The 112921-nt window shown below is 70.5% G+C and carries 101 protein-coding genes, 1 tRNA gene and 3 pseudogenes (1 of these 105 cut by a window edge); 28 read left to right on the plus strand and 77 right to left on the minus strand.

What is annotated here, in order from left to right; genetic code table 11:
* The 5 genes and pseudogenes from ACFOM9_RS00005 to ACFOM9_RS00025 form a co-directional block, all read right to left on the minus strand.
* The coding region (locus ACFOM9_RS00005) for a cache domain-containing protein (protein WP_386705157.1) at positions 1 to 1608 on the minus strand (1608 nt) is incomplete at its 3' end.
* A 406-nt stretch (positions 1609 to 2014) separates the two neighbouring features.
* A pseudogene (locus ACFOM9_RS00010) lies at positions 2015 to 4075 on the minus strand (methyl-accepting chemotaxis protein); the annotation flags it as partial.
* Between the two features lie 96 nt (positions 4076 to 4171).
* Positions 4172 to 4594: a phosphate ABC transporter substrate-binding protein gene (locus ACFOM9_RS00015; RefSeq protein ID WP_386705159.1), complete on the minus strand. Its 423-nt coding sequence runs from the start codon at positions 4592 to 4594 to the stop codon at positions 4172 to 4174.
* A gap of 11 nt (positions 4595 to 4605) precedes the next feature.
* On the minus strand, positions 4606 to 5790 hold the full coding sequence (locus ACFOM9_RS00020; protein ID WP_386705161.1) for a hypothetical protein: 1185 nt from the start codon (positions 5788 to 5790) through the stop codon (positions 4606 to 4608).
* A 196-nt stretch (positions 5791 to 5986) separates the two neighbouring features.
* Complete coding sequence (locus tag ACFOM9_RS00025; RefSeq protein WP_386705162.1) at positions 5987 to 8707, minus strand: methyl-accepting chemotaxis protein; 2721 nt, start codon at positions 8705 to 8707, stop codon at positions 5987 to 5989.
* A gap of 162 nt (positions 8708 to 8869) precedes the next feature.
* Between ACFOM9_RS00025 and ACFOM9_RS00030 the strand changes: the two genes are divergently transcribed.
* The gene (locus ACFOM9_RS00030) at positions 8870 to 9178 is read left to right on the plus strand and encodes an energy transducer TonB (protein WP_386705163.1); all 309 of its coding nucleotides are present in this window, start codon (positions 8870 to 8872) and stop codon (positions 9176 to 9178) included.
* 255 nt (positions 9179 to 9433) lie between these two features.
* Here the strand turns inward: ACFOM9_RS00030 and ACFOM9_RS00035 are convergent, their stop codons facing one another.
* The 56 genes and pseudogenes from ACFOM9_RS00035 to ACFOM9_RS00310 form a co-directional block, all read right to left on the minus strand.
* Positions 9434 to 11680 carry a methyl-accepting chemotaxis protein gene (locus ACFOM9_RS00035; RefSeq protein ID WP_386705165.1) on the minus strand — a complete coding sequence of 749 codons (2247 nt, stop codon included), beginning with the start codon at positions 11678 to 11680 and terminating at the stop codon, positions 9434 to 9436.
* Between the two features lie 51 nt (positions 11681 to 11731).
* The gene (locus tag ACFOM9_RS00040; RefSeq protein WP_386705166.1) at positions 11732 to 12877 is read right to left on the minus strand and encodes an OprO/OprP family phosphate-selective porin; all 1146 of its coding nucleotides are present in this window, start codon (positions 12875 to 12877) and stop codon (positions 11732 to 11734) included.
* A gap of 163 nt (positions 12878 to 13040) precedes the next feature.
* Positions 13041 to 13451: a hemerythrin domain-containing protein gene (locus ACFOM9_RS00045; protein ID WP_386705167.1), complete on the minus strand. Its 411-nt coding sequence runs from the start codon at positions 13449 to 13451 to the stop codon at positions 13041 to 13043.
* Between the two features lie 14 nt (positions 13452 to 13465).
* Entirely contained in the window at positions 13466 to 13954 is a 489-nt protein-coding gene (locus ACFOM9_RS00050) for a chemotaxis protein CheW (protein ID WP_386705168.1), read from the minus strand.
* An 80-nt stretch (positions 13955 to 14034) separates the two neighbouring features.
* On the minus strand, positions 14035 to 16278 hold the full coding sequence (locus ACFOM9_RS00055) for a methyl-accepting chemotaxis protein (protein WP_386705169.1): 2244 nt from the start codon (positions 16276 to 16278) through the stop codon (positions 14035 to 14037).
* A 466-nt stretch (positions 16279 to 16744) separates the two neighbouring features.
* Positions 16745 to 18757: a chemotaxis protein CheW gene (locus ACFOM9_RS00060; RefSeq protein WP_386705171.1), complete on the minus strand. Its 2013-nt coding sequence runs from the start codon at positions 18755 to 18757 to the stop codon at positions 16745 to 16747.
* 15 nt (positions 18758 to 18772) lie between these two features.
* Positions 18773 to 19144: a response regulator gene (locus tag ACFOM9_RS00065; RefSeq protein ID WP_386705172.1), complete on the minus strand. Its 372-nt coding sequence runs from the start codon at positions 19142 to 19144 to the stop codon at positions 18773 to 18775.
* 82 nt (positions 19145 to 19226) lie between these two features.
* Positions 19227 to 19511, minus strand: coding sequence for an STAS domain-containing protein (locus ACFOM9_RS00070; protein WP_386705173.1), 285 nt, complete (start codon positions 19509 to 19511; stop codon positions 19227 to 19229).
* A gap of 177 nt (positions 19512 to 19688) precedes the next feature.
* Positions 19689 to 20525 (minus strand): chemotaxis protein CheW, encoded by an 837-nt coding sequence (locus ACFOM9_RS00075; RefSeq protein ID WP_386705174.1) that lies wholly within the window; start codon positions 20523 to 20525, stop codon positions 19689 to 19691.
* Complete coding sequence (locus ACFOM9_RS00080) at positions 20522 to 21295, minus strand: ParA family protein (protein WP_386705175.1); 774 nt, start codon at positions 21293 to 21295, stop codon at positions 20522 to 20524. The genes ACFOM9_RS00075 and ACFOM9_RS00080 overlap by 4 nt, the downstream gene beginning before the upstream one ends.
* A gap of 1 nt (position 21296) precedes the next feature.
* The gene (gene motD / locus ACFOM9_RS00085) at positions 21297 to 22373 is read right to left on the minus strand and encodes a flagellar motor protein MotD (RefSeq protein ID WP_386705176.1); all 1077 of its coding nucleotides are present in this window, start codon (positions 22371 to 22373) and stop codon (positions 21297 to 21299) included.
* Between the two features lie 10 nt (positions 22374 to 22383).
* Positions 22384 to 23124, minus strand: coding sequence for a flagellar motor protein (locus ACFOM9_RS00090; protein ID WP_386705177.1), 741 nt, complete (start codon positions 23122 to 23124; stop codon positions 22384 to 22386).
* A gap of 7 nt (positions 23125 to 23131) precedes the next feature.
* Positions 23132 to 24994, minus strand: a complete 1863-nt coding sequence (locus tag ACFOM9_RS00095) for a chemotaxis protein CheA (RefSeq protein ID WP_386705178.1) — start codon at positions 24992 to 24994, stop codon at positions 23132 to 23134.
* A gap of 9 nt (positions 24995 to 25003) precedes the next feature.
* Positions 25004 to 25639, minus strand: coding sequence for a protein phosphatase CheZ (locus ACFOM9_RS00100; protein WP_386705179.1), 636 nt, complete (start codon positions 25637 to 25639; stop codon positions 25004 to 25006).
* Positions 25636 to 26028, minus strand: coding sequence for a chemotaxis response regulator CheY (gene cheY / locus ACFOM9_RS00105; protein WP_386705180.1), 393 nt, complete (start codon positions 26026 to 26028; stop codon positions 25636 to 25638). Before cheY ends, ACFOM9_RS00100 begins: the two co-directional genes overlap by 4 nt.
* 350 nt (positions 26029 to 26378) lie before the next feature.
* The gene (locus tag ACFOM9_RS00110) at positions 26379 to 27125 is read right to left on the minus strand and encodes an RNA polymerase sigma factor FliA (protein ID WP_386705181.1); all 747 of its coding nucleotides are present in this window, start codon (positions 27123 to 27125) and stop codon (positions 26379 to 26381) included.
* Positions 27122 to 28039, minus strand: a complete 918-nt coding sequence (locus tag ACFOM9_RS00115; RefSeq protein WP_386705182.1) for a MinD/ParA family protein — start codon at positions 28037 to 28039, stop codon at positions 27122 to 27124. The genes ACFOM9_RS00110 and ACFOM9_RS00115 overlap by 4 nt, the downstream gene beginning before the upstream one ends.
* A complete protein-coding gene (locus tag ACFOM9_RS00120; RefSeq protein ID WP_386705183.1) occupies positions 28026 to 29822 on the minus strand; it encodes a flagellar biosynthesis protein FlhF in 1797 nt (598 codons plus the stop codon). The genes ACFOM9_RS00115 and ACFOM9_RS00120 overlap by 14 nt, the downstream gene beginning before the upstream one ends.
* A 181-nt stretch (positions 29823 to 30003) precedes the next feature.
* Positions 30004 to 32073, minus strand: a complete 2070-nt coding sequence (flhA, locus tag ACFOM9_RS00125; RefSeq protein WP_386705184.1) for a flagellar biosynthesis protein FlhA — start codon at positions 32071 to 32073, stop codon at positions 30004 to 30006.
* On the minus strand, positions 32070 to 33242 hold the full coding sequence (gene flhB, locus ACFOM9_RS00130) for a flagellar biosynthesis protein FlhB (RefSeq protein ID WP_386705186.1): 1173 nt from the start codon (positions 33240 to 33242) through the stop codon (positions 32070 to 32072). The genes flhA and flhB overlap by 4 nt, the downstream gene beginning before the upstream one ends.
* A gap of 118 nt (positions 33243 to 33360) precedes the next feature.
* Complete coding sequence (gene fliR, locus ACFOM9_RS00135) at positions 33361 to 34146, minus strand: flagellar biosynthetic protein FliR (RefSeq protein WP_386705187.1); 786 nt, start codon at positions 34144 to 34146, stop codon at positions 33361 to 33363.
* Positions 34147 to 34344: 198 nt separating this feature from the next.
* Positions 34345 to 34614, minus strand: coding sequence for a flagellar biosynthetic protein FliQ (locus tag ACFOM9_RS00140; RefSeq protein ID WP_386705188.1), 270 nt, complete (start codon positions 34612 to 34614; stop codon positions 34345 to 34347).
* A 13-nt stretch (positions 34615 to 34627) separates the two neighbouring features.
* Positions 34628 to 35479 (minus strand): flagellar type III secretion system pore protein FliP, encoded by an 852-nt coding sequence (gene fliP / locus ACFOM9_RS00145; protein WP_386705189.1) that lies wholly within the window; start codon positions 35477 to 35479, stop codon positions 34628 to 34630.
* Positions 35476 to 35868, minus strand: coding sequence for a flagellar biosynthetic protein FliO (gene fliO / locus ACFOM9_RS00150; protein WP_386707179.1), 393 nt, complete (start codon positions 35866 to 35868; stop codon positions 35476 to 35478). The genes fliP and fliO overlap by 4 nt, the downstream gene beginning before the upstream one ends.
* A 323-nt stretch (positions 35869 to 36191) precedes the next feature.
* Positions 36192 to 36530: a flagellar motor switch protein FliN gene (fliN, locus tag ACFOM9_RS00155; RefSeq protein WP_386705191.1), complete on the minus strand. Its 339-nt coding sequence runs from the start codon at positions 36528 to 36530 to the stop codon at positions 36192 to 36194.
* Positions 36527 to 37531, minus strand: coding sequence for a flagellar motor switch protein FliM (fliM, locus tag ACFOM9_RS00160; RefSeq protein WP_386705192.1), 1005 nt, complete (start codon positions 37529 to 37531; stop codon positions 36527 to 36529). The genes fliN and fliM overlap by 4 nt, the downstream gene beginning before the upstream one ends.
* Positions 37531 to 38034, minus strand: a complete 504-nt coding sequence (locus tag ACFOM9_RS00165; protein ID WP_386705193.1) for a flagellar basal body-associated FliL family protein — start codon at positions 38032 to 38034, stop codon at positions 37531 to 37533. The genes fliM and ACFOM9_RS00165 overlap by 1 nt, the downstream gene beginning before the upstream one ends.
* Positions 38035 to 38287: 253 nt before the next feature.
* Entirely contained in the window at positions 38288 to 40549 is a 2262-nt protein-coding gene (locus ACFOM9_RS00170; RefSeq protein WP_386705194.1) for a methyl-accepting chemotaxis protein, read from the minus strand.
* 495 nt (positions 40550 to 41044) lie between these two features.
* Positions 41045 to 42193 carry a flagellar hook-length control protein FliK gene (locus tag ACFOM9_RS00175; RefSeq protein ID WP_386705195.1) on the minus strand — a complete coding sequence of 383 codons (1149 nt, stop codon included), beginning with the start codon at positions 42191 to 42193 and terminating at the stop codon, positions 41045 to 41047.
* Positions 42190 to 42651 (minus strand): flagellar export protein FliJ, encoded by a 462-nt coding sequence (gene fliJ / locus ACFOM9_RS00180; protein WP_386705196.1) that lies wholly within the window; start codon positions 42649 to 42651, stop codon positions 42190 to 42192. The genes ACFOM9_RS00175 and fliJ overlap by 4 nt, the downstream gene beginning before the upstream one ends.
* A gap of 5 nt (positions 42652 to 42656) precedes the next feature.
* Positions 42657 to 44066 (minus strand): flagellar protein export ATPase FliI, encoded by a 1410-nt coding sequence (gene fliI, locus ACFOM9_RS00185; RefSeq protein ID WP_386705197.1) that lies wholly within the window; start codon positions 44064 to 44066, stop codon positions 42657 to 42659.
* On the minus strand, positions 44063 to 44698 hold the full coding sequence (locus ACFOM9_RS00190) for a FliH/SctL family protein (protein WP_386705198.1): 636 nt from the start codon (positions 44696 to 44698) through the stop codon (positions 44063 to 44065). Before ACFOM9_RS00190 ends, fliI begins: the two co-directional genes overlap by 4 nt.
* 16 nt (positions 44699 to 44714) lie before the next feature.
* Positions 44715 to 45701 carry a flagellar motor switch protein FliG gene (fliG, locus tag ACFOM9_RS00195; protein WP_386707182.1) on the minus strand — a complete coding sequence of 329 codons (987 nt, stop codon included), beginning with the start codon at positions 45699 to 45701 and terminating at the stop codon, positions 44715 to 44717.
* A 25-nt stretch (positions 45702 to 45726) separates the two neighbouring features.
* Positions 45727 to 47415 carry a flagellar basal-body MS-ring/collar protein FliF gene (gene fliF, locus ACFOM9_RS00200; RefSeq protein ID WP_386705199.1) on the minus strand — a complete coding sequence of 563 codons (1689 nt, stop codon included), beginning with the start codon at positions 47413 to 47415 and terminating at the stop codon, positions 45727 to 45729.
* Positions 47416 to 47583: 168 nt separating this feature from the next.
* On the minus strand, positions 47584 to 47940 hold the full coding sequence (gene fliE, locus ACFOM9_RS00205; protein WP_386705200.1) for a flagellar hook-basal body complex protein FliE: 357 nt from the start codon (positions 47938 to 47940) through the stop codon (positions 47584 to 47586).
* A gap of 57 nt (positions 47941 to 47997) precedes the next feature.
* The gene (locus ACFOM9_RS00210) at positions 47998 to 49485 is read right to left on the minus strand and encodes a sigma-54 dependent transcriptional regulator (protein ID WP_386705201.1); all 1488 of its coding nucleotides are present in this window, start codon (positions 49483 to 49485) and stop codon (positions 47998 to 48000) included.
* A gap of 134 nt (positions 49486 to 49619) precedes the next feature.
* A pseudogene (locus ACFOM9_RS00215) lies at positions 49620 to 49979 on the minus strand (response regulator); the annotation flags it as partial.
* A 14-nt stretch (positions 49980 to 49993) separates the two neighbouring features.
* On the minus strand, positions 49994 to 51379 hold the full coding sequence (rpoN, locus tag ACFOM9_RS00220) for an RNA polymerase factor sigma-54 (RefSeq protein WP_386705202.1): 1386 nt from the start codon (positions 51377 to 51379) through the stop codon (positions 49994 to 49996).
* 270 nt (positions 51380 to 51649) lie between these two features.
* Complete coding sequence (locus tag ACFOM9_RS00225) at positions 51650 to 52297, minus strand: response regulator transcription factor (RefSeq protein WP_386707185.1); 648 nt, start codon at positions 52295 to 52297, stop codon at positions 51650 to 51652.
* A 99-nt stretch (positions 52298 to 52396) separates the two neighbouring features.
* Positions 52397 to 52969: a PilZ domain-containing protein gene (locus ACFOM9_RS00230; protein ID WP_386705203.1), complete on the minus strand. Its 573-nt coding sequence runs from the start codon at positions 52967 to 52969 to the stop codon at positions 52397 to 52399.
* Positions 52966 to 53250 carry a hypothetical protein gene (locus tag ACFOM9_RS00235; protein ID WP_386705204.1) on the minus strand — a complete coding sequence of 95 codons (285 nt, stop codon included), beginning with the start codon at positions 53248 to 53250 and terminating at the stop codon, positions 52966 to 52968. Before ACFOM9_RS00235 ends, ACFOM9_RS00230 begins: the two co-directional genes overlap by 4 nt.
* Positions 53247 to 53636, minus strand: a complete 390-nt coding sequence (fliS, locus tag ACFOM9_RS00240) for a flagellar export chaperone FliS (protein ID WP_386705205.1) — start codon at positions 53634 to 53636, stop codon at positions 53247 to 53249. Before fliS ends, ACFOM9_RS00235 begins: the two co-directional genes overlap by 4 nt.
* 1 nt (position 53637) lies before the next feature.
* Complete coding sequence (fliD, locus tag ACFOM9_RS00245) at positions 53638 to 54984, minus strand: flagellar filament capping protein FliD (protein WP_386705206.1); 1347 nt, start codon at positions 54982 to 54984, stop codon at positions 53638 to 53640.
* A gap of 181 nt (positions 54985 to 55165) precedes the next feature.
* On the minus strand, positions 55166 to 56305 hold the full coding sequence (locus ACFOM9_RS00250; RefSeq protein WP_386705207.1) for a flagellin: 1140 nt from the start codon (positions 56303 to 56305) through the stop codon (positions 55166 to 55168).
* A gap of 297 nt (positions 56306 to 56602) precedes the next feature.
* Positions 56603 to 57802 (minus strand): flagellar hook-associated protein FlgL, encoded by a 1200-nt coding sequence (flgL, locus tag ACFOM9_RS00255; protein WP_386705208.1) that lies wholly within the window; start codon positions 57800 to 57802, stop codon positions 56603 to 56605.
* 25 nt (positions 57803 to 57827) lie between these two features.
* Positions 57828 to 59711, minus strand: coding sequence for a flagellar hook-associated protein FlgK (gene flgK / locus ACFOM9_RS00260; RefSeq protein WP_386705209.1), 1884 nt, complete (start codon positions 59709 to 59711; stop codon positions 57828 to 57830).
* Between the two features lie 3 nt (positions 59712 to 59714).
* Positions 59715 to 60746 (minus strand): flagellar assembly peptidoglycan hydrolase FlgJ, encoded by a 1032-nt coding sequence (gene flgJ / locus ACFOM9_RS00265; RefSeq protein WP_386705210.1) that lies wholly within the window; start codon positions 60744 to 60746, stop codon positions 59715 to 59717.
* A gap of 126 nt (positions 60747 to 60872) precedes the next feature.
* The gene (locus ACFOM9_RS00270; protein WP_386705211.1) at positions 60873 to 61982 is read right to left on the minus strand and encodes a flagellar basal body P-ring protein FlgI; all 1110 of its coding nucleotides are present in this window, start codon (positions 61980 to 61982) and stop codon (positions 60873 to 60875) included.
* A 10-nt stretch (positions 61983 to 61992) separates the two neighbouring features.
* A complete protein-coding gene (locus tag ACFOM9_RS00275) occupies positions 61993 to 62793 on the minus strand; it encodes a flagellar basal body L-ring protein FlgH (protein WP_386705212.1) in 801 nt (266 codons plus the stop codon).
* Between the two features lie 14 nt (positions 62794 to 62807).
* Positions 62808 to 63593 (minus strand): flagellar basal-body rod protein FlgG, encoded by a 786-nt coding sequence (flgG, locus tag ACFOM9_RS00280; RefSeq protein WP_386705213.1) that lies wholly within the window; start codon positions 63591 to 63593, stop codon positions 62808 to 62810.
* Positions 63594 to 63644: 51 nt separating this feature from the next.
* Positions 63645 to 64391, minus strand: a complete 747-nt coding sequence (locus tag ACFOM9_RS00285; RefSeq protein WP_386705214.1) for a flagellar basal body rod protein FlgF — start codon at positions 64389 to 64391, stop codon at positions 63645 to 63647.
* A 153-nt stretch (positions 64392 to 64544) separates the two neighbouring features.
* Complete coding sequence (gene flgE, locus ACFOM9_RS00290; RefSeq protein ID WP_386705215.1) at positions 64545 to 65765, minus strand: flagellar hook protein FlgE; 1221 nt, start codon at positions 65763 to 65765, stop codon at positions 64545 to 64547.
* A 52-nt stretch (positions 65766 to 65817) separates the two neighbouring features.
* On the minus strand, positions 65818 to 66504 hold the full coding sequence (locus ACFOM9_RS00295) for a flagellar hook capping FlgD N-terminal domain-containing protein (protein ID WP_386705216.1): 687 nt from the start codon (positions 66502 to 66504) through the stop codon (positions 65818 to 65820).
* A gap of 26 nt (positions 66505 to 66530) precedes the next feature.
* Entirely contained in the window at positions 66531 to 66938 is a 408-nt protein-coding gene (flgC, locus tag ACFOM9_RS00300) for a flagellar basal body rod protein FlgC (RefSeq protein WP_386705217.1), read from the minus strand.
* 37 nt (positions 66939 to 66975) lie between these two features.
* On the minus strand, positions 66976 to 67338 hold the full coding sequence (flgB, locus tag ACFOM9_RS00305; RefSeq protein WP_386705219.1) for a flagellar basal body rod protein FlgB: 363 nt from the start codon (positions 67336 to 67338) through the stop codon (positions 66976 to 66978).
* A 121-nt stretch (positions 67339 to 67459) separates the two neighbouring features.
* Complete coding sequence (locus ACFOM9_RS00310) at positions 67460 to 68383, minus strand: chemotaxis protein CheV (RefSeq protein ID WP_386705220.1); 924 nt, start codon at positions 68381 to 68383, stop codon at positions 67460 to 67462.
* A gap of 197 nt (positions 68384 to 68580) precedes the next feature.
* Between ACFOM9_RS00310 and flgA the strand changes: the two genes are divergently transcribed.
* The 4 genes from flgA to ACFOM9_RS00330 all read left to right on the plus strand — a co-directional run bounded on the left by flgA (position 68581) and on the right by ACFOM9_RS00330 (position 71320).
* On the plus strand, positions 68581 to 69303 hold the full coding sequence (gene flgA / locus ACFOM9_RS00315) for a flagellar basal body P-ring formation chaperone FlgA (protein WP_386705221.1): 723 nt from the start codon (positions 68581 to 68583) through the stop codon (positions 69301 to 69303).
* A gap of 126 nt (positions 69304 to 69429) precedes the next feature.
* The gene (flgM, locus tag ACFOM9_RS00320) at positions 69430 to 69741 is read left to right on the plus strand and encodes a flagellar biosynthesis anti-sigma factor FlgM (RefSeq protein ID WP_386705222.1); all 312 of its coding nucleotides are present in this window, start codon (positions 69430 to 69432) and stop codon (positions 69739 to 69741) included.
* A 5-nt stretch (positions 69742 to 69746) separates the two neighbouring features.
* Positions 69747 to 70088, plus strand: a complete 342-nt coding sequence (locus ACFOM9_RS00325; RefSeq protein ID WP_386705223.1) for a flagellar protein FlgN — start codon at positions 69747 to 69749, stop codon at positions 70086 to 70088.
* 20 nt (positions 70089 to 70108) lie between these two features.
* A complete protein-coding gene (locus tag ACFOM9_RS00330) occupies positions 70109 to 71320 on the plus strand; it encodes an ATP-binding protein (RefSeq protein WP_386705224.1) in 1212 nt (403 codons plus the stop codon).
* Positions 71321 to 71344: 24 nt separating this feature from the next.
* Here ACFOM9_RS00330 and ACFOM9_RS00335 read toward each other — a convergent pair whose 3' ends face one another.
* Complete coding sequence (locus tag ACFOM9_RS00335) at positions 71345 to 73081, minus strand: EAL domain-containing protein (RefSeq protein WP_386705225.1); 1737 nt, start codon at positions 73079 to 73081, stop codon at positions 71345 to 71347.
* Between the two features lie 222 nt (positions 73082 to 73303).
* Between ACFOM9_RS00335 and dusA the strand changes: the two genes are divergently transcribed.
* The 5 genes from dusA (at position 73304) to ACFOM9_RS00360 (ending at position 78095) form a co-directional block, all read left to right on the plus strand.
* A complete protein-coding gene (gene dusA / locus ACFOM9_RS00340) occupies positions 73304 to 74335 on the plus strand; it encodes a tRNA dihydrouridine(20/20a) synthase DusA (RefSeq protein ID WP_386705226.1) in 1032 nt (343 codons plus the stop codon).
* Positions 74332 to 75243, plus strand: a complete 912-nt coding sequence (locus ACFOM9_RS00345; protein WP_386705227.1) for an arginine deiminase-related protein — start codon at positions 74332 to 74334, stop codon at positions 75241 to 75243. Before dusA ends, ACFOM9_RS00345 begins: the two co-directional genes overlap by 4 nt.
* Before the next feature lie 130 nt (positions 75244 to 75373).
* A complete protein-coding gene (locus tag ACFOM9_RS00350; protein WP_386705228.1) occupies positions 75374 to 75775 on the plus strand; it encodes a hypothetical protein in 402 nt (133 codons plus the stop codon).
* A 70-nt stretch (positions 75776 to 75845) separates the two neighbouring features.
* Complete coding sequence (locus ACFOM9_RS00355) at positions 75846 to 76532, plus strand: response regulator transcription factor (RefSeq protein WP_386705229.1); 687 nt, start codon at positions 75846 to 75848, stop codon at positions 76530 to 76532.
* A gap of 177 nt (positions 76533 to 76709) precedes the next feature.
* The gene (locus ACFOM9_RS00360; protein ID WP_386707188.1) at positions 76710 to 78095 is read left to right on the plus strand and encodes an ATP-binding protein; all 1386 of its coding nucleotides are present in this window, start codon (positions 76710 to 76712) and stop codon (positions 78093 to 78095) included.
* Between the two features lie 114 nt (positions 78096 to 78209).
* Here ACFOM9_RS00360 and ACFOM9_RS00365 read toward each other — a convergent pair whose 3' ends face one another.
* Both ACFOM9_RS00365 and ACFOM9_RS00370 read right to left on the minus strand, forming a co-directional pair.
* Complete coding sequence (locus ACFOM9_RS00365; protein ID WP_386705230.1) at positions 78210 to 79022, minus strand: M90 family metallopeptidase; 813 nt, start codon at positions 79020 to 79022, stop codon at positions 78210 to 78212.
* A gap of 40 nt (positions 79023 to 79062) precedes the next feature.
* The gene (locus ACFOM9_RS00370) at positions 79063 to 79344 is read right to left on the minus strand and encodes a hypothetical protein (RefSeq protein WP_386705231.1); all 282 of its coding nucleotides are present in this window, start codon (positions 79342 to 79344) and stop codon (positions 79063 to 79065) included.
* A gap of 243 nt (positions 79345 to 79587) precedes the next feature.
* Between ACFOM9_RS00370 and birA the strand changes: the two genes are divergently transcribed.
* From birA to ACFOM9_RS00400, 6 genes are all read left to right on the plus strand, one after another.
* Positions 79588 to 80592: a bifunctional biotin--[acetyl-CoA-carboxylase] ligase/biotin operon repressor BirA gene (gene birA, locus ACFOM9_RS00375; protein ID WP_386705232.1), complete on the plus strand. Its 1005-nt coding sequence runs from the start codon at positions 79588 to 79590 to the stop codon at positions 80590 to 80592.
* Positions 80589 to 81320 (plus strand): type III pantothenate kinase, encoded by a 732-nt coding sequence (locus ACFOM9_RS00380; RefSeq protein ID WP_386705233.1) that lies wholly within the window; start codon positions 80589 to 80591, stop codon positions 81318 to 81320. The genes birA and ACFOM9_RS00380 overlap by 4 nt, the downstream gene beginning before the upstream one ends.
* Before the next feature lie 199 nt (positions 81321 to 81519).
* Positions 81520 to 82281 (plus strand): SPOR domain-containing protein, encoded by a 762-nt coding sequence (locus ACFOM9_RS00385; RefSeq protein WP_386705234.1) that lies wholly within the window; start codon positions 81520 to 81522, stop codon positions 82279 to 82281.
* Positions 82282 to 82338: 57 nt separating this feature from the next.
* Positions 82339 to 82414, plus strand: a tRNA-Thr gene (locus tag ACFOM9_RS00390).
* A gap of 206 nt (positions 82415 to 82620) precedes the next feature.
* Positions 82621 to 83544 (plus strand): arginase, encoded by a 924-nt coding sequence (rocF, locus tag ACFOM9_RS00395; RefSeq protein ID WP_386705235.1) that lies wholly within the window; start codon positions 82621 to 82623, stop codon positions 83542 to 83544.
* Between the two features lie 232 nt (positions 83545 to 83776).
* The gene (locus tag ACFOM9_RS00400; protein ID WP_051176351.1) at positions 83777 to 83932 is read left to right on the plus strand and encodes an entericidin A/B family lipoprotein; all 156 of its coding nucleotides are present in this window, start codon (positions 83777 to 83779) and stop codon (positions 83930 to 83932) included.
* Positions 83933 to 84257: 325 nt separating this feature from the next.
* Here ACFOM9_RS00400 and ACFOM9_RS00405 read toward each other — a convergent pair whose 3' ends face one another.
* Complete coding sequence (locus ACFOM9_RS00405; RefSeq protein WP_386705236.1) at positions 84258 to 85082, minus strand: hypothetical protein; 825 nt, start codon at positions 85080 to 85082, stop codon at positions 84258 to 84260.
* Positions 85083 to 85208: 126 nt separating this feature from the next.
* Here ACFOM9_RS00405 and ACFOM9_RS00410 point away from each other — a divergent pair.
* Together ACFOM9_RS00410 and ACFOM9_RS00415 are read left to right on the plus strand one after the other, a co-directional pair.
* Positions 85209 to 86432 (plus strand): annotated as a pseudogene (locus ACFOM9_RS00410) (tryptophan--tRNA ligase); the annotation flags it as partial.
* Between the two features lie 119 nt (positions 86433 to 86551).
* A complete protein-coding gene (locus tag ACFOM9_RS00415) occupies positions 86552 to 86869 on the plus strand; it encodes a hypothetical protein (protein ID WP_386705237.1) in 318 nt (105 codons plus the stop codon).
* A 31-nt stretch (positions 86870 to 86900) separates the two neighbouring features.
* Here the strand turns inward: ACFOM9_RS00415 and ACFOM9_RS00420 are convergent, their stop codons facing one another.
* Positions 86901 to 87875 (minus strand): HEAT repeat domain-containing protein, encoded by a 975-nt coding sequence (locus ACFOM9_RS00420; protein WP_386705238.1) that lies wholly within the window; start codon positions 87873 to 87875, stop codon positions 86901 to 86903.
* Between the two features lies 1 nt (position 87876).
* A complete protein-coding gene (locus ACFOM9_RS00425; RefSeq protein ID WP_386705239.1) occupies positions 87877 to 88662 on the minus strand; it encodes a peptidoglycan DD-metalloendopeptidase family protein in 786 nt (261 codons plus the stop codon).
* 232 nt (positions 88663 to 88894) lie between these two features.
* On the opposite strand from ACFOM9_RS00425, the gene ACFOM9_RS00430 reads away from it, so the two are divergent.
* On the plus strand, positions 88895 to 89839 hold the full coding sequence (locus ACFOM9_RS00430) for an MBL fold metallo-hydrolase (RefSeq protein WP_386705240.1): 945 nt from the start codon (positions 88895 to 88897) through the stop codon (positions 89837 to 89839).
* Positions 89840 to 89974: 135 nt separating this feature from the next.
* Here the strand turns inward: ACFOM9_RS00430 and ACFOM9_RS00435 are convergent, their stop codons facing one another.
* The 6 genes from ACFOM9_RS00435 to ACFOM9_RS00460 all read right to left on the minus strand — a co-directional run bounded on the left by ACFOM9_RS00435 (position 89975) and on the right by ACFOM9_RS00460 (position 98802).
* On the minus strand, positions 89975 to 90358 hold the full coding sequence (locus ACFOM9_RS00435) for a VOC family protein (RefSeq protein WP_386705241.1): 384 nt from the start codon (positions 90356 to 90358) through the stop codon (positions 89975 to 89977).
* Positions 90359 to 90423: 65 nt separating this feature from the next.
* Positions 90424 to 90807 (minus strand): VOC family protein, encoded by a 384-nt coding sequence (locus ACFOM9_RS00440; protein ID WP_386705242.1) that lies wholly within the window; start codon positions 90805 to 90807, stop codon positions 90424 to 90426.
* Between the two features lie 134 nt (positions 90808 to 90941).
* Positions 90942 to 92357, minus strand: coding sequence for a dihydrolipoamide acetyltransferase family protein (locus ACFOM9_RS00445; protein ID WP_386705243.1), 1416 nt, complete (start codon positions 92355 to 92357; stop codon positions 90942 to 90944).
* A gap of 113 nt (positions 92358 to 92470) precedes the next feature.
* On the minus strand, positions 92471 to 93487 hold the full coding sequence (locus ACFOM9_RS00450; protein WP_386705244.1) for an alpha-ketoacid dehydrogenase subunit beta: 1017 nt from the start codon (positions 93485 to 93487) through the stop codon (positions 92471 to 92473).
* Positions 93484 to 94557 (minus strand): pyruvate dehydrogenase (acetyl-transferring) E1 component subunit alpha, encoded by a 1074-nt coding sequence (gene pdhA, locus ACFOM9_RS00455; protein WP_386705245.1) that lies wholly within the window; start codon positions 94555 to 94557, stop codon positions 93484 to 93486. Before pdhA ends, ACFOM9_RS00450 begins: the two co-directional genes overlap by 4 nt.
* 684 nt (positions 94558 to 95241) lie before the next feature.
* Positions 95242 to 98802 (minus strand): lamin tail domain-containing protein, encoded by a 3561-nt coding sequence (locus tag ACFOM9_RS00460; RefSeq protein ID WP_386705246.1) that lies wholly within the window; start codon positions 98800 to 98802, stop codon positions 95242 to 95244.
* Positions 98803 to 98933: 131 nt separating this feature from the next.
* Between ACFOM9_RS00460 and ACFOM9_RS00465 the strand changes: the two genes are divergently transcribed.
* Both ACFOM9_RS00465 and ACFOM9_RS00470 read left to right on the plus strand, forming a co-directional pair.
* Positions 98934 to 99812: a tryptophan 2,3-dioxygenase gene (locus ACFOM9_RS00465; RefSeq protein ID WP_386705247.1), complete on the plus strand. Its 879-nt coding sequence runs from the start codon at positions 98934 to 98936 to the stop codon at positions 99810 to 99812.
* A 166-nt stretch (positions 99813 to 99978) separates the two neighbouring features.
* On the plus strand, positions 99979 to 101505 hold the full coding sequence (locus tag ACFOM9_RS00470; RefSeq protein ID WP_386707191.1) for a peptide MFS transporter: 1527 nt from the start codon (positions 99979 to 99981) through the stop codon (positions 101503 to 101505).
* A gap of 165 nt (positions 101506 to 101670) precedes the next feature.
* Here the strand turns inward: ACFOM9_RS00470 and ACFOM9_RS00475 are convergent, their stop codons facing one another.
* Positions 101671 to 102225 carry a MarR family winged helix-turn-helix transcriptional regulator gene (locus tag ACFOM9_RS00475; protein ID WP_386705248.1) on the minus strand — a complete coding sequence of 185 codons (555 nt, stop codon included), beginning with the start codon at positions 102223 to 102225 and terminating at the stop codon, positions 101671 to 101673.
* A 107-nt stretch (positions 102226 to 102332) separates the two neighbouring features.
* Between ACFOM9_RS00475 and hppD the strand changes: the two genes are divergently transcribed.
* The 7 genes from hppD (at position 102333) to ACFOM9_RS00510 (ending at position 109575) form a co-directional block, all read left to right on the plus strand.
* Positions 102333 to 103445: a 4-hydroxyphenylpyruvate dioxygenase gene (gene hppD / locus ACFOM9_RS00480; RefSeq protein ID WP_386705249.1), complete on the plus strand. Its 1113-nt coding sequence runs from the start codon at positions 102333 to 102335 to the stop codon at positions 103443 to 103445.
* 126 nt (positions 103446 to 103571) lie between these two features.
* Positions 103572 to 103967 (plus strand): endonuclease domain-containing protein, encoded by a 396-nt coding sequence (locus ACFOM9_RS00485; protein ID WP_386705250.1) that lies wholly within the window; start codon positions 103572 to 103574, stop codon positions 103965 to 103967.
* Between the two features lie 33 nt (positions 103968 to 104000).
* The gene (hmgA, locus tag ACFOM9_RS00490; protein ID WP_386705251.1) at positions 104001 to 105317 is read left to right on the plus strand and encodes a homogentisate 1,2-dioxygenase; all 1317 of its coding nucleotides are present in this window, start codon (positions 104001 to 104003) and stop codon (positions 105315 to 105317) included.
* 245 nt (positions 105318 to 105562) lie between these two features.
* On the plus strand, positions 105563 to 106114 hold the full coding sequence (locus ACFOM9_RS00495) for a lectin (protein ID WP_386707194.1): 552 nt from the start codon (positions 105563 to 105565) through the stop codon (positions 106112 to 106114).
* A gap of 414 nt (positions 106115 to 106528) precedes the next feature.
* Positions 106529 to 107485, plus strand: a complete 957-nt coding sequence (locus ACFOM9_RS00500; RefSeq protein ID WP_386705252.1) for a calcium/sodium antiporter — start codon at positions 106529 to 106531, stop codon at positions 107483 to 107485.
* 7 nt (positions 107486 to 107492) lie between these two features.
* Positions 107493 to 108713: a Na+/H+ antiporter NhaA gene (gene nhaA / locus ACFOM9_RS00505; RefSeq protein ID WP_386705253.1), complete on the plus strand. Its 1221-nt coding sequence runs from the start codon at positions 107493 to 107495 to the stop codon at positions 108711 to 108713.
* A 1-nt stretch (position 108714) separates the two neighbouring features.
* Complete coding sequence (locus tag ACFOM9_RS00510) at positions 108715 to 109575, plus strand: NAD-dependent epimerase/dehydratase family protein (RefSeq protein WP_386705254.1); 861 nt, start codon at positions 108715 to 108717, stop codon at positions 109573 to 109575.
* A 21-nt stretch (positions 109576 to 109596) separates the two neighbouring features.
* Here the strand turns inward: ACFOM9_RS00510 and ACFOM9_RS00515 are convergent, their stop codons facing one another.
* From ACFOM9_RS00515 to ACFOM9_RS00525, 3 genes are all read right to left on the minus strand, one after another.
* Positions 109597 to 110511 (minus strand): DMT family transporter, encoded by a 915-nt coding sequence (locus tag ACFOM9_RS00515; RefSeq protein WP_386705255.1) that lies wholly within the window; start codon positions 110509 to 110511, stop codon positions 109597 to 109599.
* Between the two features lie 12 nt (positions 110512 to 110523).
* Positions 110524 to 111054: an Mpo1 family 2-hydroxy fatty acid dioxygenase gene (locus tag ACFOM9_RS00520; RefSeq protein ID WP_386705256.1), complete on the minus strand. Its 531-nt coding sequence runs from the start codon at positions 111052 to 111054 to the stop codon at positions 110524 to 110526.
* A 99-nt stretch (positions 111055 to 111153) separates the two neighbouring features.
* A protein-coding gene (locus ACFOM9_RS00525) for a peptidoglycan-binding protein (RefSeq protein WP_386707197.1) crosses the window boundary here: on the minus strand, positions 111154 to 112921 show its 3' portion. The gene runs 14 nt beyond the window's last position; 1768 of the gene's 1782 nt are visible here — the last part of the coding sequence; its start codon lies off the right edge, out of view; it ends in the stop codon at positions 111154 to 111156.

Genomic DNA, 112921 nt, shown 5'->3' on the forward strand with positions numbered 1-112921 from the left:
GGACTCGTTGATCGCGCTCATGGTGTTGACGACCTGGCCGACCACGGCGCCGCCCTGCTCGGCGACCTGGGCCGCGCCGATGGCGAGCTGGTTGGCCTGGCGGGCGTTGTCGGCGGTCTGGCGCACGGTGGAGGTGAGTTCCTCCATCGACGAGGCGGTTTCCTCGAGCGAGGCCGCCTGCTGCTCGGTGCGCTGCGACAGGTCCTGGTTGCCGGCGGCGATTTCGCTGGCGGCGACGTTGATCGCGTCGCTGCCGCCGCGGATCTGGCCGACGATGTCGGTCAGGTGCTCGACGGTGCGGTTGCAGTCGGTAGCCAGCTGGCCGAAGCGGCCGGGCAGCTGGTCATCGGCGCGGCGGGTGAGGTCACCCTCGGCGACGGCAGTGAGCACTTCGCCCACGCCGCCGATGCCACGATCGGCGCTGGCCATCAGCGCGTTGAGCGATTCGATCATCTCGCGATACGCGAACTCGAAGCGCTGCGCGTCGCCGCGCTGGCTGAAGTCGCCGGCCACGGCGGCGTCGACCAGCGCCTTGAGCTCGCCGTTCACCGCCTGCACGCCGGCCTTGACCGCGTCCACGGCCGCGGTGACCTGACCTTTTTTGCCCGGATAGCGTTCGATGTCCTGGCGCAGGTCCCCGCGCGCGTACTCGCCGACGATCCCGATCGCGCGCATCTTGACCGCGATGTGCGAGGCGACCAGCGTGTTGATGCCCTCGGCCATTGCACTGTAGGCGCCGGGGAAGTCGTTCGCGGGGATGCGATAGTCGATCTCGCCCGCTTCGTGCTGGCGGCCCATTTCGCCCTGTGCATCGGCGATCCGGCGCAGTGCTTCGCGCATGCGCGCGAAGGCACGCAGCAGCTGCGCGGTCTCGTCGCTGCCCTCCACCTGCAGCTCCCCGTCCAGGCGGCCCTGCGCCATGTCCTCGGCAACGCCGAGGGCGCGCTGGATCGGCCGGGTGATCGAACGCGAGATCAGCCACGAGGCGCCCAGCAGCAGCGCCAGCACCACCAGCAGTTGGATGACGGAAGTGCGCAGCGAGGTGTAGAAAGCCGCGCGCACGTCGTCGACGTAGATGCCCGAGCCCACTACCCAGCCCCAGGGGGCGAAGCCCTCGACATACGACACCTTTTCGACCGGGGCCTCGGCGCCCGGCTTGGGCCAGGCGTAGTGGATGACGCCCGCGCCGCTGGCCTTCACCGTGCGCACCGCCTCGACGAACAGCTGCACGCCGTTGGGGTCGGTGAAGCCGCTGACGTCGGTGCCGTCCATTTCCGGCTTGAACGGATGCATCAGCATCCGCGGCTGCATGTCGTTGATCCAGAAATAGTCCTTGTTGCCGAAGCGCAGCGCGCGGATCTCGTCCATCGCGGTCTGCTTGGCCTGCTCCTGGGTGATCTCGCCGCGCTGCGCGCGGGCGTGATGGTGCGCCGCCAGGCTGACCGCGGTGTGCACGAGATTACGGGTGGCGGTTTCCTTTTCCGCCATCAGCTTGTGCTGCTCGGCGAAGAGGTTGAGGACGATCACGCAGATGACGGCCAGCACGCCCAGGGCGGTCAGCAGGCCGAGCTTGCGGGAGATGCGGATGCGGGACAGAAGTGCGTGCATGGGAAGGTGACCTGGGTGGGCTGGCGACGGTTTGGCGATGCGGGGCAATTGCCTTCGTCCCCGCTATCGGCCGGCGCGGCGGAAACTCCAGTGATTTCCGGGCTCCACGAAACAAAAAAGCGCGCCCTTCGGCGCGCTTGTTGCGACGCAGTTCCCAGGGAGGCGCACTGCAGGTCTGGCCTGAGTCCAAGCCGCCGCATTGCGGCTTCGACCCTCAGAACTCCTGCCAGTCCGCGTCCGCGTCGCTGGCGGTCGCCTGTGCCGCGCGCTGGCGCGACGGGCGAGGCGGCGACGGGCCGCGGGCCGGCATTGGCACCACGCTGGCGCGCGTGGGACGCGGCCTGGCCGCCGCGGGCACCGGGACCGGGCCTGCGTCCGATGCCGCCGGTGCGATACGGGCCTGCGCCTGCAGCCGGAACACCGCCACCGCCTGCGCCAGCTCGCGCGCCTGCTGTTCCATGCTGGTGGCCGCGGCCGTGGCTTCTTCCACCAGCGCCGCGTTCTGCTGCGTGCCCTCGTCCATCTGGGTGATGGCCTGGTTGACCTGCTCGATGCCGGTGCTCTGTTCCTGCGAGGCGGCCGAGATGTCGGCGATGATGTCGGTCACCCGCTTCACGCTCGACACGATCTCGCCCATGGTCTTGCCGGCGCGGTCGACCAGCACGTTGCCGTGCTCGACCTTGTCGACCGAGTCGGTGATCAGCTGCTTGATCTCCTTGGCCGCGTTGGCCGAACGCTGCGCGAGCGAACGCACTTCGGTTGCGACGACCGCGAAGCCGCGGCCCTGCTCGCCGGCGCGTGCGGCTTCCACCGCCGCATTCAAGGCCAGGATGTTGGTCTGGAAGGCGATGCCGTCGATCACGCCGATGATGTCGAAGATCCGGCGCGACGACGCGTGGATCGCGGACATCGTCTCCACCACGCTGCCGACCACCGCGCCGCCCTGTTCGGCGACTTCGACCGCGCCGGCCGCGAGCTGGTTGGCCTGGCGGGCGTTGTCGGCGGTCTGGCGCACGGTGGAGGTGAGCTCTTCCATTGAGGAGGCGGTTTCCTCGAGCGAGGCCGCCTGCTGCTCGGTGCGCTGCGACAAATCCTGGTTGCCGGTGGCGATTTCGCCGGCGGCGGTGCCGATCGCATCGCTGCCGCCGCGGATCTGGCCGACGATGTCGGTCAGGTGTTCGACGGTGCGGTTGCAGTCCACGGCCAGCTGGCCGAAGCGGCCGGGCAGCTGGTCATCGGCGCGACGGGTGAGGTCACCCTCGGCGACGGCGGTGAGCACCTCGCCCACGCCGCCGATGCCGCGATCGGCGCTGGCCATCAGCGCGTTGAGCGACTCGACCATCTCGCGGTAGACGAACTCGAAGCGCTGCGCATCGCCGCGCTGGGCGAAGTCGCCGGCCACCACCGCGTCGACCAGGCGCTTGATCTCGCTGGTGACCGAAGTCATGTTGGCCTTGACCGCGTCCATCGCCTCGGTGACGCGCGCCTGCTTGCCCGGCATGCGGGGGAAATCGCGCGACAGGTCGCCGCGCGCGTATTCGTCGATCAGCCCATTGACGTCGACGACCGTCTGCACGTGCGAATCCACCAGCGCATTGACGGCTCGGGCCATGTCGCCATAGGTGCCGGCGAATTCCTCCGGCATGCGGTGGTCGACTTCGCCTGCCTGGTGCTGCTCGGCCATCTGCGCCTGGGCCTGCACGAAGCGGCCCAGCTGTTCCTGCATGTGCTGCATCGATCGCAGCAGCTGGCCCGATTCGTCCTCGGCGCGCGTGTCGATGCGGTTGTCGAGCTTGCCCGCGGCGACGTTGTTGGCAACGCCCATGGCGTGGCGCAGCGAGCCGGAGATCATCCGCGCCAGCACGATGCCGAAGCCGAGGCTGACCAGCAGCCCGAACAGCGCGACCACCAGGCCGACCACGATGGCCCGGTTGGAGGACGCCACCGCGCCGTCGAGGGTGCCGGCGAAGCGGCGGTTGGCGGCCTCGCGCGAGGTTTTCAGGTCCTCGCGATAGGTATTGAGCTGGGCGGCCATGGCCTCCACCGCCGCCGGGTCGACCGCGTCGGCCTGCTCGATGAAGCCCTTGGCCACCGCGTGCGCGTTGCCGTAGTAGGCGTCGAACTCGCCGGCCAGGCGCTTGATGGTGGCGACGTTGTCGCCGCGCTTGAGCATGGCGGCGTAGCGGCCACGCACCTGCGTGGCGATGTCGTCCGCGGCGCCGAGCATGTCGGCATCGCCCGCGGCGGCGGCGCTGTTGAGCGCGCCTGTGATCTTGTCCAGGTCGGCGACGTTCTGGGTCATCGCGTCGAGCGCCGGATACTGCACGTCGCGGACGCTCTGTATGCCCTGGTTGTTGCTGCGGGTGACGACGGTGCTGTAGGCGAAGAACGCCAGCAGGCACAGCAGCGACACGGCCACCGGGGCCAGGACCTTCCAGAACAGCGGCAGACGGGAAAGATGTTTCATTGGGGCCTCGCAGGCTGTGCGTCCGCGGATGCGGTCGCAGGTGCCCGGCGGGATCGCCGCCGGGCGGGTTGCATCAGGATCAGTGGAGCGTGTCGATCAGGGCTTGAGCACGACGCGGACGCTGGCGTCCACGTCCGCCGGCGCCAGGTAGCCGATCGCGCCCGGCGATGCGGCCACCAGCGAGCGGACCTCGGCCGCGCTGGCGGCCTGCTTGGGCCGCTGCGCCTTGCCGGTGAAGGTCAGCTGCGCCCAGTAGGCCTTCAGCTGTGCTTCGTCCTTGCCGGTGACCTTGGTGTAGAACTCCCCGCGCGCCGGACCGCTGGCCTGGTCGATCGGCGTCGCGGCGCCGCCACCGGGTAGCTTTACCGACTTGTTGAGGAAGATCTGCGCGGCCTGGTCCTTGGTGACGGCGGTGACCGGGCTCTTGGCCGACACCACCACGACGACCTCGGCGTGGGCGGTGCCGAAGGCGAGCGGCAGGGCGAGCGCGAGCGCGAACAGCGGGTTGCGGATGTTCATGGGCGGCCTCCTCAGAACACGAAGTCGACGGACGCCGACACGAGGTTGTAGCTGCCGCCGGGGCGGAAGCCGGGCTGCAGGTTGGTCAGGCCGCCGTTGGAGCCGGCGTCGGAATCGACATGGCTGGCTTCGAGCTTCAGCGCCACGCTCTCGCGGACGTCCCAGCGGGCGCCGAGCGTCAGGCTCTGGCGCGCTTCGTTGCCGTTGGCGAGGATGCCGTTGATCACGCCGATCGGGTCGGCAGCGCCCACCGTGATCGGGCTGTCGACGTTGACCTTGCCGAAGGTGGCGTAGGGCGTGAACGCGCCCACGCGCATGCCGACGCTGGCGTACATGTTGGTCGTGTGGGCCAGCATGCCTTCCTCGCCGGCGAGGCGGGTGATCTCGCTGCGGAAGAACCACTTGCCCGGGTCGTAGGCGTAGCCGAGCGCCGCGAAGGTGACGTCGTTGTCCTTGAGGTGGTAGTTGCTGGCGAGTTCCGGCGCGATCGGGCCGTAGAGCGAGAGCAGGTACTCGAGTTGCGGATCGTCGGCCAGGCTCAGCTTGGTCTCGTTGTAGCCGGCGAACACGGTGGAACTGCCGAACTCGACGCGGCCCAGCAGGCCGATGGTGTCGTGCAGTTCGAACACCTTCTCGTCGGCCTCGCCGGCGACCAGCTGCAGGGTCACCGCGGTGCTTTCGCCCACGTTGAACTTGTAGCTCAGCTCGGCGCCGTCGAGGCTGATGGCGGTGTTGTAGACCTCGACCGGCGGGCGCACCCACGGCATCGCGTAGCCGACGCGGCGGTACTCGGACAGCATGAAGGTCGGGGCGACGATGCGGCCGGCGCGCACGGCCAGCGCCGGGGTGAAAGCGTAGCGGACGTGGGCCAGGGTGAGGTCGGGCGCGTAGGAACGCTCGGAATCGTATTCGCTGACTGCCTGGACGACGGCAGAGAAGTTCTCGGTGAAGTTGGCATTCACCTGCGCGGCCAGGCGGCTGTCCGGCGTGGTGGACCAGCGGTCGGTGTGGCCGGCGCCATCGGGCGCCATCGGCGCGCCGAAGTCGGCCTGGTGCTCGCTGCTGTGCACGACGCCCACGGTGCCGTAGCCGCTGAAGGAGAAGATGTCGTTGCCATCGGCGGCAAAGGCCGAAGGCGCGAGCACGGACAGGCCGGCGAGGATGGAGAGGGAAAGGCAACGCGGATGTAGGCGCATGGTGCGGGTGGTCCTGGGTGCATGGTGCGGAGTGGAACGCCGCTGCGGTTGGCGCAGCGACGGGGATTCGCGGGATGTAACGGCAGCCGCCGGGACAACTGAAGTGCGTTCGCGGCGAAGGAGCGCGCTGGCGCGGCCGTTTCATGAAAAACGCGCCTGAGCGGCGCGTTTTCCAGGGCCCGCGGGATGCGCGGCGTCAGAACTCCTGCCAGTCGCCGTCGTTGTCGCCCGGCGCCGCGGCATTGCCGACGCGCTGGCGCGCCGGTCGCGACGGTCTGGTGGGGGCGGGCCGGCGCACGTGGGACGGCATGGCCACCACGCGGGTGTCGGTCGGGCGCGGTTTGGCGGCGGCCCGGGCCGGCTCCGGGCTCCCGGGCGACGCGGCGGGAACGACGCGGGCCTCGGCCTGCGCCTGCAACTGGAACACCGCCACCGCCTGCGCCAGCTCGCGCGCCTGCTGTTCCATGCTGGTGGCCGCGGCCGTGGCTTCTTCCACCAGCGCCGCGTTCTGCTGCGTGCCCTCGTCCATCTGGGTGATGGCCTGGTTGACCTGCTCGATGCCGGTGCTCTGTTCCTGCGAGGCGGCCGAGATGTCGGCGATGATGTCGGTCACCCGCTTCACGCTCGACACGATCTCGCCCATGGTCTTGCCGGCGCGGTCGACCAGCACGTTGCCGTGCTCGACCTTGTCGACCGAGTCGGTGATCAGCTGCTTGATCTCCTTGGCCGCGTTGGCCGAACGCTGCGCGAGCGAACGCACTTCGGTTGCGACGACGGCGAAGCCGCGGCCCTGCTCACCGGCGCGCGCGGCTTCCACCGCGGCGTTGAGCGCCAGGATGTTGGTCTGGAAGGCGATGCCGTCGATCACGCCGATGATGTCGAAGATCCGGCGCGAGGACGCGTGAATCGCGGACATCGTCTCCACCACGCTGCCGACCACCGCGCCGCCCTGTTCGGCGACTTCGACCGCGCCGGCCGCGAGCTGGTTGGCCTGGCGGGCGTTGTCGGCGGTCTGGCGCACGGTGGAGGTGAGCTCTTCCATCGACGAGGCGGTTTCCTCGAGCGAGGCCGCCTGCTGCTCGGTGCGCTGCGACAAATCCTGGTTGCCGGTTGCGATTTCGCCGGCGGCGGTGCTGATCGCGTCGCTGCCCTTGCGGATCCCGCCGACGACCTGGGCCAGGCGCTGCACGGTGTCGTTCGCGCTGCTGGCCAGCAATCCGAACTGGCCCGGCAGGTCGGCATCGGCGCGACGGGTGAGGTTGCCCTCGGCCACTTCCGCCAGCAGCGCGCCGATGTCGGTCAAGCCGCGGTCGGCGCTGGCCATCAGCGCGTTGAGCGACTCGACCATCTCGCGGTAGACGAACTCGAAGCGCTGCGCGTCGCCGCGCTGCCTGAAGTCACCGGCCACGGCCGCGTCGACCAGCGCCTTGAGCTCGGCATTCACCGCCTGCATGCCGGCCTTGACCGCATCGACGGCCGCGGTGACCTGGGCCTTCTTGCCGGGATAGCGCTCGATGTCACGACGCAGGTCGCCGCGCGCGTATTCGCCGACGATCTCGATCACCCGCAGGTTGGCGTCGATGTGCGAGGCGACCAGGGTGTTGATCTCGTCGGCCATTTCGCCGAACGAACCCGGGAACGCCGAGGCGTCGAGGCGCTCGTCGGTTTCGCCGGACTGGTGCGCTTCGAACAGGGCGCGCTGCGCCCCGGCGAAGCCGCGCAGGGCATCGACCGCGCTCTGCAGGCTGCCGGCAATGTCGCGCAGCTCGTCGTGGCTGTGCACGCGCACGCTGTCGGGGAATTGCCCGGCGGCGAGCTGCTCTGCCGCCCCCTGGATGATGCGCAGCGAGGCGCGCGTGCTGCGGCTGAAGCCGAGGAAAAGGTACGCCGACAGCACCAGCACCAGCGCCACCACCAGCAGGGTGAGCCAGGCGCGCTGGCGCAGGCTGGCGATCTGCGCGCCGGCGGCGGCGTCGAGCGAGGAGGTCGCGCTGCGCAACAGCGCGGCCATCGCCAGTCGCGTGGTGTCGTCACGCGCGGCCATGGCACCGACCGGCAGCGACATCGTTTCGGCGTCCAGCACGCGTTCCTGGATCAGCTTGTTCTGCTTGTCGACCAGGGCCTGGGTCGCGCGCATGCGCGCGCCGATGCCGTTGGCCAGCGATGGCATGCGTTCCTGCGCGTTTTCCAGCTCCAGTTCGATGCGCCCGCGCAGGAAGTCCTGCATGTTGCGCGACACCGCCAGGCCGATGCGGTCGTCGACCCAGATCGCGCCTTCGCCCAGCACGCGTACGCCCACCGCGCCCTGCAGGGAGGTGGATTCGGACAGCGTGGGCAGCCATTCGCTTGCCGCGCGCGCCATGTACAGCACCGCCGGGTCAGGCGAGTGCGCGGCGCCGCTGACGTCCGATACCACGCCCATCTGCGCGCGTACCGCGTCGATCGCGGCGCCGTGCGCCGCTGCCGCCTCGGGACTTTCCGGCGACGCGGCTGCCGCCTTCGTCCAGGCCGCGCGCGTGGCGGCGAGCGCCTCGGTCAGCGCCTTGTCGTCGAACTGCGCCGACTGCCAGGTGGCGGTGGCGCCCAATGCTCCGTCCACGTCGCGCGCGGACTTCGCCAGCGCGTCGGCGGGCACCGCGTCCTTGGCCGCCACGCGCGCGGCAAGCTGACGGTGCGTCTGCATGGCCAGCATCGCGTCGTGCAGGTGCGCCAGGCCGGCGGTTGCGGCGCGGGTGGTCTTGGCGTCGTCGATCTCGTTCATCGATCGCACCAGCAGCACGCCCGCGAGCACGCCGCAGGTGACCATGAAGGCGGCGCCGATCACCAGCGCCTTGCGGCCGAAGCTCAGTCGCGACATCAGCCGCATGGCCGGCATCAGCAGCCGGTCGAGGAGGGAGGTGTCGGGACGGAGCGGCATGGCGGGACCTCGCGTGATGGACCCTGTCGGGTCGATACCACGCCATCGGCGTCGTTCAGGGAAACTTTAGGCACAGTTCAGGCCGGCGCACGCGTCCGGGACTCAAGATCGGCGTCGCGCGGCCGATGCCGGGGGAGTCCACTGTCCTCGGAGAGAACACCCATGCGTCACTTCCTGCTGTCCGTCGCCGCCGCCGCTGTTCTGGCGGGCGCGCTGCCTGCCCACGCCGAGCTCCAGCCCGTGAAGCGCGTCGAACCGGCCTATCCGCCGGAAGCGGCGCGCGCCGGCACCACCGGCTTCGTCGAAGTCGAGTTCACTGTCGACGCCGCCGGCAAGGTCGCCAGCGTTTCGGTGCTCAACGCCAAGCCGTCCCGCACTTTCGAAAGCGCGGCGGTCAAGGCGGTCAAGCAGTGGCAGTTCGCGCCCGGCGCCGACGGCCGCGGCAAGGTGCGGCTCGACTTCAACCTCTGAAGCAGGTTCTGTTGCAAAAAAAAGGCGCGCCCTGGTGGCGCGCTTTTTTTTGACCTTGCGTCCGGTGCCTGGGGCGCCTGGTCTGCCTTGGGGGCGGCGTTGGGGCTTGTCGGTGATCGGCAGCAAGGGCAGGGAAGCCTGGTTCTTCGGCAAGCCCTGGATGGCGGAGGTCCCGCCGGAATCGGGAAAGAAAAAAAGCGCGCCCGATGGCGCGCTTTCCTTGGTGCCGCGTGCCGGGCTCGCACCCGGTGGAGGTCAGAACTCGTGCCAGTTGTCGTCGCCGTTGGCGGCGACGCGCAAGGTGGCCGATTCGCGCACCAGCTGTGCGGCTGGCCTCGGCGTGGGCGCCCGGTCTGCCGGCCTGCCGGCTGCGGGCGCTGCGGGCTTGCGCGGAGCCGCGGCGACGGCTGCGGCCTGGGTGCGGTCCAGGCGGAAGGTGGCGACGGCCTGCACCAGCTGCCCGGCCTGTTCTTCCAGGCTGCGGGCGGCGGCGGTGGCTTCTTCCACCAAGGCCGCGTTCTGCTGCGTGCCTTCGTCCATCTGGGTGATGGCCTGGTTGACCTGCTCGATGCCGGTGCTCTGTTCCTGCGAGGCGGCCGAGATGTCGGCGATGATGTCGGTGACCCGCTTCACGCTGGTCACGATCTCGCCCATCGTCTTGCCCGCCTCTTCGACCAGCGCGTTGCCGTGCTCGACCTTGTCGACCGACTCGGTGATCAGCTGCTTGATTTCCTTGGCTGCGTTGGCCGAGCGCTGCGCGAGCGAACGCACTTCGGTGGCCACCACCGCGAAGCCGCGGCCCTGCTCGCCGGCGCGCGCGGCTTCCACCGCGGCGTTGAGCGCCAGGATGTTGGTCTGGAAGGCGATGCCATCGATCACGCCGATGATGTCGCTGATGCGGCGCGAGGACTCGTTGATCGCGCTCATGGTGTTGACGACCTGGCCCACCACGGCGCCGCCCTGCTCGGCGACCTGCGCCGCGCCGATGGCGAGCTGGTTGGCCTGGCGGGCGTTGTCGGCGGTCTGGCGGACGGTGGAGGTGAGTTCCTCCATCGACGAGGCGGTTTCCTCAAGCGAGGCCGCCTGCTGCTCGGTGCGCTGCGACAGGTCCTGGTTGCCGGCGGCGATCTCGCCCGAGGCGACGTTGATCGCGTCGCTGCCGCCGCGGATCTGGCCGACGATGTCGGTCAGGTGTTCCACGGTGCGGTTGGTGTCGGCCGCCAGCCTGCCGAACGCACCCTGGTACTGGCGTTCGACGCGCTGGCTGAGGTCGCCTTCGGCGATCGACGCCATGATCCGGCCGACGTCGGACAGGCCCGCGTCGGCTTCGGCCATCAGCCGGTTCAGCGCGGCCACCATCTCGCGGAACGCATGTTCGTAGCGCGCCTCGTCGCCGCGCGCCCTGAAGTCGCCGCGCGCCGCGGCCTCGGCCAGGCCACGGATGTCGCCGTTGACCGCGCCAAGGCTCGCCTTCACCGAGTCGAGCGCTTCGTGCAGCACCGCGCGCTGGCCGGGCAGGCGCGGCGCATCGCGGTGCAGGTCGCCGCGGCCATATTCGGACATGATCTCGATGGCGGCCACGATCGCGTCGAGGTGGCCGAAGATCGCGGCATTCACGCCCTTGGCCATGTTGCCGTAGTCGCCCGGGAAGTCCTCGGGCATGCGGTGCTGCAGGTTTTCGCCCGACTGCTGCAGTTCGATCAGCGACTTCATTTCCACGTGGAAGCGCTGCAGCTGCGCCTGGACCTGCTGCATGCTCGCCATCAGCTGGCCTGCCTCGTCCTTGGAGTCGACTTCGATCGCGTTGTCGAAGCGGCCATCGGCCAGCGCGGCCGAGATCGCGGTGGCGCGGCCCAGGGCGCGACCGACCGCGCGGGCGATGAAGAAGCCGCCCAGCAGCGACAGGATGATGGAGCCGATCGTCAGCACGATCATGATCACGACGCTGCGATCAAACGTCGCGTCGGACCGGGCGAGATTGGCCGCCAGGCGTGCGCGGTCGTCCGCGCCGAGGGCGTCGAGGGCGGCGAAGGCCGTCCTGCGCGCCGGTCGCGACTCTTCGCTGGAGATGTTGCCCGCAGCGTCGAAGTCGCCGCGCCGGGCGGCGTCCAGCAGGCGCGCCGATGCGGCCAGGTAGGCCTTCACGGCCGTATCGCTCTCCGCGTACAGGCGCTTGTCGGTACCGGCGGACAGATGGGCCGCGTACTGTGCGTCCGCCTCGCCGATGGCAGCGACCATCTTCGCGAATCGCGGTTCGTACTCGGCGAAGTTTTGGGTGTCCACCAGCGCCAGCTCGTAGGTGCGCAGTTCGCCCAGGAAGCTGCGAATGTCGCCGAGCGCCTGGACCTGAGGCACGTTGCTCTTGGCGATATCGGTCATTTCCCCGTTCGCGGTCACCAGCCGGACGTAGGCGAACGTGCCGAGGGTGAGGGTCAGCAGGGCCGCGAGCGAAATGCCCGCGAGCATCTTGCGGGTGATGGAAAGGTCGTTGAACCAGCGCATGGCAAGGAACCTGTGGGGACGATCAGTGGGGGTGGCGGTGCAGGGCTCTGATCAGAACTGGACTTGCGCGCGCAAGCCGAAGGCTTCCGGATCGCGCAGCGTGCCGCCGCGGCGCGCATGGGCGAACACGTAGTTGGCCTGCACCTTGAAATTCCGGCCCAGGTACCAGTTCGCGCCGAGCGTCCAGTCGGACTGGCGGCCGCCACGCACCGCGCCGTCGTCCAGGTCGAGCCGGCTGTAGCGCACCAGCAGTTCCAGCGCCGAAGTCGCCGAGGGCACCACGTTGCCGGCGTAGCCGTTGTAGCCGCGCGATTCGCCGGTGACCACCCAGCTGCCGAACACGTAGCCGCCGTTGCCGGACACGTCTTGCAGGCCGGCCGCGCGGTCGGCATGCACCTGCAGCAGTTCGCCCTGCACGGACCACGGCCCGCGGATCCACAGACCCTCCAGCCCGGTGCGCTGCACCGTGTCGACGCCGGCGAGGGTGCCGGTGTCCACCAGGCGCACGCCGGTCAGGCCGACCTCGGGACGCGCGCGCAGGCGCAGGCTTTCGCTGTCGGGGCGTTCGCGGCTGGCAGTCAGGCCCAGGTGCAGGACATCGCCCTTGGCGTTGCGCGGCACCCACGCGGCTCGTCCGGCGAGCGTGCTGCCGGCGTTGCCGCCTTCCAGGTCGTTGCCGTTGAACCACGCCACGCTGGCCAGGTAGGCCGGACGCTGCAGCGACCATTCCACGCCCAGGCGGCGGCCGGCGTATGTCGCCTGCGCCGGCAACGCGGATTCGAGGAAGGGAGTGTTGCGCGAAGCGCCGACGGCGTCGAAGCCGACCGGGGTCTTGAACTGACCCACGCGCAGTGCGCCGAGATCGCGGCCGAACAGCCCCTTGGAGATCAGCTTCACGCTGACGTCCATCCAGGTTTCGGCTTCCAGGTCGCGCTGCACGGTCAGTTCGTAGACGTCCTTGCGCTTGAATGCCACGCCGACTTCCCGGCGACGCCAGGCGCTGTCGTCGTCGAATGCGGCGGCGTCGACGCCTTGGCCGAGGTGCCCGAAGCCGTTGTGGTCGTAGGCCCAGTTCGCGGTGGCGGAGAACTCCCCCAGCGCGCCGGCGGACGTCTTGAGCGAGAAGTCGCGCCAGTCGGCCGCATGGGCGCCCGTGGCGGCGAGGGCGGAGGCGAGGATCAGGATCTGGATGCGCAAGGGAATCTCCTTCGGACGCCCATGCGGCGGGGTCCTGGTGTGGTGGGTGCGGAAGCGTCGCGTGGGGTCACGGTGCGCGGCGGCGCGCCGCTTCCGTGCTCTCGTGTGGGTGGACGTGGGCGGTGGCCAATGCAGCGCAGGCGACCGTGGCCGCCCGCCTCGCCTACAGCGCCTCGACCGCCGGATACAGCTCCTGGTCTTCGCGCTGGATGCGGCCGTGCAGGGCCTTGAACACCACGTTGGCCTCGCTGCGGAACTGCTCGGGCGCGGCGGCGATCTGGCTGGCCACGCGCCACTTGCCGGAGAACTCGGTGTAGCTGCCGATCAGGCCCCGCATCTCGTTCTGGTAGCGGCGGCCGAGTTCGGCCACCGCGCGGTCCGAGGACTCGTTGAGCGCCGGGTAGAGCATGGCGTCCTCGGAGGCGAGGTGGAACTTGATCGTGGTGCTCATGCCGATCAGCGCCTGGGCGATGGCCTCGGCGTTGGCGGCGATGCCGCCCTGGACCAGGTTGCGCAGCTGCGACACGCCGGAACGGATGTCGGCGTGCTGGTGGTGGTAGCGGTCGATGTTCATCGGATTGCGTCGGCTTACTGCAGCGGCGCGGTGACCAGGCCCATCTCGGCGCTCGCCATCAGCCGCTCGATGTCGAGCAGGATGAGCATGCGTTCGTCGAGCGTGCCGATGCCGGTGAGGAACTGGCTGTCGATCGTCGCGCCCAGCTCTGGCACGGGCCGGATCTGCTCGCCGCCCAGGCGGACGACGTCGGAGACGCTGTCGACCACGATCCCGACCACGCGGCCGGCGACGCTGAGCACGATCATCACGGTGAGCGCGCTGTAGTCGGCATTTTCGAGCCGGAACTTCAGGCGCATGTCGATGACCGGCACGATGGTGCCGCGCAGGTTGATCACGCCCTTGATGTAGTCGGGCGCGTCGGGCAGGCGGGTGACGCCCTCGTAGCTGCGGATTTCCTGCACCTTGAGGATGTCGACGCCGTACTCCTCCTTGCCCAGGGCGAAGGTGAGGAACTCGTCGGCTTCCTGCAGGGCGGCGGCATTGGCGCTGGACTGGGACATGGTGGTCTCGGTGCTCGGGTGCATGGCGATTGAATCGGCTGATGGGAGGATTTCTTTAGCGGGAAGGCATCACGAAGCGGTCAGAATTCCTGCCAGTTCGCATCGCCGTTGGCGGCCATGCGGAAACCGGCCGATTCACGGACCGGCGGCGGAGCCGCGCGCTTCACGGGCTTGGCGACTGCCTTGGCGGCGGGCCGGGCGCTCGGCGCGGCTGCGGCTTTCGACCGGTTCGCCTCGAGCTGGAACACCGCCACGGTCTGCACCAGCTGCCCGGCCTGCTCTTCCAGGCTGCGGGCGGCGGCGGTGGCTTCTTCCACCAGCGCCGCGTTCTGCTGCGTGCCTTCGTCCATCTGGGTGATGGCCTGGTTGACCTGCTCGATGCCCGTGCTCTGTTCCTGCGAGGCGGCCGAGATGTCGGCGATGATGTCGGTGACCCTTTTGACGCTGGTCACGATCTCGCCCATCGTCTTGCCCGCCTCTTCGACCAGCGCGTTGCCGTGCTCGACCTTGTCGACCGACTCGGTGATCAGCTGCTTGATTTCCTTGGCTGCGTTGGCCGAGCGCTGCGCGAGCGAACGCACTTCGGTGGCCACCACCGCGAAGCCGCGGCCCTGCTCGCCGGCGCGCGCGGCTTCCACCGCGGCGTTGAGCGCCAGGATGTTGGTCTGGAAGGCGATGCCGTCGATCACGCCGATGATGTCGCTGATGCGGCGCGAGGACTCGTTGATCGCGCTCATGGTGTTGACGACCTGGCCGACCACGGCGCCGCCCTGCTCGGCGACTTGGGCCGCGCCGATGGCGAGCTGGTTGGCCTGGCGGGCGTTGTCGGCGGTCTGGCGCACGGTGGAGGTGAGCTCTTCCATCGAGGAGGCGGTTTCCTCGAGGGATGCGGCCTGCTGCTCGGTGCGCTGCGACAGGTCCTGGTTGCCGGCGGCGATTTCGCCGGAGGCGACGTTGATCGCGTCGCTGCCGCCGCGGATCTGGCCGACGATGTCGGTCAGGTGCTCGACGGTGCGGTTGCAGTCGGTAGCCAGCTGGCCGAAGCGGCCGGGCAGCTGGTCATCGACGCGACGGGTGAGGTCACCCTCGGCCACGGCCGTGAGCACGACACCCACTTCGCCAATGCCGCGGTCTGCGCTGGCCATCAGTGCGTTGAGTGACTCCAGCATCTCGCGATACGCGAACTCGAAGCGCTGCGCGTCGCCGCGCTGGCTGAAGTCGCCGGCCACGGCGGCGTCGACCAGGCGCCGGATCTCGCCGGTGACCGACACCATGCTCGCCTTCACCGCGTCCATCGCCTCGGTGATGCGCGCTTTCTTGCCCGGCAGGCGGACGAAGTCGCGCGAGAGGTCGCCGCGGGCGTACTCGTCGATCAGGTCGTTGATGTCGACTGCTGTCTGGATGTGCGAGCCGGCCAGGGAGTTGATCGCCTCGGCCATGAGGCCGTAGGCGCCCGGGAACTCCGCAGCCGGGATGCGGTGGTCGATCTCGCCGGCCGCGTGCTGACGCTCGATTTCGGACTGCGCCGCCGCAAAGCGCTGCAGGCTGTGCTGCATCGTGCGCATCGAACCAAGGAGTTGGGCGACTTCGTCGCGGCCGTGCGCTGGCACGTCGCCATCCAGGTCGCCATGCGCGATCGCATCGGCCACGCGGGTGGCCTGCGACAGCGGGCCTGTGAGGCTGCGGGTGATCAGCCAGGACAGCAGCGCGCCGATCGCGAGGGCGAAGACCGAGACCCCGGCGACCATCGCGCGGGCGTTGTGGTAGCTCGCCAGCGCTGCCTGGTAGTCCTCTTCGTTGGCCTTGACCTGCAGCATCAGGTTGGCGCGCAGCGGCTCCTGCCAGGCGTCCAGGGCTGGAACGCCCTCTTCCAGCAGCAGCGACACCGCTTCGGCGGACTGGCCGTCGGACATGAGCTTGAAGATTCGCTCGTTGACGGCGATGCCTGCGGTGCGCGCCTTCGTGGTGCGCTCGCGCAACTGCATTGATTCGGGGCTCGCCGGCAGTTTCGTCAGCGCGGCGTAGCCCTCATCGAACTTCTTGCGCTGCGCGAGCAGCGCCCTGTGCTCGGCCTGGACGTAGGCGGCGTCGTCTCGCAGCACGACGCCGCGGACGATCGTGGTGACCGTCTGGGTGGCGTCCAGCATGATCTGCAGCTGGGTGGTCTTGTAGTTGTTCTGCAAGACGATCTCGTCCAGCCGCTGCTGGATCGAGGACATGCTGGAGATCGAGACGATGCTGATCGCCGCCATGACCAGCAGCACCAGGCCGAAGGCAGCCGCCAGGCGGGTGCCGATGCGATAGTTGTGGAGCAGGTTGTTCATCGGTGTTCCGGTTCAACGTGGGGTGCTTCGATATCGGCCGGAAAGCACGAGGTTGAACTGCCGGATGCGGATTGTTTGACGTGGGTCAAGTGCGCTGCGTATTGCCGTTTCGGGGGCAGCGGCGCGCCGTGCGGTACCGAGTCGGGTGGCTTTTGACAGGCATGCGAAGCGAGGCGCTTCCGGAACGCACGCTGATCCCCCCGGTTGACAGGCAGGAGGGCCGGCTCACTATCGTCGGATCGGCGCTCGGTCTTTGAGCCCGCGGCGGGTTTGTTCTCGCTGGCAGCTGCGAGCTGCCACGCCAGAGCCACAGCGACCGCCAAACCACCGCCGTGATTCGCGCGCCGTCCGCTTGTTCAAAATGACTATGCATGGGCGCTTCCACGCCGCGTCACCTTGCCGCTCGCGACGGCCCGAAGCAGGCCCCGCAAGGCGACAGGCGCGAATGTCGCCGTGTCGCGTGCCCTCAGGCCGCGTTCGGCAATGCCACGTTCTGGCCGATCGCGACCGGGTCGACGATCAGCGCAACGCGGCCATCGCCCAGGATCGTGGCGCCGGAGACGCCCGGCACGCGGCGATAGTTGGCCTCGAGGTTCTTGACCACCACCTGCTGCTGGCCGAGCAGTTCGTCGACCTCCAGGGCCAGGCGGCGGCCGTCGCTTTCCACGACCACGGCGATCTTGGCCTGCGCCGGTGCGCCATCGGCACGGGCGGAGGGCGGCAGTCGGTACTGCTCGGCGAGGTCGAGCAGCGGCAGGTAGTCGCCGCGCACGCGCAGCACGCGGGTGTCGCCGGCGATCGTGCGCACGTCGCCGTCGCCCGGCTGCAGCGATTCGACCACCAGCCCCAGCGGCACGATGAAGACTTCGTCGCCGACCGCGACCGACATGCCGTCGACGATGGCCAGGGTCAGCGGCAGGCGGATCGTGACCGTGGTGCCCTGGCCGGCCTGGCTGCGGATCTCGACCTGGCCGCCGAGCGCGGCGATGTTCTTCTTGACCACGTCCATGCCGACGCCGCGGCCGGAAAGCTCGCTGACCGCGTCGGCGGTCGAGAAGCCCGGCGCGAACACCAGGTCCCAGACCTGGGCATCGGTGGGTTCGTCGGGCATCGCGATGCCGCGTTCGATCGCCTTGCGCAGGATCCGCTCGCGATCCAGGCCGCGGCCGTCGTCGCTGATCTCGATGACGATGTTCGCGCCCTGGTGGGCCGCGCTGAGGCTGATCGTGCCGGCTTCGTGCTTGCCCGCGGCGCGGCGGTCGTCCGGCATTTCCAGGCCGTGGTCGATCGCGTTGCGCACCAGGTGCACCAGCGGGTCGACGATCTTCTCGATCACGCCCTTGTCCAGTTCGGTGGCCTCACCGGTGGTGCGCAGATGCACCTGCTTGCCCAGGCGCCCGGCCAGGTCGCGGACCATGCGCGGGAAGCGGCTGAAAGCGAAGTCGACCGGCAGCATGCGCACGCCCATGACCGATTCCTGCAGGTCGCGGGTGTTGCGTTCGAGCTGCACCAGGCCGGTGAGCAGCGATTCGTTGGCGACCGGGTCCAGCGCCTCGGAGCGCTGGCGCAGCATGGCCTGGGTGATGACCAGCTCGCCGACCAGGTTGATCAGCGCGTCGACCTTGGCGATCGCCACGCGGATGCTGCCTTCGCTGCCGTCGCCATGGCGCTGCGCGGCCGCTTCGGCGGCGCGCGGCGCGGAAACGCCTGCGGCTGCCTGGAGCGCGGCGGGCAGCGGCGCCAGGGCGAGCGCTGCCTCGGCGGCGGCGTCGACCTGGTCGCGGCGGATGTCGAGCGTGCATTCGTCCTCGACCCAGGCGAACGCCTCGTCGATGACCGAGCGCGGCACGCTGCCGGGCAGGCTGAGGTCCCAGGCGAGGTAAGCCTCGAACGGATCGATCTGGGCGAACGGTGGCAGCTGCTCGTCGATGCACGACACGCCCAGTTCGCCGTGGCTGGCAAGCTCGCGCAGGATGCGCAGCGGATCGTTGCCGCCCATGAACATCGACGGCGCCGGGGCGAAGCCGATCCGCCAGTCGGCGGCGGTCGCGGCCGCCGTCGTATCGGCAACCGGCGTGGGTGCGGCCGCGGTCGTTTCGCCGGCGAGCAGCTGTTCGAGCAGGGCGCGCACGCGGGCGAGCGCATCGGCGTCGATCGCGGTGCCGTGTTCGCAGGCCGCGAGCAGCCCGCGCAGCGTGTCCACCGAAGCGAGCAGGGCGCCGGTGGCGGCCTGGTCGAGCACGCGCTTGCCGGCGCGCGCTTCATCGAGCAGGGTTTCCAGCAGGTGGGTCAGTTCGCTGACTGCGGTGAAGCCGAACGTGGCCGCGCCGCCCTTGATCGAGTGCGCGGCGCGGAACACGACGTTGATGGTTTCGCCATCGCTCTCGCCCGATTCGAGCGCGAGCAGGCCGCGCTCCATGGCGTCGAGGCCGTCGCGGCTCTCCTCGAAGAACGCGGCGTGGAAGCGGCTGATGTCCATGGTTGCGCGGGTTCCCTACGCCAAGACTTTGCGGACGGTGGCGACCAGCTGTTCGGGATCGAACGGCTTGACCAGCCAGCCGGTGGCGCCGGCGGCCTTGCCTTCCATCTTCTTGTCGCCACCGGATTCGGTGGTGAGCATCAGCAGCGGCGTGAACTTGTACGCCGGCAGCTGGCGCAGCTCGCGGATCAGCGAGATGCCGTCCATGCGCGGCATGTTGACGTCGGTGACCACGGCGTCGAAGCGCTGGCCGCGGGCGATGTCGAGCGCCGCCTGGCCGTCTTCGGCCTCGCGCACGTCGAAGCCGCCGGAGGTGAGCGCGAACGCAACCATCTGCCGCATGGAAGTGGAATCGTCGACGATGAGCAGTTGCTTTTGCGCGCTCATGCAGGGTCTCCGGGGAATGCGTGGCGCTCGCGCGAGGCGATGGCCGCGGGGATGGGAAGGAAGAAGCGGTAAGTGGTACGCATCAGGCCTGCGCGGCCGCGTCGACGCCGAGGCTGGCGGCGAGCGCGAGCTGGCGCGCGGCGTCGGCCAGGGTCGGCGACGCCTCGGTCACGGTGGTGCTGTGGCCGCGCGCGGCGCGATCGCGGACGAAGGCGTGCAGCAGCTGCAGGCCCGCGGCGTGGACGCGCTCGACGCGGTCGCCGGCCAGCGCCAGCGGCGCTTCGTCGTCCAGGTGCGGCTGCAGCGCAGCCTGCAGTTCGGCGACCGATTCGATGCCTAGGTCGGATTGCAGCGTGATCTGGTTCATGGCGTTCGCGGGCGGGGTGCTGTCCGGGTTAACGGCGCGCAGGGGTGCGACTTGAGGGGCGTTGCGAGAGCGGCGTCACGGTGAGTCAGTGGCGTGGCCGCGATGCCCTGCGTCCGTCGGCGTCGCGGCCATTGGCCGCCGCCACGGCAGGATGGCCGCGCGACAGCGGCTTCTTCGTCAGTGGTACAGCGCGCCGGCGTCGAGCAGAACCGTCGGCGAGGGCCCGACGCGGGCGACACCGAGGGTCGGGCCGGGGTCGGCGCCGGGCACCGGCGGCTCGATGCGGTCGCGCGAGAGCGTGACCACGTCTTCCACCGCGCTCACCAGCACGCCGATCAACTCGTCCTCGCGCTCGACCACGACGATGCGGCTGTGCTCGTCGGGCGCCACCTGGCCAACGCCCAGCCACAGGCCGAGGTCGAAGACCGGCACGATGCGGCCGCGCAGGTTCATCACCCCGAGCACCGCCGCGGCGGCGCCGCGCATGGCGACGATCGGCGCCAGGCGCACGACTTCCTGCACGCACAGCAGTTCCAGCGCGTAGCTGTCGGCATCGACGGCCACGCGCACCCAGCGTTGCGGCTGCGGCGCGGACAGTTCGCGGGGCGGCGGGGACGCGCGCGCGCTGTCCTCGCGCGCCGCCGCTGCGTCCGGGCGAAGCGGAGCGGCCGAGGCGGATTGCGGGGCCGGGATGGAGGCGATGGCGTGCATGGGCGGAGGTGGCGGGGTGGGCGGCGTGGGCGCGGGTTGCGCTGCCACGGCGGCAGCAGGGAGGACGGCAACGGCGGGAGCGGAGATGGTTTCGGGCGTAAGCGCCGCGGGCGATGGGTCGTTCGGTGGCATCGAGGCGGGCGTGGCACGCGCGTCGGCGTCATCCGGAATCGGACTGTCCACCGGCCCGATCGCCGTGTCGCCCGGCACCAGCACGTCCAGCGGCGTGGGCCCGGCGTCGAGCAGCGCGTCGACGTAGGCATCGACCTCGTCGAGCACGGCATGGGCGGCGTGGGTCGTCATGCTGCCTTCCTCTGCGCCGGTTCGACCTGCTTGAGCAGCCAGCGCAGCGCGCGGGCGTAGGCATCCGCGCCGCGGCCGCCGGGCGACGCGACCGCGGTCAGCGCGCACGCGTCCCGCAGGCGCGTGTCCATCGGCACCGCTTCGGGCCAGACGCGGCCTTCGTACTGTGCGTGCAGCTGCTCCAGGCTGTGCACGCCGGACTTGGTGCGGCGGTCGTACAGGGTCGGCAGCACGTGTTGCGGCAACGGCCGCCGGCGCGAACGCTCGACCATGGCCGCGGTGCGCAGCATGTCGGCCAGGCCGTGCAGTGCCAGCGGGTCGGTCTGGGTCGGCACCACCAGGCGGTCGGCCGCGGCCAGCGCGTTGACCATCAGCAGACCGAGCGTGGGCGGACAGTCGAGCAGCACGTGGTCGTACAGCGACTGGACCGCGTGCAGGGCGCGGCCGAGCGCGAGCCCGAGGCCCGGCTGGGTGGCGCCGCGGCGTTCCAGCGTCGCCAGTGCGGGCTGCGCGGCGATCAGGTCCAGGCCCTTGATGTCGGTGCCGCGCGCCAGCGAAGCCAGCGACGCGCCGCCGCCGGTGAACAGGTCATGGCTGCCCGCCGGTGGCGGGGTGGACGGCACCGCGAACGCGCGCGTCAGCGACGCGTGCGGGTCGAGGTCGACCAGCAGCAAGCGCTGGCCCGACTGCGCCAGCCCGCGCGCCAGGCACAGGCTGGTCGTGGTCTTGCCGACCCCGCCCTTCTGGTTGGCGATGGCCCAGATCTGCATGTCAGCCGGCTCCCGGTGGTGGCGCGGATTGGGTCGCGGACAGCGCCATCGGTTCGCTTTCCTTGCCGGCATCGGCCGGCGCGGTTGTCACGGCGCGCGTGCGCGCGGGTGGGTTCGGATGGGTGGCGGCGGCGGAAGTGTCGCCGCCCGCGGCGTCCGCGGCGGGCTCGAGCGCGATGGTGGGGCCACGGTCGGGCACCGCATCGGGTCCCTGTGGCGCGGCCAGGATCACCAGCAGCACGCGCCGGTTGGCGTTGCGGCCGACGACGGTGGCGTTGTCGGCGACCGGCTGGTGCTCGCCGTAGCCGACCACGGCCACGCGCCCGGGTGCCACGCCCTCGTTGATCAGCACGTGCACGACGCTCGCCGCGCGCGCCGAGGACAGCTCCCAGTTCGACGGGAACTGCGCGGTGCGGATCGGCTGGTCGTCCGTATAGCCTTCCACGCGCAGGGCGTTGGGCTCGGCGCGCAGCACGCCGGCGAGCTTGCGCACCGTCGCCGTGGCCACGGGGCTGGGCGCGGCCACGCCGCTGGCGAACAGGATGTCGCTCTGGATCTCGACTTCGAGGTACGTGCGGCCGCGCCGCACGGTCACCAGTTTCTGCTGCACCAGTTCGGCCAGCGCGTGCTGGATGCGCTGGCCGAGCGAATTGAGCTGGCGCTCGCCGCGCGAGCGCGCGGCGGCGATCGATTCGCCTTCCGCCGCCGCTTCCCGGACCTGGGCCTGGGCCTTGCGTCCGAACGTGGGCATGTCGAGGACCTGGTGCACCTGCAGCTTCGGGCTGACCGGCGCGGCCGCGCTCGGCCCGGCCTTCGCTCCGGGCGTCGCGATCGACGGCCGGTCGAACGCGGAGCCGCGCAGCTGGGTCTGGCCGAGCTGGATCGGGCTGATGGTGCGCGGCGCGCCGCCGAACGCCGACGACAGCGCGTCGGCCAGCACCCGGTACTTGCCCTCGTTGAGCGAGGAGATCGCGTACATCACCACGAAGAAGGCAAGCAGCAGCGTCACCAGGTCGCCATAGGGGATCGCCCAGGCTTCGTGGTTGACGTGCTCTTCGTGGCGATGCTTGCGCGACATCCGGGCGTTCCTAGCCCAGGTAGCCGCTGAGGCGCGACTCGATGTTGCGCGGGTTGTCGCCCTGGGCGATGCCGATCAGGCCCTCGATGATCATTTCGCGCTCCTCGGTCTGCGCGTTGACCAGCGTCTTGAGCTTGTTGCCGATCGGCAGCAGCATCAGGTTGGCCGCGCCGATGCCGTAGATGGTCGCGGTGAACGCCGCGGCGATGCCGTGGCCGAGCTTGCTCGGGTCGGCGAGGTTCTTCATCACCGCCATCAGGCCGAGCACCGCGCCGATGATGCCCAGGGTCGGTGCGTAGATGCCCATGCCCTCGAACACCTTGGCCGCGGCCAGGTCGCGCGCGCTGTTGCCTTCGAGCTCGATCTCCAGCATCTGCCGGATCGATTCGGGCTCGACGCCGTCGACCACCATCTGCAGGCCCTTGCGCAGGAACGGATCGGTTTGCGCTTCCACCTGCGCTTCCAGGCCGAGCAGGCCCTGCTTGCGCGCGGTGCCGGACCATTCGACGATCTGCGCCACCACCGCGGGGCGGTCGTGCGCCGGCGGCTGGAACACCCAGCGCGCCATCTTCAGCGCGCGGCTGAACGTGGGCATCGAGGTCTGCAGCAGGATCGCCGCCACCGTGCCCAGGATCACGATCACGAACGCGGCCGGCGACCACAACCCCGAGATGCCGGCGCCCTTGAGTACGCTGCCGCCGAGCAGGGCGGAGATGGCGAGCACCGCGCCGATGACGCTGAGTCTGTCCATGGGATCGTTATCGGTTGATGGAAGGGGGACTTGAACGCTGCGCCATGCCGCCGCGCAGTCCGGTGCGCAGCAGCGCATCGACGTCGAGGATCAGCGCCATGCGGCCGTCGCCGACCAGGCTGGCGCCGGCGTAGCCGGGCAGGCCGCGCAGCGTCGGCGGCAGCGCCTTGATCACCACTTCCTCGCGGCCGCGCACGCGGTCGACCACCAGGCAGAAGCGCTGTTCGCCCGCCTGCAGCACCACCACGCAGGTCGCATCGCCCGCCGTCGGCCGTGCGGGCCCAAGGCCCAGCCACTCGCGCAGGCCGAGCAGCGCCAGCGGCTCCTGGCGCAGGTCGATGACCTGCTGGCCGTCGATCCACAGCGCGTCGCCGGTCTGGTACGGCAGCACCTCGACCACGCGCACCAGTGGCAGCGCGTAGACGTCGTCTTCGATTTCCACCAGCAGCGTCGGCAGGATCGCCAGGGTCAGCGGCACGCGGATCGCGAAGCGCGAGCCGGCACCGATCTCGGAATGGATCTGCACCGCGCCCGACAGCTCGCGGATGCGCGACTGCACCACGTCCATGCCGACGCCGCGGCCGGAGAGGTCGCTGACTTCGTCGCGGGTGGAGAAGCCGGGCAGGAACAGCAGCTGCAGGCACTCTTCGGGGGACAGTCGCGCCGCGGCCTCGGTTTCGACCAGGCCCTTCTCGATTGCCTTGCGGCGGATCTTGTCCGGGTCGATGCCGGCGCCGTCGTCGCGCACCTCGATGGCGACGTGGTCGCCTTCCTGCTGCGCGCTCAGGCGGACGTGGCCCTGTTCGGGCTTGCCGGCGCGGCGTCGCACCTCGGGCATCTCGATGCCGTGGTCGATCGCGTTGCGGACCAGGTGCACCAGCGGGTCGGCGAGCGCTTCGACCAGGTTGCGGTCGAGTTCGGTATCGGCGCCGAGCACTTCGAGCTCGACGCTTTTCTTCAGCTGCCGCGCGACGTCGCGGGCGAGTTTGGGGAAGCGCGCGAACACGCGTCCGACCGGCTGCATGCGCGCGGTCATCACCGCCGACTGCAGGCGCGAGGTGGCGACGTCGAGCGAGGCCACGGCGCGGTCGAGGTCATCGTCGCGCAGGCGCGGACGCAGGGTCTTGAGCCGGTTGCGCGCCAGGACCAGCTCGCCCACCAGGTTGACCATCGCGTCCAGGCGCCGCACGTCGACGCGCACGGTGGCGTCGGCCGGCTCGGCCGCGGCGGAGGCGCGCGACGGCGCGGGGGGCGGGGCAGGAATCGGGGCGGACGGCGTCGGGGCCGATGGCGTCGGGGCTGCGGGTTCCGCGGCGACCGGTGGCGCGGCAGGCGCGGCTGCTTCTCCCGGGACGCCGCCGGCGCCGTGCAGGCTGTCGAGCAGCGCTTCGAAGTCGAAATCGTCGTCCAGTTCGTCGCTGCCGGCGGCGGCAGGCGCCGGCACCGCGGGGGCGGCGGCCGCCGCGACCGGCGCGCCCGGGGCAGCGCCGCGCGCGCCTTCGCGCAGCGCGACCAGCAGTTCGGGCGGCGCGGGCACGGGAACGCCGCCCGCCGAAATGGCGTGCAGCATGTCGACCAGCAGGTCGACGCCCTGCTGGGCGCCGTCGAAGGCGGCCGCGTCCAGCGGCGCGATGCCGCTGCGCGCGGCGTTGAGGCGATCCTCGACCGCGTGGCAGATCGCCACCATGGTCGGGAAATCGAGGAAGCCGGCGCCGCCCTTGATGGTGTGGAAGCCGCGGAACACCGCGTTGAGGCACTCGCGGTCGCCGGGCGCGCTTTCCAGCGCGACCATCTGCTCACCGAGCTGGTCGAGGATCTCGCCCGCTTCCACCAGGAAGTCGGCGCAGATGTCGGAGGCTTGCGCGGACATCGATCGTCCCTACAGGCCGAGCGACGACAGTAGCGAGTTGGCGTCTTCCTGGGTCGCGGGCGCGGCGTCGACGCCGGCGACCGCGGGGCCATGGCCGTGGCCGGAGAACTGCAGCGGACGCGCGCCGGCTTCGGCAACGCAGCTGCCCAGGCCGACGTGCACCGCGCGGACCAGTTCCACCACGCGGCGGATGATCTGGCCGGTGAGGTCCTGGTAGCCCTGCGCGGCGGTCATCTCGGACAGCCGGCTGCGGATCGCGGCGATGGTGGCCGCCTGCTCGCTGGTGTTGGCGTCGGGCAGGGTACCCAGCAGCGTGCCGCAGTCCTGGATCAGGTCCAGGGTCTGGTGGCTGGCGTCCTCGCTCACGCGCACGACGTGTTCCAGCCGCAGGCAGGCTTCGGGCAGCGAAGCGCCGCTGCCGGGGCCGGCGCCGAGCGCCTGCTCCAGTTCGCGGGCCAGCTTCACCACGCCCTGCACCAGCGGCTGGGTGCGCCACTGGATCAGTTCGTCCACGTTGCTGCGCCAGCCGGCATCGTCGCCGGCTTCCAGCGCGGTGAGCGCGGCATGCAGCGAATCCACGAGCCCGGCGCGCTCCTCGGCGTGGTTCCCGGCCGCGGCGTCGGCGACGGCAGCCAGCGCAGTCACGCAGCCGCCCCGAGGCGCTCGAAGATCTTGCCCAGCTTGTCGCTCAGCGTGGCCGCGGTGAAGGGCTTGATGACGTAGCCGTTCACCCCGGCCTGCGCGGCTTCGATGATCTGCTCGCGCTTGGATTCGGCGGTGACCATCAGCACTGGGATCTTGGACAGCGCAGCGTCGGCGCGGATCGCCTTGAGCAGGTCGATGCCGGGCACGCCGGGCATGTTCCAGTCGGTGACCACCAGGTCGAACGGGCCCTTGCGCAGTTCCACCAGCGCGGTGGAACCGTCGTCGGCCTCGGTGGTGTTGAAGAAGCCCAGGTCGTTGAGCAGGTTCTTGACGATGCGGCGCATGGTCGAGAAGTCGTCGACGATGAGGATGCGGATGTTCTTGTCCATGGGGACCTCGTGGTTCTCTACGCAGTGCTATCGGCGCCGGGGCGGGATTCTTGACGCGCGGGAGGGTGGCGGCGATCACGGAACGCGGAATGCGTGCACCGGAAGCGCCTGGGATGGGTCCCTTTCAGAAGGGGGCGGTCCGGCGACGCCGGGTGGAACTGGCCTTCGGCCTGCGCTTGCCTCGCGGGGGACGGCAACGGCCGCAGCAGGGCGCGGAGGTGGAAGTCGGAAGCGGAAAACGAGAAACAGGAATCGAAGGCAGTCCACCGCGGCGCTTCGCTTCGTCACCTCTCTCGATGAGGTCAATGCGTCGTGCCCGGGCATCCGCCGGCTTCATCGGGCCGGCGGGATCATTCGTCGTCCTGGGAACCGCCCCACTCGCCGAGCCGCGCGCGCAGGCGCACGGTGGCCTGGCCGTGGATCTGGCACACGCGCGATTCGCTGACGCCCAGCACCGCGCCGATCTCGCGCAGGTTCAGCTCCTGCTCGTAGTACAGCGACAGCACCAGCTGCTCGCGCTCGGGCAGGTCGCCGATCGCGTCGCCGAGCGCCTCGCGGAACGCGGCGTTCTCGAATTCGCGCGCCGGCGTGTTGCCGCCGGTGGATGCCAGGCGCGGCTCGCCGTCGTGTTCGTCCATGTGCGCGTCGAGGCTGACCAGCTGCCCGCGCGCGGCGTTCTCGACCATGCCGTGGTATTCGTCCAGGCTGACGCCGAGCGCCTCGGCGATCTGCTGCGGGGTGGCGGCGCGACCGGTGCGCTGCTCGATCTCGCGCGTCGCCGCGACCATGTCGCGATAGCGCCGATGCACCGAGCGCGGCACCCAGTCGCCGCGGCGGATCTCGTCGATCATCGCGCCGCGGATGCGGATCGAGGCGTAGGTCTCGAACGCCGCGCCTTGATCCGCCTGGAAATTGCGCGCCGCGTCGATCAGGCCGAGCATGCCGGCCTGGATCAGGTCGTCGATCTCGACGCTGGCCGGCAGGCGCGCGGCCAGGTGGTGGGCGATGCGCCGCACCAGTTCGCCGTGGCGCTCGACGATCTCGTTGGTCGAACCGTGCTGGTTGGCGCGGTAGTGGGCAGTGGCTGAGGCGTTCATGCGGTGGCCCCCCGGGTCGTGTCGCTGGGCTGCGGCTGCGCGATCAGCCGTTCGAGGAAGAACTCGACGTGGCCGCGCGGCCCGGGCGGCGACTGCCACTGCCGCGAGCGCCGTGCGATGTCGCGGAACGCGACCGCCGAGGGCGAAGACGGATACGCATCGACGACGGCTTCCTGGCGCTGGATCGCGCGGCGCAGCCATTCGTCGCGCGGGATCGCGCCGAGGTAGTTGAGGGTGACGTCGAGGAAGCGCGCGCTGACGCGTTCGAGCTTGTCGAACAGCTGGCGGCCCTCGCGGACGTGCTGCACCTGGTTGGCCAGCACCTGCACGCGGGTGACGCCGCGCTCGCGGCTGAGCACCTTGATCAGCGCGTAGGCGTCGGTGACCGATGCCGGTTCGTCGCAGACCACGACCACCACGTCCTGCGCTGCCTGGCAGAAGGTCAGCACGCCATCGGCGATGCCGGCGGCGGTGTCGACCACCATGGTGTCGACCGGCAGGTCGAGCTCGCTGAAGGCGTGCACCAGGCCGACGTGCTGCTGCGCGGTGAGTTCGGTCATGTGGCGCTTGCCGGACGCGGCCGGCACCACCATCAGGCCGTTGGGACCTTCGAGCAGGGTGTCGCGCAGTTCGCAGCGGCCGGCGAACACGTCGGCCAGGGTGAAGCGCGGCGACAGGCCGAGCATCACGTCGACGTTGGCCAGGCCCAGGTCGGTGTCCAGCAGCAGCGTGCGCTGGCCGGCGTTGACCAGGGCGGTGGCGAGGTTGACCGAGACCGACGTCTTGCCGACGCCGCCCTTGCCGCTGGCGACCGCGATGACCCGCGGCGCGGTCGCCGGGGCGCTGTCGGTCGCGTTCGGCGGCACCTCGACGCCGGTGCGCCGATCGTGGGGATGGAACTCAGACGGCTGCATGGCGATCCTCGGTGGCGTAGGGGTGGTCGGCGGCACGAGGCGGGTTCTCCAGGGTTTGGACCAGGCGCTCGGCGCTGGCGCTGTCGAGGTCCGACGGCACCTGCTGGCCCTGCGTGGTGTATGCAATGTTCAGGCCGTGGCGGACCGCGACCGAAAGCGCGGAACCCAGGCGGCCGGTTTCGTCGAGCTTGGTGAGCACCACCGCTTCCGGGGCGGCCGGGCGATAGCGGCGGACCACTTCGCCCAGGTCGTGCGGATGGGCGTTGGCCGGCAGCACCAGCAGGCTGCGTACCTTGTGCGACGCGCGCAGCCACAGGATCTGGCTGAACAGCGCGCGGTCGCGCGGCGCATGGCCGGTGGTATCGACCAGCACCAGCGGATAGTCGGTGAGCTGCGCCAGCGCGTCCTTCAGGCCTTCGGGGCCGGCGGCCTCGCAGACGGTGATGCCGAGGCGACGGCCGTGCGCGTGCAGCTGCTCGCGGGCGCCGGCGCGCTGGGTGTCGGTGGTGACCAGGGCGACGTCGCGGGCGCGGTGGCGCGCGGCGAAGCGCGCGGCGAGCTTGGCCGCCGTGGTGGTCTTGCCGGCGCCGGTCGGGCCGACCAGGGCGATCACGCCGCCGTCGTCGAGCGGTTCGCTGCGGGCGATGGTCAGCATGCGCGCCAGTTCGGCGAACATCGGTTCGCGGATGTCGGCCACCGGCAGGCGCGGATCGATCCGCGCCGAGACCGCCTGTGCCAGCGTGTCTTCGCAGCCGTAGCCGCGCAGCGCGTCGAAGACCGCGGCGCGTGCCGGCGACCCGCGCAGGCGTTCCAGCGACAGCTGTTCCATCTGCGATTCCATCATCTGGCGCATGCGGGCCAGTTCCTCGCGCATCGCGGCGATGGTGGGATCGGACTGGGCCGGCTCGCTGGGCACGGCGTGCAGGCGGGGGGGGGTGTCGGAAGTCGTGGCCTTCGAAGTCGACGCGTCGATGCCGGCCTCGATGGTGGAAAGGTCCATGCCCGGTGCCTGGCTTTCCATGCCCGTCGCGGCCGCGGCTGAAGCGGTGGCGAAGGCGGAGGCGGCGATCGGCTCCGACGAATCGCTCGATGCCGGCGCAGCCGGCTGCCCCGCCGCGTTGGGCATCACAAGCCCGGAACGGGACGACTCTTGATCGTGGGACGCGGTGGCCGCCTGCGGCGGAACCAGCGCGGCCATCATCGCTTCGAAGCGGGTCTGCGCCGGCGTGGCGTCGGCATTCGACGTGGTGTTGGCCGCGGGGACCGGCGATGGGGCAGGCGCAGGCGTGCTTGCCGCGGCCGCGTTGCCCGGCTGCGCACTGCCAGCCGACGCCGCGGACAGTTCCGCGAGGGTCGGGCCGTCGCCGATCTTGAACACGGCGCGGGCACGCGACATCAGCGATTCGCGTGCGGGCGGGGTTTCGCCGGCAGGCTGTGTTTGCGTTGCGGCGGCCTCGCGCGCCGCCTGCGCCGTGGCGGCAGGCGCCAGCAGGCTGGCGAGCGCGGGCACCGCTGCGCTCGCGGCGGGCGCTTCATGCAGCGCGGCGCGCGATGCGGCCGGCGCGCTCATGGCCGTCACCGACGCGGGCGCGGCGTCGAGCGCCGGCGCCGCGGCGCGCAGCGCCTGCGCCACCAGGGCTTCGTCGTAATCGGTGGCCGCGACGACCTCGATGCCGCCGGCGCAGACCCGGTTGGACAGGATCACCGCATCGGGGCCCTGCTCGTCGCGGATCATGCGCAGCGCGGTGCGCATGTCGGGGGCGGTGAAGCGCTTGATTCTCATGGGTGCGTGCCGGGGTTGGAAGTCGGGGAGAAGGACGGGCGAGCAGCGGTCGGTAGGCATTCGGGAGGGGAGGCGGCGTCGGGTGATGAAGCGGGCCAGGCGTCGCGTTCGAAAATGTCGTCGTTGCGTTGTTGCTTGCTCATCTGCTCCGTTCCTCGATCACCGATGCCGAAATCCCGCCTCAACCCACCGCCCCCACCAGCCGCAGCCGCTTGTCCTCCGGCACCTCGCCGTAGGCCAGCACCGCCAGCGACGGAACGCTGTGCCGGACCAGCCGCGCCACCGCGGCGCGGACGCCGCCGGGGACCAGCAGCACCGCGGGTTCGCCGCGGCTTTCCTGGCGGGTCACGCAGTCACCGAGGTTCTGGTGCAAGCGTTCGGCGAGTCCGGGTTCCAGCGCGGCGCCCTGTCCGCTGACGGAGTCCTGCAATACCCGTTCCAGAGCCGGCGCCAGGGTGTAGACGGGCAGCTCCGGCGCCATGCCGTTGAGCTCCTGGACGATGAAGCGGCCCAGCGCGACCCGCACCGCGGCGGTCAGCACCGCCGGATCCTGGCTTTGGGCGCCGTGTTCGAGCAGCGTTTCCACGATCTGCCGCATCTGCCGCACGGGCACGCGATCGGCCAGCAGCGACTGCAGCACCTTCACCACCACCGACAGCGGCAGCAGCTTGGGCGTCAAATCCTCGACGAGCTTGGGCACGCTGCGCCCGAGAGCCGTCAGCAGGTGCTGGACTTCGTCGTGGCCGAGCAGGTCGGCGGCGCGCTCGCGCACCAGGTGCGAAAGATGGGTGGCCGCCACGGTGGCGGCGTCGACCACGGTGTAGCCCAGCGATTCGGCGTGCGCGCGCTGGCCCGGCACGATCCACACCGCATCCAGGCCAAACGCGGGGTCCTTGCCGGGGATGCCTTCGAGCGGGCCGAACACCCGGCCGGGATCGAGCGCGAGCTCGCGGTCTGGATGCAGTTCGCCGCTGGCCACGGGTACGCCGTGCACGAGCACGCGGTACTGGCCCGGCGCCAGCTCGAGGTTGTCGCGCACGTGCACCGCCGGGATCAGGAAGCCGAGGTCCTGGGTGAGCTTGCGGCGCACGCCTTTGAGCCGCGCCAGCAGTTCGCCGCCCTGCGCCTTGTCGACCAGTGCGATCAGGCGGTAGCCGACTTCCAGCGCGAGCGGTTCCACCGGGCGGATCTCGTCCCAGCCCAGTTCGGCGGCCGGCGCGGCGGCCGCATCGGCGGCGCCGGGCTCGCTCGCGTTACCGGCAAGCTGCGCGCGCTGGTGCAGCTTCCACGCGGCGAAGCCCAGGATGGCGGACAGGGCGAGGAACGGGATGTTCGGCATGCCCGGGATCACGCCGATCAGGCCCATCAGCAGCGCCGCGACGGTCAGTGCGCGCTGCTGCCCGAACATCTGCCGCGACACCGCCGCGCCCATTTCCTGCTCGCCGGTGGAGCGGGTGACCAGCATCGCGGTCGCGACCGCGACCAGCAGCGCCGGCAATTGGGCGACCAGGCCGTCGCCGATCGCCAGCATGGTGTAGGTGCGCGCCGCCTCGGCGAAGCTCATGTCGTGCTGCACGATGCCGATCAGCAGGCCGCCGACCAGGTTGATCACCAGGATCAGGATGCCGGCGATCGCGTCGCCGCGGACGAACTTGCTGGCGCCGTCCATCGAGCCGTAGAAGTCGGCCTCCTCGCGCACTTCCTGGCGCCGCGCCTTGGCGTCCTCGCGGGTCAGCAGGCCGGCGTTGAGGTCGGCGTCGATCGCCATCTGCTTGCCGGGCAGGGCGTCGAGGATGAAGCGCGCCGACACCTCGGAGATGCGCCCGGCGCCCTTGGTCACCACCACGAAATTGACGATGGTCAGGATCGCGAACACGATGATGCCGACCGCGTAGCTGCCGCCGATCACGAACTGGCCGAACGACTCGATCACGTGCCCGGCCGCGGCCTCGCCCTTGTGGCCGTGCAGCAGCACTACGCGCGTGGACGCGACGTTCAGGCCCAGCCGCAGCAGGGTGACCATCAGCAGCACGCTGGGGAAGATCGAGAATTCCAGCGGCCGCTTGACGTAGACCACCGCCAGCATCACCACCAGCGACAGCGCGATGTTGATCGTGAACAGGCCGTCCAGCACCACCGGCGCCAGCGGCACCATCACCATCGCCAGCAGGGCGATCACCACCAGCGGCGCGGCGGCGCCGTTGCGCATCCCGGCGAGGATCCCGGACAGGCGGCTCTGCGGTGCGCTCATCGCGCCGGATTTCCGTCGACAGCCCCGGCGGCGTTGGCGTCGACATCGGGCGCGCCGTCGGCGCCGACATCGACGTTGGCCAGCGACGGCATCGGACCGCGGCCGGGCACCCAGGCCCTGATCTGGTACACGTAGGACAGCACCTGTGCGACGGCGGCGTAGAGTTTCACCGGGATTTCCTGATCGACCTGGGACTGCCTATACAAGGCGCGTGCCAGCGGCGGCGCCTCGACGATCGCGACCCGGTGCTTCTCGGCCAGCGCGCGGATCGCCAGCGCCATTTCGTCGAGGCCCTTGGCCACCACCTTCGGCGCGCGCATGCCGGCCTGGTACTTCATCGCCACGGCGTAGTGGGTCGGGTTCATCACCACCACGTCGGCGGTGGGCACCGCTTCCATCATCCGGCGCTGCGACATCTGCCGCGCGACCTGGCGCACCCGCGCCTTGACCTCGGGGTTGCCCTCCGCTTCCTTGGCCTCGTCGCGCAGCTCCTGCTTGGTCATCTTCAGCTTGCTGCGGTGCTGGAAGTGCTGCCACGGCACGTCGATCAGGGCCAGGGCGCCGAGCGAGCCGACCATCGCCATCAGCGCCCCCAGCGCCAGGTCGACGCCTTCGGCCACGGCCGCCTCGAGCGAGGCCTGCGGCATCGCCAGCAGGGTCGAGAACGCGTGGTACACCACCCAGGCGCCGACGCCGCCGATCAGCAGCACGCGCAGCAGCGAGCGCAGCAGTTCGGCCAGGCTCTCGCGGCCGTACAGGCGCGCCAGTCCCTTCATCGGGCTGAGGCGGGTGAAATCAGGCTGCAGCGATTTGCCGGCGAAGCGCAGGCCGCCCATCGCCATCGGCGCGAGCGCGCAGGCGGCCAGCGCGGCCAGCACCAGCGGCAGCATCGGCATCGCCAGTCCGGCCAGCAGGTGTGCGGCGTGGGGCAACAGCCGGTCTGGCGATTCCAGGATGCTGCGGTCGATGCTCAGCGCGCCGCGCATCCAGTCGCGCGCGGACCCGCCGAGGTGGCCGCTGCTGACTTTCAGCGCGAGCACCGCGCAACCGAGTACCGCGACATTGGCCAGCTCGCGCGAGCGCGGCACGTCGCCGCGTTCGCGCGCCTCGCGCAGGCGCTTCTCGGTCGGTTGCTCGGTGCGGTCTTCCTTCTGGCTCTCGCTGCTCATCGGCCTGGCTTCTGGAACAGTGGGTCAGGTCCAGGTGGGAGCGGCCATGGCCGCGATGGCCCGTGTCGCGCCGATCACGGCCATGGCCGCTCCCACAGGGAGGGAGGCAGCTGTCCGGTCAGGTCAATGCGCGCGCGGCGGCATAGGCGTCCTCGAACAGCTGTTGCACCGGTCCCTGCAATTCGCGGGCCAGCAGCATGAGCAGCAGCAGTCCGACCAGCAGCGAGACCGGCAGGCCGATCGCCATCGGGTTGAGCTGGGCGGCGGCGCGGGCGAGCACGCCGAAGGCGATGTTGACTGCCAGCAGCGCCATCATCACCGGCAGCGCCAGCAGCACGCCGGCGCGCAGGCACTGGCCGAAGAAGGTCGGCACCGCCGACAGCAGCGCGTGCAGGTCGGGCAGCGCGGCGCCGATCGGCAGGCCGCCGTAGCTGTCGGCGAGCAGCCGCACCAGCGCCAGGTGGCCGTCGAGGGTGAAGAACAGCAGCGCGAACACCAGGTAGAACCACTGCGACAGCACCGGCGACGAGGCGCCGCTGAGCGGGTCGGCCATGGTCGCGAACGACAGCCCCATGCCCTGGCTGACCAGTTCGCCGGCCAGCTGTCCGGCCTCGAACGCCAGCCGCAGGATCAGCCCGATCGCGACGCCCACGGTGAACTCGCGCAGCACCCCGAGCACCGTGGCCGCGTCGACCGCCATCGGCGGCGGCGCCGGCAGCACCGTCGACATGGTCGCGGCCAGCGCAAGGGTCACGATCAACCGCGCCTGCGCCGGCATGCCGCGGCCGCCGAGCACCGGCAGCACCTGGAACGCCGCGCCGATGCGCAGCGCGTGCCACAGCACGGTGCCCAGCATCGCGAACAGGTCGACGCCGGTGGCGGTGGTGAGGGTGACGGTGTCCATGGTCAGCGGTGGCAGCAGCGGCGGCAAGTCGCGGCGGATTGCTCCCCTCTTTGGAAAAGAGGGGCTGGGGGAGATTTGCCTTTGCCTTTGACGTTGCGCTTGCTGCAAACCCGGGAGCAAAAGCAAATCCCCCCTCGCCCCCCTTCTTCAAAGGGGGGAATCCCACCAAGCGTCAGACTGAAGCGCAGGACCACGCCGCTATCCGATCAGCTGCGGAATGCGATGGAACAGGTCGATCGTGAACGCCACCAGCCGGCCGAGCAGGAAGTGCCCGGTCGCCGCCAGCGTCGCGATCAGCATCACCGCCTTGAACACGAAGGCGATGGTGGGCTCGTTGATCTGGGTCGCGGCCTGCAGGATGCCGACGACCACGCCGATCACCAGCACCGCGATCAGCGGCGGGCCGCCGAGCAGCAGCGCCATCTGCAGCCCGCGGGCGATTTCGTCGAGGGCGATTTCGGGACTCATGGTCGTCGCCCCGTCAGATGGGATTGAAGCTGGCGGCGAGCGAGCCGACCACCAGCACCCAGCCGTCGACCAGCACGAACAGCAGGATCTTGAACGGCGCCGAGATCAGCATCGGCGACAACATCATCATGCCCATCGACATCAGCACGCTGGCGACCACCAGGTCGATGATCACGAACGGGATGTAGACCAGGAACGCGATCTCGAACGCGGTCTTGAGTTCGCTGGTCAGGAATGACGCGGCGAGCACGCCGAACGGCACGTCCTGCGGCGTGGCGTACGGGCCGGTGTGCGAGAGCCCGGCGAAGGTCATCAGGTCGTTCTGCCGCACCTGCGCGAGCATGAAGCCGCGGAACGGCTCGGAAGCCGCCGCCCACGCGCTCTTGAAGCCCATCGTGTGGTCCAGGTATGGCGAGATGCCGTTGGCCCAGGCCTGGTCGAACACCGGCATCATGATCATCGCGGTGAGGAACAGCGCCAGTGCCAGCAGCACCTGGTTGCTGGGCGTCTGGCCGGTGCCGAGCGCCTGCCGCAGCAGCCCCAGCACGATGATGATGCGGGTGAATGCGGTCAGCCCCAGCAGCGCCGCCGGCAGCAGCGTGATGCCGGTCATCAGCGCGAGCACCTGCAGTGGCATGCTCACCGTTTCGCCGCCGACCTTGCCGACGGTGACCGAAGGCAGCGGCTGCGACGGGGATGCGGGCGCGGCGGCCGTCGTCGCCGGCTGGACCGGCGCCGCGGCAGGCGTCGACTGCGCCATCGCCGCGCTGGCAAACGCCAGGGTGGCGGCCAGCAGCAGCGTTGCGAACACGTTCCGGCCGAAACGTCGCGCGCTGTCGCGCGCGCGGGCGGCTTGGACCTTCATGGCTTCTTCCCGAAATGCTGCGCGAGCAGCTGGGCGAACGCCGGCGCCGCCTGCGATGGCGGGGCGACCGGCAAGGGTTCGGTGAGCGTGTGCAGCGTGCGGGTGCCGCCGCTGCCGACGCCGAGCAGCAGCTGGGTGCCGCCGACCTCGACCACCACCACGCGGTCGCGCGGGCCCAGCGCCAGCGAGCCGACCAGGCGCAAGGCCGGGTTGCCGCGCGTGCCGCCCAAACCGGGCATGCGCTTTGCCAGCCAGCCGAGCACCAGGATCAGGCCCACCACCAGCACCAGCGCGAACAGCGCGCCGCCGATGCTGCCGGCGGGCGATGGGGCTTGCGGCATCGGCGCGGGCGTACCGGCGTGGGCGACGGCGGTAGGCCGGGTCCCCATGGCCGCCGGCGGCGCGTCGACGCGTGTGGCGAGGGTCGCGGCGGCATCGGTGGTGACGTCGGAAGCGGAGGCCTCGGCCGGCACGGGTGCGGCGACCGTCGTGGTGCCGATGGCGACTTCGGCCGGGGCCGCCGCGAACGGTTCGGCCGGCCCCGCGCCGATGGCAACGGCGGGATCGGCATCGGGCGCGGCCACCTGCGCGACGGCAGGCGCCTGCACGATCGTTGCCGGGTCGACAACGGGCGCGGCGACGACCGCGGACTGCGCGGCCACGGTGGGCGTCGCCGCCTCGCGCTGCAGCGGCTGGAGTGAAGCGGCCTGGCTCATCGCAGCCTCTTGATCCGCTCGGCCGGGCTGACCACGTCGGTCAGGCGCACGCCGAAGCGGTCGTTGACCACCACCACCTCGCCCTGCGCGATCAGGGTGCCGTTGACGTAGACGTCCAGCGGTTCGCCGGCGCCGCGCTCGAGTTCGACCACTGAGCCCTGGTTGAGCTGCAGCAGGTTGCGGATCGGGATCCGCGCGCGGCCGACTTCGAGCGACAGCGAGACCGGCACGTCCAGGATCACGTCGAGGTTGAGGTCGGCACCCTGGCCGATGCCGGCATCGGCGGTGAGCGGATCGAATGCGGCGCGCGCCGCGCTGGAATCTTGGGTGTTCATGGGATCGCCGTCAGTGAGTCGAGGGTGGGAACGGTCCGCGCGGCATGCACCTGCGTGACCTTGATTGCGTTGCGGCCGTTGTGGATGCCGAACTCGCCGGCAAACAGCGGCATCTGTTCGACCTGCAGCTGCACGGTCGATGCCAGGTCGATCGGGATGATGTCGCCGACCTTGAGCCGCGAAAGCTCGCGCAGGCTGATCTGGCGATGCGCGATCGCCGAGCTCAGCTCGACCTCGGCGTCCTGCAGCTGCGTGCGCATCGCCCGCATCCAGCCTTCGTCCTTCTCGATGCGGTCGCTCTGCACGCCGGCGTCGAGCTGTTCGCGGATCGGTTCGAGCATCGCGTAGGGGAAGGCGACGTGCAGTTCGCCGCCGCCGCCCTCGAGCTCGATGTTGAAGCGGCTGACCACGATGTAGTCGCGCGGGCTGATGATGTTGGCGAAATGCGGGTTGACCTCGGAGTTCAGGTACTCGAACTCCACCGGCATCACCGGTGCCCAGGCCTCGACGAGGTCGGCGAACGTCTGCTTCAGCAGCAGCTGGATCACCCGCATCTCGGTCGGGGTGAACTCGCGGCCCTCGATGCGGGTGTGGTACTTGCCGTTGCCGCCGAAAAAGTTGTCGACCACGGTGAACACCAGGCGCGGCTCGAACACCACGATGGCGGTGCCGCGCAACGGCTTCATCTTCACCAGGTTGATGTTGGTGGGGACCTGCAGCGAGTGCATGTATTCGCCGAACCGGACCAGGTCGATGCCGCGCACCGACAGGTCGGCCGAACGCCGCATCAGGTTGAACAGGCCGATGCGCAGCGTGCGCGCGAACCGCTCGTTGATCATTTCCAGGGTCGGCAGCTTGCCGCGGACGATGCGGTCCTGGCTGGCGAAGTCGTAGTTGCGGGCCTCGCCCGGCTCGGGCGGCGCCTCCATCTCGACCGCGCCGTTGCTGACGCCGTGCAGCAGGGCGTCGATCTCGTCCTGGGACAGCAGGTCGGCGCTCACTACTGCGTCACCAGGCTGGTGAAGATCACCGCTTCGATCTTGTCCGGGGCGCCTTCGCCCTTGAGCAGCTGCCGCACTTCGGTGCGCGCGGCTTCCTGCAGGCGCTCCTTGCCGCTGCGCTGACCCAGCTGCGCGGACGACTGCTGGCCGAACAGCAGCAGCAGGCGGTTGCGGATCGCCGGCGCGTTGGCGCCGATCGCCGCGAAGGTTTCCGGGTCGCGCGTCACCAGCTGCACGTCGGCCTGCAGGTAGCGCACCGAGTCCTCATCGACCAGGTTGACCACGAACGCGGGCTCGAGCGCGAAGTACTGCGCCGCGGCGCGCGCGGGGGCGGCCTTCTTCTCGACGGCGTGGGCGCTGGCGGACTGCCACTTCCACCAGGCCAGGCCGCCGCCGGCGGCGCCGAGCAGCAGGCAGGCGGCTACGATCCACGGCCACTTGCGTGCGCGGGGCTTGATCGGGGTATTCGGGGCGGTGGCGGCTGTGGGACGGGGGGCTGACACGAGGCGGACTCCGGCGGTGGATGCCGGATCAGTGCAAGCGCCGTGCCGCGGCCTGGGGGCCGATGGCGCCGGAGCTTTGACGCAGCCGCGCTGCCGGGGTTTTGACGGCGGCGGACCCTGCCGCCGCGCCCCCTACGGCCGCGCGTGCCCGTCGGTACAGTTCGGCCTGGTGAGGGCGTGAGGGCGTGCGGGCGGAGGGCGCCGGCCGCCCGGGCGTTCGCCTGGTCGGCCGGGAAGGGCTCCGGCCCGGTGGTCAGAACTCGGCCCACTCCGGTTCAGGCGCCGCGGCCAGCGCGCTGCCGCGGACGGCCTTGGGCGCACGCTTCGCCGCCGGGGCGGGCGCCGCCGGAGCGGCGGCCGGGCGGACACGGCTTGCCTCGGTGTGGCCCGCTTCGACGCGGCCGCGGCGGGCGGGCGTGACCCCGGGCCTGCCATCGGCCAGGCGGAACACGGCAACGGTGTCCACCAGCTGGCCGGACTGCAGCTCCATGCTGGTGGCCGCGGCGGTCGCTTCCTCCGCCAGCGCGGCGTTCTGCTGGGTGCTCTCGTCCATGTGGGCGATCACCTGGTTGACCTGCTCGATGCCGACGGTCTGCTCCCGGGTCGCGGTGCTGATGTCGGCGATGATGTCGCGCACGCGGCTCACGCTGTCGACGATCTCGGCCATGGTCGTGCCGGCCTGGCCGACCAGCCTGGAGCCCTGGTCGACGCGGTCGACCGACTCGGTGATCAGCTGCTTGATCTCCTTGGCCGCGTTGGCCGAGCGCTGCGCGAGCGAGCGGACTTCGGTGGCCACGACCGCGAAGCCGCGGCCCTGCTCGCCGGCGCGCGCGGCTTCCACCGCGGCGTTCAACGCCAGGATGTTGGTCTGGAAGGCGATGCCGTCGATGACGCCGATGATGTCGACGATCTTGCGCGAGGATGCGTTGATCGCATCCATGGTCTCGACCACGTTGCCGACCACGCTGCCGCCCTGCGCCGCGACCACGGCCGCGCTGCTGGCGAGCTGGTTGGCCTGGACCGCGTTGTCGGCGGTCTGGCGCACGGTGGAGGTGAGTTCCTCCATCGACGAGGCGGTTTCCTCGAGCGAGGCCGCCTGCTGCTCGGTGCGCTGCGCGAGGTCCTGGTTGCCGATGGCGATTTCTCCGGCGCCGGCGCTGATCGCATCGCTGCCCTTGCGGATCTCGGCGACGATCGCGGCGAGCTTTTCCACCGTGCGGTTGGCGCTGTCGGCCAGCTGTCCGAAGTGGCCGGGCAGGGACTGGTCGGCGCGCTGGGCCAGGTCGCCATCGGCGACCGCGTCGAGCACGCGGCCGACGTCGGCCAGGCCGTGGTCGGCGGTGGCCATCAGCCCGTTGAGGCCTTCGACCATGTCGCGGTACACGAATTCGTGGCGTCCGGCATCGCCGCGACGGGCGAAATCACCGGCCACCGCGGCGTCGACCAGCGTCTTGATCTCGGCGTTGACCGACTGCATGCCGGACTTGACCGCATCGACCGCCGCGGTGATCTGCGCCTGCTGGCCGGGCATGCGTTCGATGTCGGCCGACAGGTCGCCGTGGCCGTAGCGCGCCACCACCTCGACCACGCGCGCCTGCACCGCGAGGTGTCCGGCGACCAGGGTGTTGACGCCCTCGGCCATGCGGCCATAGGCGCCGGGGAAGCGATCGGCGGGGATGCGGTGGTCGATCTCGCCGGCGCCGTGCGCGCGGCCGATCTCGTCCTGCGCATCGGCGAAGCCGCGCAGCGTGGCGATCATCTCGCGCATGGCGCGCGCCAGCCGGCCGGTCTCGCTGCGGCTGTCGTCGGCGATGCGCTGTTCGAGGTCGCCGTGGGCGACCGCGTTGGCGACCCGCACCACGCGGTCGAGCGGACGCACGATCGAGCGCGTGATCACCACCGCGCCGGCCACCGCAACCGCCAGCGCGATCGCCAGCAACAGCGCGATCGCCAGCAGGTTGGCGCGATAGCCCGATTCCTGCGCGATCACGGCGGCATCGAGCCGCTGCATGTCGTATTCGAGCACCGCGGCCAGCGCGTCGGCCGCGGCCTGGCGCAGGTCGGCCGCCTGTCCGGCCGGGCCCATGTCCTCGACCTTCAGGGCTTCGACCAGCGCGCGCGAATTGTCGAAGTAGATCCGCGCCTTGCCGAGCATCGCCTCGAACAGCGCGCGCTCGCGGGCATCGGTCAGCCGCGCGCCCCGCGCCTTGGCCAGCTCGTCGAAGGTCTTCTGCCCGGCCAGCAGTTCGCCGGCGTACTCGGCCGCCTTGGCCGGATCGGTGTAGGTGGCCACCAGGCCGCGTTCACTGACGCGGTACTCGGCGAGCATGGTCGCCATGCGGCCGAAATCGCGGATCGAAGGCACCGACTCGCCGACGATGCCGCGCACCGTGGCCTGCGCGCCGCTCATGCGCTGCGCGGAGAAGGCGCCCATCACCAGGATGAGCAGGGCGAGCGCGGCGAAGCCGATGGCCAGGCGCTTGCCGATGTTGAGGTTGTTGAACATGGGACGCATGCCTTCGAGAGTGGGTTGGGGGTCAGAACGGCCGCTGCGCGGGCAGCGGGGTGGCGCGGTAATGTGCGGCGGCCCGGCCGCGACGCGCGCCCACGGCAACGGCGGCGACGTGCGTGCGCTGCGCGGCGTGTTCCTGGCGGGCGGGGGACTGGGATGTGCGGGTGGGCACGGTTCGGTTTCCACGGGTGTCAGGACGGGCCGTGCCCGATTGCGTCGGTAACGGCTTCGCGCGCGGGGACTTGAATGCGTTCAGCTGCAGCGCGCGGAGTCCGCGCGGTTGGTCGCATGTTCGACGGCGTGCGCGAGTACTCCAGCCCCGGTGGCGTGGCGAAGCACGCCGCGTGCGCAAGGAAGCGGGAGGCCGCGACAACGGTCGCTCATGCACGACTGACGCATCGCGCCCGCGGACGGCGACGTGGACGCGCCGTTTTCACGAGGTCACGCGCGCGGCTGGTCGCAGGAGCCCTCGCCGCACTCCGGACTGCTCACGCGGTCTCAGGCGTACTCGTCGAGCAGCCCGCGGCTGCGCACGGTGGCAGTGACCACGCCGGCGGCGCCGTCGCCGGGATGGCGCTCCGCGCGCGGCTCGCCGCTGCGGCCCGGGCGGCCGTCGGCTGGCTGGCCATGGCCCTGCGCCTGGCGCTGCCCGACATCGGCGTGCCCCAGCTGCAGACCCTGCTGGCCCAGCATCTCACGCAGGCGCGGCACGCTGGCCTCGATCGCCTGGCGGACCTCGGCGTGGGCGCTGTGGAACTCGGCCGACACGCGGGTGCCGTCGAGCTGCACGCGGACCTCGATCGGTCCGATGTGTTCGGGGTTGAGGCGGATCTCGGCGTGACCCAGTCGCTGCTCCGCCATCCACGCGATGCGCGCGCCGAAGCCGTCGTCGAAGCCGGCCTCGGGATTGGCCGGCATCGGCATCGGCGTACCGGGAACCGCGGCGACCGGGCGCGCGGTGTTCGCCACCGGCCCCAGGGTCGCCAGCGGCGCGCCAGGCTGCGGCGCATCGGCTGCGGTGGTGGCTGCAATCGCGTCGCCGGAGGCGGCCGCGGCATCGCCGGCAAGTTTGGCAAGCGCGGCAACGCCGGCCTCGGTGCCGGCCGCGTCGGGTTTCGCGCTGGCCGCGCCCGCGTCGGCCGCGGTGGCGGCCGGCGCGACGGTCAGGGCGGTCAGGGCGGTCAGGGCGTGCAGCGTGGCGGTCGTCGCCCTGCCTGCCGTGGCGCCGGGCTCGCCGGGCAAGGCGGTCGCTGCGGTCGCAGGTGCGGGCTCGGCCACGGTGGCCCAGGTGCCGGCGAGCAGCGACAGCAGGCGATCGGGAAGATCGGCGGCCTGCGCGTCGAGCTCGGTGGCCGGCTCGCGCGCCGTAGCGGTCCCGGGCGTGCCGGCGCCGCTGGCTGCGAGCAGCTCCGCGAACGCCGGCGCCTCCTGGCCGTCGTCCGCCGGTGCTTCGCCGTCGCGCGCCCTGGCTTCGGCGGCGCGGGCGTCGCGGGTGGCGGACGCGCCGCGCCCGCCTTCCTTGGAAGCAGCCTGTTTCGCGGCGTCGCCGCGCGCGGGGCCTGCGTCGCCCTCGATCGAGGCGGGAGCGCCGGCGCTGTTGCCCGACACGGGTGTCGGCTGCGGCGCCGCGGACGTGGCGGCGATCATGGCGTGGCCTGCGTATCGTCGTCGGCGGCCAGCTGCGCGCTGCGCGCGCGGCGGCCGCCCATGTCGTCGAGTTCGCGCTGGACGCGCTGTTCGGCGACTTTCGATTCCTGCGCGCGGTAGCTGTCGGCGAGCTGTTCGAGCACCTTGGTTTCCCGGCTGGCCAGCAGCAGGCGGGTGCGTTCGATGTCGCTGAGCTGGCGGTTGTGGTCGACGATGCCGGCCTGCTGCACCACCGCGGCGTTGAGGCGCTCGCGGAAGGCCAGGCGGTTGACCAGCAGCGCCGGCGAGATCGTCCTGGCGTCCGGCGCGGCCGCGTATTCCTCGGCATACCGGCGCAGCGATTCGAGGCGCTGCTGCTGTTCGAGCAGCGCGCGCTCGCGTTCGGCGACCTCGCGCGCGGCCGTGTCCTGGCGCTGCTGCATCACCTTGAGCAGGGGATCGAGACGTTGCGAGCGCATCGGGATCAGGTCTCCGCGGAGATCGGCAGGGGAAGGGAATCGACGTCGCCGGCGTCGTCGAGCAGGCGCGCGAGCGCGGCGCGGCTGGCCTCGACGTCGGACGCCTCGGTGACGTCCTGGCCCAGGAACTGCTGGATCGCCGGCCAGCGCGCCATCGCCTCGTCGACCACCGGGTCGTTGCCGCGCTGGTAGGCGCCGATCGCGATCAGGTCGCGCTGCGCGTTGTAGGCGGCCATCAGGCGCTTGAGCTTGCGGATGCGGTCGCGCCAGGCCGGGTCGGTGATGTCCTGCATCACGCGGCTGACCGAAACCTCGACGTCGATCGCCGGATACTGGCCGGCGTCGGCGATGCGGCGGGTCAATACGATGTGGCCGTCGAGGATCGCGCGCGCGGCATCGGCGATCGGTTCCTGCTGGTCGTCGCCTTCGGTCAGCACGGTGTAGAACGCGGTGATCGAACCGCGGCCGTCGGCGCCGTTGCCGGCGCGCTCCACCAGCTGCGGCAGCTTCGCGAACACCGACGGCGGATAGCCGCGGGTGGTCGGCGGTTCGCCGACCGACAGGCCGATCTCGCGCTGCGCGTGGGCGAAGCGGGTCAGCGAATCCATCAGCAGCAGCACGTGCAGGCCCTGGTCGCGGTACCACTCGGCGATCGCGGTCGCGCGCAGCGCGCCGTGCAGGCGCGCCAGCGGCGGCCGGTCGGCGGGGGTGGCGACGACCACGGACCGGCGCAGGCCTTCCTCGCCAAGCGTGCTCTCGACGAAATCGCGCACTTCGCGGCCGCGTTCGCCGATCAGGCCGACGACGATGATGTCGGCGGCGGTGTAGCGGGTCATCATGCCCAGCAGCGTCGACTTGCCGACGCCGGAGCCGGCGAACAGGCCGATGCGCTGGCCGCGGCCGATCGGCAGCAGGGCGTTGATCGCCCGCACGCCGACGTCGAGCGAACGCGTGATCGGTTCGCGCATCAGCGGGTTGATCGCGACGCCGCCCAGGCCCACCCAGTGTTCGGAACGGATCGGCCCGCGGCCGTCGAGCGGCACGCCGTCGCTGTCGATGACGCGGCCGAGCAGGCCCTCGCCGACAGCGACTTCGCCGCGCCGACGCATCGGCACGACGCGCGCGTTGGGCAGCAGGCCTTCGAGGTTGGCGGTCGGCATCAGGTATGTGCGGTCGCCGGCGAAGCCGACGACTTCGGCGTCGACCCACTGCCCGCCGGCGGTTTCGACGCGGCAGCGCGAGCCCATCGGCGCGCTGCAGCCGGAGGCTTCGAGGGTCAGTCCCACCGCGCGCCGCAGCACGCCTTCGCGGGCGAGCCCGAGCGATGCGGCCTGCGGATCGGCCGCCTGCAGGCGCGCGGCCAGGCGCAGGTTGCGCGCTTCCAGCCAGTGCGCGGCCGGGGTGCTCGTGCTCATGGCGTGCTCTCGCTGTCGGCGGCCGCCGGGCTGGTGGCGAGGGTGGCTTCGAGCATCGACTGCAGGCGCGCGGCGATGGTGCCGTCGATGCGCACGCTTTCGCTGTGCAGGCGCAGTTCGCCGCGGCCGAGCGCGTTGTCGATCGTCAGGCGCACGCCGTCGAGCCCGGCCAGGTGCGGTGCGAGCACGCCGAAATCGTCGGCGTGCAGGCGCAGTTCCATTTCGCGGCTGCCGCTGCCCACTGCGTCGAGCGCTTCGCGCACCAGGTCGGCCAGCAGGGTCGGATCGACCAGGTAGGCGCGGCCGAGCAGGGCGCCGGCGATGCGCACCGCGAGGTCGGACAGCGCTTCGGCGACTTCGCCGTCCAGCCGCGCGAGCGGCCGGGTGAAGCCGTCGAGGATGCCTTCGATCTGCGCCACCATCCGCCGCACCTCGCCCTGGCCGCTGGCGAAGCCTTCGGCGTGGCCGCGCGCGTAGCCTTCGGCATGCGCGGCCTGTTCGAGCGCCTGCAGGTCCTGGACGCTCGGCGGCGGCGGAGCGGCGGGCACGGGCTCGGCCACGACCGCCAGGCCGGGCGCATTCCAGCGCACGGCTTCGACCGCGGGCGCGAGCGAGGGGGCGAAGGCGCTCATGCGTGGGCCCGGCCGGTCATACGAAGGCCTCGGCCTTGGCGCCGAGCTGGATTTCGCCGTTGTCGGCCATGCGGCGCACGATCGCCAGGATTTCCTTCTGCGCGGCTTCCACCTCGGCCAGGCGCACGGGGCCGCGCGCTTCCATGTCCTCGACCAGGATCTCCGCCGCGCGCTGCGACATGTTGCCGGTGATCTTCTCGCGCACCCGCGCATCGGCGCCGCGCAGCGCGAGCGCCAGGCGGTCGGTGGACACTTCGCGCAGCACCGACTGCATTTCGCGGTCCTCGATCTCGGCCAGGTTGTCGAACACGAACATCAGGTCGCGGATGCGCGTTCCCAGGTCGCTGTCGACCTCGCCGATCGCGCCGAGGATGACTTCGTCCTGCCCGGAGTCCATGAAGTTGAGGATGTTGGCGGCGACCTTGACCCCGCCGACCGAGGAGGACTTGAGGTTCTGGCTGCCTGCGAACTGGCGCGCCATCACGTCGTTGAGTTCGTTGAGCGCGTGCGGCGGGATGCCGTCGAGCGTGGCCAGGCGCAGCAGCACGTCCACCCGGACGCGGTCGGGCAGGCACTTAAGCACTTCGGCGGCCTGGTCGCCGTCGAGGTGGGCCATGACGATGGCGATGATCTGCGGATGTTCGTTGCGCACCAGTTCGGCGATCGCGCGCGGCTCCATCCACTTCAGCGTGTCCAGGCCCGAGGTGTTGCGGCCCAGCAGGATGCGGTCGATCAGGCCGCTGGCGCGTTCCTCGCCCAGCGCCTGGGTGAGCACCGCGCGCACGTATTCGTCGGCGCCGCTGCCCAGCGCGCTGGGCCGGGCGAGCACGTCGACGAACTCGTCGAACACCCGCACCACCGCTTCGCGGCTGATGCCGCCGACCGAGGTCATCGCCACGCCGAGCTTCTGCACTTCCTTGGCGCCCATGTGCTTGAGCACCTCGGCGGCCTGCTGCTCGCCGAGCGACAGCAGCACGATCGCGGCGCGCTGGACGCCGGTCAGGGCCACGTCCTGGGAGGGCAGCGACTCAGCCATCGGATTCGACCATGTCGCGGACGACCTGGGCCACACGCTTGGCGTCGGTGCTGACCGCGGCGCGCGCGACCTCGAGCTTGTCGTCGAAGTCCAGCGAAGCCGCTTCCGCCCTGGGCGCCGCCGGCGCGGAGTGGGCCTGGGTCAGGGACACGGGCACTTCCTCGTCCTGTTCCATGAGGGTGGCGGCGACGGTGGCGACGCGCGGCTTGGGCGCCAGCAGCTGGCGGAAGGCAGGGCGCAGCACGGTGAAGATCAGCAGCAGCAGGGCCAGTCCGCCGAACACCAGGCGGGCAAGCTCGCGCGCTCGCGGCTGCTGCCACAGCGGCGGCCCTTCGTCGGGCACGTCGAGCATGTCGCGCGCGAACGGCGCGTTGACCACCGACACCGCGTCGCCGCGCTGGGCGTCGAAGCCGATCGCCTGCTGCACCAGCAGCTCGATGCGCTTGACCTCGGCCTCGCTGAGGGCGCGATCCTTCGGCTTCTTGCCGCCGGCCGCCGCCGGCGCGCCGGCGGACATGTTGTCGACCAGCACCGCCGCGGTGACGCGACGGATGCGGCCGGGTGCCTGGCGGGTATGGGTGAGGGTGCGGTCGAGTTCGTAGTTGCGTACCGCCGTCCGGCTGCCGGGACCCGACGGGGCGGCAGGCGTGGCGGCCGCGGGCGCGGCGGCCGGATTCGGCGCGGCACCAGCTGCGGCGGCATTGGCGGCCGCCGGGGTGTTGCTGGCGCTGCCGGGCACGCCTTGCGGCGCATCCGTGCCCGCGGCGGCGAGGTTGCCGGATTCGGAAATCTGCTCGCTGCGCACCATCGCCGGCTGCGGGCCGTAGCTTTCGCGCGCTTCCTCGGTCTGGGCGAAATCCATGTCGACGCTGACCTTGGCGCTGACGCGACCTGGGCCGGTCATCGGCTCGAGCAGCTCCTGGATGCGCTGCACGTACACCGCTTCCTGCCGGCGCTGCTGCTCGAAGCGCTTGGCGCCGATCGCGTCCTCGCCGTCGGGATCGGCATTGGAGAGCATGCGGCCGAACTGGTCGACCACGGTGACGCGTTCGGGCGGCAGTTCCGGGATGCTCGACGCGACCAGGTGCACGATCGCGTTGACCTGGCCCTGCTCGAGCGTGCTGCCGCTGCGCAGCTGCAGCACCACCGAGGCGCTGGCCGGTTCGCTCTGGCGGGTGAACGCGCTGGGCTTGGGCAGCGCGAGGTGCACGCGCGCCTCGCGCACCGGGCGCAGGTTGGCGATGGTGCGGGCGAGCTCGATTTCCTGCGCGTGCTGGTAGCGCGCGTTCTCGATGAACTGGCTGGTGCCGAAGCCCTGGTCGCCCTGCATCGATTCGAAGCCGGCGCTGTCGCCAGCCGGCAGGCCCGCCGCGGCGAGCGCCATGCGCGCTTCGCCGACCTTGTCGGTCGGCACCGCCAGCGCGCCGCTGGTGGGGTCGATGCGGAACGGGATCTGCGCGGTGCGCAGCAGATCCGAGGCTTCGCCGGTGGCCTTGGCGTCGAGCCCGGCCTGGACCGGCACGAAATTGGGCTTCTGGGTCCAGAAGAACAGCCACAGCCCCAGGGCGATGGTCGCGGCCACCAGCGCGAACAGGCCGAGCTGGCGCACCGCCGGGATGTCCTGCAGGCGACCGAGGTCGCGCAGGCTGGCGGCATTTTTGGGGAGTGCGATGACGCTCATGGGCTGGGCCGGGGTCCGGGATTCGGGAGGTGGTATCTGGGCTGGTGTCGGGGCGGGGGTGGAAAGCGGCGGCGGGAGGCGCGGACTGGGGACTGGTGGCAGCGCCGGTCACCGTGAGGGGCGGCAGACGACGCGTCCCCAGCCCCCAGTCCGCGGCTTCCGGCGCCGTCAGATCGGCATGTTCATGACGTCCTGGTAAGCCTGGACCAGGCGATTGCGCACTTCGACGGTGGCGCGGAAGGCCACCTGCGACTGCTGCATCGCCACCATCACCCGCGCCAGGTCTGCGCGTGGATCGCCCAGTTCGAAAGCCTGCTGCAGGGCGCCGGCGTTGGCCTGGGTCTGGCTGACCTTGTCGATCGCGTTCGACAGGGCCTGTCCGAATCCCGGCGCGCCGACCTGGTTGCCGCGACCGGCGCCGTCGACCGCGATCGCATTGCCCAGCGGCGCCTCGGCCAGCGCGCCGCCGGCGCGCATCTCGTGCGCGCGGATCTGGGAGAGGATCGATGAAATGGCGTCGGTCATCGCGGTGGCTGCCAAACGGTCTTGCGTGGACTAGGCAAGACGTGTGCCAGCGCCGCGTCAGAAACCCGCCGCCTGGCCCTCCGCCTGCGCGCCGGCGGCGTCGGACTGGTCGCGGTCGATGCCGTACTTGCGCAGCTTCTCGACCAGGGTGGTGCGGCGCAGGCCGAGCAGCGGCGCGGCGTGCGCGACCACGCCGCCGGACTGCACCAGCGCGGCGCGCAGCAGCTCCAGCTCGATCTCGGCCATGTGCCCGCGCAGGTCGATGCCCTGCGGCGGCAGCGTGGTGTTGGCCGACAGCTGTCGCGGGTCCAGCGTCGACGCCGCGGCACCCGCCTGCGGCGAGGCGATCTGCGCCATCGCCGGCGCTTCGGCGAAGGCTTCGTCGACCGGCATCGACGCGCGGTAGCGCGACGGCAGGTCGGCGGCGCGCACGCTGCCGCCGGGATGCAGCACGGCCAGGCGCTCGAGCAGGTTGCTCAGCTCGCGCACGTTGCCCGGCCAGGAGTAGTGGCGCAGCGCCGCGATCGCGTCGGCCGCCAGCGACACCTGGCCGCGGCCGCCTTCGGCGAGCTGGCGGGTGATGGCCGACACCAGGTCGGGCAGGTCCTCGCTGCGCTCGCGCAGCGACGGCATCTCGATCGGAAAGACGTTGAGGCGGTAGAACAGGTCCTCGCGGAACTTGCCCTCGGCGATCTGGGTTTCCAGGTTGCGGTGGGTCGCGGCGACCAGGCGCACGTTGCACTTGACGGTGGCGGTGCCGCCGACGCGCTCGAAGGTGCGCTCCTGCAGCACGCGCAGCAGCTTGACCTGCATCGCCAGCGGCATGTCGCCGATTTCGTCGAGCAGCAGGGTGCCGCCCTCGGCCATCTCGAAGCGGCCCTTGCGCTGGGTGAGCGCACCGGTGAACGCGCCCTTCTCGTGGCCGAACAGCTCGCTTTCGAGCAGGTCCGGCGGGATCGCGCCGCAGTTGATCGCCACGAACGGCTTGTCGCGGCGCGCCGAGCGCGCATGCAGCGCGCGCGCGGCCACTTCCTTGCCGGTGCCCGATTCGCCCAGGATCAGCACCGTGGTGTCGTGCGGTGCGACCTGGTCGATGAGGCGGTTGAGCTGCAGCACGCCGGTGCTGCGGCCGGTGGGGCCGACCGTCGGCAGCTCGCGGCGCGCATCTTCTTCGAGGCGCTTGAGGCTGGCGCGGCGCAGCACGTCCTGCAGCTGCGTGCGGCGGATCGGGTAGGCAAGCGGCCACACCGACTGCGGGTGCAGCTGCGTGCGCCACGCGGCGTCGGTGGCGTGGCCGGGTAGTTCGAGCACCGGCGGATGCAGCGACTGTGTGGCCAGCCAGCGGGCGAAGTCGGCCCACGCGGCGCCGTCGCCGATGTCGCCGAGGATGATCGCCACCCAGTCGCTGCCGCGCGCGCGCGCCAGGTCGATGTCGCCGGCATCGGTGACGATGCGCGGGGTGAAGTCCATGAAGTCGAGCAGGGTGTGGATGCGCTCGGCGCGCGCCATGTCCTGGTCGAGCACGAGGATGCGGGACTCGCTCATGCCAAGCGCTCCGTGGCGGCGTCGCTGCCGATGTCGTCGTGCATGTGCGTCTCCGTGACCAGCTTCATGCCAGTGCCCATGGACGGCGCCGCTTCCGGCTCCGCATCCGCAGCGCCGTCGCTGCCTGCACCGGCCAGCGCCTCGAGCAACGGCATCACCTCGTGGATGTAGGCCAGCTTGCTGACGAAGGCATCGGCGCCCGCGCGCAGCGCGTGGTCGCGGTGTTCGCCGTCGTCGAAATGGCTGGCGATGACGATGTAGGGCGGGTTGTCCTGGGCCTTGATCAGGCGCGTGGCCTGCAGCCCGCCCATCTCGGGCATGGCCAGGTCCATCAGCACCACGTCCGGGCGCAGGATCTCGCACTGGGCGATCGCCTCGACACCGTTGCCGGCCGAGCCGACCACGGTCAGCCAGGACAGGCGGCGCAGGTGGCGCACGGCAGCGGCGATGAAACCGGCATGGTCGTCGACCAGCAGCACTTTGAGTTCGCGCATTTCTTCCACTCCTCTCAACACGCCATCGCGCGCGGTGCCTGGCGCTGGCGCGCCCGGGCGGGACCGATCGACAGCTGGTCGCGGTACTTGGCAACGGTGCGCCGCGCCACGCGCACGCCCTGGCGGGCGAGCAGGCCGGCGATCACGTCGTCGGCGAGCGGGGCTGCCGCCGGCTCGGTTTCGATCAGGCGCTTGACCATCGCCCGGACCGCGCTGCCGGCAATCTCGGCGCCTTCCAGGCGCACCGCGAACAGGCGCTTGAGTTCGAGCGTTCCGCGCGGGGTCTGGATGTACTTGCCGCTGACGATGCGCGAGACGGTGGATTCGTGCACCCCAATCGCGTCGGCCACCTCGCGCAGGGTCAGCGGCGCGATCGCCTCGTCGCCCTGCTCGAGGAACGCGCGCTGGCGTTCGACCAGCACCTGCGCCGTGCGCAGCAGCGTGTCGTTGCGCATCGCCAGCCCTCGGACCAGCCAGCGGGCCTCGTCGAGCAGGCCGCGCAGCACCGGATGGTCGTTGCCCGACAGCGCGCGTTCGCAGTGCGCGGCGATGCGCACGCGCGGCGTGCCGCGCTGGTTCAGGGCCACGCGCCAGGCGCCGCCGCCGTGCCAGGCGACGACGTCGGGCACGATGTGCGCGTCATCGGCCTGGATCGGGGTTTCGGCGGGATGCGCGCGCAGGGTCAGGACCAGTGCGACCGCGGCGCGCACCTGGGCTTCGTCCGCATGCAGCGCGGCGGCAAGCGCCCGGTCGTCGTGCACGCAGAGCAGGTCGAGGTGTGCGTCGAGCATGCGCGCGGCCAGCGTGCGCAGCGGGCTTTCGGGCAGGGCGGACAGCTGCGCCTGCAGGCATTCGCCGGCATCGGCGGCGGCCATGCCCGGCCAGTCGCCGTGCAGCAGGCGCTGGCGCACCACCGCGACGTCGCCCGCGCGCAGCGGGAAGGCGTCGGCGCCCTGCGCCAGGAGGTCTGCCAGCGGCTGCTCGAGGTAGCCGCGATCGTCGCAGTGGTCCAGCCACCAGGCGGCCAGTTCGAGGTCGCGCGGATCCCAGTGCAGCGCGAGTTGCTGCAGCAGGCGCACCCGCGGATCGCTCGACGCGGGATCGGCGATGCGCAGCGTGGCGTCGTCGCCGTCGCCGCCGTGCAGGCCGCCGCCGGAAAGGAACGCCGGCTCGGGCAGCTCGTCCCAGCTGGCGGCCTCGAGCGTGGCGGCCTGCGCGTCGTCGGCGCCGTCGGCTTCCTCGGCAGGGTCTTCCTGCTCGAGCATCGGATTGAGATCCAGGGCCTGGCGGAGCTCCTGCTCCAGCTGCGGCGCGGTGAGCTGCAGCAGCCGGATCGACTGCAGCAGCTGCGGGGTCAGGTTGACGCCTTGTGCCATTCCGGCACGCATGTTGCCTTTCACGATGCACTCCCCGGCCAGGTCCTCTGGCCACGGAGCGCATCGTGAGCGCCATGTGACGGTTGGCGAATAGGGGCGAACCCGAGCGCGGTTAGGGGCATCCCCCTATCGATGTCGGGGAAACCCCGACATTGCGTCGTAGTTCCGACGCGGCAGGTGTCGAAGCTGACGCAGTACGACGCTTTGCGTCACCCGCCGGGTGCGCGCGGGGGCAGGGAAAACAGGGTCTGGCGGGATGCTGCGGACCCCTGTGCGGGGCGCCGCGACAGCGCCCTAGGGACGGTCGTGATGGCGCATCGCCACGCGCAGCAGTTCGCTGGCGTTGCGGCAGCCCAGCGCTTCCATCATCCGCGAGCGGTGGGTCTCCACGGTCTTGACGCTGATGCCCAGGTCCGCGGCGATCTGCTTGGTGGTGCGCCCGGCGCCCAATGCCTGCAGGATCTCGCGCTGGCGCCGCGGCAGGCCCTCGATGGTGTCGTCCTGGTCGTGGCCGTTGCCGCGCTTGCCGTTGCGATATCCGTGCAGCTGCGGGGCGGACACCTGCGGGCTGAGGAAGGTGCGGCCGGCCGCTGCCGCGCGGATCGCGATTTCCAGCTCCGCGGGGGCGGCTTCCTTGACCACGAAGCCCACGGCGCCGCGCGCCAGCGCCTCGCGCACGTGCAGGGCGTCGTTGTGCATCGACATGATGACGACGGCGGTTTCCGGGCAGGTGCGGCGCAGTTCGACCAGTGCGTCGAAGCCGTTGCGGCCGGGCATGGACAGATCGAGCAACACGATGTGGGGCAGCAGCTGCTGCGTGCGCAGGACGGCCTCGTCGGCGCTGCTCGCCTCGGCGACCACTTCGATGTCGTCGAACGACTCCAGCAGGCGGCGCAAGCCGGCCCGCACCAGCGTGTGGTCGTCGCAGATCAGCACCCGCACAATCGGCATCCTCCCCCTCTCGAACGCCATTGCACCATACGGCGCACGCGCGCCGCCGACATGAATTCGAGACGGTAATGTGACGAGTGTTGCAGAAACCTAGCGAGCGCGTCGACTTTCCGCGATCGAGCGGCGATGGATCCGGAACAGGTGGCGTTCGAGTGCGGCTTCCAGCGCCGCCGGCATCGGCTCGAAGCGCAGCCAGGCACGCGCAGCGCCGCCAGGGTCCGTGTCGCAGGCGAGCACGGTGGCCGGCAGCCGCAAGGCCGTCGGCAACCAGTCGCCGGGCCGGACCCGGAAATGGCCGCTGGTCCCGGGCGTCACGACGCCGTCGACCGCGATGCAGGCGCCACGGGCCGACCAGCGCAGCGCACGTGGCGGATCGTCGTGTTCGCTGGCGCTGATGCCGGCGACAAGCAGGGTGAGCAGGTCGAGCTTGGCCTCGATCCGGTGCATCGCGTGGTCGGCCGGCTGTTCCGGCTCGAGGTTGCCGTAGCCCTCGGCGCGCGCGCCGCCGTCCTCGATGACCGCCAGCGCGCGCAGCAGCGCTTCGCCGTGCGCGCCGGAAGAGGGCGGGGCGGCGCTGCCGGGCAGGAAGGCAGCGGCGCGCGTTTCCTCGCAGGCCAGCACGTCGCCGAACAGGATCTCGCGGGCCTCGGCCGCGGTGTTCACGACAGTTCCCGCTGCCAGGCCCGGGCGCCGCGGTGGTCGCGGCCGAGTTTTTCCAGCGCCTGCGCGGCCTGGTCGCGGGCAAGCCGCACCTCGTCTTCCAGCGCGTGCTGCTGGAGCAGCAGTTCGCGCCAGGGCGCGGCGGATTCGCGGGTCAGGTCGGTGGTCGCGAGCGCCGAAACGAGGGCGTGCTGGTGTTGGGCGAGCAGTTGTGTCGCGTGCGCCCAGTCGTCGGCCTGGATCGCGGCGCGAACGTGCATGGTCGGCAGCACCGGGATCGTCACGACCCCTCCGGTGCGATCGCCAGCCAGGCCGATTCGATGTCGCCCAGCAGGTCGTCCACTTCATGCAGCGGCTGCGGGTCGTTGTCGGCGTTCGCCGCCAGCAGGCGCCGCTGCGCATAGTCGTACAGCGCCTGCAGGCCGTCGGCAACGTCGCCGCCGGCTTCCAGGTTGAGGGCGCCGTTGAGGCCACCGATGATGGCGCTGGCGTCGCTGATCGCCTGCGACTTGCGGGGCAGGTCGCCGCGCTGCAGGCAGGCGGCTGCGAGGCGAGAGCGTTCGCGGGCGCCGGCCAGCATCAGCGCGATCAGGCGATGCGGGCTGGCGTCGAGCGCGGCGCTGGAGACGCCGGTCTGGCGATACTGGTTGGCGAGGCTGCGGGCGTTCATGTCAGTTGGTGCCGTCCGCGGCGGCGAGTTGCTGGGTCAGGAAGTCGCTGCTGCTCTGGAGGTTGGTCAACAGCAGGTCGAGGGCGGTGAACTGCGTCCGGTAGCGCGACTCGGCCTGGCTCATGCGGAAGTCCAGCGCGCTGCGCTGGTTGGCCAGGCTCTTGCTGCGCGCGGCAAGGCTGTCGCTGCGCCCGTCGAGGAGGCCGTCGGCTTCCACCAGGCGGTCCAGCGTCGAATCGAGCTTGCCGGCCAGGCTGCCGGCGTCGCCGCCGAACAGCCGCGCCGCACTCGCCGGATCCTTGGCCAGGCCGCTGTCGAACGTGGCCTCATCGAGCTTGAGCGTGCCGTCCTTCGCGATGGTGATGCCCATCGCCTTGAGGTCGGCGACATTGCCGCTGACGGCGTCGCGCAGCTCCTTGGCGGCGTTGCGGGTCATCGCGTCGCCGTTGAGCGCCGCGGCGACCTGGGTCGAAGTGTTGTACGACGTGGTGGTGGCGATCGCGGCCAGCGACATGTTGTAGCTGTTGACGAAGTTCTTGGCCGCGGTGCGCTGCACGCTGCCGTCGGCGTCGATCCGCAGCTCGCGGGTGACGCCGGGCTCGGCCTTGGTCAGGGTCAGGCTGACGCCGCTGATCACGCCGTCGAGCGTGTTGCTCGACAGGGTGCGTTCGAAGCCGTCGACCTTGACGCGCGCGTCGGCGGCCGGCATCCGCTGGGTCATCGCGGCACTGCCCGGAGGATCGTAGGCCAGCGCCGACAGGCCGCCGTCGCCGCCGTTGGCGGCGATCGTCAGCGCGCCACTGGTGCCGGTTTCGACGGCGTTGAGCACCAGGTGCGCGCCGTCGTCGCCGGTCACGATGCTGGCCGATACGGTCTTGCCGCCGGCCTTGGCATTGATTGCGTCGCGGATCCCGGCGAGCGTGTCGCTGGTTTCGTCTATGTCGATTTCGAGCGTCTTGCCGCCGGCGCTGATCGTCAGCCGGCCGGTGCCGACCGTTGACTCCGCTTTCGCGAATGCGCCCGAAGCGAGCTTCTGTGCCGTGGCCAGCGCGAGCACTTCGACCTCGTAACGGCCGGTGGCCGCGCCGCTGGCGGCGGTTGCGGCAAAGTTGGCGCCATCGGGCACGGACACCTTGCGGGCCTGCGCGGCATCCTTCGCGCTCAGCGCGCTGACCGCGGTGCGCAGTGCCGAGAACGCGCTGCGCAAGATGCCGATGGCCGAGACCTGCGCGGTGAGCTGGCGTTCGGTACGATCGAAGCGTGCGTCGGTGGGCGCGCGGTCGGCAGCGACCAGCTGCGCAACCATCGTCTGCACGTCGAGCTTTCCGGCCGAACCGATGGTGGTCACGGCGCGGCGCTCCGGAGACGAAAACCCGCCGTGACCCGGTCGCGATTACCACGTGACTGCTTCCTGGCAGGTCGTTGGCGGCGCATATCGGAATCCTCGGCGGGATGGGGAAATTGGGGTGGTGCGTAAACCTGTAGGAAAACCGCAGGGCGCGGCGGCTGCCGCGCCCTGCGTTCACACATCAGCGAAGCAGGCTGAGCACGCCCTGCGACGACTGGTTGGCCTGGGCCAGCATCGCCGTACCGGCCTGCTGCAGGATCTGGTTGCGCGACAGCTGCGCCGATTCCTTGGCGAAGTCGGCGTCCTGGATCCGGCTGCGGGCGGCGGACAGGTTCTCCGACGTCGTCGACAGGTTGGCCACGACCGAGGTGAAGCGGTTCTGGATCGCACCCATGTTGGCGCGGGCGGTGTTGATCGTGCTCAGCGCGGCGTCCATCGACTGCATCGCGGCATCGGCGCCGGACGTGGTCGAAATGTCGAGCGAGCCGAAGCCGGTGCTGGACGTACGGGTGGTGGTCGCGGCGCTCAGGCCGGTGGTGAGGGCGGTCGAGGAAGCACCGGCGTGCGCAACCACGATGTCGGCCGTGGTCGAGACCAGGGTGACGGTGGTGGCGGTGTCGTTGATCGCATAGACGCCGGTCGTGTCGGACACCGAGTTCACCGCGTCGCGCACGCTCGCGGCGCGCTCGGTGGCCGAGGTGTCGGCTCCGATGCCGCCCACCGAGGTGCCGTTGACCGTGAGGTCGCCCGCGGTGACCGCGGTGAACGCCGTGGCGGCCCCGCCGGTGACGCTGGCGCGGCTGTAGGTGCCCAGCGCGCTGGAGTTGGCATTGACGATGGCCGAAACCGAGATCGTCTCGCCCTGGTTGGCGCCGACCTGGAACGCCTGGTTGGCGAACGAGCCGTCGAGCAGCTTGACACCGTTGAAGTTGGTCTGGGTGGCGACGCGGTCGATTTCGTCCTTCAGCGCCTGGGCTTCGGAGTTCAGCGCGGCGCGGTCGGTGGCCGAGTTGGTGGCGTTGCGCGACTGCACGGCCAGCTCGCGGATGCGCTGCAGGTTGTTGCCGATCTCGCCCATCGCGCCTTCGGCGGTCTGCGACAGCGAGATGCCGTCGTTGGCGTTGCGGGCGGCCTGGTCCATGCCGCGGATCTGGGTGGTGAAGCGCTGCGAGATGGCGAGGCCGGCGGCGTCGTCCTTGGCGCTGTTGATGCGCATGCCCGAGGACAGGCGCTGCAGGCTGGTGGCGAGTTCGGCGCCGGACGACGACAGGTTGCGCTGCGCGTTGAGCGACATCACGTTGGTGTTGATGACTTGTGACATGGAAGTTCTCCTGGAAGGTTGGGTCCGGCGGCGACGAGTGGGCTGGGCCGGGTTCTGCAGGGTGTGGCCGGAAGGCCCTCGCCGCTGCTGTGATGAGTAACGGCGCCTGGTTGTCAAGCTTTAGGGGAAAAACGGAGGATTTCGCAAAACAGTCGCATTGGGGGGAAATGGTCCGTGCGAACAGTGCAGCGACTGCCTGGCGACGCGCGGTGCCGGCGTAACGTGACGCAACGCCAATGCGTTGTCGCCGGCAACCGCTTGCCAAGGCCGCCGCGCGCGGCGGTGCGACGTGGCTGCCTACATCCTGTCGAACAGCGACATCGTCTGCACCCGAAGCACCGTCTTCTGCGCCGCGTCCAGCGCGGTCAGCTGCAGCGCCAGCCGGCTGGCGGCTTCGGCGTAATCCACGTCGCGCAGCTGGGAGAGGCTTTCCTGCAGCGAAATCTCGCCGCTGCCGCGCGAGTCGGCGGCGCCGTCGATCGAGGCCAGCCGCCTGCCGGTGCCGGCGCGGATCGACAGCATGTGGTCCTGCGCGGTGGACAGGTCGCCGATCGCCGTGCCGATGGCATTGCTCTGGCGGGCCTGGTCGCCAGGCAAGGCGAGCGGTGCTTCGATCGCATCGGCGAGCCCCTCCAGGGTCGCGAAGATGTCCTGGTTGGGCGCGCGTTGCACGGTGAACGCGTCGCCGCCGGCCGGCGCCCCGCTGAGGGTGAACTGCACGCCACCGGCGATGATGCTGTCGCCCGGTGCGTAGGGGCCGCTCGACAGCACGGCGCCGCTGGCGTCAACCACGCGGTACGCGTCAGCGGCGGTGAATTCCAGTCGCAGCGCCCGTCCGTTCCATGCCGCGTGGTCGGTGACCGAGCTGGTCTGGAGTATGCCGGTGCCGGTGTTGCCGGCGGCCACGCTGCCGCGCACGGTGCCGTCGCCGGTGCGCACGCGCATGAACACGTCGCTGCCGGCATCGGTGTCGGCGATCAGCAGGTCCGGGCCGATCTCCACCAGGTTGCGGCCGTCGTCGCCGGCGTAGGCGACCGCGCCGCCGCTGTCGGCGAAGGGAATCACGCCGTCGCGCGAACCGGCGAACAGCCGCCTGCCGGTGCCGTCCTCGCGGTTGGCGATGCTGAGCACTTCGAGCCGGATCGCGCGCAGCTCGTCGGAAATCGACTTGCGGTCGGCCTGCGACAGTGCGCCGCTGTTGGCCTGCACGGCGAGTTCGCGCGCGCGGGTGAGCTGGCTGCCGACGTCGGACAGCGCCGACTCCTGCGAACGCAGGCGGTGTTCGACGGTGTCGGCGTTCTTGCCGTTCTGTTCGAGCGACGACAGCGCGTGGTCGAGCCGTTGCGACTGCGCCATGGCGGCCGGGTCGTCGGCCGCGTGCAGCAGCTTGCGGTTGCTGACCAGCTCCTGCTGCGTGCGCGCGACGTGCTGCTGCTGCCGCAACATGCCCTGCAGGCCCTGGGCGTACAAACCGGCGGTGGAAATGCGTAGCGTCATCGCATGAACCTCAAGGGGATGGGCCTCAGCGGCGCACGGCCGACAGCAGGGTCTGGAACATGGTGTCGGCGGTGCTGATCACCTGCGCCGCGGCCTGGTAGGCCTGCTGGAAACGCATCATGTCGGCGGCTTCCTCGTCGAGGTTGACGCCGCTCACCGACTCGCGTTCGGCGACGATCTGGTCGTGGATCGCGCCCTGTCCTTCCAGGCCCAGCGCGGCGTGGCGCGCCTCGGTGCCGGCGCGCGCGGTGAGCTGGCTCAGGCCGTCGGTCAGCGACTGGGTGCCGCCGTCGAGGATGCCCCGGCGGTCGAAGTCGCCCAGCGCGAGCGCGTTGCCGTTGTCGCTCGAACGCGGCGGCGTGCGCCCGAGGGTGAAGCGATCGCCCGCCACCGGGGTGCCGGTCAGCGACAGCGACCAGCCCGCGGCCGCGTCGGCGATCGGGCTGCCGGCGGCGTAGGGGTAGGGACCGTTGCCGTCGATCGTGTACTGGCCGTCGTCGATGAATTCGATCGTCGCGCCGGCGAACGACGCGAAGGCCGCGCTGTCGGTCACCTGCGTCGACGCCGCGCGCGCATCGCCGAGGTTGGCGACGTCCGCCTGCGCCTGCAGCGGCGCGGCGGCGGCGATCTTGTACGGGTCGGTCAGCGCCAGGCGCAGGTTGCCGGCGGCATCGGCGGTGGGGCGCAGGGAGTAGCGGTCGCCGACGGCGGGGGTGCCGCCGACCTGGAGCGAGACGCCGGCCACCTTGAACGGATCGGCGGCGGTGCCGCTGCCGCTCATCGGCACCGGTTCGCCGGTGTCGGCGCGGGTCGCGGACCACGCGCCATCGAAACGCAGCACCAGGTCGTTGCCCTTGAGCGCGCCCACGTCGTCGACCGCCGCGGTGATCGTCGCCGCCCCGGTGTTGCCCGCGTGCGCATCGACGCGCGGCGGCGCGAGGGTGAAGAAGTCGGCGCCGGGCGCGCCGTTGTAGTCGACGCCGGCGCGCTGCGCGGCGTTGAAGCCGCTGGCGAACACGGTGGCCAGGCGCCCGAGCTCGGCGCGCGCCGGATCCAGCACCCGGTCGCGGAATTCGAGCAGGCCGCCGAGTTCACCCGAGACGCTGGTCGACGGCAGCCGGACGTTGCCGCCGGCGCCCTGCAGCGCGATCTGCACGCGGTCGGGGCGGAACGGATCGGCCACGGTGGCAAGCTGCATCGCCTGGTTGCCGAGCACCAGGGCCTGGCCGCCGCCGGTGAAGACATTCAGCGAGCCGTCGTCCTGCATGACGGTGTCCGCGCCGACCAGGGTCGCCAGCTGGTCGATGCGCAGCGCGCGCGCGTCGATCAGGTCGGGCGAGGCATTGCGGCCCGCGGCGGAGATGTTGCGGTTGAGCTCGGCGATTTCGCCGGCGAGCCGGTTGGCATCGCCGATCGTGCTCTGGATGCGCTGGCCCGATTCGGCGTCCAGCCCCGCCAGCTGGCCGTCGAGCGTGCGCCAGCGCGAGGCCAGCTGGTCGCCCGCGGCCAGCAGCTGGCTTCGTGCGACCGATGAGGTCGGACCGGTCGCCACCGCATCGGCGGCGCCGAAGAACGCCGACCATTGCGTCGACAGCCCGGTGGACGTGTCGGACACCAGCGAGTCGACGCGACTGGCCATCGACGACAGTTGCTGCAGCCGGCCGAGTTCGCCGCTGCTGTCGACCTGGCGCGCGAACACCAGGCCGTCGGCGAGCCGCTGCAGGCTGGCCACGTCCACGCCCTGGCCGATGTAGCCGCCGGCCGTGGGCTGGCCTGGCCGCGCGGCCAGCTCGACGCGCTGGCGGCTGTAGCCGGGCGTCGCGGCATTGGCGACGTTGTGACTGACCGTGCCGAGCGCGCGCTGGAAGGCGAGCAGGGCGGAGCTACCGGTGGAGAGCAGTCCGGACATGCGTTATTCCCTGGCCGTCGCGACGGCGTTCGATGCGTAGACCGCGGGGCCCGACGGCAGGGCCGACGGCATCGCGGCCAGCGCGCGGTTGAGCGTCGCGCCGTTGGCGATCGCGGTGATCTTGGCGGCGTAGTTGGGGTCGGTCGCGTAGCCGGCCTGCTGCAGGGCGCTGGCGAAGCGATAGGTATCGTTGCCGGCGTTGCGGGCGGCGGCGTAGCGCGGGTTGCCGAGCAGGCGCGCGTAATCCTCGAAGCTTTCGGTGGCCGAGGCGTAGGCGCGGAAGTCGGCGCGTTCGCTGCGGCGCACGCCGGCGACGAATTCGTGGGTGGCCGAGTTCACGCGTTCGCCGTTCCAGCGCCCACCGGCCTTGATGCCGAACAGGTTCTGCGACGACACGCCCGCGCGGCCCGCCAGGCGCCGGCCCCAGCCGGTTTCAAGCGCCGCCTGCGCGACCAGCGCCTTGGCCGGCACACCCAGCTCGGCCGCGGTCTTCTGCGCCTGCGGCCAGATCGACTGCACGAAGGCCTCCGGCGAGCTGCAGTCCAGCGGGATGTCGGCGCAGTCGACGGCGGCTTGGGGTGCGGGCACCGGCGCCGGCAGTCCGGGCGCGTCGAAGGCGGGCATCGACACGCCGCTGCTCGATGGCACCAGGGGCAGTGGGCCGGTCGCGGGCATCGCCAGCGGCATCGGCATCGCCGGCGCCGCGGTGCCGGGCATGCGCAGCGGAAACGCGGTCTGCGCCGTTGCGTCGCCGGGCGCCGTCGCGCCGTTGTCCTGCCCGAGCTGGCGCACGATCATCGGCGCCAGGCCCAGGCCGCGGCCCTTGCCGAGCTCGGTGGCCAGCTGCTGGTCGTACATGTCGCGATAGGTGGAGTTGCCGCCGAACATCGAATCGCCCATCGACGCGCTGCGCATCGATTTGATCAGCATCCGCGCGAACTGCGTTTCCAGTTCGCGCGCGGCCTTCTCGATATCGGCGCGCGGCGTGGCCGCGGACGGAGCGAGGGCGATGGGGCTGGCGGCAGGCAGGCGCATGTCAGTGGCTCCGGCGTCCGGAACCGGTGATCGGCAGTTGGAAAGGCGCGGACGGCGCGGCCGGGTGCCGATCAGTTCCCGACCACGCCGCCGTTGCCGATTCCGCTTGCCCGATCATGGCCGGACTCATATGACTTCGAGCTCGGCGCGCAGGGCGCCGGCGCGCTTGAGCGCTTCGAGGATGGCGACGATGTCGCCGGGCGCGGCGCCGACGGCGTTGACCGCGCGCACGATCGACTCGAGCGAGGTGCCGCCGGCGAACATGAACATGCGGCCGCCGTCCTGCGCCACTTCCACGTTCGACTGCGGCGCGACCACGGTGTCGCCGCGGGCGAACGCCCCGGGCTGGCTGACCTGGGCGGTTTCGGTGATCGAGACCGTCAGCGAGCCATGCGATACCGCAGCCGGCATCACCGTGACCTCGCCGCCCATGACCACGGTGCCGGTGCGGGCGTTGACGATGACCTTGGCCGCCGCGGCGCCGGGATTGATGTCGAGCGACTCGAGCCGCGACAGGAAGGCGATGCGATCACCCGCCGGCGGCGTGACCTCGATGGTGACGCCGTCCACCGCGTGCGCGCGGCCGGGACCGAAGGCGCCGTCGATGGCGCTGACGATGCGCGCGGCGGTGGTGAAATCGAATTCGTGCAGGTTGAGCGTGACCACGCCGGTCGGCGCCGCGCCGGCGACCGCGCGTTCGACGATCGCGCCGTTCGGGATGCTGCCGCCGTTGGGCGCGTTGACCGAGATCCGCGAGCCGTCGCGCCCGGCCGCGCCGAAGCCGCTGACCACCAGGGTGCCCTGCGCGATCGCGTAGACCTGGCCGTCGGCGCCGCGCAGCGGTGCCATCAGCAGCGCGCCACCGCGCAGCGAGCCGGCGTTGCCGATCGACGACACGGTGACATCGATGCTCTGGCCGGGCTTGGCGTAGGCCGGCAGTTCGGCCTGGATGGCGACGGCGGCGACGTTCTTGAGCTGCGGATTGACGCCCGGTGGAATGGTCACGCCGAGCTGGTCGAGCATCGTCTTCAGGCTTTGCACGGTGAACGGCGTCTGGCTGGTGCGGTCGCCGCTGCCGTCGAGCCCGACGACCAGCCCGTAGCCGACCAGCGGATTGCCACGGACGCCGGCCACCTGGGCCAGGTCCTTGATGCGTTCGGCGTGCGCCGGGGTCCCGATCAGGGCGAACACGCCCGAGAGCAGGAGGAGGGAACGGATCGCGATGGAGTTGCGCATGGTCGCGGTCCTAGTTGGGGAAGGCGGCGGAGTTGAAGAAGCGGCCCAGCCAGCCCATCGCGTTCGAACGCGCCAGCGTGCCGCGACCGCCATAGACGATCTGCGCCTCGCCGACCCGATCGGAACTGATGCGGTTGTCGGGAGAGATATCGGCGATGCGCACGATTCCTTGAACCTGGACCAGCTCGTCGCCCTGGTTGAGGCGGACCTGCTTCTGCCCGGCGACCCGCAGGTTGCCGTTGCCGAGCTGCTCGACCACGCGCACGGTGATGTTGCCGTTGAGCTGGTTGCTCTGGGCGCTGTCGCCGGCGCCATTGAACTCGCGCGTGCCCTCGATCTCGGCCTGCAGCAGCGGCTTGCCGTTGTAGGTGACGCTCTGGCCGAAGATCGACGGCGCGGCCATGCCGAGCCCGGTGTCCTTGGTGACCGCGGTCTTGGCGTTGGTCTTGGCGCGGGTGTTCTCGACCAGCACGATGGTCAGCAGGTCGCCGACTTCGCGCGCCTTGCTGTCCTGGAACAGGCGCAGGCCGCGGTCGCCGCCGTTGCCCGCGGCCGCGCCGCCGTAGATCGAACCGCCGCCGTCGCCGCTGCGCGTCGCGTAGGCGGCCGGTACCGGCGCGGCCGCCGCGGCGTACCCGGGCGCGGGCGCCTGGGCCCCGACCGGCGCGAACGGGCGCACGTCGCCCATCACGGTCGCGCAGCCTGTCAGGGCCAGCAGCGCGGCGGCCAGCAGCAGTGCGCGCGCGACGGACCGGCGGGCGAACGGCCGGCCCGCGGGCGACCGGGCTTCCGGCAGGATTTGGGACGACATGCTCATCTGCCTGCTCACAGGTTGTTGTTGAGGAACGCGAGCATCGAATCGATGGTCGAGATCGCCTTGGCGTTGGTTTCGTAGGCGCGCTGGGTCTCGATCATCGACACCAGCTCCTGGACGGTGTTGACGTTGGAGCCCTCGAGCGAGCCCTGTATCAGCAGGCCGGCGCCGGACTGGCCGGGGGCGCCGCTCTGCGCCGGTCCGCTGGCGCCGGTCTCGACGTAGAGGTTCTCGCCCTTGGCCTGCAGCCCGGCCGGGTTGACGAAGTCCGACAGGGTCAGCGCGCCGACCTGCACCGCTTCGGCCTGGCCGGCAACCTGCACGCTGACGGTGCCGTCGCTGCCGATGGTCACGCTCTGCGCGCCTTCGGGCAGCTGCAGCCCCGGCTGCACCGGGTAGCCGGCATTGGTGACCAGCTCGCCCTGCGCATTGATCTGGAAGCTGCCGTCGCGGGTGTACGCGGAGCTGCCGTCGGGCAGCAGCACTTCGAAGAAGCCGCGGCCGTTGATCGCCACGTCCAGGGCGCCGCCGGTCTGGTCGAGGCTGCCCTGGGCGAATTCCTTGGCGGTCGAGACCACGCGCACGCCGGTGCCGGTGGACAGGCCGCTGGGCAGCTGGGTCTGTTCGGACGAAGCGCCGCCGGGCTGGCGCACGGTCTGGTACAGCAGGTCCTCGAAGCTGGCGCGGTCGCGCTTGAAGCCCGTGGTGTTGGTGTTGGCGAGGTTGTTGGAAATCACCGCCATGCGCGTCTGCTGCGCGTCGAGGCCGGTCTTGGCGATCCACAGAGCCTGGGTCATGGCGGGTTCTCCCTAAATCGTTGGTGCGTTGCGTTGCGTGGCGGTGCGCGGTCAGCGCGAGGACAGCAGGGTGTTGGCGGCGCGGGCGCTCTCGTCACCGCTGTGCAAGACCCGTACCTGCATCTCGAACTGGCGCGAAAGCTCGATCATCTGCACCAGCATCCCGGTGCCGTCGACGTTGCTGCCCTCGCGCGCGCCGGAGGTCAGGACGGTGCCGGCGGCGGGCGCGGGCGGGGTCGCGCCCGGGGCGGCGTGCATCAGGCCGTCCTCGCCGCGGACCAGGTCGCGGGTGTTGGCGGCGACGACCTGCAGGCGCCCGACGGTGGCCATGGTCGAGGCCGGCTGGCCCTGCGGCACGACCGAGACGGTGCCGTCGCCGCCGATTTCCAGCGCGTCGCTCGGCGGGATCGACATCGGCGCGCCGGCCTGGTCCAGCACCGGCCGTCCGCCGGTGGTGGTGAGCAGGCCGTTCTGGGTGATCCGCAGGTCGCCGGCGCGGGTGTAGGCGACGCCGCCGGCGCTGTCCTGGACCGCGAGCCAGCGGTCTTCGTGCAGCGCGACGTCGAGCGGATTGCCGGTGGTGGTGATCGAGCCGGCGGCGTTGCTGACGCCGAGGTCGCGCCCGAGCGCGGCGACCCGTGACGGCAGGCCGGCGCCGGCCACCGGCGCGGCGACGGTCCCGCTCAACGTCGCCTGGAAACCGACGGTGTCGGCATTGGCGAGGTTGTGCGACACCGATGCCTGGGAGCGCAGCGTGGCGCTGGCGCCGGTCATCGCGATGTAGAGGGACTTGTCCATGGCGGTTCCTGTTTTGCTCCGTCTCCCGCGACGGCAGGGAAGGGTCGGGACGTGACGGCGCGAGCGCCCACGGGTGCTTCGAAAAAGCTCCGCCGGATCCGCGCCACCGTTTGCCGGCCTTCCCCTGCGATGCAGGGAACGGGGTCGAGCGGATCAGCGCAGGTTGATCACGGTCTGGGTGATCTGGTCCTGGGTCTGGATCATCTGGGCGTTGGCCTGGAAGTTGCGCTGCGCGGTGATCATGTTCACCAGCTGCTCGGTCAGGTCGACGTTGGAGGCTTCCAGCGCGCCGCCCTGCACCAGCCCGAGTTCGGACGTGCCGGCCGCGCCGCGCCGCGCGTCGCCGGACGCGAAGGTTTCGGCCCAGGCGTTGTCGCCGATCGGCTGCAGGCCCTGCGGGTTGGCGAAGTTGGTCAATGCGACCTGGCCCAGCGCGATCGATTCGCCATTGCTGTAGCGGGCGTTGACCACGCCCTCGGGCGAGACTTCGATCGTGCTCAGGCGGCCGGTGGTGTGGCCGTCCTGCACCAGGGCCGACACGCTGAAGGCGTTGCCGTACTGGGACGAGCCGCCGAGCTGCAGGCTCAGCGCCATCGGCGCGGCGCCGCCGGGCGGGGTGTAGGCCGGCAACGGGATCTGGCCGTTGGCCGGCGAGGTCAGCGCGCCGTTGGCCGAGTACTGCAGGGTCTGCGCCGGGCCGACGTCGTTGCCGTCGATCTGCGTGCGCACTTGCCACTCGTTCGGGTTGGCGGTCTTCACGAAGTACATGGACTGCGAGTGCGGCGCGCCGAGCGAGTCGTACACGGTCACCGAGGTGGTGTGGTTGTAGCTGGCCGGATCGTTGGCATCGAACGGCGTCATGGTCGGCACGGCGGCGTTGCCGGGCAGGTTGACCCCGACCTCGACCTCGCTGCTCGCCAGCGGCGGCGAATCGCCGGTCGCCAGGCGCAGGTCGCCCATGCGGCCGGTGTCGAAGCCGTTGCCCTCGGCGTTGGGCAGGAAGACCTGCAGGCGCTGGCCGGCGGGATTGACCACGAAGCCTTCGCGGTCGGCGCCGAAATTGCCGGCGCGCGTGTACGACATCGCGCCGCCGTTGGACAGGGTGAAGAACCCCTGGCCCGACAGCGCCAAGTCGAGCGACTTGCCGGTGAAGTCGACGTTGCCCTGGCCGAACTGCTGCGCCACGCGCTGCAGCCGGGCGCCGGCACCGACGGCGTTGCTCGCCAAGCCGTAGGCGGAGACCGCGAACACGTCGGCGAACTCCGCGCGCGACTGCTTGAAGCCGGAGGTGTTGGCGTTGGCGATGTTGTTGGAGGTGATGTTGAGGTCGGCCGAGGCGGCGTTCATGCCGCTGAGCGAAATGCGGAAACTCATGCTGTGCTCCTGGGTGGGATGTCGGCCGGTGGCCGGACCGTTTGGTTCGGCGTCAGCCGATGCGGCGGACCGCGGACAGCGGGAAGCTGCCCAGGCCCGAGAGGTTGAGGGAAAGCCCGGTGGATTCGATCGAGACGCTGTCGACGTTGGCCTTGACGCAGAACGGCAGCAGGGCGGCGTCTTCCGCGCTGGGGTCCGCGTTGCCGGCCACCGCGCGGATCGCGTAGCGGCCCGCGGCAATGGCGTTGCCGGCGTCGTCGCGGCCGTCCCACTCGAATGCGGCCGGGCCGGCGGCCCCGGCCTCGACCGTCATCCGTCGCACGCGCTTGCCGTCGGCGTCGACGATGTCCACGGTGACCGGGCCGGCGGAGGGGGCGGTGATCTCTCCCTGGACGCTGGCACCGGCCGCGAGGTCGAGCGAGTCGACCTCCACCAGCGCGTCGTGCCCGACCAGCGCGGCCGCGCGCAGGGTCTGGTCGGACTCCATCACGCTGGCCATCGCGCCCATCGCGCTCTGCATGCTGTCGATGCCCTGCACCGTGGAAAACTGCGCCAGCTGACCCAGGAACTGCTGGCTGTCGAGCGGCTTGAGCGGGTCCTGGTTCTTCAGCTGCTCGGTCATCAGGTGCAGGAAGTCGGCCTGGCCGAGCGCGCTGCTGCGCGCCTCGGACTGCACGCCGAGGCCAAGCAGCGAGTAGCCGTTGTCGCCGCTGGCGCTGGTGCCTGGGATGGTGCTCATCGGGAATCCTTGGTTGGGCGGTCGCGTCAGCGACCCATGTTCAGCGTGGCCAGGGCGAGTTCCTTGGCGCTGTTGAAGACTTCGACGTTGGCCTGGTAGCTGCGCGACGCCGAGATCAGGTCGACCATCTGCGCCACCGGATCGATGTCGGGCGCGTACACGTAGCCCTGCGCGTCGGCGAGCGGGTGGCCGGGTTCGTAGCGCTTGATCGGCGCGGCGGTGCTCTCGTTGACCGCGTCGACCTGCACGCCGGCGAGCGCCGGGTTGCCCGCGACCGGCTCGGCGGAGAACACCGGCTGCTTGGCGCGGAACACCGCCTCGGGGTCGCCGGCGACCGAATCGGCGTTGGCGAGGTTGGATGCGATGGTGCTCAGGCGCACCGATTGCGCGTTCATCGCCGAACCGGCGACGTCGAAGATGGGCAGGTTGCTCATGCCGATGTCCCCTCAGCGGGCGGTGCGCGGAAGCCGTTCATTGCCCGGTGATCGCGGTCAGCATCGAGCGCACCTTGGACTCGACGAACGACATCGACGCGCGGTACTCGAGCGAGGCCTGCGCGAACATCGCGTTTTCGCGGTCGCCGTCGACGGTGTTGCCGTCCAGGCTCGGCTGGCTGGCGGGGCGGGCGTAACGCGCCGAAGCCGCGGCGGAGTCGAGCGCATCGCCGCCCACGCCCGCGCCCGGCCGCAGCGCCGCCTGCAGGGCGCCGTTGAAGTCGAGGTCCTGCGCCTTGTAGTTGGGCGTGTCGGCGTTGGCGATGTTGGCGCTGAGCAGCTGCAGGCGCTGCTCGCGCAGGACCAGCGCGGTGCCGTGGATGCCAAGGAAGTCGGACATGTGCCCTCCGGGGGCGGGGTTTCCCTCCCGGATCAGGCAAGCGGCGTGCCAGCGGCGGACCGTCGACCGGCCTTGCGGCGGTATGGGGCGTGCCTGGACGGCACGTGCCCGGTGCGTCCTGTCAGCGCGGCGGCGCGCCGATGCGGGCCGCTACCCGTTGCGCCAGCTCGTGTTCGGAGTATTTGGGCACGAAATCGTCGGCGCCCACGCGCTCGACCATGGCCTGGTTGAACACGCCCGACAGCGAGGTGTGCAGCAGCACGTGCAGGCGCCGAAGGGCCGGGTCGCGACGGATTTCCGTCGTCAGGGTATAGCCGTCCATGGCCGGCATCTCGATGTCGGAGATGACCATGGCGTAGCGCTCCTCCGGCGCCTGGCCGCCCTGCGCGAGCGCCTGCAGGTGGTCCAGCGCCTGCTTGCCGTCCGACAGCAGGGTCGACTCGAGGCCCAACTGCTGCAGCACCAGGCGGATCTGGTTGCGGGCCACGCGCGAGTCGTCGACCACCAGCACCTCGCGCGGGCCGCCGCTGTCGGGCAGCGCGTTGAGCGAGCCCAGGTCGCTGCTGCGCGGCGCCGACTCGGCCAGCACGCTTTCGACGTCGATCAGCTGGATCAATTCACCCTGGTGGCGGGTCACGCCGGTCAGGTAGTGGCATTCGCCACCCGGTTCCGGCGGCGGCAGGATCTGCTCGACCGCGATGTTGACGATGCGGTCGACACCGGCGACCAGGAACCCCTGGACCGAGCGGTTGAACTCGGTGACCACCAGGTAGGCCGGCTCTCCGGCGCCATCGTCGGCGTGGCCGATCGCGCGCGCCAGGTCGAGGACCGGGACGCTGCGCCCGCGCACGTCGGCGGCGCCGGCGAACGCCGACGGCAGCTGCGGCAGCGTGAACAGCCGCGGCCTCGGCAGGACTTCCTTCACCTTGAAGACGTTGACGCCAAAAAGCTGACGCGAGCCCAGCCGGAACAGCAGCAGCGCCAGCCGGTTGTGGCCGGCCAGCCGGGTGCGTTGGTCGATGCGGTCGAGCAGGTCCTGACTCATGCCTCCGTTTGTCGGCCGGTAGGCCGCTTCCTTGAGCGATCCGTGCTCCAGCGACGCGATCTTCAGCGGCACGGTTCCCGGTGGCTTGTTTTTCTACGGTACGTGTCGCCTGTGTCCCATTCGCGGCCTGCCCGCCGGCGGCGCTGGCACGCGGCTTGCACCTTGCCGGGCGTAGCCGATCGTCCAGGAGGGCGTCCTTGTCATCCATCGCATCGATACGCCGTCGTCCCGCCGGGCGCCCCGGCCCTGCGCTCGCCGGCGCCGTGCTGGCGGTCGGCGTGCTGTTGGGCGCGATGCCGGCCGGCCGGGCGCGCGCGGCGGTCCCGACGCAACCGCTCGACGACATCGGCGCGGCCGCGATCGCCGCGCTCGGCGCCGGCGACGCGCAGTCGGCCGAAGCCGTGCTCGATCCCGCGCTGCGGCTCGCCCGATGCAGCCAGCCGCTGCAGGCCGTGGCCTCCGGGGCGAAGACGGCGCAGGTGCGCTGCGACGATACGCCGGGCTGGCGCCTCTACGTCCCGGTGCGGGTGCACCGCGAAGCCGACGTGGTCGTGCTGGCCACGCCGGCCGCCTCCGGCGTCCCGATCGCGGCCAACCAGCTCGTGGTCCAGCGCCGCGATATCGGCGATGCGGCCGGCGCCACGTTCAGCGATCCCGCGGCCCTGGTCGGGCGCATTCCCAACCAGGCCCTCGCCCCGGGCGTGGTGCCGACCGAAGCCGACCTCGCGGTCGGCCGACCGCTGCGGCGCGGTGATCCGGTGGTGCTGGTCTCGCGGACCGGCGGCGTCGAGGTGCGCATGCCCGGGCGCGCGCTCGGCCCGGCCCGCGCCGGCGGCATGGTGCAGGTGGAGAACGCCTCGTCCCGTCGCGTGCTGCGCGGGCGGATGGCCGAGGAAGGGGTGGTCGAGCTGTTGCCTTGACGGACGCAGCCCCGGCTGGTGTGCTGGCGGCCCGCGGCGGGTCGTTCCGCGACCGGCTAACGGGCGCTCAAGTTCGCCGGGGACGCGCCGTTACAGTGTTCGACCGAGTACAAGCAGGAGCGTGCCATGACCAACAAGATCGACGGCGGCTTGCCCGTCGCCAGAGCGCCGGCGACCCACAATGCGTCCGCAACGGCGCGTGCCGGCGGCGAGCGCGGCCAGCCTGTCGCCGCCGTCGCGGCGGGCGACAGCATCCGCCTGACCGGCGAAGCCGAAGGCCTGCAGGCCCTCGAACGCCAGCTCGGCGCCGCGCCGGCCGGCATCGACGTCGCCCGCGTCAACGCGCTGCGCAGCGCCATCGCAGACGGCAGCTATCGCGTCGACGCGCAGGAAATCGCGACCCGCATGCTCGACCTCGAGCGCCAGCTGGGCGGCTGATGGACATGGCGTTCGCCATCGACCATCCGCTCGAAGCGCTGGAACGGGCGCTGGGCGCGGAACGCCGTGCCCTGCTCGAACACGACGTCGACGCGCTGCTGGCGTCCACCGCCGACAAGCTCGCCGCGCTGCGGCGCGCCGAGGCGGCGGGGCCGGATCCGGCCGCGGCCGAACGCCTGTCGGCGCTGCGCGAACTCAACCAGGCCAACGGCGTGCTGCTCGCGCGCCGCCGGCGCGAAGTGGGCTGGGCGCTGCGGCGCATCGGCCGCGTCGAGTCGACGGGCGTGTACGATTCCAACGGACAGTCCGGCGCCCGTCCGCAGGCGCGCTGTCTGGGAGTGGGATGAACCAACCCGGCGACACCGCCATGCCTGGCGCAGAAGCGCTCTTCTGGGCCTTTTGCACGTCCGAGAACGCCGTGATGCTGGTCGACGGCGACGGCCGGATGACCCATGCCAACCCGGCGGCGATCGCCCTGGCGGCGCGCGCGCTGCCAGGCGAAGCGCCCGGCCAGCTGTTGCGGCTGCTGCCGCCCGAAGCACGCGAGATCGCGCGCGAGACCGGCCGCTGGGCGGGTGAGATATCGGTGGCCGACGGCATCGTCATCGAGATCATCCTGCACCGCGGCGAGCGCAACGGCGTGGCGCAGTGCATCGTGACCTTCGACGATGTCTCGCTGCGCAACGCGCGCCAGATCGAGCTGCAGCAGCGCCACGACGAACTGCAGGCCGCGCATCGCCGCCTGGCCGGCGCGCAGGAACAGCTGCTGCAGTCGGAGAAGATGGCGTCGATCGGCCTGCTGGCGGCCGGCGTCGCCCACGAGATCAACAACCCGATCGGCTACGTCCATTCCAACCTCGGCACGCTGCAGGAATACATCGGCGCGCTGTTCGCGCTGATCGAATGCCATGAAGCAGCGCTGCAGTCCGACGATCCGGCGGCGATGCGCGAGGAAGTGCTCGCCAGGCGCGAGCGCCTCGACATCGACTTCATCCTCGGCGACCTGCCCAACCTGATGGCCGAATCGCGCGAGGGCATCGAGCGCGTCACCAAGATCGTGCAGGACCTCAAGGAGTTTTCGCACGTGGGCGGCGGCGAGGAGATGCGGCCGTCGGACCTGCACAAGGGCCTGGAATCGACCCTCAACATCGTCTGGAACGACCTCAAGTACAAGGTCCGGGTGGAGAAGCACTACGGCGAGCTGCCGCTGGTCGAGTGCCACCTGTCCGAGATCAACCAGGTGTTGATGAGCCTGCTGATCAACGCCGGCCAGTCGATCGAGAATCGCGGCAGCATCGACATCGCCACCGGCGCGGAAAACGGCGAAGCCTGGATCAGCATCGCCGACACCGGCTGCGGCATCGCGCCCGAGGCGCTGCAGCGCATCTTCGATCCGTTCTACACCACCAAGCCGATCGGCCGCGGCACCGGGCTCGGCCTGGCCATCGCCTACCGCATCGTCGCCAAGCACCACGGGCGCATCGAGGTCAGCAGCCAGCCGGGCGTCGGCAGCACGTTCCGGGTGGTGCTGCCGGTGGTGCAGCCTGCCCAAAGCGCTGGCGCGCAGCCGGTCGCCTGACGGCGGTCGATCCGCAGATGCGGCTCAGTACGCGTCTTCGCCAGCCGCGCGCCGCTCATGGGCGCGGAACGCGGCCTGGATGTGGCCGCGCAGTTCGTCGTCGTTCCAGGGCTTGGTGAGGAACCGGTAGATCGCGCCGCGATTGATCGCTTCGGTGATCGTGGCCAGGTCGGTGTAGCCCGACAGCACCATGCGGATCGTGTCGGGGTACAGGTCGCGCACCTTGGCGAGGAACTCGGTGCCGCTCATGTCCGGCATGCGCTGGTCGGACACGATCACCTGCACCGGATTGCTGGCCAGCAGGTCGAACGCTTCGCGCACCCCGCTCGCGGTGAGCACGTGGTAGCCGTCGCGGCGGAACAGCCGCCCCAGCGAGCGCAGCATGTTCTCCTCGTCGTCGAGCAGCAGCAGGGTCCGCTCCGGCCGGGTCGCGGCGAACACGCCCGGCAGCAGGAAGCGCCGGCGGATGAGGTCGTCCAGCTCCTCCACCGGCAGCGGCGGGCTGAACAGGTGGCCGAGGAAGAAATCGCAGTGGTTGCGGCGCAGGAAGCCGAGCTCCGCTTCGCTCTCCACGCCCTTGGCGGTGACCTTCATGCCGAGGCGATGGCCCATCGCGATGATGCCGCGCACGATCGCCGCGCTGCGCGGGTCGCTGGCGACGTTGCGGATGAAGCCGCGCCCGATCTTGAGCCGGTCGAGCGGATACTGGGCGAGCGCGGCGAAACTCAGGCCGCCCAGGCCGAAATCCTGCACGGTCAGGGTCGTGCCCAGCGAACGCAGGCCGGTGAGCGTGTCGTGGATGCGGTGCGCGTCGAGCGCGAGCGCGCTTTCGGAGATCTCCAGTTCCAGCGCGCCGCCGCCCAGTTGGTGGCGATGCAGCTGTTCTGCGATCAGGTCCAGGCAGTCCGACTGCGCCAGCAGCGAGTTCGACAGATGGATCGACAATCTCAGGTAGTCGAGTCCCTGGTCGCGCCAGTCGGCGAGCTGCCGGACCGCCGCTTCGACCACCCAGATGCCCAGGCGCGCGGACAGGCCGGCGCGCTCGACGGTGCTCAGGAACCGGCTCGGCCGCAGCAGGCCATGGTTGGCCGTGTTCCAGCGCAGCAGCGCGCCGAATCCGGCCAGGCCACCGTCCTGCGCGTCGATCAGCGGCTGGTAGAACAGTCGCAGCTCGCGCTTGTCCAGCGCTTCCACGAAGCGTTCCGCGAAGTTTCCGTCCGAAGACGTCTTGCTCCCGCCCTCCGAGTACAGGCCGACATTGTTGTGGCCATCGCGCTTGGTGTCGCGCAGCGCCTGTTCGGCGCTGGCCAGCAGGGCGGGCGCGTCTGCCGCGTGGTCGGGGAACACCGCAATGCCGATCGAGAGCGTGATCGGCAGCGTGTAGGGCGGGATCCACAGCGGCGCTTCGAACGCGTCGCGCAGCAGTTCGGCCAGCGCCGCGCCGTCGGGCTCGCCGGGCAGGTACGCCACGCCGGCGAGGAATTCGTCGCTCGACAGGCGCCACAGCCAGCCATCGCTGGGCATCGCCTTGAGCAGGCGCTGGGCCACCGCGGCGAGCACCTGGTCGCCGACCGCGTCGCCCATGTTCAAGTTGATCAGGTGGAACATGTCGATGTCGACGTGGAGCAGCGCAAAGCGACGGTTGGTCGCATTGGCGGCCGCCACCGCGGTCGCAAGGTTCGGCCCGCCGGCACCGAATCGGTACAGCGACGTGACCGGGTCGACCGGTATTCCACCCAGTTCGTGGTAGCGCAGGTTCATGGCGGCAGGGTAATCCCTCGACGCGGCGAGTTTCACACGGCGGCGGCGCGAGGGTAACCGGCGGCAGCGGATTGGACGGCTGCCGGACGGAACCGCCGTACGAACAACCGTGGCCGCGCCGAACAAGGTTCGTGGCGGGTTGGCGGCGTCTGCGTCGCGGGCGCCGCGCACCGTGCGCGCCGGAAGAAAGGTATGCGCGTCCACCCGTACAATCTCTGCCAGATGATCTCCTCGCCCGCCATCCGCCCCGACGCGCTGCGTCTTTCCGTCGCCCCGATGATGGACTGGACGGACACGCACTGCCGCGTGTTCCACCGGCTGCTGGCTCCGCACGCGCGGCTGTACACCGAGATGGTGCATGCCAACGCGGTGATCCATGGCGATCGCGCGCGGCTGCTGGCGATGGATCCAGTCGAGCATCCGGTGGCGCTGCAGCTCGGCGGCAGCGAGCCGGCGCTGCTGGCGCAGGCGGCGCGGATCGGCGCCGAGCGCGGGTTCGACGAGATCAACCTCAACTGCGGCTGCCCGTCCGATCGCGTCCAGGCCGGGCGTTTCGGCGCCTGCCTGATGCGCGAGCCGACGCTGGTGGCCGATTCGGTCGCGGCCATGATCGAAAGCGTGGCCGCGCTGGAAGCTCCGGTGCCGGTCACGGTGAAGTGCCGGCTCGGCGTCGACGACGACCATCGCTACGAAGTGTTCCGCGAGTTCGTCGACCAGGTCGCCGCCGCCGGCTGCCGCATGTTCGTGGTGCATGCGCGCAATGCCTGGCTCAAGGGGCTGTCGCCCAAGGAGAACCGCGAAGTGCCGCCGCTGCGCTACGAATGGGCCTACGCGCTCAAGCGCGAGCGACCGGACCTGTCGGTGATCGTCAACGGCGGCATCGCCACGGAGCACGAAGCCACCGCGCACCTGGCACACGCCGACGGCGCCATGCTCGGGCGCGCCGCGTACCACGATCCCTACCTGCTGCATCGACTCGACGCGGCCTGGTTCGGCGACCCGCTGCGCCCGCGCGGCGAGTTGCTGCGCACGCTGCGGCCCTACGTCGAATCGCAGCTCGCCGGCAGCGCGCAGCAGCGGCCCGTTCCGCTGAAGCACATCACCCGTCACCTGCTCGGCCTGTTCCACGGCGAGCGCGGTGGTCGTGCGTTCCGCCAGGTACTCAGCGAAGGCGCGCACCGGCCGGGCGCGGACTGGTCGCTGGTCGAGGCGGCGCTCGCGGCGACCGAACGGACGGAGCAGGCCGCCGCATGATCACCCGCGACGTGGCTGCGTTCCTGCGCGCTGCCCGGGAGTGCGCGCCCGATTTCGGACCGGCGACCGCGCGAGCCGCCTTCCTCGTGTCGCCCGACGGCTTCGCCCGCGCCGAGGAGTCGGCCCGCGACAACCGCTACATGGCCGGCACCGGCGGCTTCGACGCGGCGCGCGCGCTCGGCCAGCACCGGACCCTGCAGGCGGCGCTGTCGTCTGTGCTGCCGACGGTGTGCTTCGCCGGCGACCCGGCCGCACCCGACGGACTGTTCCCGAACAATGTCTTCGGCACCGCGCCCGGACGGCTGGTGGTCGGGCGCATGCGGCACCCCATCCGCCAGCGCGAAGCGGCGCGCCAGGACATCCGCGGCTTCTTCCGCGACGTGGTCGGCTACGCCGAAACCGACCTGTCGACCCAGCCGCACGCCTGCGAGCTGACCGGCGCGCTGGTGATCGACCGCGCCCGCGGCCTGGGTTTTTGCGGGCTGTCGGAACGCTGCGACGAATGCGGTGCCCGCCTGATGCACGAGGCGTTCGGCCTGCGCGCGACGCTGATGTTCGACCTCGCCCCGGGCGAGTACCACACCAACGTGGTGCTGGCGGTGCTGGCCGGGCGGGCAGCGATCGCGTGGCCGGGCGGATTTGCCGATGTCGGCGCGGTCGATGCGATTGCCGCGCTGTATGCCCCGCACCTGGCGATCCTGTCGCAAGCCGAGCAGGCCGCCTTCGCGGGCAACGCACTGTCCGCCTCCGCGGACACGGCCTGGATGAGTGCCGGGGCGGCGGCCGCGCTGTCCGCCGCCAACCACGGCGTCCTCGAAGGCGCCGGGTTCGTCGTGCGGCAGGTGGCGCTCGATGCGATCGAAGCGGCCGGCGGATCGCTGCGCTGCTGCGTCGCGGAGGTGTACTGAGCGCGACCGCGACTGAACGCCTATGCTGGTGTCAACGAAAAGTTAAGGCCTGTTCACCGCGTTCTTTCGAAAATCATCGTCCCACTCGTCCACCAGGCCACCAAGCCCCGGAGTTCCGCAGATCATGTCGATGCGCCTTTCCTTCCTGCCCCTGGTCGCCGCCGCCGCGCTGGCGTTCGCGAGCGTGGGCGCATGGGCCCAGGACGGCCGCGGGCACGACCGGGGCCGCGACCAGGATGGCCAGGTCGATCGCGGGCAACGCGACGACGGCATGCGCGATGCGCCGCGGCCGCGGATGATGCGCGAGCCGCGCCGGCAGGAGTCCCGGCGCTCGCGCGATGACGGCTTGGCCGACTCGGTGCGCAGGATCGAGCGCACCACCCGCGGCCGGGTGATCAACGCCGAGCGGGTGCAGTCCGATGGCCGCGACATCAACCGCATCAAGGTCATGGACGAGCGTGGCCGCATCCGCGTCTACATGGACGATCCACAGCAGCGCAGCAGGGCCCCTACACGCGGCGACGACAACTGAGCTTCCAAGCTTCCACAAAGCACATCGACCGGGCACGGTTGCCCTCGAATCATCACCCTTGGAGTAGCCGATGCGAATTCTCCTCGTCGAAGACGAAGCCCCGTTGCGCGAAACCCTGGCCGCACGCCTGAAGCGCGAGGGCTTCGCCGTGGACGCCGCCCAGGACGGGGAGGAAGGCCTGTACATGGGGCGCGAGGTGCCGTTCGATGTCGGCATCATCGACCTGGGCCTGCCGAAGATGTCCGGCATGGAGCTGGTCAAGCAGCTGCGCGAGGAAGGCAAGCAGTTCCCGGTGCTGATCCTCACCGCGCGCTCGAGCTGGCAGGACAAGGTCGACGGCCTCAAGCAGGGCGCCGACGATTACCTGGTCAAGCCCTTCCACGTCGAAGAGCTGCTGGCGCGCGTCAATGCCCTGGTCCGCCGCGCGGCGGGCTGGAGCAAGCCGACCCTGGAATGCGGCGCGGTGGTGCTCGACCTGGCCGCACAGACGGTCACCGTCAACGGCAGCAACGTCGACCTGACCAGCTACGAGTACAAGGTGCTCGAATACCTGATGATGCACGCGGGCGAACTGGTTTCGAAGGCCGACCTGACCGAGCACATCTACCAGCAGGACTTCGATCGCGACTCCAACGTGCTCGAGGTCTTCATCGGCCGCCTGCGCAAGAAGCTCGATCCCGAGGGGACGCTCAAGCCGATCGAGACCGTGCGCGGGCGCGGCTATCGCTTCGCCATCCCGCGCAGCAACGAAGGCTGAAACGTCGCCCCATCGCGGCGATAATCCCGCCAGCCCCGCGTCGCCGCGGCGTCGAGCGAAGGCGGTACGGCGACCGACACCCGCATCCGCAACCAACGCGAGGCGCAGTTGCCCGCACGAGCCGATAAGCAGGACACCGGCCAGCGCAAGCCGTTGCTGCCGTGGCGACCGCGTTCGCTGCAGGCGCGGCAGCTCATGGCCGCGAGCCTGGGCCTGGTCGCGTTCCTCGCGTTGGCCGGGTACGCGCTCGACCGCGCCTTCGTCGACGTCGCCGGGCAGGTGCAGCGCGACCGCCTGAAGGCTTACGCCTACAACTACGTGGCCGGCGTGGAGTTCTTCCGCAACGGCGACATCTTCGTGCCCGAAGTGCCGCCCGATCCGCGCTTCGACCAGCCGGGCAGCGGCCTGTATGCGGTGATCGTGCTGCCCGAGGGCCAGCAGTCGTGGCAGTCGATGTCCACCCGCGGACCGCAGCTGCCCGAAGAAGAAATGCTGGCGCCGAACCAGGAGGAATTCCGCGGGCCGCTGCCGATCATCAAGACCAGCGGCGAGCCCGGCGAGGTGTTCCGCTATGGCATCGGCGCCGCGGCGGTGCAGGACAGCGGCAACGTGACCGAAACGGAGCGCCCGTACACGGTCTACGTGATGGAGGACGAAGGCACCCTGGCGCGCCAGGTGCGCGTGTACCGCACCGCGCTGTGGGGTTACCTGGGCATCGCCGGCGTGGTGCTGCTGTTGCTGCAGACGTTCGTGCTGCGCTGGAGCCTGTGGCCGCTGCGCAACGTGGTCAGCGAACTCAAGCGCGTGCAGCGCGGGCAGGCCAATCGCATGAGCGAGCACCACCCGCGCGAACTGCAGCCGCTGACCGACAGCATCAACGCGCTGGTGGAGAGCGAGCGCGAGAACCTCGACCACCAGCGCAACACGATGTCGGACCTCGCCCACAGCCTGAAGACGCCGCTGGCCGTCTTGCGCACGCGCCTGGACAACAACGCGAGCGAAGCCGAGCTGCGCGAGGAGGTCGATACCCAGGTGCGGCGCATGAACGACCTGGTCGGTTACCAGCTCGGTCGCGCGGCGTCCGCCGGCCACAAGCTGTTCGCCGCACCGGTGGCGATCGAACCGCACGCCGAGCAGATCGTGCGCGGGCTGGAGAAGATCTACGCCGGCAAGGGCGTGATCTGCGAATTCGAGATCGACGAGGGCGTGCAGTTCTACGGCGAGCCGGGCGACCTGCAGGAACTGCTCGGCAACCTGCTGGAGAACGCCTTCAAGTGGGCCAAATCGCGGGTGCTGTTGACGGCGGGGCCGGGCGCCACCTTGCCCAACCGGCGCCCGGGCCTGGTGCTGGTCGTCGACGACGACGGCCCGGGCATCCCCGAGGACCGCATCGCGTACGTCCTGCAGCGCGGCGTGCGCGGCGACGAGCGCGTGCAGGGGCACGGCATCGGCCTGTCGATCGTACAGGACCTCGTGCGCAGCTATCGCGGCGAACTCAGCGTCGGTCCCTCGCAGGAACTGGGCGGCGCCCGCTTCCAGGTGACGTTGCCGCCGGGGCTTTAGGGGCAGGGGATCGTCGCCGGGGATCAGGCGCCAGCACGCGTTTCGCCAAGCGCTGGTGACGCGCCCTTGGCGGACGAAGCCGGTTCGACCCGACGCGTCGATCCTGTTCGATCCCTACAGAAGGTAATCAGGCTCAGGCTGCGATGCCGTGGCTTCGCCAGGAGCCTGCTGTGCGCGCCCGGGCGCCTCGCCGTAAAACCGCTCCAGATGCCCCGCCACCTTCGGCATCGCGCGGCGCAGCGTGGCGGGGTCGGTGAAGTGGTACTCGCTGCACACCGCGAAGAATTCCTCCGGCGCCTCGGCCGCATAGGCGTCGATGGCGGTGCGTCGGCCGCGGTCGACCTGCGCGACGAACCCATCGAATGCCGCCTGGAAATCACGCGCCCATTCGCGCTGCCAGGGTCGCGGAAGCGGCGGCGTGCCGTCGAGCGCGCCGTCGAGCGCGTCGAGCTTGTGCGCCATTTCGTGCACCGCCACGCAGAAGCCCGCGTCGGGCTCGTCGAGGTCGGCCTGCACGTCGGCCCAGGACAGGATCAGCGGGCCGCTGTCCCAGGCCTCGCCGATCAGCTCGTCCTCCCACTCGTGCAGCACGCCGGCGAAATCGACGTGGCTGCGGTTCACGCGGAAGGCGTCGGGATAAACGATCAGCTGGGACCAGCCGCGCAGGCCCTGTTCGCCGAATTCCAGCAGCGGCAGGCAGCACACCGCCGCCAGCGTCAGGCGCGCGGCGTCGTCGAGTTCCAGTTCACCGATCGGGGTGATCGTCTTGTCGCGCAGGAATCGCGCGGCGAGCGCCTGCAGGCGCGCGTCGCGTTCCGGGCCGAGGGCGGCGACCCAGCGCACGCGCGCACGCACGGCGGCCCACAGGGCGGGGTCGGGCGGGGAGGGTGGTTCGCCTGCGAACAGGCGGCGGATCAATGCACGCACAAGCGCGGCATGCGCACGCGAGGCACGTACGGGCAAATGGTCAGCGGAACATGCCCGGCAGGAAGCTGTGCCAGCGCGGCGGGCGGATGTCGCCGACGCTGTCGCTCGCGCGGCGCACGCCCGGCTTGGCCTTCACCGGCTTGACCACATGGGTGGTGGGCTTGGCGCTGGCGGGGCGGACGGTGTCGTCGTCCTGCGCCACCGCGTCGTCCTGGCAGCTGCCGCCGCCGTCGCCGTTCGCGCCCATCATGCGAATGTCGCGCGCAGCCAGCGGCAGGCTGGCGCACAGCAGCAGCAGGGTCAGGGCGAGTCGGATGGACATGGGGGATCCTGGGCCGGAGCCGCGATCAGTGCGGGACTATACCGTGGAGGCGCCGGGCATGCAGATGGTTGCATGCTGCATCGCAGCAGGCCCGCGGCCGCGTTCGGGCGGGGCGCGCGGCGGGGATCCGGGTCGTCGATAATCGCCCGATGCCGGACCGCGGATTCCACGCCAGAGCTCCCCGTCGCCCTCTTGCCGCCAAGCGCGCGGCATCACCGGCGGCGAAAAGCCGCGGCGTCGCCGATGAGCGCTGAGCGGGCGCTGCTGCGGCGCCTGATGGCCGGACCCGTGTCCGGCGACGCGCTCGCGCGCGAGAACGGCGAAACCCGCGCCGCGGTGTGGAAACGCATCGAAGGCCTGCGCGAGGCCGGGGTGGCGATCGAGGCGCGCGCCGGCCGCGGCTATGCGCTGGCCCAGCCGCTGGACCTGCTCGACGCCGACGCGATCGTAATGGCGATGCCCGATGCCGCGCGTGCGCGCCTGGCCGGGCTGGAAGTGGCCTGGTCGATCGATTCCACCAACTCCGAGTTGCTGCGCCGCCAGGCGCCGCGCGAGGGCGTCGCGGTGCTGCTGGCCGAACGCCAGATCGATGGCCGCGGCCGCCGTGGTCGCGCCTGGGCCTCGCCCCTGGCCGCCAATCTCTACCTGTCTCTGGCGCGCAGCTTTGATGGCGGCCTGGCGCGGCTGGGCGGACTGAGCCTGGTGGCCGGCGTGGCCGCTGCCGGGGCGCTGCGGTCGCTGGGGCTGGGCGAAGTGCAGCTGAAATGGCCCAACGACCTGGTAATGGTTGACGGCGCCCGTCCGGGTTCGAGCCCGTCGCTGCGCAAGCTGGGCGGACTGCTGGTGGAGGGCAGCGGCGAGCACGCCGGGCCGGTCCGGGCGGTGATCGGCCTCGGCCTCAACGTGCGCATGCCGCCCGCGCATGGCCGCGCCATTGACCAGCCGTGGGTCGACCTTGCGACGCTGGTGCCGGACCGCCTGCCGACGCGCAACGCCATTGCCGCCGCGCTGCTGGCCGGATTGCTGCCGGCGCTGGACCAGTTCGACCGCGACGGCCTGTCGGCCTTCCTGCCGCGCCATGCCGAACTCGATGCGCTTGCCGGCCGCGACATCGTGCTGCACGGCGGCGATGGCGATCGCAGCGGGACGGCGCTCGGCCTCGCCCCCGACGGCGCGCTGCGCGTGCGCCTCGGCGACGGCCAGGTGCGAGCCTTCCACGCCGGCGAAGTCAGCGTGCGCCCGCGATGAGCCGCTGGCTGTTCGACCTCGGCAACACCCGGCTCAAATGCGCCGCGGTGGATGCTGCCGGCCACATCGGCGCGGTGTGCGTGATCGCGCACGACGGCACGCGCTTCGACGGCGACCTGGCAGCCGTGCTGCCGGCGGCGTTCGAAGACGCCTGTGTGGGGAGCGTTGCAGCCAGCAGCGTGCGGGTCGAACTGCTCGATGCGCTGGCGCAGCGCGGCGCGCGCATTTCGCTGGCGTGCACCCAGTACCGTTTCGGTGAGGTGACGATTGCCTACGCGCAGCCGGCGCGGCTCGGCGTCGATCGTTTCCTCGCCCTGCTCGGCGCGCGCGCGCGCGGCAATGATGCAGCCCTGGTGGTCGGCGTGGGCACCGCGCTCACCATCGACTGGCTGGACGCCGACGGTCGCCATCGCGGCGGCCGCATCGCGCCCTCGCCCATGCTCATGCGCGAGTCGTTGCACGCACGCGCGGCACATTTGCCGCTGCACGGTGGCCGCTACGTCGAGTTCGCCGACGACACCGACGACGCGCTCGACTCCGGGTGCACCGGCGCGGCGCTGGCGCTGGTCGAACGCAGCCTGCAGATTGCACGGTCGCAGGGCGGCGAGCCGCCGCGGCTGCTGCTGCACGGCGGTGGCAGCCAAGCGCTGCGCGCACAGCTGCCGCACGCGATCGATGCACCGACCCTTGTGCTCGAGGGCCTCGCGCGGTGGGCCGACGCGGCCTGACGCGGCGAGGATACGCGCCGCGGCAGGCCCGTTCGTTGCCGGCCTCGAGCGACCTGTCGAAAGTGCATCGGGCTCATGCCGATCGGCCTCTGTCGTGATCGGCATGGCCGTCGTGTTCTTCCCGCGACGGCTTGCGCAAGTCGGATCCTTGCCCCGGTTTCGACAAGCTATTTGCGGGGCACCCCACTAGAATCGCGGCATGCTCGCTCGCGCCCTGATCGTCCTGCTTGTGGTGTTGAACCTCGGCGTTGCCGCCTGGTGGCTGGCACGCGACGAGCCCGCGATCGCTGCCGTCAAAGCGCCCTCCGACGTCGCGCGCCTGCAGCTGTTGCGCGAAAAGGCTCGCGTTGCGCCTGCATCGCCTCCCACCGCGCCTGCATCGCGCGCGACGCCACCGCCGGGGGACACATCGGCCGCCTCGATTGCCGACGTTCCTGCCGCGCCGGATTCCGGCGCCGCGGCCGTCGCGGACGCGGCGACCCGTTGTTACGCGCTCGGGCCGTTTTCGGACGCCGACAAGGTCGCCGCCGCGCGACGCCAGCTGCAGTCGCGCGCCGCGCGCCTGCACGTGCGCGAAGTGGCATCCGCCACGCGTCGCGGCTGGCGCGTGTGGCTGCCGCCGCAGGCCGACCGCGCCGCCGCGCAGGCGCTGGTCGAGCGGATCGCCGCTGCCGGATTCGCCGACTATTTCATCGTCGCCTCGGGCGACGAGGCCAACAGCATCTCGCTCGGCCGGTACGGCAGCGAGCCGACGGCGCGTCGCCGCCAGGCCGCGCTGCAGGCGGCCGGATTCACCGACGTCCGCGCCGAAGCGCTGGGCGACGCCCCGGCCGCGGCCACCTGGATCGATATCGCCGCCGCCGCGCCGCTGGGCGAGGCGGACGCCAGCGCGCTTGGCGCGCAGCGGGTCCTGCCGATCGATTGCGAGACAGTGCCTTCCGCACCGGCCGCGACACGCTAGAATGCCGCCGCAGCGCGGCCTTGCCCGCGCGGCAGCGCCTCGATCGTCCCGGAACATGCCGGCATAGCTCAGTTGGTAGAGCAACCGCCTTGTAAGCGGTAGGTCCCCAGTTCGAATCCGGGTGCCGGCACCACGGTTGTCCTCGGAGCCCGCGCGCACTGCAGCCTGGCTGGCCTGATCCGCCCGACGCCTCTACAGTACGGCCTCCCCATCGCGCGTACGGCCCCGCCGGCCGCAACTGCGGCGGCCGTCGCAGCGCTGGTCGCTTCGACGCATCCTACCGCCCGCGACTCGACACCATGCTGCCGGAGCGCCGGCATCCCAGAACCGGAGCCCGACATGAGCCGCACCTATTCCCCCGTATCGATCTTCGGCGCACCCACCGACGTCGGCGCCGGCAGCCGCGGCAGCCGGATGGGGCCGGAGGCCTTGCGCGTGGCCGGCCTGGTCGAAGCGCTTGCCGCGCGCGGCGTGGACGTCGTCGATCGCGGCAACGTCGAAGGCCCGCGCAATCCCTGGCTGCCGCCGAGGGGCGGCTATCGCCACCTCGACGAGGTCGTGGCCTGGAACCGCGCGGTGCTGGAGGCGTCGACGCGCGAACTCGAGGCCGGGCGCATGCCGATCCTGCTCGGTGGCGACCACTGCCTGGCGGTCGGCTCGATCGCCGCGGTCGCCGCCCACTGCCGCAAGCACGGCAAGCAACTGCGGATCCTGTGGCTCGATGCGCACACCGACTTCAACACGCACGACATCACGCCCTCGGGCAACGTCCACGGAATGCCGGTTGCCTGCCTGTGCGGCATCGGGCCGCAGGCGCTGACCGCGCTGGGCGGACATGTTCCCGAGATCGAACCGGCGCAGATCCGCCAGATCGGCATCCGCTCGGTCGACCAGGAAGAAAAGCGCCTGGTCAAGCAGCACGCGCTCGACATCTACGACATGCGCTACATCGACGAGGTCGGGATGAAGCGGGTGATGGAGGAAGCGCTCGAGGGCGTGGACGAACGCACCCACCTGCACGTGAGTTTCGACGTCGACGTGCTGGATCCTTCGATCGCACCCGGCACCGGCACCAAGGTTCCCGGCGGCATCAATTATCGCGAGGCGCAGCTGATCATGGAAATGATCGCCGACAGCGGGTGCATGGGATCGCTGGACATCGTCGAGGTCAATCCGGTCCTCGACCACGGCAATGCGACCGCGGAGCTGGCCGTGGACCTGGTGGAGAGCCTGTTCGGCAAATCGACGCTGATGCGCGACTAGCACTGGGCGCGAAACGCCGTGTCGTGACGTGGGAAGCCCTGCGCGTTGCCTCGATCCCGGCCACATGCGGCGGACGAGGGCGCTGCCGAACATGATGGGCGACTGACCAGTTTCGCCGAACGGCGTCGTCCGGCATCCGATTGCACGCGGCATTCACACCCCGATGGGGTTTCATTCACGGCGCGGGCCGCAGACTTGCCCCGCGGTCCACCCGTCCGTACAGGAGAGATCCATGAAGCGCATCGTTTCCCTTGCATTGCTCGCACTGTTTTCCATGAACTTCCTCGTTGCCTGCAACACCGTGAAGGGCGCCGGCAAGGACGTGGAAAAGGTCGGCGAAAAGGTCCAGCAATCGGCCGACGACACTGGCGCGACCGATCCTCGCTGATCGCGCTCCGACGTCACGAAGCGGACCGGCTTGCCGGTCCGTTTTTTTTTGCCCGCGATGTGGCCGCTGGCGACAGCAAGTACCGGGTCGGCAAGCTGGCGCGCCATCGATGCGAGTGCGATCGTGGCGCCCACGCAGGCGGACCAATTCGGCATGACGATGGCCTGCGTTCGCCACGGTCATGCGTCATGACTGACCGACGTTTGCCGGCCATTTTCCCGGATCTCCAGGCCTGTTCCTTCGTCAGCAGTTGCAGCCGCAGGCGCCTTGCAAGAATCATCGCAATGCAGGTGCGCCGCCCGGAGCGGCATTCCCGAGGTGGCAGCTAAAACGGATCGGGCACGAATCCGCCCGGGAATGCGCGAGGCACCTGCGCCGTCGATCGGCGTGGCCAGTCGCGCGGCAGGATGCCGAGCGCAGCCAGGCGCCCGGGTGCGTCGTAGCGCAGTTCAAGCACCTGCGCCGGCCGCGCGCTGGCACGCAGGAAGCCGGTGCGTGAAGCCGGTGCCCACTCGCGCTCGCCGTGGCCGGTGCCGACCTGCTGGGGCATGGCGCGTGCGGTCGATGGGGCCGGCGGCGCGATCGCCTCGTCCGCGCTCGCCGCGCGGGCGTATGCATCGGCGCGCGCATGCGGGCGTGCCCGCCGGTCTGCGGCCCCCGGATCGCGAGACCGAAACTCCGGCGCCACCTGCACCTCTTCCGGCCGCTGCTCGCGGAACGTGGCGATGCCGATCACTCCCACGTTGCCGGGTCGGCCAGTGCGCGCGGCGTAGCTGTCGGCAAGGCTGGTGAAGTGGAACTGCGCGACCTCGTCGAGCGACTTGCGCCAGCCATCGATCTCGCTGCTCTGCCAGGGCGCCAGCACGTAGCCGCCCTGGGAAGGATCGGCGTCCTCGCCGGTGACGGCATTCACGCCGTCGACCGACAGCACCACGAGCACGCGCTCGTCGCTGGCGTTGGTCAGGCGGATCGCGTAGCGGTGGCCCGGGACGCCGGCCAGCCAGCGCTCGCCGCGGTGGCGGTATTGCGCCAACACGCGCCCGTCGTCACGGTCGACGACGGCGATCTCCACCAGCGCGCGCGCCGGTGCGGGCAGGCAGGCAACGACGGCGAGCAACGCCGCGCAGCAGGACAGGGAGGTTCGCGACATGGCCGGGCTCCGGAGTGGGGACGATGCCAACGCCCCCGCGTGGCAGACGGGGTTGCCCGGCGGCGAGCGCCGGTTCGAATGCCGGCAGCGGGCTAAAATGGCCGCAACGCTAGCCCCGGCCCCGCCATGACCCCCCGCAAGACCCGCATCCTCACCGGCATCACCACGTCCGGCACGCCCCACCTCGGCAACTACGTCGGCGCGATCCGGCCGGCGGTGGCCGCCTCGCGCGCGCCCGACGCGGAGAGCTTCTACTTCCTCGCCGACCTGCATTCGCTGATCAAGGTGCAGGATCCGGCACGCGTGCAGCGCTCGACCCTGGAGATCGCGGCGTCCTGGCTTGCCTGCGGACTCGATCCGGACGAAGTGTGGTTCTACCGCCAGTCCGACATCCCGGAAATCACCGAGCTGACCTGGATGCTGACCTGCGTGGCCGGCAAGGGCATCCTCAACCGGGCACACGCGTACAAGGCCGCCGTCGACCGCAACCGTGCCGATGGCGAAGACGACGATGCCGGCATCAACGCCGGGCTCTTCATGTACCCGGTGCTGATGTCGGCGGACATCCTGCTGTTCAACGCCGACAAGGTGCCGGTGGGGCGCGACCAGATCCAGCACATCGAGATCGCCCGCGATTTCGGCCAGCGCTTCAACCATGTCTACGGCGAGCCGAACGGAAAGCAGTATTTCCGGCTGCCGGAAGTGGTGATCGAGGAGAACGTGGCAACGCTGCCCGGCCTCGACGGACGCAAGATGTCCAAGAGCTACGACAACACCATCCCGCTGTTCGCCCCGCGGTCCACGCTGCGCAAGCTGATCGCGTCGATCGTCACCGACTCGCGCGCGCCCGGCGAGCCCAAGGATGCCGAAGCGTCGAACGTGTTCCAACTCTACCGGGCGTTCGCGAGCGCGGAGGAAACCGCGGACATGCGACGCGAGTTCGAGCAGGGAATCGGCTGGGGCGACGCCAAGCAGCGCCTGTTCGAGCGCATCGATTCGGAGGTCGCGCCGCTGCGCGAGCGCTACGAAGCGCTGATGGCCGAACCGCACAAGATCGAGCGCCTGCTGCGCGACGGCGCGCAGCGCCTGCGCGAACGCCACGCGTCGCCGCTGCTGCGCGAACTGCGCGCGGCGGTCGGCCTGCGCGACCTGTCGCAGGTCGCGGGCGAGGGGCGCAGGGCGGAAGGGAAGGCCGCCATGCCGCAGTTCAAGCAGTATCGCGAGGACGACGGCCGCTTCGCCTTCAAGCTGGTCGATGCCGATGGCGGGGTGCTGCTGCAGGGCGCCGGCCACGAGTCGGCGCGCGAGGTCGGGCAGCTCGTCGCGCGCCTCAGGCAGGGCGCTGGCGCGGGGCTGCGCGAGGACGCCCGCGCGGTGTGGCTGGACGAGCGCACGGTCGGCGGACTGGCCGAAGGCGCCACGCTGGACGACGTGGTCGCGGCGCTGGCCCGCTTCGCGGAAGACGCACCGTGAACCCGCAGCTCGAACTCAACCTCGGCCTGATCCTGTTTTTGCCCTGGTTCCTGATCCTGGGCGTGCTGTTCTGGCTGTTCCCGCGCCAGCCGCGCCACTTGCTGCGCCGCCTGTTCGACCTGGCCAGCCTGGCGCTGGCGACGGCGGCGTTCCTCGTTTCGCTGCACTGGGCGCACGACTACGCCAACCCGCAGCATGGGCACATGTGGCGGCAGATCCTGGCCACCTCGGTCGGCTACGGGGTGTTCCTCGGCGTGCTGCTGCTCGCCGTGCTGCTGCGCTGGGGGCTGTGGCGCCGGCGCGATAACGCCTGAGGCCACACGCGATGCGTTGACGTGGCGCAGGCTAGGGCCCGTGCCCCGGTCCGTGCGCCGCTTCGCTGGCTGCCGGCCCCGTCTCCATGGCAACGCGCCGGTACAGTTCGTACTCGTCGCGGTCGAGCGGGAAGTGCTGCAGTGCGAACACCGCGGCCGTGCGCTGGTCGCGTTCGATGGCATCGTTGCCGGCCATTTCCAGCAGCGCGTCCTTCAGTCGCGGCGAATGCGCGAGCGTGGCATTCACGCCGGCGATGGCGGCCTGCTGCACCTGCGGTTCCGGATCGAGCATCGCCTCGTACAGCACCGGCTCCATGTCGGCCTGCCGGTCCCACTGGGTGGACTGCAGCACGCTGCTTGCGCGCACGTCCGGGTCGGGGTGGCCGCGCAGGCGTGCCAGGCGCTCGGCGATCGGCGCGGTGTCCTCCACCGGCAGCACCGCCGGCGTGAGCGTGTCGATCAGTTGCCGCAGCATGTCCGGATCGCGCTCGTCGTCGATCTGGCGCAGCAGCAGTTCGCGCACCGGCGCGCGGTCGAGCGAAAACGCCTGCAGCAGCTGCAGGCCATCGCGGCGCGACTGCGGATCCGGGTTGTCGGCCAGGCGCAACGCGAAACCCATGACCTGGTCGTTCGCGGCGCTTTGCAGCACCGCCAGCAGCGCGCCGCGGCGGTCCGGGTCGGTTTCGCCCGCATAGCGGGCCATCAGTTCGCGCAGGTAGGCCGGGTCGCGCAGCGCGCGGGTGCTTTCGCTGCCGAGGTCATCGCCGACCGGCGCTGCCGTGGCGGCACGCCAGGCGCGGACGGAGCGCGATGGCTGCGCGGCACGCGGGACTTCCACCACCGGTGACGGCGCTGCCTCGGCCCCGATCGACGTCCGGGTTCCCGCGAACTGGCTGCCAACCAGCCCGCCGCCGAGCGCGGCGGCGAGCAGGGCCACCAGTACCGTGGGCTGCCGCAGCGCGCCGGGGTGCCGTGCCGGCGCGGCATCGGACTGCGCGGCGGGCATGTCAGCAGTCTGGCGCGACGCGCCCGTCCGAGCCCGTGTACGTGTAGGCATCGGGGATGTAGCGGCCGCTGCCGATCCGGTTCCACAGCTTGCTGGTGCCGTACGTGCCGGTGACCGATTGGCCGTTCTTCTGGCAGTGGATGGACACGGACGCGCCGTCGGCGAGGCTGCCCACGATGGCGTAGCTGGTGCTGGCGCCGGCGCGGACGTTGAGGTTGGCGCCGCTGGTGTTGACCGTGCCGGAAGCCGCGCCGCCGCCGCCGTTGCAGTTCTTGCTGGTATAGGTCTTCTTCGCGTAGTACGGAATCTGCGTGCCGTTCCACCGGATCTTCTGCACCGAGCCGTTGTAGCGTTCTTCGAAGTGCAGGTGCGGCGTGAGGTTGTACTTGGCGCTGGAACGGCCGACGGTGCCGATCTTCTGGCCGCGCTTGACGGTCGCGCCCTTCGACACCGAACGCGAGTTCAGGTGCGCGTATAGCGTCTGCCAGCCACTTCCGTGGTTGATGACGATGTAGTTGCCGTAGCCGGTGGTGGTCGAATAGGCCGACGTGGATACGGTGCCGCCGTAGGCGGCGACCACGGTGTCGCCCAGGTCGGAGTCGGGATTCGGGCCGCGGTTGAGGTCGACGGCGTAGGCAGGGCTGTGACCGCTCCACGTGCTGCCGACCCAGGCCTGGCCGCATGGGAATGGCATCTGGAACTTGGGTGCAGCCTGCGCGGCGACGGCCGCCGTAGCGAAGATGGCGCAGGCGGCAAGCCGGGCCAGGAAACGGTGATGTCGGTTCACGGGTGAATTCCCCTTGCTGGTCGTTGGCCCGCGCTGTCGTCGGCGCGGTGGTGACCGGCGCATGCGCCGGCGGGTCTCGCACTCCCCGATGTGCGCTGCCCGACGCTAGCCGGCGATGCCGGCCAGCGATAGCTGGGGTTCGCCCTTGGACGCGTGGTCACGCGGCGGGTGCCGTTGCGCGTGCGTCGTCCTAGACTGGCGTTATTCCCTCGCTGCGCGGCGCGCCATTCGCATGGATTCCGGTTTCCACGGCATCACCACCATCGACACGGGTTTCGGCGACCGGCCGCAGTTCTGCGCGGCTTATCTGGTCGTGCACGACGGTCGCGCGGCGTTTATCGACTGCGGCAGCAACGACAGCGTGCCGCGGCTGCTGGCCGCGCTCGAGGCGCAGGGCCTGGCGCGCGACGCGGTCGACTGGCTGGTCCTGACCCATGTCCACCTGGACCATGCCGGCGGTGCGGGGACGCTGATGCGTGCGTTGCCCAACGCGAGCCTGGTGGTGCATCCGCGCGGCGCGCCGCACATGATCGATCCGTCGAAGCTGATCGCGGGTGCGACCGTGGTCTACGGCGAGGACCAGTTCGCACGCAGCTACGGCACGCTGCTGCCGGTGCCGCGCGAGCGCGTCGTCGAAGCCGCTGACGGCCATGTCGTCGATCTCGCGGGGCGGGCGCTGCTGTGCGCCGACACGCCGGGACATGCACGCCACCACATCGCCGTGTGGGATGCGGCCAGCCGCAGCTGGTTCAGCGGCGACGTCTTCGGGCTGTCGTATCGCGAGTTCGACACCGCGCAGGGCGCGTTCGTGGTGCCGACGACGTCGCCGGTGCAGTTCGATCCCGATGAGATGCGTGCCTCGGTGCGGCGGATGATGGGCGCCGATCCGGCCGCGGTGTACCTGACGCATTACGGTCGGGTCGAACAGGTGCAGCGGCTGGGCGCCGACCTGCTGGAACAGGTCGACGCGATGGTGGCGCTGGCGCGCGGGCTTGGCGGCGAGGTAGCGCCGCATGCGCGGCTGGTCGAGGCATTGACCGCGCTCTACGTCGAGCGTGCGCGCCTCCACGGCGTGCCGGACGCAGGCGCGCGCGTGCTCGAACTGCTGACGCTGGACATCGAGCTCAACGCGCAGGGGCTGGAAGTCTGGCTGGAGCGGGAACGCGGCCGCGCCTGAGCGCCGGCGACGTCGTGGAAGAAAGCGGGTCTTGCGAAAGCGGCGACCGCCGCCCGCAGGGAACGTTGTTTCGAGCGGCAACAACCCGGCGGCGCGACCATGGCCGCGCCCGCCTTTGGCCGTGGCTCCGAACGCCTATTCCCAGGCGTTGAGATGCGGTCCGAACGGCTCGCGCTGCTGGCGCACCACGCAGAAGCGGTGGCCGCTGGGGGCTTCCATCACCCACCAGCGCTTGCAGAACTCGACCTTCTTCGCGCCAAGCTCCTCCAGGCGCGCGACCTCGGCATCGATGTCGTCGGACTCGATGTCGAGGTGGATGCGGCTGTCGTGCCCGACTTTCTGCAGCAGCAGGATCGGTTCGTCGGTGTCGGTCTCCAGCACGGCGTAGCGGCCGTCGCCGTCCTCGTCGGCCTTGGCGACCGGTTTGCCCAGCGCCTTGCTCCAGAACTCGAGGTGGGGGGCGAGATCGTCGACCTGGCAGTCCAGGACGAATGTCGACAGGCGGCTGTGGTGGGGCATGGGGCGTTCCTCCGTTGGATGGGCCCGCGGGGGCGGGCAGTCTTCCGGCGCGGGCCTCAGGCGGCCTATGGCCAGACGTTCGGCGTGGCACCGCGCTCGGGATGCTTCATCCGCACGACGCAGAAACGCTGGCCGGTCGGCGCCTCCATGATCCACCAGCGCTTGCGGAACTCGATCCTGCGCGCGCCCAGCGCCTCCAGTCGCGCGGCTTCGGCGTCGAGGTCGTCGGTTTCGATGTCCAGGTGCACGCGAGAGGGATGGCGTACCTTCTGCACTTCGATCTGCAGGTCGCCGGGGGCGTTGGAGAATTCGGCGTAGGCGGCGTCGCCTTCCTGGTACGTGTCGGCGACCGCCAGGCCGAGCGCGCCGCCCCAGAACGCGGCGGCTGCGTCGAGGTCGCCGGTTTCGCAATCGATGATGAAACCGGCCAGGCGGCTGCGGTGGGGCATGGGTACTCCGGCTGGTTGCCCGTGCCGGTGGACCTGCAGGCGGCGGTGAAGCCGCAAGCAGATCCCTCGCTACGCTCGGGATGACATGCTGTTCCCGATTACGGATTACGGATTACGGATTACGGATTACGGATTTACTGCGCCAGCGCCAGGTCGTCCAGCATCGCTTTCAGGAAGCGCGCGGCCTCGCCGCCGGTGCAGGCGCGGTGGTCGAAGGTCAGCGACATCGGGATGACCTTGTGCGCCTCGAACCCGCCGACCACCGGGGTGATCTGGTGGCGGCCACGGCCGGCGGCGACGATGGCCACGGTCGGCGGAACCACGATCGGGGTCGCATAGCGGCCGGCGAACATGCCGAAATTCGACAGCGAGATCGTGTGGCCGGACAACTCCGAGGCGGGGATGCTGCGGTCCATCACCTGCGCGCGCAGGCGGTTGACGCCTTCGCGCACGCCGCTTGCGTCGAGCACGTCGGCATTGCGCAGCGCCGGCACGAACAGCCCGTCGTCGGTATCGACCGCGATGCCGATGTCGACGTGCGGGTGCAGGGTGCGCACCAGCTTGTCGCCGTCGAACCAGGCGTTGAGCGCGGGCACGGCCTTGGCGGCCGCGCAGATCGCGCGGATCAGGCGCACGGTGACGTCGTTGCCCGGCGTCCAGGCATGGATGTCGGCGTCGTCGCTGAGCGTGGTCGCCACCACCTTGGCATGCGCGTCGGCCATGACGCGGGCCATGTTGCGGCGCACGCCCTTGAGCTGCTCGGGCTGGCCGGTAGCGGAGACCGACGGCGGCTGGGTGCGCATCGGCTTGCCGGACGCGGAAAGCTGGGTGCGCTGGGCGGCGTCGCGGGCGGGCGCGGGTGCGGCCGCAGGCGTGGGCTTCGCCGCCGGCGCGGTGCCCGCGGAAGCCGCCGTGCCGGATGCCGCGCCGGCCTTGGCCGAACCGTCGGCGGCGGCCTGCTTGACGTCGGCCATCGTGACCACGCCGTCGGCGCCGCTGCCGCGCACGCGCGACAGGTCGACGCGCAGCTTGCGCGCCATCGCGCGCACCGCCGGCATCGCCTTGACGCCGCCGGCCGAAGACGCCTGCTCGCTGCGGATCGCATCGGACGATTCCATCGCCCCGACCACCGTGCCGCTGTCGGCGCGCTCGCCGTCGCCTTGCGCCTGTGGCGCCGGCGCGTCGGTTTCGCTGATCTCGCCGCCCTCGTCGGAAGCGATGACCTTGTCGCCGGGGCCGGGCGCATCGGTACCCGCGCCGCCGTGGTGGTGGCCGGTATCCTGGCCTTCGGCGCGTTGCGGCGCGTTGGGATCGAGTTCGAACTCGGCCAGCATCGTGCCGGTCACGATCACGTCGCCGGCGGCGCCGGCGAGCTTGAGCACCTTTCCGGACACCGGCGACGGCACGTCGACGACGGCCTTGGCCGTTTCCATCGACACCAGGTTGTCGTCAAGGCGGATGGTGTCGCCTTCCTTCACGTACCACTCGACGATCGTCGCGTCCGGAAGGCCTTCGCCGAGGTCGGGGAGCAGGAATTTCTTGTTCGTCATGATGTTTCCTGTGATCGTCCGGGACGGTCATCCCGGACGAAGTGGGGATCTGGTTGTACCGGTGCGGCGGGAAGGATGCCTCGCCGCCGCCCGGGCTGGCGCGATTGCTTCGACTAGCCGGCCGCGATCGCACGCTTGGCGGCGGCGACGATCTTGTCCACGCTCGGCAGGTACTTCATCTCCAGCCGGAACAGCGGGATGTGGGTGTCGTAGCCGGTGACGCGTTCGACCGGGGCGACCAGGTCGTACATCGACTCCTCGGCCAGGCGCGCGGCGATCTCGGCGCCGAAGCCGGCCGTCTTGGCGGCCTCGTGCACGATCACGCAGCGCCCGGTCCTGGCCACCGATTCGGCGATCGTGGCGAAGTCCAGCGGCTTGAGCGTGGCGACGTCGATCACCTCGGCGCTGATGCCTTCGCCCGCCAGCTTGTCGGCGGCCTCCAGCGTTTCCTTGACCTGCGCGCCCCAGGTCACCAGGGTCAGGTCGGTGCCGTCGCGCAGCACGTAGCACACGTCCAGCGGCAGCGCCTCGCCGTCGTCGGCGACCACTTCCTTGTACTGGCGGTAGATGCGCTTGGGCTCCATGAAGATCACCGGATCCGGCTCGCGGATCGCCGCCAGCAGCAGGCCGTAGGCGCGCGCCGGCGAGGAGGGCATCACCACGCGCAGTCCGGGCACGTTGGTGAAGATCGACTCGTTGGCCTCGCTGTGGTGCTCGGGTGCGCGGATGCCGCCGCCCCACGGCACGCGCAGCACCATCGGGCAGCTCAGGCGGCCGCGGGTGCGGTAGCGCATGCGCGCGGCGTGGCAGACGATGAAGTCGACCATCGGATACATGAAGCCGTCGAACTGGGCCTCGGCGACCGGCCGCATGCCTTGCGACGCCATGCCGACGGTGAGCCCGGCGATGGTGGTTTCGTCCAGCGGGGTGTCGAGCACGCGCTCGGTGCCGAACTGCGCCGACAGGCCCGCGGTGGCGCGGAACACGCCGCCGTTGACGCCCACGTCCTCGCCCAGCACCACGACCGATTCGTCGTTGCGCATCTCGTAGGCCATCGCCTGGGTGATCGCCTCGATCAGGGTGATGGCGGCCGGCGTGCCGGCGGCGGCTGCCTTGGCTGCGGCGCTCATGCGCGCTTCTCCAGCGCGATCGCGGCGTCGCGCTGCGCCAGCAGGTCCTGCGGCGGGTCGGCGTAGAGGTAATCGAACATGGCTTCCACCGGCTGCACTGCGGTCTCCAGGTAGGCGTTGATCTCGATGTCCACGAGGCGGCCGCATTCCTCGATCCAGGCCTTCTCCTGCGCCTCGTCCCACAGCTTCTGCGCGGTGAGGTACTTGCGCAGGCGCAGCATCGGTTCGCGGGTCCAGGCGTCCTTGACCTCGTCCTCGCCGCGGTAGCGGCGGGCGTCGTCGGCGGTGGTGTGGTCGTGCAGGCGATAGGTCATGAATTCGATCACGCTGCCGCCTTCGCCCTTGCGCGCGCGTTCGTGTGCGCGGCGCATCGCCTCGAGCACGGCGATCAGGTCGTTGCCGTCCACCTGCAGGCAGTGCAGGCCGCCGGCCAGGCCCTTCTGCGCCAGCGTCTGCGCGCCGGTCTGCGCGGTGCGCGGGACCGAGATCGCCCAGCCGTTGTTGATCACGCACAGCACCAGCGGCAGCTTGTAGGCGCCGGCGGAGTTCAGCGCGGCGTAGAAATCGGTCTTCGACGAGCCGCCGTCGCCGCAGCAGGCCACGGCGACGCGATCCTGCTTGCGCAGCTTGAAGCTCAGCGCCGCGCCCGCGGCCATCAGGCACTGGGTGGAGATCGGCACGCACCACGGATAGTCGTTCTTCGGTCCGGCGAAGTCGTTGCCGCGCTCGTCGCCGCCCCAGTACATCAGCACCTCGCGCGGCTGCACGCCGCGCATGAACTGCGCGCCGTACTCGCGGTAGCTGGGAGCGAACACGTCCTCGGGCCGCATGGACGCGCCGATGCCGACGTGGGTGGCCTCGTGGCCCAGGCTGGCGGCGTAGGTGCCGAGCTTGCCGGTGCGCTGCAGCGCGATCGACTTGGTGTCGAAGGTGCGCACGTACAGCATCTGCTTGAACAGCGGCAGCAGCGCCTTGGCGTCCTTCACCGCCGGCGGCAGCTTGCCGGCCAGCTTGCCGTCGGCGTCGAGGTATTGCAGGTATTCGATTTCGAAACTTGCGGCGATGGTCATCGCATCGGGGTCCTGGTCTTGAGGGGCGGGCCCGGACCGCGCGCGCCCGCGGCGCGCGATGATTCCGGGCGGGTCGAGCCTGGCCGCTGGACCGGCCTGGACTCGGCGTCAGGGGGCGCTTGGCCCCGCGACAGACCGCCGATGATACCTGCTGGCGTGAAAACTCCCGTTGCGCGCTGCGGCAGGAGACGGGGGCGTATGGACGATCGCCTCTGGCCGCGCGCTTGACCCGATCTTGTGGAAGCGACTTCAGCCGCGAGATTTCGAAAGCGGGCGGAAACTCTCATGCCATCCCGGGCAGTGCGAGAACCCAGCCCGCTTACCGACCGGGGGCGGCGCGCCCCGCAGGGCTTGGACGCGAATGTCATCCGGCATCCCAATGTCTTTGCGCCTGAAGGGCGAAGTCGCTGATGCCCCGCTTGACCACCTGCCGCGGGGATGACGGCGTTGATCCAGATTTTCTCGTTGTGCCTTGTAGCGCCGAGAAGACGGAACGCCGGGTGCGGTTGGCTTTGGGCGCGAAATCAAGGAGGAGGCGTCGGCCATCGGTCGACGCCGGGGGACATTCGCGCCCAAAGCAAACCGTAGCCGGCGCAGGCACGCGCATCGGAGAGGTGACAAGAAAAAAGCGCGGCCGGAGCCGCGCTTTCGTCTTGCCCAAGGCCGCCGTTGCTGGCGCCGGCGTTACTGCACGGTGGTGTCGAACGACGCCTGGTTGTCGCCGGGATTGGCGTCGGGCGTCGGCGACGTGGCCGACCCCTGCACCGTGATCACGCCGCCGGCCGGCGTCGGGCGGGCATTGACCTTGACCGCGAAGTCGACGCTTGCGCCCGGTGCCAGCGACGCGGCGGTGCAGGTGAACGTGGTCGAGCGCGGGCCGCCGTTGCTGGCCTTGCTGCAGTGCCAGCCGGCCGGCGCCAGCACCGATGCGGTCGTGGTCATGGTGTTGCCGTCGATCACCAGCCTGGGCTGCGCCGCCGCGACGCTGCCGTTGTTGGCCAGCGTGAATGCGTACTGCGCGTTGAATGCGCTGCGCGGAAGCGTGGCCGGGCCTTCTATCGACAGCGCCAGGTCGGCCGCTGGCGGGACGGTGATCGGAAGCAGCGCGCTGGCGCTGTCATTGGCGGCCACCGGATCGGGCGTCTGCGACTGCACCGCTGCTGCCAGCGCCAGCGTGCTGCCGGCCTGCGCAGCGCTGGCGGTCACGGCGAGCGTGAACGCCTGGGTGGCGCCCGCGGCGAGCGAATCGATCGTGCACGTCACGATCGTCGTGGTGGTCGTCTCGGGCGGACTGCAGGCCCAGCCGGCCGGCACGCCGACGGTGGGTGCGACGGCCTGGTCGAACACCAGCGCCACTGCCGCGAACGCCGCCACATCCGGCCCGGCATTGCCGACGTCGACGGTGAACGTCGCCGTCTCGCCCGGCAGCACGCTGCCCGGCGACACGCTGGCGGCGACGTGCAGGTCGGCCGATTGCGCGGCCTTGAGCCGCAGCAGCAGCAGCGTCGGATCGTGGTCGGACAGGCGCGTGGGCGAGTCGGTCGCGTTGCGCGCGATGGCGGGGAAGTCGGCGTTGATGCGTGCGTGACTGACCGAGAGCGCATCCACGTCGGCCGCTTCCATCAGCGCGGCGTTGGCGAGGATGTGGTCGAGCGACTGCACGTTGCCGTCGAACGCGTACGAATAGCTCACGTCCGGGGTGTTGAGGAACGTCAGGTCGTACAGGTCCGGGTCCACCAGGTCGGCGCCGTCGCCCGGCACCACGGTGGTGTCGTCCGGGCTCGGCAGGCCGGTGACCGTGCCCATCGAATCGCCGTAGCCGTCGTTGAACTCGAAGGCGTTGAAGTCGCCCAGCACCACGATGCGCTCGGCCGGATCGGCGGCCCGGCGCGCCTGGATCATCTCGGCCAGGAACCTGGCCTGCTCCTGCCGCTTGGCGCGCACGCGCACGCCGCCGGCGCTGTCTTCCTCGGCGCCGTTGAGCGAGCGCTGGTGGACCACGATCGCGGTCAGGGGGACGCTGCGACCGTCGGCGAAATGCACGCGGGCCTGCAGCACCAGCGGCGGACGGTCGTTGAGCAGGCTGGTGCCGCCGCCCGGCTCGGTCCACGTGGTGGCCTTGCCGACCTGGGTCACCGCCAGCACCTCGACCCGCGCGATCCCGGCGCCCACCTCGGCGGTCTTGACCAGGAAGCCCACGTCGATGCCGCCGACGTCGTTGCCTTCCTCGAGGTAGGCGACGTACTGCGGGTTCGGCTGGCCGGCGGCCACGGCGTCGTCGTTGACGCGCTGGGCGATGGCCTGCAGCACGGCAAGGCTTTCGATCTCCTCGGTGGCGAGGATGTCGGGTGCGTGCAGGAAATCGCGGATCGCCAGCGACGCCTTGGCAAGCCGGGTCTGGTAGGCGAGCGGGGTGAGGACCGGTTCGCCGATCGCCGGATCGTTGCTGTCGTCGAAGAAGCGTTCCATGTTGAACGTGGCGACGCTGGCGTCGTCCTCGCCCGGATCGAGTGCCGGCGCCGGCAGCTCCACGCCGCTGCAGTCGACCTCGACCGAGGTTTCCGGATAGATCGTGTAGCGGCGGAAGCTGTAATCGAGCGGGCCGGTCGCGCCGGTCACCACGCAGCCGGACATCACGTCGGCGGTGTCGCCGCCCAGCGCGCGGCTGCTGACCGCGACCACTTCGGGGTTGGTGTTCCAGCGCGGCACGCCGGCGGGGCTGCCGGCGGGCAGCGGGTCGGGTTCCTGCACGCCCGACTGGCGGTAGGCGCGCGGCACCCCGGTGACCACGGCGTGGAAGACGCCGTTGCTGGTGGCGGTGGCGTTGGTTTCGTTGACCGAGCCCAGCGTGGGCGTGTTGACGGTCAGGCTGCCAGCGGTGACGCGCATGCCTTCGAGCCGTTCGAGCTGGTCGAAGGCGCCGTCGGGATCCGGGAACGTGACGGTGAGTTCGACCGGGGCCGGCAGGGGGTTGCCCGTCGACACCAAGGTGATGACCGGCGAACCGCCCAGCTCGGTCAGCGGCGGCTGGGTCGGGTCCTGCGAGGGCACGTATTCCTGCACCTCGCCGCGCACCTGCACGCGGTTGCCGACCACGACGTCGGCCGAAGGCGCGGCGCTGGTGAACACGAACACGCCTTCGGAGGTCAGCGGATTGGCGTCGGCTTCCGCATCGGGCATCTGCACGAAGAAGCCGTTGCTGCGCACCGCGGTGACGACGGCGCTGGTGATGACGGTCTGGCCCAGCAGCGGCGAACCCGCGCCCGCGCCCTGGATCGCGTGCACCGGGACCACGTTGAAGTCGTCGCTGAGGATGGTGCCGGTGGCCTGCAGCGAAGCGGGCAGGGCACCGGTGACGTTGGCCACGTCGACGAAGAAGGTCTCGTCGGCTTCGTTGTCGCCGTCGCCAACCACGTCGATGGTCACGCTGGCGCTGTCGTCCCCTTCGGCGATCGACATCGGCGTGGCCGCGAGCGCGGCGTAGTCGCTGCCCGCGGTGGCGGTGCCGTCGCTGGTGGAGATCTCGAAGCCCACGCCGCCCGCGCCGGCCGGCTGGTTCAGGGTCAGGGTGAAGGTGAATGCCGTGGTGCCGCTGTTGCCTTCGGCAAGGCTGACGTCGGCCACCGACATCACCGGCTGGCCGCCGCCCGCGCAGAGGTTCGGGGGCGCAGCGCTGTTGCGCGGCGTCGGTGCGCCGGTGGCGAAGTCGGCGCCGTTGTCGTTCGTGTCGGTGCAGCCGCCGCTGGCGCGCAGCGCGGCGATCGTGTTGCCCAGGCCCGGCGCGGCGTTCGCGCCCTCGGAGCAGTTGGCCGTGCCGTAACCGACGAAGTCGACGTTGCCCACCGGGCAGGTGCCGGCGAGCGCGGCGGTGCTGTTGCTCAGCGCCACCTTGCCGTTGCTGCCGCTCATCGCGATCGTGCCGCTGGCGTCAGGCGTCGGGAGGTCCTGGGTGCCGCCGCTGCCGTCGGCCTGCTTGACCAGGTAATAGCCGCCCGGGGCGATGCTCCCGGACAGCGGCGTGACCTGCCAGCTCGATCCGGAGGACGAGGCGTACTGCACCGACCAGCCGGACAGGCTCACGGCCTGCGTGCCGTTGTTGTGCAGCTCGATGAAGTCGCTCTTGAGCGTCGCGCCGGAATTGCCCCCGCCGCCGTACACCTGGCTCAGCACCACCTGCGCATGCGCGGCGAAAGCGCCGCAGGACAACAGCGAAGCCAGCGCCAGCCGGCGCGCGAACCTGTTCATCGAGATTCCCCTTGTGCGAATGGGCCCTTGCCGATCGGGCGCCCCCCGGCCGCCGCCGCCCGATTGTGCCGCAGCCCGATGGCAGGGGCATGACGCAGCGCGGCGCAACCGCTTTGCGTTAACCTGAACGCATGGGCATCGACAACAACGAACGCGCGCTCGAGGACGGCATCCACGTCGACCTGTCCGGGCGAATGACCTACGCCGGCTACCTGCAGTTGGACCGACTGCTCTCCGCGCAGAACCTGCTCTCGAGCCCGCCTCACCACGACGAGATGCTGTTCATCATCCAGCACCAGACCTCGGAGCTGTGGCTGAAACTGCTGATCCACGAGCTCTCAGCCGCGGTCGGGCACCTGCGTGGCGATCGCGTCTGGCAGTTCGGCAAGGTGGTCGCGCGCTGCAAGCGGGTGCTCGACCAGCTCACCGCGCAGTGGTCGGTGCTCGAGACGCTGACGCCTTCGGAATACATGGAATTCCGCGAGATCCTGGGCCCGTCGTCGGGCTTCCAGTCGCTGCAGTACCGCACGGTCGAGTTCCTGATGGGCAACAAGAACGCGGCGATGCTGAAGGTGTTCGCGCACGAACCCGACGCCGCCGCCGGGCTGCGCGCGGTGCTCGAGGCACCGACCCTGTACGACGAATTCCTGCGATATCTCGCGCGCTGGGGCCATGCGGTGCCCGCTTCGCACCTGGAGCGCGACTGGTCGAAGCCGCACGTGTCGGACCCGGCGCTGCTGCCGGTGTTCGAGCGCATCTACGAGGACACCGGCAACCACTGGCGCGAGTACGCGCTGTGCGAGGACCTGGTGGACCTGGAAACGCAGTTCCAGCTCTGGCGCTTCCGCCACATGCGCACGGTGATGCGGATCATCGGCTTCAAGCGCGGCACCGGGGGTTCCAGCGGCGTCGGGTTCCTGAAACAGGCGCTGGAGCTGACGTTCTTCCCCGAGCTGTTCGAGGTGCGCACCATGATCGGGCGCGCCCCGGAGCCGCTGCCGCCCGCGTGACCTCCGCTCCGGCGAGGCCGGAGAACACTCCCAACGACATGCTGCGCCGCAACATCCGCTGCCGCCGGTTTGACGGCACGCCCGCGCGCCGGTTACACATCGCCGATTCGATCCGACTCCACAGGGGCACCAGATGAGCGCAAACATTCCCAACGCCGCGGAACCGATGGGTCCGCCCGTGGCCGCCCCGGCACGCGGTGGCAGCGGGGCGGAGCCGCCGGAGTTCGGCCAGCTCATGGGCCATCCGCGTCCGCTGTGGATGCTGTTCATGACCGAATTCTGGGAGCGCTTCGCCTTCTACGGCATCCGCTGGGCGCTGGTGCTGTACATCGTGGCCCAGTTCCACGGCGGCGATGCCAGCGGCGAAGCGCCGGCCAACCGTACCTATGGCGCGTACCTGGCGCTGGTCTACGCCGGCGCGATCTTCGGCGGCTACATCGCCGACCGCGTGCTGGGCTACCAGCGTTCGATCCTGACCGGCGCGGCGATCATGTCGGCCGGCCTGTTCCTGATCGCGGTGCCGGACCCGATGATCTTCGAGATCGGCCTGGCCACGATCATCGTCGGCAACGGCCTGTTCAAGCCCAACATCTCGACCATGGTCGGCAAGCTCTACGGGGTGGCCGACGGTCGCCGCGATGCCGGCTTCACGATCTTCTACATGGGTATCAACGCCGGCGCGTTCATCGCCCCGATCCTGACCGGCATCCTCGCCAACCGCGTGTTCGGCACCGAGCTGATGCCGGAATACAAGTACGTGTTCATCGCCTCGGGCTTCGGCATGCTGGTCAGCCTGGTGTGGTTCTGGTTCGGACGCCGCGGCCTCAACGGCATCGGCGCGCCGCCGCCGGGCTCGGGCATGGCGCGGGTGCTGTACGTGATCATCGGCTGCATCCTCGCGATCCCGGTGGTGTATTTCCTGCTGGCCAAGCTCGGCGCCACCGCGCTGGCGTGGATCCTGGGCATCATGTTCATCGCCCTGTCGCTGATGCTGCTGGTCGAGGGGATCAAGGAGGGCAAGGTGCAGCGCGACAAGGTGATCGCGATGCTGATCATCTTCGCGTTCAACGTGCTGTTCTGGATGTTCTTCGAGCAGGCCGGCAGCTCGTTCACCTTCCTCGCCGACAAGATCGTCGACCGCGACCTGTTCGGCGCGGGCGGTTTCGTGTTCCCGAATGCCTGGTTCCAGTCGGTCAACTCGATCGCGATCATCACCCTGGCGCCGATCATTGCGGTGATCTGGGTGTGGCTCGGGCGCAAGAACATCGAGCCGTCGATCCCGCGCAAGTTCGGCCTCGGGCTGATCTTCAACGGCCTGGCATTCGCGCTGCTGATGTTCGCGCTGTCGAGCCTGGTGACCGACGCGGGCAAGATCCCGTTCTGGACGCTGTTCATGGTCTACGTGATCCAGTCGGTCGGCGAGCTGTGCCTGTCGCCGATCGGCCTGTCGATGGTGACCAAGCTGGCGCCGGTGCGGCTGGTCGGCTTCGGCATGGGCGGCTGGTTCCTGTCGACCGGCATCGGCAACAACCTCTCGGGCATCTTTGCCGGCATCGTCAGCGGCGAAAGCGGCATGACCACGCAGTCGGCCCTGAGCGGCTACACCTTCGGTTTCTGGGCGCTGCTCGGCGCTGGCGCGCTGCTGTTCCTGATCGCGCCGCTGATCCAGAAGCTGATGCACGGGGTGAAATAGCGCGGCGGCATCGCGCGACGGAAGGCGGCCTGCGGGCCGCCTTTCTTTTTGCGCCGCGTACGCGATGGCGCGCGTTGAAGCGGCCGTGGCCGCGATGTCTGCGGGGAAGCGATCGCGGCGATGGCGGCTCGCGGGTGCGCCGGTGCCCTTGCGGTCCGGTCCGGTCTAGGTCCCGGCTTCCAGGTGCGGAAGGCCCTGTTCCATCAGGCGGTCGATCAGGCCATCCAGCGTTGCGCGATCTTCCGCGCTCAGATGCGCCAGCAGGCGGCGTTCGCATTCCAGCGCCAGCGGTGCGACCTCGTCATAGATGCGGTAACCGGCCTCGCTCAACGCCAGCACCGAGCGGCGCCGGTCGTCGCCGTGGACTTCGCGTTCCAGCAGCCCGCGCTCCAGCAGCCGGGCGACAGCGCGGCTCACTGCGACCTTATCCATCGCCGTGCGCTCGGCCACGCCGTTGGCCGACAGCTCCGGGAAGCGTCCGAGCACCGCGATCACCCGCCATTCGGTCACCGCCAGGCCGAAGCGTTCGACGTAGGCATTGGCGATGGTCTGGCTGACCCGGTTGGAAAGCACGCTCAGGCGATAGGGCAGGAAGCGCTCGAGTTCGAGCACCGCGTGTCCGGTTGCGGACGCATCCGGTACCGCACGCACCGGCGCAGCTCGCTGCTCCGCCGCGGCGCGCGGCGGCCGGGCGGCGGCGTCATGGAGATCGCTCGACATTGCTGCGTCGCGCCTTGCAAATGGTTTCATCTGAAACTATAACGGCAGACTATCCAAAGCAAGCCGCACCGCCGCACGGCGATCCGGCGACGTCACGAGGAACCCCCATGAGCGCGCAGACGCAGAGCCAGAACCAGGGTCCAAACCTGGGCATGACCGTCACCACGTTCGAGAACCCGATGGGCATCGACGGTTTCGAGTTCGTCGAGTTCGCCGCGCCCGATGGCCACGGCGAGATGCTGCACGACTACTTCGGCAAGATGGGCTTCACCGCGGTACTGCGCCACAGGACGCGGCCGATCACGGTGTATCGCCAGGGCGGCGTCAACTTCCTGGTCAACGAGGATCCCGATTCCTTCGCCGCCGACTTCGCCAGGGCCCACGGCCCCAGTGCCTGCGGCTTCGCGATCCGTTTCAAGAAGCCCGGCGGCGAAGTGCTGGAAACCGTGCTCGGCAACGGCGGCGAGGCGATCGACCACAAACCCGGCAGCAGGGCGGTCGACGCACCGGTGGTCAAGGGCATCGGCGACTGCATGCTGTACCTGGTCGACCGCTATGGCGACAAGGGCAGCGTCTACGGGGACTACCTGCCGATCCAGGGCGCGGAGCAGGATCCGAAGGGATTCGGCCTGACCTTCATCGACCACCTCACCCACAATCTGTACTTCGGCAACATGCAGAAGTGGTCGGACTACTACGAGCGCTTGTTCAACTTCCGCGAGATCCGCTACTTCGACATCAAGGGCGCCAAGACCGGCCTGGTGTCGAAGGCGATGACCGCGCCCGACGGCATCGTGCGCATCCCGCTCAACGAGTCCAACGACCCGAAGAGCCAGATCAACGAATACCTCGACGCGTACAAGGGCGAGGGCATCCAGCACATCGCCTGCTTCACCGACGACATCTACGAAACCGTGGAGAAGATGCGGGCCGAAGGCGTGGAATTCCTCGATACGCCCGAGGCCTATTTCGAGGTGATCGACCAGCGCATCCCCAACCACGGCGAAGACGTGCCGCGGCTGGCGAAGAACAGGATCCTGATCGACGCGGATCCCGAGACCAAGCAGCGCAAGCTGCTGCAGATCTTCACCCAGAACTGCATCGGCCCGATCTTCTTCGAGATCATCCAGCGCAAGGGCAACGAAGGATTCGGCGAAGGCAACTTCCAGGCGCTGTTCGAAAGCATCGAGCGCGACCAGATCAAGCGCGGGGTGCTGTAAGGGGTGAGGGTGCGGCGAAGTGACCATGGTCAACCGCCGCTGCCAACAGCCACGCTCCGGAACGCGTGCAGTTGAGCTTTTAGCTCCCTCTCCCTCCGGGAGAGGGTTGGGGTGAGGGTACGGCGAGTGACGACAGTCAAACCACCGCTGCCAACAACCACGCTCCGCAATGTGCGCCATTTGCGCGGCGACATGACCGATGCGGAACAGAAGCTCTGGCAACGTCTGCGCAGCGGGCAGCTGGAGGGCCTGAAGTTCCGGCGTCAGCATCCGATTCCTCCGTACATTGCCGATTTTTGCTGTGTCGCAAGGAAGCTGATCGTCGAATTGGACGGCTCGCAGCACGACGGCCAGACGGATGCCAAGAGAACCCGTTGTCTCGAAGCACAGGGTTGGAGAATCCTGCGCTTCTGGGACCACGATGCGTTGCAGCAGACAGAAGCGGTGCTCGAAGCAATCTGGAACAGCGTCGGGAAACCGGACCCTCACCCCAACCCCTCTCCCGGCGGGAGAGGGGCTTAAGCGCAGAGCGCCCTGTGCGCGCGGAGCGATTTCATGACCATCGCAAGCAACGGTTACCAATCCGGGTTCGGCAACGAGTTCGCCACCGAGGCCGTGCCCGGCGCGCTGCCCGAAGGCCGCAATTCGCCGCAGAAAGTGGCGCACGGACTCTACGCCGAGCAGCTCTCGGGCACCGCGTTCACCGCGCCGCGTGGGCAGAACCGGCGCAGCTGGCTGTATCGGATCCGGCCTGCGGCGATGCACGGGACGTTCGAGCCGTTCGTGCCCTCGCCAGCTTCGGCGCAGACATTCCACAATCTGTTCGGCCACGAACCGGTCACGCCCGACCAGCTGCGCTGGGATCCGCTGCCGTTGCCCGAGACGCCGACCGATTTCGTCGACGGGCTCTGCACCATGGCCGGCAACGGCTCCCCGGCGGCGCACACCGGGGTTGGCATCCACCTGTACGCCGCCAACCGGTCGATGGACGGCCGCTTCTTCTACGACGCGGACGGTGAACTGCTGATCGTGCCGCAGCAGGGGCGCCTGCTGCTGGCCACCGAACTGGGCGTGCTCGAAGTGGCGCCGCAGGAAATCGCGGTGATCCCGCGCGGCGTGCGCTTCAGCGTCGAGTTGCCGGATGGGCCGTCGCGCGGCTACGTGTGCGAGAACTTCGGCGGCCTGCTGCGGCTGCCGGACCTGGGGCCGATCGGTTCCAACGGCCTGGCCAACCCGCGCGACTTCCTCACCCCGTGCGCGGCGTACGAGGACGTCGAAGGCGACTTCGAGCTGATCGCCAAGTTCCAGGGGCATCTTTGGCGCGCGCCGATCGGCCATTCGCCGCTCGACGTCGTCGCCTGGCATGGCAACTACGCGCCGTACAAGTACGACCTGCGCCGATTCAACGCCATCGGTTCGATCAGCTTCGACCACCCCGATCCGTCGATCTTCACCGTGCTGACCTCGCCCAGCGAGATCCCCGGCACGGCGAACATGGACTTCGCGATCTTCCCGCCGCGCTGGCTGGTGGCGCAGGACACGTTCCGGCCGCCGTGGTTCCACCGCAACGTGGCCAGCGAGTTCATGGGCCTGGTGCATGGCGCCTACGACGCCAAGGCCGAAGGCTTCGCGCCGGGCGGCTGCTCGCTGCACAACTGCATGACCGGGCACGGTCCGGACGCGGCGACGTTCGCGAAGGCGTCGAGCGCCGACCTGTCGAAGCCGGACGTGATTGGCGACACCATGGCCTTCATGTTCGAAACCCGCGCGGTGATCGCCCCCACCCGGCAGGCGATGGACGCCGGTCATCGGCAGCGTGACTACCAGGCGTGCTGGGCGGGACTGCAGAAGCATTTCAGCACACCTGCCTGACGCAGCGGACCGACGTCACATCCCTGTGTGACAGGCCCTCAGCGGCAACGCGACGACGGCGCGCGAAGTTCGCAATGCGTTAACGCCGCATCAACAAGGCTGTGCGCTGCCCTCGCAAGGAGCCCGATGCAATGAAGCCGCTGATGCCCACGATCGCGCTGTTCGCGTTCGCGCTGGCCGCCTGCCAGCCGGAACGCGCGCCCGCCGACGCCGATGCGGTCCAACCAGCCGGCTCGGCCGATGCGATGGCCGACGACCCGGCTGCACCGCCGCCGCTCGACCAGCCACCGCACGACGTGCCTCCGGCCACCGCGCCCGCGCCGGGCGACGCTGCCACTGGCCCCGACGCCGGCCTGGTGCGCATGGACGGCTACGGCGACATGCGCTTCGGCATGACCGCCGACGAGGCGGGGCAGGCCTGGGGCGGCGAGCTCAAGGGCACGCGCGACGAAGGCGCCGGCTGCTACTACCTCACGCCGAAATGGGTGGAGATCCCGTCCGACTTCGCCTTCATGTTCGAGAACGGCAAGTTCGTGCGCTACGACGTGGGCACCGATCGCGAGGTCGCGCCCGGCGGTGGCAAGGTGGGCATGACGGCGGACGACATCCGCGGGCTGTACGCCGATCGCGTGGAGGAGGCGCCGCACAAGTACGTCGAAGGCGGCAAGTACCTGCGCGTCGGCGACAGCAGCGGCGGGCAGGGCACGCTGGTGTTCGCGACCGGAGCGGACGGCAAGGTCACGTCGTGGCGCGTCGGCGTGGCGCCGCAGGTGGATTACGTGGAAGGCTGCAGCTAGACCGTGCCTTCCGTGCATGCGTCGCTCCAGTTGGCCGAGGGCCTTTTCCTCCAAAATGGGAATGACAACTTCCCCTCCTAAGGGATGAGGCTTTCCTCCCCTTTTGAAAAAGGGGGGGGCGAGGGGGATTTGCTTCTGCGATTGATGTCCCGGGGTGCAGGATCAAAAGCAAATCCCCCATACCCCCTTTTCCAAAGGGGGCAACGTCGACATGCTTTCCCGATTCCCGATTCCCGATTCCCGATTCCCGATTCCCGATTCCCGATTCCCGATTCCCGATTCCCGAATCCCGAATCCCGAACCCCGAACCCCGAATCCCGAATCCCGAATCCCGAATCCCGAACCCCGAATCCCGAACCCCGAATCCCGAATCCCGATTAGAATCGACGCACATCCACGGTCGGGGGTCGCGCCATGTTCGAGGCAGTCGGGTTGTTCGTGCTCGGTCTGGTCCTGCTCGCCCTCGGCGGCGATTCGATCGTCAAGGGGACATCGGGGCTTGCGCAGCGTTTCGGCGTGTCGCCGTTCGTGGCCGGGCTGCTGCTGGTCGCATTCGGCACTTCGCTGCCGGAACTGGCGGTCAACGCGCGCGCGGTGTTTACCGGCAGCCAGGCGCTGGCGCTGGGCAATGCGGTAGGCAGCAACGTCGTCAACGTCGGCCTGACCCTGGGCGCGGCCGCGATTGCGGCTCCGCTGCTGGTGCGCTGGCGCGCGCTGGCGTCGCTGCTGCTGTGCCTGATGCTCGCGACCGTGGCGGTGATGGCGGCGGGCTGGGACGGCGTGCTCAGCCGCTTCGAAGGCGTGCTGCTGCTGGTCGCTTTCGTCGCCGTGCTGGCCGCGTGCATCGCCCGCAGCCGCAGGGAGAAGCCGGAACTGCAAGATGCGATCGCCGCGTTCGCGCGGACCAGCAACGGACTTGTGCAGAACCTGCTGCGTTTCGCGATCGCGATCGTGCTGCTGTACTTCGGCGCCCGCTGGGTGGTGCAGTCGGCGCCGGTGATCGGACTGGCGCTGGGCATGGCGCCGCTGCTCAGCGGCCTGCTGGTGGTTGCGATCGGCACCGCGCTGCCCGAAGTCGCCGCCGCGGTCGCCGCGGCGCGACGCGGCCAGGGCGACATGGTCGCCGGCCACGTGATCGGATCGAGCCTGTTCAACCTGCTGGTGGTGCTTGGTGGCATGGCGGTGGTGCGCGACGTGCCGGTGCCGACCTCGTTCGTGCGCTTCGAGCTGCCGGCGGCGCTGGTGTTCGCGGTGATGCTCTATCCGATGCTGCGCGGCGACCTGCGCGTGAGCAGGACCGAGGGCGGCATCCTGCTGGTGGCTTTCGCGGCATGGGTCGCGTTCGAGCTGTTCCTCGTCCACGCGGGCTGAGCGGCGGATGGGGCTTGGCAGGTTCCGCGCCGGTGCGCTGCAGCGGCTGACCGACTTTTTCCGGCTGGAGGCGTCCAGCGGCATCGTGCTGATCGCGGCGGCGCTGGTGGCGCTGGCCTGCGCCAACACGCCGCTGCATGACCTCTACGAGGGACTGCGCGAACTGCCGGTGCAGCTGCGTGTCGGCGCGCTGGACATCGACAAGCCGCTCATGCTGTGGATCAACGACGGGTTGATGGCGCTGTTCTTCCTGCTGGTCGCGTTGGAGATCAAGCGCGAGACGCTCAGCGGCCAGCTCTCGAGCCGCGACCAGCTGCTGCTGCCGCTGGTCTGCGCCGCAGCCGGCGTGATCGTGCCGGCGCTGATCTTCTGGTGGTCGAATCGGGGCGACACGACCGCGCTGCGCGGCTGGGCGATCCCGACCGCCACCGATATCGCCTTCGCCCTCGGCATCCTCGCGCTGCTTGGCTCGCGCGTGCCGCTAGGCATGAAGCTGCTGCTGTCGACGATCGCGGTGGTCGACGACCTGATCGCGATCGTGATCATCGCCGTCTTCTACACCCACGGCATGTCGTTCGTGGCCCTGGGCTGGGCCGCCGCCGCCATCGCGGCAATGGCGATCCTCAACCGGCGCGGCGTCACCGCGCTGACGCCCTATCTCCTGCTCGGCCTGGTGCTGTGGGTTTGCGTGCTGAAGTCGGGCGTGCATGCCACCCTGGCGGGCGTGGTGACCGGCCTGATGATCCCGCACGTCAATCCCCGCAACGACCTGGACGACGCGACCGAATACTCGCCGCTCGAGACGCTCGAGCATGCGCTGCATCCCTGGGTGGCCTACGGCATCCTGCCGCTGTTCGCGTTCGTCAACGCAGGACTTGCGCTGGGCGGGCTGGGCATGGACGACATGCTCTCGCCGCTGCCGCTGGGCATCGCGCTGGGCCTGGTGCTGGGCAAGCCGATCGGCATCGTGTCGGCGGCGGTGCTGATGCGCGCGGCGGGGTTCGCGCGCTTCCCCAGCGGCATGGATTTCAGGGCGATGCTGGGGCTGGGCCTGCTGTGCGGGATCGGCTTCACGATGAGCCTGTTCATCGGTTCGCTGGCCTTCGCGCAGGACGGGCTGCGCTACACCGAAAGCGTGATCGGCGTGCTGGCCGCGTCGACCGTGTCGGCGGCGCTCGGCTATGGGTGGCTGCGCGTCGTGCTCAAGCCGCAGCCCACGGGTCGCTGAGATGCGCGAGGCGCTGGTGTTCGGCGGCAGCGGACAGATCGGCCATCCGCTGCTGGTCTGCCTGCATCGCCGCGGCTGGCGGGTGCAGGCGGTTTCGCGTCGTCCGCAGCCTCCGTTGCCCGGGGTGCAGTGGCTGCGCGGCGACCTGGATTCCGCGCAGGGCCTGCCGCCGCGCGTCGATGCGATCTTCAGCTGCGGGCCGCTGGACCGTTTCGCGCGCTGGTATGCCGGTTCGGCGGTCGAGTGCCCGCGCGTGGTCGCGTTCGGTTCCACCAGTATCGAGGTCAAGCGCGATTCGGCCGATGCCGGCGAGCGCGACCTGGCCGCCCGGCTGCGCGCCGGGGAAGCCGGCGTCCTGTCGACTGCCGCGCAGCGCAACGCGGCGGCAACGCTGCTGCGGCCGACCCTGGTCTACGGCGCCGGCGGCGACCGTACGCTGACGCGCATCGCGGCCATCGCAGGCCGCTGGCATCGCTTCGCGCTGCCGCGCGATGCCGTCGGGTTGCGCCAGCCGGCGCACGTCGGGGACCTCGCAAAAGCAGCGTTCGCGGTGCTCGACGCGGCGGCGACCCATGGCCAGGCCTACGCGCTGCCGGGGGGCGAAACCCTGGCCTATCGCGAGATGGTGGCGCGCGTGCTGGCGATGCTGCAGCCGCCGGCGAAACTGCACCTGCTGCCGCCCACGGCGTTCCGCGCGCTGCTGTCGCTTGCGCACGCAGCGGGCATCGCGCGCGACTTCGGCGACGCCGCGCTCGGACGCATGCGCCAGGACCTCGTGTTCGACATCGAACCGGCACGCCGCGATTTCGGTTACGCGCCGCGCGCGTTCGAACCGGCCGCCGGCATGTTCGGCACTGGCTGACGGTCGGGCAGGGCGGGTGCGCTAGACGGGCTCGGGCGGCGGCACCGGGCGCTGCCGCGCCACCGCGCGCAGGGCGATCGCGAGCACGCCGCCCAGCACCATTGCCCCGCCGATCCACAGCGCCGGGCCGGGGCGGTCGCCCCAGAACACGATGCCCAGCAGCACTGCCATCACCGGCGACAGCAGCATGTAGGGCGTGACCTGCGCCACCGGATGGCGCTGCACCAGGACGTAGAACAGGCCGTAGCCGAACAGCGACGACACCAGCGCCGAATACGCCACACCGCTCCACCCCACCCAGCTTGCCGCGCGCATCGCGCCCAGCGCTTCGGGCTCGAAGAGCGCGCTGGCCAGCAGCAGTGGCGCGACGCCGATCACCGCCGTCCAGCCTTGCGCATTGAGCGCGCCGACGCCCCGCAGCCGCCGCATCGCGATCGTGCCCAGCGCGATCGTGCAGGCGGAGCCCAGCATCAGCAGCAGGGCCAGCGGCGCCTGCAGCACGGTCGGGTCGAAGCCGAGCACCAGCACGCCGGCGAAGCTCAGTGCGATCGCGGCGCCGGTCCGCCAGCCAAAGCGTTCGCCGAGCAGCCGCCACGCCAGCAGCGACGCGATCGGCACGTAGCATTGCTGCGCGATCACCGGCGCCGACAGCCCGGCCGAGAGTTTCAACGACGCCATGCTCAATCCGAAATTGAGCGCACCGTTGAACACGCCCAGGGCCAGCAGTGCCCGCCACTGCCCGCGGTCGGGCAGGCGGATCCACGGCGCCACGGCCACCGCGAGCAGCGCCAGGCGCAGGCCGGCGAACAGCAGCGGGGGAAGTTCGCGCAGCGCGAAGGCGGCGAACAGGAAACTGCCGGCCCACGCCAGGCAGACGACCAGCGCCAGCAAGAGGTCGCGCGACCCGAGTCCGCGCGACACCGTTGTCTCGCCCACGGGCGGGGCGGCCTAGTATTTCCAGCCGAGCTTGCGGTACAGCTTGGACAGCACCCAGGCCGGGCCGATCAGCAGGTAGCGCAGGTCGGTGAAGAAACTGGGCTTGCGGCCCTCGAACAGCTTGCTGTGGCCGACGAACTGGGCGATCCAGGCCACCACGAACACCGCGATGGCGGCGTACAGCAGGTTGCGTACGCCATAGGCGTCGTGGATCCAGCGGGTGAACCACGCCATCGCGACGAACACCGCCAGCATGCCGAAGCCGAGCGGGCGCGAGGCGCGCCAGTAGAACATCCAGGCCGCGAACATCGCCAGCGCCGCCCACAGGCCGGCCTTGAACCACGTGATCGGGACCGGGATGCACCACAGCAGCGCAATTACGCTCCACAGGATCGCCGGGACCGCGAACACGTGGATCCACTGGTTGGCGTCGTTGCGATGGTCGCCGGAATAGCTGGCGAACCAGCGGTCGATCGGGCGCTCGCCGCTGGCGGGACTCGGGGTGCTCATGGTTCCTCCGCAGCCGGGTGTCGTCGGCGGCATGTTCGCACGTCGCCGACGCGGCTGCGGACAGCCGCCCCGATCGCCTCGCGCGCCGGAGGCATGGACCGGCCGCGCGAGCGGGGCCGGTCCCGTGCTTGCCTACAGGCCCGGCACTGCCGGCTGCCGCGATGGCGTTTCGGCCTGCGCCTGCGTCGCGCGCAGCTGCGCGTCCACGTGTTCCATGGGCGGTGCGGCCTGGCCCAGGTCCAGCCGGGCGCGGAAACCCGGGGTGGTGCCGAGCAGAAAGGCCGAGTCGCCCTGGACGATGATGCCGTGCAGCTTGCCGGCGCTGTCGATGCCGTTCTGCTTGGCCAGCAGCGTGGCGTGCGCGGCCAGCGCGTCCGGCACGTGGGCCGGAAGACGGCTGCGGATCGCCTGGAACAGGGGATGGTCCGGGTGCATCGCGTGGGTGACGCCGGCCCGACCCGCATCGACCGCCAGCGGTGTCGACGGACGCTGCCGGGCAAGGCTGCCGAAGGTTTCCCGACCCGCGATGCCGTCCACCTGCAGGCCGTGCGCGCGCTGGTAGGCCAGGACCGCCTCGCGGGTGCGCTCCCCGAAGGCACCGTCCTCGCGGAGCGCGTGGCCGCGGCTGTCGCGCATGCCGAGCCGGTTGAGTTCGCGCTGCAGGCCGCGCACGTCGTCGCCGTGCTCGCCGCGCCGCAGGATCCGACCCGCGGTTGCCGCGTCGGCGTCGGTGGCGCGGGAAGGCTCGCGTTCCGCCCGTGGCTCATCGAGCAGCAGCGGGCGGGCACGGGCGAGCGGGTCGGTCGCGTACAGGTGCACGCCGCGGGCCAGCTTGTGTTCGAGGTACCGGTCGAGCGGCCCGAGTTCCACGCCTTCGCCGCCGCGCGACTGGCTGATCATCAACGTGCCGGTCGCCGGGTCGCGCACGACCATGGTGATGTGGTCGATGCCCTTGTAGCGGCCCCGGTCCCAGCTTTTCGCGCCGTTGTCCTCGCCGATGATCATGCCTTCGCGCAGCGCGGCGGGCGTGATGTCGCGGCCTTCGATCAGCGTGCCCGACCGTGCCTGCGCCTTTTCCACGATCATCGCCGCGCCGTCGTAGCCGAGGCTGAACATGTCGCGGGTGCCGAAGACGTCGCGGCCGGCCTTGGCGTTGATCTCGGCCATGGTGGCGTTCTGCAGCGTGGCCACCCAGCCGGAGCAGTCGACCACGCCTCGTTCCGGATGCTTGCCTCCCATCCGGTACTGGACGTCGTCGAACCGGACGCTGAGCGCGTGGCCGGCCTGCAGCTCGATGGCCGCCGGCCGCGCCGCGGCCGGGTCCGGAAGCGCCGGGGGCGAAACCGGCTCGATGCCCTTTTCCGGGATGCGGACGCGGTCGAACTTCAGGTCCCAGTACTGGGTGAAGGTCGTGGCCATGTCGCGGTCGGACATCCGCGAGAACTCCGCGTACCGATGCCCGGTGACCGCTTCGAGGTCGCGCGCGCTGACGTTGTTGAGCAGGTTCGCGCGGGTGTCGTCGCGGCTGAAGTGCCCGCTGGCGATCGCCGCCTGGATCGAGCGGTAGCCCGCGCCGCCCTGCTGGTGGGCGAGGTACATGTCCAGGCCGTCGGGTTCGGACTTGCCGGACAGGTAAGGATGGCCATCGCGCTCATGGCGGTTGACCAGGGTGCGCCGGTTGTCCAGATACAGGCGCGCTGCGGCGTCGGTGTTCGCCACGGCGTCCAGTTCGTTTCCGCGGATGCCGTAGGCGCTGGCGGTCGACGGGACGAACTGGAACAGCCCCTTGGCGCCGTTCGGCCCGCGGGAGGCCTGTTCGTTGAAGGTGCCGCCGGTCTCGATATAGGCAAAGCGCATGAAGTCGTCGCGCGGGATGCCGCGCTCGCTTGCCTCGCGCTCG

This window comes from Luteimonas notoginsengisoli, assembly GCF_042648885.1.
Lineage (GTDB): Bacteria > Pseudomonadota > Gammaproteobacteria > Xanthomonadales > Xanthomonadaceae > Luteimonas > Luteimonas notoginsengisoli.

What these genes read in the sequence shown, in the direction of transcription:
- ACFOM9_RS00400 (WP_051176351.1), top strand. Translation starts at nt 83,777, where the DNA reads ATGAAGCGCATCGTTTCCCTTGCATTGCTCGCACTGTTTTCCATGAAC.
- ACFOM9_RS00445 (WP_386705243.1), bottom strand. Translation starts at nt 92,357, where the DNA reads ATGACGAACAAGAAATTCCTGCTCCCCGACCTCGGCGAAGGCCTTCCG.
- ACFOM9_RS00330 (WP_386705224.1), top strand. Translation starts at nt 70,109, where the DNA reads ATGCCTGGCGCAGAAGCGCTCTTCTGGGCCTTTTGCACGTCCGAGAAC.
- ACFOM9_RS00495 (WP_386707194.1), top strand. Translation starts at nt 105,563, where the DNA reads ATGGCCGACGACCCGGCTGCACCGCCGCCGCTCGACCAGCCACCGCAC.
- cheY (WP_386705180.1), bottom strand. Translation starts at nt 26,028, where the DNA reads ATGGACAAGAACATCCGCATCCTCATCGTCGACGACTTCTCGACCATG.
- ACFOM9_RS00350 (WP_386705228.1), top strand. Translation starts at nt 75,374, where the DNA reads ATGCGCCTTTCCTTCCTGCCCCTGGTCGCCGCCGCCGCGCTGGCGTTC.
- flgK (WP_386705209.1), bottom strand. Translation starts at nt 59,711, where the DNA reads ATGTCCGGACTGCTCTCCACCGGTAGCTCCGCCCTGCTCGCCTTCCAG.
- flhB (WP_386705186.1), bottom strand. Translation starts at nt 33,242, where the DNA reads ATGAGCAGCGAGAGCCAGAAGGAAGACCGCACCGAGCAACCGACCGAG.
- ACFOM9_RS00475 (WP_386705248.1), bottom strand. Translation starts at nt 102,225, where the DNA reads ATGTCGAGCGATCTCCATGACGCCGCCGCCCGGCCGCCGCGCGCCGCG.
- flgL (WP_386705208.1), bottom strand. Translation starts at nt 57,802, where the DNA reads ATGACGCTACGCATTTCCACCGCCGGTTTGTACGCCCAGGGCCTGCAG.
- ACFOM9_RS00460 (WP_386705246.1), bottom strand. Translation starts at nt 98,802, where the DNA reads ATGAACAGGTTCGCGCGCCGGCTGGCGCTGGCTTCGCTGTTGTCCTGC.
- ACFOM9_RS00075 (WP_386705174.1), bottom strand. Translation starts at nt 20,525, where the DNA reads ATGACGACCCACGCCGCCCATGCCGTGCTCGACGAGGTCGATGCCTAC.
- ACFOM9_RS00070 (WP_386705173.1), bottom strand. Translation starts at nt 19,511, where the DNA reads ATGAACCAGATCACGCTGCAATCCGACCTAGGCATCGAATCGGTCGCC.
- ACFOM9_RS00015 (WP_386705159.1), bottom strand. Translation starts at nt 4,594, where the DNA reads ATGAACATCCGCAACCCGCTGTTCGCGCTCGCGCTCGCCCTGCCGCTC.
- ACFOM9_RS00050 (WP_386705168.1), bottom strand. Translation starts at nt 13,954, where the DNA reads ATGTCCCAGTCCAGCGCCAATGCCGCCGCCCTGCAGGAAGCCGACGAG.
- ACFOM9_RS00430 (WP_386705240.1), top strand. Translation starts at nt 88,895, where the DNA reads ATGGATTCCGGTTTCCACGGCATCACCACCATCGACACGGGTTTCGGC.
- flgE (WP_386705215.1), bottom strand. Translation starts at nt 65,765, where the DNA reads ATGAGTTTCCGCATTTCGCTCAGCGGCATGAACGCCGCCTCGGCCGAC.
- ACFOM9_RS00450 (WP_386705244.1), bottom strand. Translation starts at nt 93,487, where the DNA reads ATGAGCGCCGCAGCCAAGGCAGCCGCCGCCGGCACGCCGGCCGCCATC.
- flgC (WP_386705217.1), bottom strand. Translation starts at nt 66,938, where the DNA reads ATGAGCAACCTGCCCATCTTCGACGTCGCCGGTTCGGCGATGAACGCG.
- pdhA (WP_386705245.1), bottom strand. Translation starts at nt 94,557, where the DNA reads ATGACCATCGCCGCAAGTTTCGAAATCGAATACCTGCAATACCTCGAC.
- ACFOM9_RS00120 (WP_386705183.1), bottom strand. Translation starts at nt 29,822, where the DNA reads ATGAGAATCAAGCGCTTCACCGCCCCCGACATGCGCACCGCGCTGCGC.
- fliO (WP_386707179.1), bottom strand. Translation starts at nt 35,868, where the DNA reads ATGGGGACCCGGCCTACCGCCGTCGCCCACGCCGGTACGCCCGCGCCG.
- dusA (WP_386705226.1), top strand. Translation starts at nt 73,304, where the DNA reads ATGATCTCCTCGCCCGCCATCCGCCCCGACGCGCTGCGTCTTTCCGTC.
- ACFOM9_RS00275 (WP_386705212.1), bottom strand. Translation starts at nt 62,793, where the DNA reads ATGTCGTCCCAAATCCTGCCGGAAGCCCGGTCGCCCGCGGGCCGGCCG.
- fliJ (WP_386705196.1), bottom strand. Translation starts at nt 42,651, where the DNA reads ATGCGCTCGCAACGTCTCGATCCCCTGCTCAAGGTGATGCAGCAGCGC.
- ACFOM9_RS00405 (WP_386705236.1), bottom strand. Translation starts at nt 85,082, where the DNA reads ATGTCGCGAACCTCCCTGTCCTGCTGCGCGGCGTTGCTCGCCGTCGTT.
- fliR (WP_386705187.1), bottom strand. Translation starts at nt 34,146, where the DNA reads ATGGACACCGTCACCCTCACCACCGCCACCGGCGTCGACCTGTTCGCG.
- fliF (WP_386705199.1), bottom strand. Translation starts at nt 47,415, where the DNA reads ATGAGCGTCATCGCACTCCCCAAAAATGCCGCCAGCCTGCGCGACCTC.
- ACFOM9_RS00175 (WP_386705195.1), bottom strand. Translation starts at nt 42,193, where the DNA reads ATGATCGCCGCCACGTCCGCGGCGCCGCAGCCGACACCCGTGTCGGGC.
- rocF (WP_386705235.1), top strand. Translation starts at nt 82,621, where the DNA reads ATGAGCCGCACCTATTCCCCCGTATCGATCTTCGGCGCACCCACCGAC.
- ACFOM9_RS00090 (WP_386705177.1), bottom strand. Translation starts at nt 23,124, where the DNA reads ATGGACAGACTCAGCGTCATCGGCGCGGTGCTCGCCATCTCCGCCCTG.
- ACFOM9_RS00285 (WP_386705214.1), bottom strand. Translation starts at nt 64,391, where the DNA reads ATGGACAAGTCCCTCTACATCGCGATGACCGGCGCCAGCGCCACGCTG.
- hmgA (WP_386705251.1), top strand. Translation starts at nt 104,001, where the DNA reads ATGACCATCGCAAGCAACGGTTACCAATCCGGGTTCGGCAACGAGTTC.
- fliN (WP_386705191.1), bottom strand. Translation starts at nt 36,530, where the DNA reads ATGAACACCCAAGATTCCAGCGCGGCGCGCGCCGCATTCGATCCGCTC.
- flgM (WP_386705222.1), top strand. Translation starts at nt 69,430, where the DNA reads ATGACCAACAAGATCGACGGCGGCTTGCCCGTCGCCAGAGCGCCGGCG.
- ACFOM9_RS00380 (WP_386705233.1), top strand. Translation starts at nt 80,589, where the DNA reads ATGAGCCGCTGGCTGTTCGACCTCGGCAACACCCGGCTCAAATGCGCC.
- ACFOM9_RS00520 (WP_386705256.1), bottom strand. Translation starts at nt 111,054, where the DNA reads ATGCCGCCGACGACACCCGGCTGCGGAGGAACCATGAGCACCCCGAGT.
- ACFOM9_RS00020 (WP_386705161.1), bottom strand. Translation starts at nt 5,790, where the DNA reads ATGCGCCTACATCCGCGTTGCCTTTCCCTCTCCATCCTCGCCGGCCTG.
- ACFOM9_RS00510 (WP_386705254.1), top strand. Translation starts at nt 108,715, where the DNA reads ATGCGCGAGGCGCTGGTGTTCGGCGGCAGCGGACAGATCGGCCATCCG.
- ACFOM9_RS00025 (WP_386705162.1), bottom strand. Translation starts at nt 8,707, where the DNA reads ATGCCGCTCCGTCCCGACACCTCCCTCCTCGACCGGCTGCTGATGCCG.
- ACFOM9_RS00250 (WP_386705207.1), bottom strand. Translation starts at nt 56,305, where the DNA reads ATGTCACAAGTCATCAACACCAACGTGATGTCGCTCAACGCGCAGCGC.
- ACFOM9_RS00035 (WP_386705165.1), bottom strand. Translation starts at nt 11,680, where the DNA reads ATGCGCTGGTTCAACGACCTTTCCATCACCCGCAAGATGCTCGCGGGC.
- ACFOM9_RS00080 (WP_386705175.1), bottom strand. Translation starts at nt 21,295, where the DNA reads ATGCAGATCTGGGCCATCGCCAACCAGAAGGGCGGGGTCGGCAAGACC.
- flgJ (WP_386705210.1), bottom strand. Translation starts at nt 60,746, where the DNA reads ATGCGCCTGCCTGCCGCCAGCCCCATCGCCCTCGCTCCGTCCGCGGCC.
- fliP (WP_386705189.1), bottom strand. Translation starts at nt 35,479, where the DNA reads ATGAAGGTCCAAGCCGCCCGCGCGCGCGACAGCGCGCGACGTTTCGGC.
- fliS (WP_386705205.1), bottom strand. Translation starts at nt 53,636, where the DNA reads ATGAACGCCCGCAGCCTCGCCAACCAGTATCGCCAGACCGGCGTCTCC.
- ACFOM9_RS00110 (WP_386705181.1), bottom strand. Translation starts at nt 27,125, where the DNA reads ATGAACGCCTCAGCCACTGCCCACTACCGCGCCAACCAGCACGGTTCG.
- ACFOM9_RS00190 (WP_386705198.1), bottom strand. Translation starts at nt 44,698, where the DNA reads ATGAGCGCCTTCGCCCCCTCGCTCGCGCCCGCGGTCGAAGCCGTGCGC.
- flgB (WP_386705219.1), bottom strand. Translation starts at nt 67,338, where the DNA reads ATGTCCGACTTCCTTGGCATCCACGGCACCGCGCTGGTCCTGCGCGAG.
- ACFOM9_RS00440 (WP_386705242.1), bottom strand. Translation starts at nt 90,807, where the DNA reads ATGCCCCACCGCAGCCGCCTGGCCGGTTTCATCATCGATTGCGAAACC.
- ACFOM9_RS00065 (WP_386705172.1), bottom strand. Translation starts at nt 19,144, where the DNA reads ATGAGCGCGCAAAAGCAACTGCTCATCGTCGACGATTCCACTTCCATG.
- fliE (WP_386705200.1), bottom strand. Translation starts at nt 47,940, where the DNA reads ATGACCGACGCCATTTCATCGATCCTCTCCCAGATCCGCGCGCACGAG.
- ACFOM9_RS00470 (WP_386707191.1), top strand. Translation starts at nt 99,979, where the DNA reads ATGGGTCCGCCCGTGGCCGCCCCGGCACGCGGTGGCAGCGGGGCGGAG.
- ACFOM9_RS00210 (WP_386705201.1), bottom strand. Translation starts at nt 49,485, where the DNA reads ATGAGCGAGTCCCGCATCCTCGTGCTCGACCAGGACATGGCGCGCGCC.
- flhA (WP_386705184.1), bottom strand. Translation starts at nt 32,073, where the DNA reads ATGAGCGCACCGCAGAGCCGCCTGTCCGGGATCCTCGCCGGGATGCGC.
- ACFOM9_RS00295 (WP_386705216.1), bottom strand. Translation starts at nt 66,504, where the DNA reads ATGAGCACCATCCCAGGCACCAGCGCCAGCGGCGACAACGGCTACTCG.
- ACFOM9_RS00115 (WP_386705182.1), bottom strand. Translation starts at nt 28,039, where the DNA reads ATGCAGCCGTCTGAGTTCCATCCCCACGATCGGCGCACCGGCGTCGAG.
- ACFOM9_RS00055 (WP_386705169.1), bottom strand. Translation starts at nt 16,278, where the DNA reads ATGAACAACCTGCTCCACAACTATCGCATCGGCACCCGCCTGGCGGCT.
- ACFOM9_RS00030 (WP_386705163.1), top strand. Translation starts at nt 8,870, where the DNA reads ATGCGTCACTTCCTGCTGTCCGTCGCCGCCGCCGCTGTTCTGGCGGGC.
- ACFOM9_RS00385 (WP_386705234.1), top strand. Translation starts at nt 81,520, where the DNA reads ATGCTCGCTCGCGCCCTGATCGTCCTGCTTGTGGTGTTGAACCTCGGC.
- ACFOM9_RS00345 (WP_386705227.1), top strand. Translation starts at nt 74,332, where the DNA reads ATGATCACCCGCGACGTGGCTGCGTTCCTGCGCGCTGCCCGGGAGTGC.
- ACFOM9_RS00310 (WP_386705220.1), bottom strand. Translation starts at nt 68,383, where the DNA reads ATGAGTCAGGACCTGCTCGACCGCATCGACCAACGCACCCGGCTGGCC.
- motD (WP_386705176.1), bottom strand. Translation starts at nt 22,373, where the DNA reads ATGTCGCGCAAGCATCGCCACGAAGAGCACGTCAACCACGAAGCCTGG.
- birA (WP_386705232.1), top strand. Translation starts at nt 79,588, where the DNA reads ATGAGCGCTGAGCGGGCGCTGCTGCGGCGCCTGATGGCCGGACCCGTG.
- flgG (WP_386705213.1), bottom strand. Translation starts at nt 63,593, where the DNA reads ATGACCCAGGCTCTGTGGATCGCCAAGACCGGCCTCGACGCGCAGCAG.
- ACFOM9_RS00355 (WP_386705229.1), top strand. Translation starts at nt 75,846, where the DNA reads ATGCGAATTCTCCTCGTCGAAGACGAAGCCCCGTTGCGCGAAACCCTG.
- ACFOM9_RS00045 (WP_386705167.1), bottom strand. Translation starts at nt 13,451, where the DNA reads ATGAACATCGACCGCTACCACCACCAGCACGCCGACATCCGTTCCGGC.
- ACFOM9_RS00095 (WP_386705178.1), bottom strand. Translation starts at nt 24,994, where the DNA reads ATGTCCGCGCAAGCCTCCGACATCTGCGCCGACTTCCTGGTGGAAGCG.
- ACFOM9_RS00335 (WP_386705225.1), bottom strand. Translation starts at nt 73,081, where the DNA reads ATGAACCTGCGCTACCACGAACTGGGTGGAATACCGGTCGACCCGGTC.
- nhaA (WP_386705253.1), top strand. Translation starts at nt 107,493, where the DNA reads ATGGGGCTTGGCAGGTTCCGCGCCGGTGCGCTGCAGCGGCTGACCGAC.
- ACFOM9_RS00060 (WP_386705171.1), bottom strand. Translation starts at nt 18,757, where the DNA reads ATGGACATCAGCCGCTTCCACGCCGCGTTCTTCGAGGAGAGCCGCGAC.
- ACFOM9_RS00270 (WP_386705211.1), bottom strand. Translation starts at nt 61,982, where the DNA reads ATGCGCAACTCCATCGCGATCCGTTCCCTCCTCCTGCTCTCGGGCGTG.
- ACFOM9_RS00140 (WP_386705188.1), bottom strand. Translation starts at nt 34,614, where the DNA reads ATGAGTCCCGAAATCGCCCTCGACGAAATCGCCCGCGGGCTGCAGATG.
- ACFOM9_RS00500 (WP_386705252.1), top strand. Translation starts at nt 106,529, where the DNA reads ATGTTCGAGGCAGTCGGGTTGTTCGTGCTCGGTCTGGTCCTGCTCGCC.
- ACFOM9_RS00325 (WP_386705223.1), top strand. Translation starts at nt 69,747, where the DNA reads ATGGCGTTCGCCATCGACCATCCGCTCGAAGCGCTGGAACGGGCGCTG.
- hppD (WP_386705249.1), top strand. Translation starts at nt 102,333, where the DNA reads ATGAGCGCGCAGACGCAGAGCCAGAACCAGGGTCCAAACCTGGGCATG.
- ACFOM9_RS00465 (WP_386705247.1), top strand. Translation starts at nt 98,934, where the DNA reads ATGGGCATCGACAACAACGAACGCGCGCTCGAGGACGGCATCCACGTC.
- ACFOM9_RS00420 (WP_386705238.1), bottom strand. Translation starts at nt 87,875, where the DNA reads ATGCCCGCCGCGCAGTCCGATGCCGCGCCGGCACGGCACCCCGGCGCG.
- ACFOM9_RS00170 (WP_386705194.1), bottom strand. Translation starts at nt 40,549, where the DNA reads ATGCGTCCCATGTTCAACAACCTCAACATCGGCAAGCGCCTGGCCATC.
- ACFOM9_RS00370 (WP_386705231.1), bottom strand. Translation starts at nt 79,344, where the DNA reads ATGTCCATCCGACTCGCCCTGACCCTGCTGCTGCTGTGCGCCAGCCTG.
- fliI (WP_386705197.1), bottom strand. Translation starts at nt 44,066, where the DNA reads ATGAGCACGAGCACCCCGGCCGCGCACTGGCTGGAAGCGCGCAACCTG.
- ACFOM9_RS00435 (WP_386705241.1), bottom strand. Translation starts at nt 90,358, where the DNA reads ATGCCCCACCACAGCCGCCTGTCGACATTCGTCCTGGACTGCCAGGTC.